92 protein-coding genes, 1 tRNA gene and 1 other RNA gene (2 of these 94 running past the window's edge) are annotated in these 115,343 nt (G+C 67.8%); 45 read left to right on the plus strand and 49 right to left on the minus strand.

Annotation, left to right across the window (positions count from 1 at the left end; all coding sequences use genetic code 11):
• The 6 genes from IEW24_RS19045 to IEW24_RS19070 all read right to left on the minus strand — a co-directional run.
• A protein-coding gene (locus IEW24_RS19045; protein WP_188581598.1) for an outer membrane protein assembly factor BamD crosses the window boundary here: on the minus strand, window positions 1-219 show its beginning. It extends 636 nt beyond the left edge of the window; 219 of the gene's 855 nt are visible here — the first part of the coding sequence; its start codon is at window positions 217-219; its stop codon lies beyond the left edge, outside the window.
• 319 nt (window positions 220-538) lie between these two features.
• Window positions 539-1,465 (minus strand): UDP-3-O-acyl-N-acetylglucosamine deacetylase, encoded by a 927-nt coding sequence (lpxC, locus tag IEW24_RS19050; RefSeq protein WP_188581600.1) that lies wholly within the window; start codon window positions 1,463-1,465, stop codon window positions 539-541.
• Window positions 1,466-2,234: 769 nt separating this feature from the next.
• Window positions 2,235-3,977: a cell division protein FtsZ gene (ftsZ, locus tag IEW24_RS19055; protein WP_188581602.1), complete on the minus strand. Its 1,743-nt coding sequence runs from the start codon at window positions 3,975-3,977 to the stop codon at window positions 2,235-2,237.
• Between the two features lie 87 nt (window positions 3,978-4,064).
• Window positions 4,065-5,393 (minus strand): cell division protein FtsA, encoded by a 1,329-nt coding sequence (gene ftsA / locus IEW24_RS19060; RefSeq protein WP_244644541.1) that lies wholly within the window; start codon window positions 5,391-5,393, stop codon window positions 4,065-4,067.
• Complete coding sequence (locus IEW24_RS19065) at window positions 5,390-6,508, minus strand: cell division protein FtsQ/DivIB (protein ID WP_244644542.1); 1,119 nt, start codon at window positions 6,506-6,508, stop codon at window positions 5,390-5,392. Before IEW24_RS19065 ends, ftsA begins: the two co-directional genes overlap by 4 nt.
• 8 nt (window positions 6,509-6,516) lie before the next feature.
• The gene (locus tag IEW24_RS19070; protein ID WP_188581604.1) at window positions 6,517-7,437 is read right to left on the minus strand and encodes a D-alanine--D-alanine ligase; all 921 of its coding nucleotides are present in this window, start codon (window positions 7,435-7,437) and stop codon (window positions 6,517-6,519) included.
• Window positions 7,438-7,749: 312 nt separating this feature from the next.
• On the opposite strand from IEW24_RS19070, the gene IEW24_RS19075 reads away from it, so the two are divergent.
• Window positions 7,750-8,886 (plus strand): T6SS phospholipase effector Tle1-like catalytic domain-containing protein, encoded by a 1,137-nt coding sequence (locus IEW24_RS19075; protein WP_188581606.1) that lies wholly within the window; start codon window positions 7,750-7,752, stop codon window positions 8,884-8,886.
• Window positions 8,887-8,904: 18 nt separating this feature from the next.
• On the opposite strand, the gene murB is transcribed toward IEW24_RS19075, so the two are convergent.
• The 8 genes from murB to ftsW form a co-directional block, all read right to left on the minus strand.
• Entirely contained in the window at window positions 8,905-9,831 is a 927-nt protein-coding gene (gene murB, locus IEW24_RS19080; protein WP_188581608.1) for a UDP-N-acetylmuramate dehydrogenase, read from the minus strand.
• Between the two features lie 57 nt (window positions 9,832-9,888).
• On the minus strand, window positions 9,889-10,776 hold the full coding sequence (locus tag IEW24_RS19085) for a cation diffusion facilitator family transporter (RefSeq protein WP_188581609.1): 888 nt from the start codon (window positions 10,774-10,776) through the stop codon (window positions 9,889-9,891).
• A 126-nt stretch (window positions 10,777-10,902) separates the two neighbouring features.
• A complete protein-coding gene (locus tag IEW24_RS19090) occupies window positions 10,903-11,925 on the minus strand; it encodes a helix-turn-helix transcriptional regulator (protein ID WP_188581611.1) in 1,023 nt (340 codons plus the stop codon).
• 255 nt (window positions 11,926-12,180) lie between these two features.
• Window positions 12,181-12,534, minus strand: a complete 354-nt coding sequence (locus IEW24_RS19095; protein WP_188581613.1) for a HepT-like ribonuclease domain-containing protein — start codon at window positions 12,532-12,534, stop codon at window positions 12,181-12,183.
• Window positions 12,534-12,836: a nucleotidyltransferase family protein gene (locus IEW24_RS19100; protein ID WP_188581615.1), complete on the minus strand. Its 303-nt coding sequence runs from the start codon at window positions 12,834-12,836 to the stop codon at window positions 12,534-12,536. The genes IEW24_RS19095 and IEW24_RS19100 overlap by 1 nt, the downstream gene beginning before the upstream one ends.
• Window positions 12,837-12,881: 45 nt before the next feature.
• Window positions 12,882-14,288, minus strand: a complete 1,407-nt coding sequence (gene murC, locus IEW24_RS19105) for a UDP-N-acetylmuramate--L-alanine ligase (protein WP_188581617.1) — start codon at window positions 14,286-14,288, stop codon at window positions 12,882-12,884.
• Between the two features lie 6 nt (window positions 14,289-14,294).
• Entirely contained in the window at window positions 14,295-15,419 is a 1,125-nt protein-coding gene (gene murG, locus IEW24_RS19110; RefSeq protein WP_188582100.1) for an undecaprenyldiphospho-muramoylpentapeptide beta-N-acetylglucosaminyltransferase, read from the minus strand.
• A gap of 3 nt (window positions 15,420-15,422) precedes the next feature.
• A complete protein-coding gene (gene ftsW / locus IEW24_RS19115) occupies window positions 15,423-16,760 on the minus strand; it encodes a putative lipid II flippase FtsW (RefSeq protein ID WP_188581619.1) in 1,338 nt (445 codons plus the stop codon).
• Between the two features lie 204 nt (window positions 16,761-16,964).
• On the opposite strand from ftsW, the gene IEW24_RS19120 reads away from it, so the two are divergent.
• Window positions 16,965-19,001, plus strand: coding sequence for a YgiQ family radical SAM protein (locus IEW24_RS19120; RefSeq protein ID WP_188581621.1), 2,037 nt, complete (start codon window positions 16,965-16,967; stop codon window positions 18,999-19,001).
• A 194-nt stretch (window positions 19,002-19,195) separates the two neighbouring features.
• Window positions 19,196-20,521: a lytic murein transglycosylase gene (locus IEW24_RS19125; RefSeq protein ID WP_188582102.1), complete on the plus strand. Its 1,326-nt coding sequence runs from the start codon at window positions 19,196-19,198 to the stop codon at window positions 20,519-20,521.
• Between the two features lie 57 nt (window positions 20,522-20,578).
• On the opposite strand, the gene IEW24_RS19130 is transcribed toward IEW24_RS19125, so the two are convergent.
• Together IEW24_RS19130 and IEW24_RS19135 are read right to left on the minus strand one after the other, a co-directional pair.
• Window positions 20,579-21,931: a sensor histidine kinase gene (locus IEW24_RS19130; RefSeq protein ID WP_188581622.1), complete on the minus strand. Its 1,353-nt coding sequence runs from the start codon at window positions 21,929-21,931 to the stop codon at window positions 20,579-20,581.
• 14 nt (window positions 21,932-21,945) lie between these two features.
• Window positions 21,946-22,728, minus strand: coding sequence for a response regulator (locus IEW24_RS19135; RefSeq protein ID WP_188581625.1), 783 nt, complete (start codon window positions 22,726-22,728; stop codon window positions 21,946-21,948).
• A 147-nt stretch (window positions 22,729-22,875) separates the two neighbouring features.
• Here IEW24_RS19135 and IEW24_RS19140 point away from each other — a divergent pair, with 147 nt between their 5' ends.
• Both IEW24_RS19140 and IEW24_RS19145 read left to right on the plus strand, forming a co-directional pair.
• Window positions 22,876-23,241, plus strand: a complete 366-nt coding sequence (locus tag IEW24_RS19140) for a hypothetical protein (RefSeq protein ID WP_244644544.1) — start codon at window positions 22,876-22,878, stop codon at window positions 23,239-23,241.
• Between the two features lie 79 nt (window positions 23,242-23,320).
• Window positions 23,321-23,614, plus strand: a complete 294-nt coding sequence (locus tag IEW24_RS19145) for a cysteine rich repeat-containing protein (protein WP_188581627.1) — start codon at window positions 23,321-23,323, stop codon at window positions 23,612-23,614.
• A gap of 63 nt (window positions 23,615-23,677) precedes the next feature.
• On the opposite strand, the gene IEW24_RS19150 is transcribed toward IEW24_RS19145, so the two are convergent.
• On the minus strand, window positions 23,678-27,322 hold the full coding sequence (locus tag IEW24_RS19150) for a hydantoinase B/oxoprolinase family protein (protein WP_188581629.1): 3,645 nt from the start codon (window positions 27,320-27,322) through the stop codon (window positions 23,678-23,680).
• Window positions 27,323-27,605: 283 nt separating this feature from the next.
• Here IEW24_RS19150 and IEW24_RS19155 point away from each other — a divergent pair, with 283 nt between their 5' ends.
• From IEW24_RS19155 to IEW24_RS19210, 12 genes are all read left to right on the plus strand, one after another.
• The gene (locus IEW24_RS19155) at window positions 27,606-28,148 is read left to right on the plus strand and encodes a winged helix DNA-binding protein (protein WP_188581630.1); all 543 of its coding nucleotides are present in this window, start codon (window positions 27,606-27,608) and stop codon (window positions 28,146-28,148) included.
• 85 nt (window positions 28,149-28,233) lie between these two features.
• A complete protein-coding gene (locus IEW24_RS19160) occupies window positions 28,234-28,695 on the plus strand; it encodes a hypothetical protein (protein WP_188581632.1) in 462 nt (153 codons plus the stop codon).
• 93 nt (window positions 28,696-28,788) lie between these two features.
• The gene (locus tag IEW24_RS19165; protein WP_188581634.1) at window positions 28,789-30,321 is read left to right on the plus strand and encodes a multicopper oxidase family protein; all 1,533 of its coding nucleotides are present in this window, start codon (window positions 28,789-28,791) and stop codon (window positions 30,319-30,321) included.
• Window positions 30,322-30,415: 94 nt separating this feature from the next.
• Window positions 30,416-31,414: a serine hydrolase domain-containing protein gene (locus IEW24_RS19170; protein ID WP_210324253.1), complete on the plus strand. Its 999-nt coding sequence runs from the start codon at window positions 30,416-30,418 to the stop codon at window positions 31,412-31,414.
• A gap of 203 nt (window positions 31,415-31,617) precedes the next feature.
• A complete protein-coding gene (locus IEW24_RS19175) occupies window positions 31,618-32,133 on the plus strand; it encodes an RNA polymerase sigma factor (protein ID WP_188581637.1) in 516 nt (171 codons plus the stop codon).
• 130 nt (window positions 32,134-32,263) lie between these two features.
• Window positions 32,264-33,265 (plus strand): FecR family protein, encoded by a 1,002-nt coding sequence (locus IEW24_RS19180; RefSeq protein ID WP_188581639.1) that lies wholly within the window; start codon window positions 32,264-32,266, stop codon window positions 33,263-33,265.
• Between the two features lie 148 nt (window positions 33,266-33,413).
• Window positions 33,414-35,840 carry a TonB-dependent siderophore receptor gene (locus IEW24_RS19185; protein WP_188581641.1) on the plus strand — a complete coding sequence of 809 codons (2,427 nt, stop codon included), beginning with the start codon at window positions 33,414-33,416 and terminating at the stop codon, window positions 35,838-35,840.
• Window positions 35,841-35,850: 10 nt separating this feature from the next.
• On the plus strand, window positions 35,851-36,636 hold the full coding sequence (locus IEW24_RS19190) for an ABC transporter ATP-binding protein (protein ID WP_188581643.1): 786 nt from the start codon (window positions 35,851-35,853) through the stop codon (window positions 36,634-36,636).
• A complete protein-coding gene (locus IEW24_RS19195) occupies window positions 36,633-37,628 on the plus strand; it encodes a FecCD family ABC transporter permease (protein ID WP_188581645.1) in 996 nt (331 codons plus the stop codon). The genes IEW24_RS19190 and IEW24_RS19195 overlap by 4 nt, the downstream gene beginning before the upstream one ends.
• Entirely contained in the window at window positions 37,625-38,653 is a 1,029-nt protein-coding gene (locus tag IEW24_RS19200) for a FecCD family ABC transporter permease (RefSeq protein WP_188581648.1), read from the plus strand. The genes IEW24_RS19195 and IEW24_RS19200 overlap by 4 nt, the downstream gene beginning before the upstream one ends.
• Window positions 38,650-39,615, plus strand: coding sequence for an ABC transporter substrate-binding protein (locus IEW24_RS19205; protein WP_188581650.1), 966 nt, complete (start codon window positions 38,650-38,652; stop codon window positions 39,613-39,615). The genes IEW24_RS19200 and IEW24_RS19205 overlap by 4 nt, the downstream gene beginning before the upstream one ends.
• Window positions 39,612-40,013 (plus strand): YkvA family protein, encoded by a 402-nt coding sequence (locus IEW24_RS19210; protein ID WP_188581652.1) that lies wholly within the window; start codon window positions 39,612-39,614, stop codon window positions 40,011-40,013. The genes IEW24_RS19205 and IEW24_RS19210 overlap by 4 nt, the downstream gene beginning before the upstream one ends.
• A gap of 28 nt (window positions 40,014-40,041) precedes the next feature.
• Here the strand turns inward: IEW24_RS19210 and IEW24_RS19215 are convergent, their stop codons facing one another.
• From IEW24_RS19215 to IEW24_RS19240, 6 genes are all read right to left on the minus strand, one after another.
• Window positions 40,042-46,365: an autotransporter domain-containing protein gene (locus IEW24_RS19215; RefSeq protein WP_188581654.1), complete on the minus strand. Its 6,324-nt coding sequence runs from the start codon at window positions 46,363-46,365 to the stop codon at window positions 40,042-40,044.
• 343 nt (window positions 46,366-46,708) lie between these two features.
• Complete coding sequence (locus IEW24_RS19220; protein WP_188581656.1) at window positions 46,709-48,802, minus strand: tetratricopeptide repeat-containing sulfotransferase family protein; 2,094 nt, start codon at window positions 48,800-48,802, stop codon at window positions 46,709-46,711.
• A 137-nt stretch (window positions 48,803-48,939) separates the two neighbouring features.
• Window positions 48,940-50,568: a GMC oxidoreductase gene (locus tag IEW24_RS19225; RefSeq protein WP_244644545.1), complete on the minus strand. Its 1,629-nt coding sequence runs from the start codon at window positions 50,566-50,568 to the stop codon at window positions 48,940-48,942.
• Window positions 50,561-50,899, minus strand: coding sequence for a hypothetical protein (locus IEW24_RS19230; RefSeq protein WP_188581658.1), 339 nt, complete (start codon window positions 50,897-50,899; stop codon window positions 50,561-50,563). Before IEW24_RS19230 ends, IEW24_RS19225 begins: the two co-directional genes overlap by 8 nt.
• Window positions 50,896-52,293, minus strand: a complete 1,398-nt coding sequence (locus tag IEW24_RS19235) for a sugar porter family MFS transporter (protein ID WP_244644546.1) — start codon at window positions 52,291-52,293, stop codon at window positions 50,896-50,898. Before IEW24_RS19235 ends, IEW24_RS19230 begins: the two co-directional genes overlap by 4 nt.
• A gap of 20 nt (window positions 52,294-52,313) precedes the next feature.
• Window positions 52,314-53,651, minus strand: coding sequence for a DegT/DnrJ/EryC1/StrS family aminotransferase (locus IEW24_RS19240; protein ID WP_188581660.1), 1,338 nt, complete (start codon window positions 53,649-53,651; stop codon window positions 52,314-52,316).
• A gap of 153 nt (window positions 53,652-53,804) precedes the next feature.
• Between IEW24_RS19240 and IEW24_RS19245 the strand changes: the two genes are divergently transcribed.
• Window positions 53,805-55,157, plus strand: a complete 1,353-nt coding sequence (locus IEW24_RS19245; protein WP_244644547.1) for a sugar porter family MFS transporter — start codon at window positions 53,805-53,807, stop codon at window positions 55,155-55,157.
• 44 nt (window positions 55,158-55,201) lie between these two features.
• On the opposite strand, the gene IEW24_RS19250 is transcribed toward IEW24_RS19245, so the two are convergent.
• The 8 genes from IEW24_RS19250 to IEW24_RS19285 form a co-directional block, all read right to left on the minus strand.
• Entirely contained in the window at window positions 55,202-56,803 is a 1,602-nt protein-coding gene (locus tag IEW24_RS19250; protein WP_188581663.1) for a serine hydrolase, read from the minus strand.
• A 537-nt stretch (window positions 56,804-57,340) separates the two neighbouring features.
• On the minus strand, window positions 57,341-58,951 hold the full coding sequence (locus tag IEW24_RS19255; protein ID WP_188581665.1) for a winged helix-turn-helix domain-containing protein: 1,611 nt from the start codon (window positions 58,949-58,951) through the stop codon (window positions 57,341-57,343).
• Window positions 58,952-59,677: 726 nt separating this feature from the next.
• On the minus strand, window positions 59,678-60,484 hold the full coding sequence (locus IEW24_RS19260; RefSeq protein ID WP_188581667.1) for a hypothetical protein: 807 nt from the start codon (window positions 60,482-60,484) through the stop codon (window positions 59,678-59,680).
• 3 nt (window positions 60,485-60,487) lie between these two features.
• On the minus strand, window positions 60,488-61,906 hold the full coding sequence (locus IEW24_RS19265) for a hypothetical protein (protein ID WP_188581669.1): 1,419 nt from the start codon (window positions 61,904-61,906) through the stop codon (window positions 60,488-60,490).
• Window positions 61,907-61,917: 11 nt separating this feature from the next.
• Window positions 61,918-64,269 (minus strand): hypothetical protein, encoded by a 2,352-nt coding sequence (locus IEW24_RS19270; RefSeq protein ID WP_188581671.1) that lies wholly within the window; start codon window positions 64,267-64,269, stop codon window positions 61,918-61,920.
• Between the two features lie 19 nt (window positions 64,270-64,288).
• Window positions 64,289-66,883 carry a hypothetical protein gene (locus IEW24_RS19275; RefSeq protein WP_188581673.1) on the minus strand — a complete coding sequence of 865 codons (2,595 nt, stop codon included), beginning with the start codon at window positions 66,881-66,883 and terminating at the stop codon, window positions 64,289-64,291.
• 379 nt (window positions 66,884-67,262) lie between these two features.
• Complete coding sequence (locus tag IEW24_RS19280) at window positions 67,263-68,495, minus strand: S1 family peptidase (protein WP_188581675.1); 1,233 nt, start codon at window positions 68,493-68,495, stop codon at window positions 67,263-67,265.
• On the minus strand, window positions 68,495-69,511 hold the full coding sequence (locus tag IEW24_RS19285; protein ID WP_188581677.1) for a hypothetical protein: 1,017 nt from the start codon (window positions 69,509-69,511) through the stop codon (window positions 68,495-68,497). The genes IEW24_RS19280 and IEW24_RS19285 overlap by 1 nt, the downstream gene beginning before the upstream one ends.
• A 180-nt stretch (window positions 69,512-69,691) precedes the next feature.
• Between IEW24_RS19285 and IEW24_RS19290 the strand changes: the two genes are divergently transcribed.
• From IEW24_RS19290 to IEW24_RS19315, 6 genes are all read left to right on the plus strand, one after another.
• On the plus strand, window positions 69,692-70,309 hold the full coding sequence (locus IEW24_RS19290; protein ID WP_188581679.1) for a glycine zipper domain-containing protein: 618 nt from the start codon (window positions 69,692-69,694) through the stop codon (window positions 70,307-70,309).
• On the plus strand, window positions 70,306-70,875 hold the full coding sequence (locus IEW24_RS19295) for a coiled-coil domain-containing protein (RefSeq protein ID WP_188581680.1): 570 nt from the start codon (window positions 70,306-70,308) through the stop codon (window positions 70,873-70,875). Before IEW24_RS19290 ends, IEW24_RS19295 begins: the two co-directional genes overlap by 4 nt.
• Window positions 70,876-70,926: 51 nt before the next feature.
• The gene (locus IEW24_RS19300) at window positions 70,927-72,135 is read left to right on the plus strand and encodes a hypothetical protein (protein WP_188581682.1); all 1,209 of its coding nucleotides are present in this window, start codon (window positions 70,927-70,929) and stop codon (window positions 72,133-72,135) included.
• A gap of 510 nt (window positions 72,136-72,645) precedes the next feature.
• Entirely contained in the window at window positions 72,646-73,614 is a 969-nt protein-coding gene (locus IEW24_RS19305) for a helix-turn-helix domain-containing protein (protein ID WP_188581684.1), read from the plus strand.
• Complete coding sequence (locus IEW24_RS19310) at window positions 73,611-74,429, plus strand: helix-turn-helix transcriptional regulator (RefSeq protein ID WP_188581686.1); 819 nt, start codon at window positions 73,611-73,613, stop codon at window positions 74,427-74,429. The genes IEW24_RS19305 and IEW24_RS19310 overlap by 4 nt, the downstream gene beginning before the upstream one ends.
• 157 nt (window positions 74,430-74,586) lie before the next feature.
• On the plus strand, window positions 74,587-76,332 hold the full coding sequence (locus IEW24_RS19315) for a plasmid recombination protein (protein ID WP_188581688.1): 1,746 nt from the start codon (window positions 74,587-74,589) through the stop codon (window positions 76,330-76,332).
• Between the two features lie 136 nt (window positions 76,333-76,468).
• Here IEW24_RS19315 and IEW24_RS19320 read toward each other — a convergent pair whose 3' ends face one another.
• A complete protein-coding gene (locus tag IEW24_RS19320; RefSeq protein WP_244644548.1) occupies window positions 76,469-77,302 on the minus strand; it encodes a site-specific integrase in 834 nt (277 codons plus the stop codon).
• 1,103 nt (window positions 77,303-78,405) lie between these two features.
• Between IEW24_RS19320 and IEW24_RS19325 the strand changes: the two genes are divergently transcribed.
• On the plus strand, window positions 78,406-79,167 hold the full coding sequence (locus tag IEW24_RS19325) for a hypothetical protein (protein ID WP_188581690.1): 762 nt from the start codon (window positions 78,406-78,408) through the stop codon (window positions 79,165-79,167).
• Window positions 79,168-79,524: 357 nt separating this feature from the next.
• Here the strand turns inward: IEW24_RS19325 and IEW24_RS19330 are convergent, their stop codons facing one another.
• The gene (locus tag IEW24_RS19330) at window positions 79,525-81,993 is read right to left on the minus strand and encodes a S8 family peptidase (RefSeq protein ID WP_188581692.1); all 2,469 of its coding nucleotides are present in this window, start codon (window positions 81,991-81,993) and stop codon (window positions 79,525-79,527) included.
• Window positions 81,994-82,010: 17 nt separating this feature from the next.
• Window positions 82,011-82,997 (minus strand): AAA family ATPase, encoded by a 987-nt coding sequence (locus IEW24_RS19335; protein WP_188581694.1) that lies wholly within the window; start codon window positions 82,995-82,997, stop codon window positions 82,011-82,013.
• 467 nt (window positions 82,998-83,464) lie between these two features.
• Between IEW24_RS19335 and IEW24_RS19340 the strand changes: the two genes are divergently transcribed.
• The 3 genes from IEW24_RS19340 (at window position 83,465) to IEW24_RS19350 (ending at window position 85,894) form a co-directional block, all read left to right on the plus strand.
• A complete protein-coding gene (locus tag IEW24_RS19340) occupies window positions 83,465-84,172 on the plus strand; it encodes a metallophosphoesterase (protein WP_188581696.1) in 708 nt (235 codons plus the stop codon).
• A gap of 209 nt (window positions 84,173-84,381) precedes the next feature.
• Entirely contained in the window at window positions 84,382-84,669 is a 288-nt protein-coding gene (locus IEW24_RS19345; protein ID WP_188581698.1) for a hypothetical protein, read from the plus strand.
• Window positions 84,659-85,894, plus strand: coding sequence for a site-specific integrase (locus IEW24_RS19350; RefSeq protein WP_188581699.1), 1,236 nt, complete (start codon window positions 84,659-84,661; stop codon window positions 85,892-85,894). Before IEW24_RS19345 ends, IEW24_RS19350 begins: the two co-directional genes overlap by 11 nt.
• A gap of 78 nt (window positions 85,895-85,972) precedes the next feature.
• Here IEW24_RS19350 and IEW24_RS19355 read toward each other — a convergent pair.
• A tRNA-Gly gene (locus tag IEW24_RS19355) sits at window positions 85,973-86,047 on the minus strand.
• 287 nt (window positions 86,048-86,334) lie between these two features.
• Window positions 86,335-86,667 (minus strand): hypothetical protein, encoded by a 333-nt coding sequence (locus IEW24_RS19360; RefSeq protein ID WP_188581701.1) that lies wholly within the window; start codon window positions 86,665-86,667, stop codon window positions 86,335-86,337.
• Between the two features lie 199 nt (window positions 86,668-86,866).
• Between IEW24_RS19360 and IEW24_RS19365 the strand changes: the two genes are divergently transcribed.
• The 3 genes from IEW24_RS19365 (at window position 86,867) to IEW24_RS19375 (ending at window position 91,317) form a co-directional block, all read left to right on the plus strand.
• Window positions 86,867-88,714: an aminopeptidase P family protein gene (locus IEW24_RS19365; protein ID WP_188581703.1), complete on the plus strand. Its 1,848-nt coding sequence runs from the start codon at window positions 86,867-86,869 to the stop codon at window positions 88,712-88,714.
• Window positions 88,715-88,915: 201 nt separating this feature from the next.
• Window positions 88,916-89,068, plus strand: coding sequence for a DUF3309 family protein (locus IEW24_RS19370; protein WP_188581705.1), 153 nt, complete (start codon window positions 88,916-88,918; stop codon window positions 89,066-89,068).
• A gap of 401 nt (window positions 89,069-89,469) precedes the next feature.
• Window positions 89,470-91,317: a tetratricopeptide repeat protein gene (locus IEW24_RS19375; RefSeq protein ID WP_188581707.1), complete on the plus strand. Its 1,848-nt coding sequence runs from the start codon at window positions 89,470-89,472 to the stop codon at window positions 91,315-91,317.
• A gap of 3 nt (window positions 91,318-91,320) precedes the next feature.
• On the opposite strand, the gene IEW24_RS19380 is transcribed toward IEW24_RS19375, so the two are convergent.
• From IEW24_RS19380 to hslV, 3 genes are all read right to left on the minus strand, one after another.
• The gene (locus tag IEW24_RS19380; RefSeq protein ID WP_188581709.1) at window positions 91,321-91,725 is read right to left on the minus strand and encodes a hypothetical protein; all 405 of its coding nucleotides are present in this window, start codon (window positions 91,723-91,725) and stop codon (window positions 91,321-91,323) included.
• Between the two features lie 137 nt (window positions 91,726-91,862).
• On the minus strand, window positions 91,863-93,170 hold the full coding sequence (gene hslU, locus IEW24_RS19385) for an ATP-dependent protease ATPase subunit HslU (protein ID WP_188581711.1): 1,308 nt from the start codon (window positions 93,168-93,170) through the stop codon (window positions 91,863-91,865).
• Window positions 93,171-93,252: 82 nt separating this feature from the next.
• Window positions 93,253-93,795: an ATP-dependent protease subunit HslV gene (gene hslV / locus IEW24_RS19390; protein WP_188581713.1), complete on the minus strand. Its 543-nt coding sequence runs from the start codon at window positions 93,793-93,795 to the stop codon at window positions 93,253-93,255.
• A 247-nt stretch (window positions 93,796-94,042) separates the two neighbouring features.
• On the opposite strand from hslV, the gene hisB reads away from it, so the two are divergent.
• From hisB to coaA, 7 genes are all read left to right on the plus strand, one after another.
• Window positions 94,043-94,636, plus strand: a complete 594-nt coding sequence (gene hisB, locus IEW24_RS19395; RefSeq protein WP_188581715.1) for an imidazoleglycerol-phosphate dehydratase HisB — start codon at window positions 94,043-94,045, stop codon at window positions 94,634-94,636.
• 24 nt (window positions 94,637-94,660) lie between these two features.
• The gene (locus IEW24_RS19400) at window positions 94,661-95,173 is read left to right on the plus strand and encodes a DUF2628 domain-containing protein (protein ID WP_188581717.1); all 513 of its coding nucleotides are present in this window, start codon (window positions 94,661-94,663) and stop codon (window positions 95,171-95,173) included.
• Window positions 95,170-95,817, plus strand: coding sequence for an imidazole glycerol phosphate synthase subunit HisH (hisH, locus tag IEW24_RS19405; protein WP_188581718.1), 648 nt, complete (start codon window positions 95,170-95,172; stop codon window positions 95,815-95,817). Before IEW24_RS19400 ends, hisH begins: the two co-directional genes overlap by 4 nt.
• On the plus strand, window positions 95,805-96,545 hold the full coding sequence (gene hisA / locus IEW24_RS19410) for a 1-(5-phosphoribosyl)-5-[(5-phosphoribosylamino)methylideneamino]imidazole-4-carboxamide isomerase (protein WP_188581722.1): 741 nt from the start codon (window positions 95,805-95,807) through the stop codon (window positions 96,543-96,545). Before hisH ends, hisA begins: the two co-directional genes overlap by 13 nt.
• A gap of 3 nt (window positions 96,546-96,548) precedes the next feature.
• A complete protein-coding gene (gene hisF / locus IEW24_RS19415) occupies window positions 96,549-97,325 on the plus strand; it encodes an imidazole glycerol phosphate synthase subunit HisF (protein WP_188581724.1) in 777 nt (258 codons plus the stop codon).
• A 35-nt stretch (window positions 97,326-97,360) separates the two neighbouring features.
• Entirely contained in the window at window positions 97,361-97,690 is a 330-nt protein-coding gene (locus IEW24_RS19420) for a phosphoribosyl-ATP diphosphatase (protein WP_188581726.1), read from the plus strand.
• A gap of 154 nt (window positions 97,691-97,844) precedes the next feature.
• Complete coding sequence (gene coaA, locus IEW24_RS19425) at window positions 97,845-98,807, plus strand: type I pantothenate kinase (protein WP_188581728.1); 963 nt, start codon at window positions 97,845-97,847, stop codon at window positions 98,805-98,807.
• 112 nt (window positions 98,808-98,919) lie between these two features.
• Here the strand turns inward: coaA and IEW24_RS19430 are convergent, their stop codons facing one another.
• The 7 genes from IEW24_RS19430 to IEW24_RS28805 all read right to left on the minus strand — a co-directional run bounded on the left by IEW24_RS19430 (window position 98,920) and on the right by IEW24_RS28805 (window position 108,533).
• Window positions 98,920-100,056, minus strand: coding sequence for a DUF4167 domain-containing protein (locus tag IEW24_RS19430; protein WP_188581729.1), 1,137 nt, complete (start codon window positions 100,054-100,056; stop codon window positions 98,920-98,922).
• A gap of 575 nt (window positions 100,057-100,631) precedes the next feature.
• Window positions 100,632-101,498, minus strand: coding sequence for a peptide chain release factor N(5)-glutamine methyltransferase (gene prmC / locus IEW24_RS19435; protein ID WP_188581731.1), 867 nt, complete (start codon window positions 101,496-101,498; stop codon window positions 100,632-100,634).
• Window positions 101,499-101,503: 5 nt separating this feature from the next.
• The gene (prfA, locus tag IEW24_RS19440; RefSeq protein WP_188581733.1) at window positions 101,504-102,577 is read right to left on the minus strand and encodes a peptide chain release factor 1; all 1,074 of its coding nucleotides are present in this window, start codon (window positions 102,575-102,577) and stop codon (window positions 101,504-101,506) included.
• Window positions 102,578-102,638: 61 nt separating this feature from the next.
• Window positions 102,639-104,906, minus strand: coding sequence for a phosphoenolpyruvate--protein phosphotransferase (ptsP, locus tag IEW24_RS19445; RefSeq protein ID WP_188581735.1), 2,268 nt, complete (start codon window positions 104,904-104,906; stop codon window positions 102,639-102,641).
• A gap of 235 nt (window positions 104,907-105,141) precedes the next feature.
• Window positions 105,142-106,404, minus strand: coding sequence for an aspartate kinase (locus IEW24_RS19450; protein ID WP_188581736.1), 1,263 nt, complete (start codon window positions 106,402-106,404; stop codon window positions 105,142-105,144).
• A 302-nt stretch (window positions 106,405-106,706) separates the two neighbouring features.
• Complete coding sequence (gene aroB, locus IEW24_RS28800; RefSeq protein WP_244644549.1) at window positions 106,707-107,843, minus strand: 3-dehydroquinate synthase; 1,137 nt, start codon at window positions 107,841-107,843, stop codon at window positions 106,707-106,709.
• Between the two features lie 36 nt (window positions 107,844-107,879).
• A complete protein-coding gene (locus IEW24_RS28805) occupies window positions 107,880-108,533 on the minus strand; it encodes a shikimate kinase (protein WP_373870094.1) in 654 nt (217 codons plus the stop codon).
• Between the two features lie 187 nt (window positions 108,534-108,720).
• Between IEW24_RS28805 and IEW24_RS28810 the strand changes: the two genes are divergently transcribed.
• The 6 genes from IEW24_RS28810 (at window position 108,721) to IEW24_RS19485 (ending at window position 113,063) form a co-directional block, all read left to right on the plus strand.
• A complete protein-coding gene (locus tag IEW24_RS28810) occupies window positions 108,721-108,864 on the plus strand; it encodes a histidine kinase (RefSeq protein WP_188581738.1) in 144 nt (47 codons plus the stop codon).
• A 19-nt stretch (window positions 108,865-108,883) separates the two neighbouring features.
• Complete coding sequence (locus IEW24_RS19465) at window positions 108,884-109,813, plus strand: site-specific tyrosine recombinase XerD (protein ID WP_188582134.1); 930 nt, start codon at window positions 108,884-108,886, stop codon at window positions 109,811-109,813.
• Window positions 109,814-110,003: 190 nt separating this feature from the next.
• Window positions 110,004-110,377, plus strand: a transfer-messenger RNA (tmRNA) gene (gene ssrA, locus IEW24_RS19470).
• 138 nt (window positions 110,378-110,515) lie between these two features.
• Complete coding sequence (locus IEW24_RS19475; protein WP_188581741.1) at window positions 110,516-111,109, plus strand: SspB family protein; 594 nt, start codon at window positions 110,516-110,518, stop codon at window positions 111,107-111,109.
• A 47-nt stretch (window positions 111,110-111,156) separates the two neighbouring features.
• Window positions 111,157-112,431: a flavin monoamine oxidase family protein gene (locus tag IEW24_RS19480; RefSeq protein ID WP_188581750.1), complete on the plus strand. Its 1,275-nt coding sequence runs from the start codon at window positions 111,157-111,159 to the stop codon at window positions 112,429-112,431.
• A gap of 122 nt (window positions 112,432-112,553) precedes the next feature.
• Window positions 112,554-113,063 carry a dihydrofolate reductase gene (locus IEW24_RS19485; protein WP_188581752.1) on the plus strand — a complete coding sequence of 170 codons (510 nt, stop codon included), beginning with the start codon at window positions 112,554-112,556 and terminating at the stop codon, window positions 113,061-113,063.
• Between the two features lie 3 nt (window positions 113,064-113,066).
• Here the strand turns inward: IEW24_RS19485 and IEW24_RS19490 are convergent, their stop codons facing one another.
• The 3 genes from IEW24_RS19490 to IEW24_RS19500 all read right to left on the minus strand — a co-directional run bounded on the left by IEW24_RS19490 (window position 113,067) and on the right by IEW24_RS19500 (window position 115,040).
• A complete protein-coding gene (locus IEW24_RS19490) occupies window positions 113,067-113,474 on the minus strand; it encodes a YraN family protein (RefSeq protein ID WP_188581754.1) in 408 nt (135 codons plus the stop codon).
• 11 nt (window positions 113,475-113,485) lie between these two features.
• The gene (gene rsmI / locus IEW24_RS19495; protein WP_188581757.1) at window positions 113,486-114,493 is read right to left on the minus strand and encodes a 16S rRNA (cytidine(1402)-2'-O)-methyltransferase; all 1,008 of its coding nucleotides are present in this window, start codon (window positions 114,491-114,493) and stop codon (window positions 113,486-113,488) included.
• A gap of 82 nt (window positions 114,494-114,575) precedes the next feature.
• Window positions 114,576-115,040, minus strand: a complete 465-nt coding sequence (locus IEW24_RS19500) for a hypothetical protein (protein ID WP_188581759.1) — start codon at window positions 115,038-115,040, stop codon at window positions 114,576-114,578.
• A gap of 271 nt (window positions 115,041-115,311) precedes the next feature.
• Between IEW24_RS19500 and IEW24_RS19505 the strand changes: the two genes are divergently transcribed.
• A protein-coding gene (locus IEW24_RS19505; protein ID WP_244644551.1) for a penicillin-binding protein activator crosses the window boundary here: on the plus strand, window positions 115,312-115,343 show its beginning. The gene runs 1,228 nt beyond the window's last position; 32 of the gene's 1,260 nt are visible here — the first part of the coding sequence; the start codon lies at window positions 115,312-115,314; its stop codon lies beyond the right edge, outside the window.

Here is a 115,343-nt window from a genome sequence, read left to right on the forward strand (position 1 = left end):
GTCGATATCCTCGAAGCGCTTGGCGGCGCCGTCGAGATCGCCCTTGCGCATGAGGGTCAGACCCTCGTTGTAGATCTTCTCGGCGGGCTCGTCGGGGGGCAGGACATCCTTGTCATTGGCGCAGCCGGCGAGGGTCGCGGTGACGAGGAGCGCACCCAGCAGGGCCGCGGGCCGCAGGGACCGGGCACGAAAGGGGGCCGCGTCGAAGAAAAGGCGCATACGTTCAGATCCCAATGAAGGCGCTGGCCGGAGCTGGCGAGGAACCACCGCAGACGGCGCTAAAGGCGCTTTTCGCCGGCATTGTGGCGGGCGGTCGTGAACAGACCGCAAACGGCATGACGGTGGAAGGAAATAGCCCGAACGGCGGGTCCACGGCAAGCGGCGGGGGGAGCGGTGGCGCAGGGGCAGGTTCCACCTGATGGCGCCGGGCGCCCGTGAACGCTGGACTGACGACCCGAAATGGAACCCTCCAAAAAGCAAAAGGCCGGCACGAGGCCGGCCTTGGGAAACGGATAACCCTGAAACCTCAGCGCAAAGCTCAGCGTTCCGGGGCGAAGGCCGGGATGGGCTGGCCGAACACCAGCTCGGCGGCCGGGCGGCGGGCCTCGGTGGCCTCGACGATGGCCCAGGCCGAACGGTCGGCCAGCAGCGCGTCCACCACCTGGAAATTCAGCTTGTGGCCGCCACGGAAGGACGAATAGCGGGCCAGCAGCGGCAGGCCGGCCAGCGCCAGATCGCCCACCGCGTCCAGCGCCTTGTGGCGCACGAACTCGTCGGGGGCGCGCAGGCCTTCCGGGTTCAGGACGCCGTCGGGGCCGAGGCAGACGGTGTTTTCCAGCGAGGCGCCACGGGCGTAGCCGGCGGTGCGCAGGCGCTCCACATCCTTCAGGAAGCCGAAGGTGCGGGCCTTGGCCAGCTCGCGGCGGAACACCGCAGGGGTCAGGTTGGCGGCGAAGCGCTGGCGGCCGATGTCGGCGTGATCGAAGTCGATCTCCACTTCCAGGCGGAAGCCGGCGTCATAGGGCCGCAGCTCGCCAAAGGAGGCGCCGTTCTCGACGCGGATCGGCTTCAGGACCTTGAGATACTTGCGGCGGCTCGTCTGCTGCACCGTGCCGACAGAGTCGATGGCGGCGACGATGGGGGCGGCGGAACCGTCGAGGATCGGCACTTCCGGGCCGTCGATCTCGATCAGCGCATTGTCGATGGCCAGACCCGAGAGGGCCGAGAGCACATGCTCGACGGTGGAAACGAGGATGCCGGTCTTGTCACCGAGCACGGTGGCGAGGTCGGTGGCCTGCACCGACTGACGCGACACCTGAATCTTGCGGGGGGCCTGATCGGCGAAGGTGCGGAGGAAGACGATGCCGGTGTCGACGGCAGCGGGCTTCAGGAGCAGGCAGGCTTCGATGCCGCCATGAACTCCGACGCCCTTAAGCGCGACTTGTCCGGCCAGTGTGGTCTGCATCAGTGAAATGTCCGTCTCGAAGACTTTTGGGCCGGCGGAAGCACCGCCCTTTGTCCTCGCCCCCAAACCAACATCCGCCGGGACCATTTTCGCCGCACGAACCTGTTGGGCTGGGTCCAGACGGATCTGGAAGCCGGAGCAAGCTGTGCAGGGCGTGAAATATCCCCTCGGATGGTGGGCACACTAGTCGTTGGTGTGCGCCGCGCCAAATCACCCTTGCTTACGGACTGTTACGGTCTCAACAGACCGAATTTTTCATGATTATCAAAACGTTACGGACATCGGGCCGGAAGGCTGCGACAGCATTGTTACAGTCGCCGTGAGCCCGCCCGGCGGTCATCGGACACCGTTGGCGGCGCGCGGGGCGTGCGGCGCGATGTGATTCCCGCCGCCCTCGGCGGGCACAGCAACATCCCGTCCGGCCGGCAATGCAGCGAAGCCTCGTCATCCCCGGACTTGATCCGGGGATCCACGTCCCTCCGCTGGAAGCCCTTGAGTTCATTGGTGAACGGCAACCGTACACCCGGATTTCATACCGTCCACGCTCGGCCCGACGTGGATGGCCGGATCAAGTCCGGCCATGACGAATGGAGAGGGCTCGCCCACGGCCCACCCGTGCGGCTCGTCCGATGTTCATTCGCACGGCAGGTCAAAAAAATGCGCCGGCGGGGGGGGGACGTCGCCGGCGCAGGATGTTGCAGTTCGTGATCGGGACCGGAGGGGCCGGTCGGATCAGGCTGCGGCTGCCTGACCCGATCCGGCTCTCACATCAGTTCGCCTGACGGCGCAGGAAAGCCGGGATCTCCAGCTGGTCGTCTTCATGACCATGCTGCTGGGGCGCCTGACGGCTCGGCACTTCCTGCTGCGGACGGGTCGGGGGACGCTTGGCGAACTCCGACACCGGCTGCTCGCGACCCGCCGGGGCACGGCCCTCGGGAGCGCGCATGGAGGGCTGCTCGCGGCGGGCCGGGGGGGCTTCCGGCTCGTCGTGATGGCGACCCATGCCACCGACGCTGGCGAGGCGCTGGAGCAGCGTCATGCGCTTCTGCTCTACCGGGGCCTCACCGCGCTGGGCGCGGATCTGGTTCTGGGCCGGCATGGGCAGTTCGTCCATGCGGGGCATGCGCTGGGCACGCGGGCGCTGGGCCTGCGGCGGGATGTAGGGCGCGAACTCGTCCTCTTCCACCGGGGCGGGAGCAGCGGGCTGCTCCGGCTCGGCGAAGAAGGAGGGCTTCGGCGCTGCGGCGCGGATGGTCACGTCGTCCACCACCGACTGGGTCGGCTGGGTGCGCTCCGGCATGGGCGGACGCGGCTGCGTCTGCTGCGGCTGGGGGGCGGGCTCACGATAGGGCGCGGGCTCGCGATACTGGGCCTGCGTCGGGGCCGGCTCCATGTCCATCAGGTCTTCGGCCGAGATGGAAGCCACCGCGCTGCGGATCTGGGCCTCGCGGGCCTGCTCCACGGCGGCGCGGCCGGCGTTGGAGATCTTGCGGCCGCCGAGGTCCGGCAGGCCGTTGCCGCTGGTCTGCACCTGCTCCGGCACCACGGCCGGGTCGATGCCGGTGGCGACAACCGACACGCGGATGATGCCGTCCAGCGACTGGTCGAAGGTGGCGCCGAGGATGATGTTGGCGTCCGGATCCACTTCCTCGCGGATGCGGGTCGCCGCCTCGTCCACCTCGAACAGGGTCATGTCGTGACCGCCGGTGATGGAGATCAGCAGGCCGCCGGCGCCGCGCATGGAGATTTCGTCCAGCAGCGGGTTGGCGATGGCGGCTTCCGCCGCCTGGATGGCGCGCTTGTCGCCCGAGGCCTCGCCGGTGCCCATCATCGCCTTGCCCATGTCGCGCATGACGGCGCGCACGTCGGCGAAGTCGAGGTTGATGAGACCTTCCTTCACCATCAGGTCGGTGATGCAGGCCACGCCCGAATAGAGCACCTGATCGGCCATCGCGAAGGCGTCGGCGAAGGTGGTCTTCTCGTTGGCGACCCGGAACAGGTTCTGGTTCGGGATGACGATCAGGGTATCGACCGTCTTCTGCAGCTCGTTGATGCCGTGCTCGGCAACGCGCATGCGGCGCTGGCCCTCGAAGTGGAAGGGCTTCGTCACCACACCCACGGTGAGGATGCCCAGCTCGCGGGCGGCGCGGGCCACCACGGGGGCGGCGCCGGTGCCGGTGCCACCGCCCATGCCGGCGGTGATGAACACCATGTGCGAGCCGGAGAGGTGGTCACGAATTTCGTCGAGGACTTCCTCGGCGGCGGCGCGGCCGACTTCCGGCTGCGAGCCGGCGCCAAGGCCTTCCGTCACCGCAACGCCCATCTGCACCAGGCGCTCGGCCTTGGAGAGGGCAAGGGCCTGCGCGTCGGTGTTCGCGACCACGAACTCGACGCCGGTCAGGCCGGCATTGATCATGTTGTTCACGGCATTGCCGCCGGCGCCGCCGCAACCGAACACCGTGATCCTGGGCCGCAACTCCCGAATGTCGGGCATCTGAAGGTTGATCGACATGTCCTCACTCCGTTGCGCCGCTGCGCTGTCCCGACGGTCACGAATCCGTGGTGGTGGCCCAAGTTACGGGCACACCGTTAACCATCTCTAAAAGCTGTCGCGCAGCCATTGACCAACGCGGCCGAAATACGTGCCGCCCTCAGCGCCAACCGCCTGGCGGCGGCGCGGTTCAAAGTGTTCCAGCCCGGCCACCTGAGGGTAGACGAGCAGGCCGGCGGCCACCGCGAAGGCGGAGCCGCGCGCCGCTTCCGGCAGCCGGGAGACACCCAGCGGCCGGCCGATTCGCACCTGCGGGCCGATGGCGCGCACCAGAAGGTCCTGCAGACCCTGCAATTGCGCCGCGCCGCCGGTGAGAACCAGACGGCGGCCCGCATCGCCCACGTGGCCCGAGGCCTTCAGGCGATCCCGAATCAGTTCGACGATCTCTTCCGCCCGCGGCTTGACGATGGTGACGAGGCGGGACTTGGGCACCATGTTGGGCTGGTCGCGCTCGTCGCCCGAAAGCGGGGGAATGGAAAGCATGTCATGGTCGTCGGACGAGACGGCCACGACGGCGCCGTGCAGCGCCTTCAGGCGCTCGGCATCGCTGAGACGCGCGGGCAGGCCGCGCGCCACGTCATTGGTGATGTGCTGGCCGCCGACGGCGATGCCGTCCACGAACACGCAGTGGCCGCCCGCCACCACCGAGAAGGTGGTGGTGCCGGCGCCCATGTCGATGAGCGTGACGCCCAGCTCCATTTCGTCATCGGTGAGCGAGGAGAGCGCAGCCGCATAGGGCGCCGCCACCATGGCCTCGATGCCCAGATGGCACCGCTCCACGCACAGCACGAGATTCTTCAGCGTGGTCATGTCGCCCGTGACCACGTGCATGTCCACGCCCAGCTCACGGCCCAGCATGCCGCAGGGCTCGCCGATGCCGCGCCGGTTATCCAGCGAGTAGCCCACCGGCAGCGCATGCATCACCGCGCGGCCATCGCCCACCGCGTAGGTGGACGCGGCTTCCAGCACGCGGCGGATGTCGAATTCCTCCACCGCAGGCGCGGTGAGGCGGATCTGCGCCTCGTAATGCTGCGAGGACAGGCGGGCGCCGGAGACGCCGAGAATCACGGACGCGATCTGCACGCCTGCGGCGCGCTCGGCCATGTCCACCGCCTGCCGGATGGCGGCCTCGGCGCGGGCCATGTCCACCACCGCGCCACCCTTCACGCCGTGGGCGCGGGTGTGGCCGATGCCGAGCACGTCCACCGAATGGGTGCGCCGGCGCAGCACGTCGGAGGCCGGACGCGGCTTCAGCCGGCCGATCATGCAGACGATCTTGCTGGTGCCGATATCGAGCACGCCGATGATGCCGCTCTTCTTCGGCAGCAGCGGGCGCATCTTGGGGGCGAACCCCTGGGCGAGACGGGATCTGCTCATGTGGCGCCCATTTTCTTGGCTTTGGCGCGGGCCTTCAGCATCTGCGCACGGGCTTCGGCGGCAGCGTCGGAGAGACGCACCACCACCCGGTCGGGCAGGCGCAGGTCCACGATGGTGATGTCGCGGGTCAGGAGTTTCTTGTCGCGGTCGAGGTCCGCCAGTTCCATGAGCGCGGCGTCGAGGCCGTTCTCCGGCAGGCGCACGTCGATGCCGTTGCGCAGCTTCAGCGTCCAGCGGCGCTCGGCCACCAGAATGGCGGCGCGCACCTGCTCGCGGATGGCCGGCAGGCGGCCGAGGGCATCCACGATCTCCTGCACGTGCTTCTGCGCGCCCTCGCCCACCACGATCGGCAGGTTCACGTAGCGCGAATCGTCCGAATAAGGCGCGATGGGCATGCCGTCGCGGGCGATGACGCGGATCTCGCCATTCACCTGCCACAGCGCATAGGCCTGCCGCTCGGTGACGGCGATGTCGATACGGTCCGGATAGAGCTTGCGCACGGTGGCGCTGGCGATCCAGGGCATGGCTTCCAGCTTCTGCCGGGTGGCATCCGCATCCACGAACAGCAGCGAGGTGGTGGACTTGATGCCAGCCGCCGCCAGAATCTCCACGGGCGTCACGTGATTCTGGCCGGACAGATCCACCTGCGTGATCTTGAAGCCGGCCATGTTGGCGACCACGTCGCCGAAATCCGTGGCCAGTTCCTTGGCCTCTTCCACATGGCCACCGGCCACCGTGCCCCATGCGACGAAGCCCGAGATGACCACACCGGCGATGATGCCGCCGCCATGCCGGCCGAGGCGCGAGGCCTGCAGGCGCACGGACAGGCGGTGCAGCAGCAGCACGAAGCGGCTCGGCGCACGGAAATCGGAGATGGGACGCGGCTTGTGGCGCGGCGCGGCCGGGCGGGGCCGCGCGGATTGGGTGCGGGTCGGCTGGGTATAGGTCGGCTGGGCGTAGCCGTCCTCGTCCCGCTCACGCGGCTGGGCGCGCATCTCGGCGCGCTGCATATCGGCCCGCGTCGCGTCGGCCCGCGTCATGTCGGCGGGGCCGCCGCGCGGGACGGTGCGTTCGCCCGGCTGCGGCCGGGTCGCGGTGCGGTCAGGATGATGCATCCCAGCCCTCAGCGATCCAGAGTCGCGTCCTCGACCATCCATCTCACAAGCTCGCCGAAGGAAATGCCCGCAAAGGCTGCCATGTCCGGCACCAGAGACGTCTCGGTCATGCCGGGCTGCGTGTTGACTTCCAGGCAGACGAGGCCGGTCCCATCGGGGGCTTCATCGTCGTATCGGAAGTCCGCACGGGAGACCCCCCGGCATCCGAGCGCACGGTGCGCTTCGAGGGACAGAATCTGCACCCGTTGGTAAATTTGAGGTAAAATGCGGGCGGGCAGAACGTGTCTTGAACCACCAACCGCGTATTTGGATTCGTAATCGTAAAAAGCGTGGGTCGCTTCCACCTCGATCACGTCCAGTGCCCGGTCGCCCATGACGCCGCAGGTCAGCTCGAAACCACGGATGAAGGGCTCGGCCAGCAGGGTTTCACCGAAGGACCAGTCCTCGCGATACAGTTCCTGCGGCGGATGGGCCTGATCTTCCTTGACGATGAACACGCCGACGCTGGAGCCGCCCGCATTGGGTTTCAGCACGTAAGGCGGCTTCAGCACATGGCCGGCGGCGGCTTCCTTGCGGGTGACGATGCGCCCGCCGGGCACGGGGATACCGGAGGCGGCCAGCACCATCTTGGCCTTGACCTTGTCCATGGCCAGCGCCGAGGCCAGCACGCCGGAATGGGAATAGGGAATGCGCAGGATCTCGAGGATGCCCTGCACGGTGCCGTCCTCGCCGGGGCAGCCGTGCAGTACGTTGAGCGCCGCATCGGGCTTGAGGCGGGCGAGCACTTCGGCGACGTCGCGGCCCACATCCACGCGGGTGACGCGATAGCCCTCGCCTTCCAGCGCGGCGGCGCAGGCAGCTCCCGAGCGCAGCGAGACCTCCCGCTCCGGGGACCATCCGCCCATCAGCACCGCAACGTGTTTCGCCATTTCGCCCGAACTCCTGAAACCCGCGCCGCTCCCGGCGTGCGCGGTCGCGCGCCCGAAGCGGCACGGCATCCGCACAGTTAACCGGGCGGCGGTGTGTAATTTCCTAAGGGCGCGGGAGTTGGGCGGGCGGCGCAGGGCTGTGGGCCTCTCGCGCGGGAGCGTGAAACAGCGCAGGCCATGAAACGCACCATGCGCGAAGTCCGGCACATCCGTCACATGACCTATCGTCAGGACGCCGGATTGAGCATAGATTTCGGCCGTTCAGGTTTTGCACAGATCAGATCATGCAGTCCGGCTTGGGGGGAGCTGCTCATGAAACGCATCGTGGTGTGCCTCGACGGCACATGGAATGCCGCCGACAGCGGCAAGGCGGAAACCAACGTGGCCCGCATCGCCCGCGCCGTGCGGGCGCGGCCGCCCGGAAAGGCGCCGCAGACGGTGCTCTATCTGCGCGGCGTCGGCTCCTCGGGCGGATTTTTCCAAAGGCTGACCGATGGCGCCATCGGCTCGGGCGTGGATGACAACATCCGCTCCGCCTACATGTTCATCGCCCAGAATTACGCGCCCGCGGACGACGACTCGCCCGCCGACGAGATCTATCTGTTCGGCTTCTCGCGGGGGGCCTACACGGCGCGCAGCCTCGGCGGGCTGATCCGCTGGGCGGGCCTGCTGAAGCGCCAGCACCTCGACAAGGTGGACCAGGCCTGGAACTACTACCGCTCCGAGGAGCGCAAGATGGGAGCGCTGGCCTTCGCCAAACGCTTCGACGCCGCGCATCCGGAGAACGTCAGCCATACCGACGTCAGCATCGAATTCATGGGCGTCTGGGACACCGTGGGCGCGCTGGGCATCCCCAAGCTGTCGCTCTTCGGGGGCTCGCAGGAGAAGTACCAGTTCCACGACACCACCCCCTCGGCCATCGTGAAGCGCGCCTGCCACGCCATGGCGGTGGACGAGTTTCGCGACGAGTTCGTGCCGACCTACTGGACCGGAGCGACGCCGGAAGGGGCCGAGATCACCCAGATGTGGTTCGCCGGTGCGCATTCCGACGTGGGGGGCGGCTATGACGATGGTGTGCTCGCCCACATTCCGCTGCGCTGGATGGCCGAAGAGGCCGCCAAGCGCGGGCTGGAGCTGGACTGGACCGTCCTGCCGCCGCAGGACATGCTGAACGACTGCGCCGACCAGCACGAATCCCGCGAGGGCTGGTCACTGAAGGACCTCAACTCCCCCACCTTCCGCAAGGTGTGTGACTATACGTTCGAGGTTGCGGGGCAGGAGAGGCTCAGAGGACCCGAGGACGCCGCCGGCAATCCCGTGAATGCCATCGGGGAAGAACTCCATCCCACGCTCAAGGCGCGAATCGGGAAGGACATCCAGATCCGGTGGCAAAAGGCGAAGGGCGGCAGCTTCAAGCGGGCCTATGAGCCGCGAAACATCAAGCGGTAGGGGAAGCGTCCCCGCCCCTCAGGCCGCCAACCCGATCCGCTTGATCTCCCACTCCAGCGTAACGCCGCTGGTTTCCAGCACCCGGCGGCGGACCTCCTCGCCGAGGCCCTCGATTTCGGCGGCGGTGGCGCCGCCGAGATTGATCAGGAAATTGGTGTGCAGCTCGGATACCTGCGCCTTGCCCATCACAAGGCCCCGGCAGCCGGCCGCATCCACCAGCTGCCACGCCTTGTGACCATCGGGATTCTTGAAGGTGGAGCCGCCGGTGCGGCTCTTGACCGGCTGGGTCGCCTCGCGGGACGCCGTGATGCGGGCCATCTCGGCCTGGATCTCGGCCACGTCGCCCGGCGTGCCCCGGAAGGTCGCCTGCGTGAAGATCACGTCGTCGGGCACCGCGCTGTGGCGATAGGTGAAGCCCATGTCGGCCAGCGACAGGTCAAGGATACGGCCGTTGCGGTCCACGCCACGGGCGCCGACCAGAACATCCTTCACCTCGCCGCCATAGGCGCCGCCATTCATGCGCAGCGCGCCGCCGATGGCGCCGGGGATGCCGCGCAGGAACGCCAGACCCGCCAGCCCCGCCTCGCCCGCCACGCGGGCCACCTTCACATCCGCAGCGCCCGCGCCGGCGGTGATGATCTCGCCCTCCTGCGCGATGTCGGAAAAGGCCCGGCCGAGGCGGATCACCACCCCCGGCAGGCCGCCGTCACGCACGATGAGATTGGAGCCGAGCCCGATCACCGTCACCGGCAGATCGGCGGGAAGCCCGGCCAGCGCATAGGCCAGATCCGCCTCGTCGGCGGGCTCGAACAGCACCTGCGCCGGGCCGCCGACGCGGAACCACGTCATGCCCGCCAGCGGCGCATTGGCCTTCAGTGACCCGCGCAGTTCAGGCAGGCGGGTGGCAAGGTCGGGCACGAGATCGGGGAAGGCGGGCGCAGTCATGGGCCGGGCTTTAGCGCTTCGGCGACGCGCGGACAATGCGGGGCGTCCGCAGGTCCCTCAGAGCACCACCACGCCCTTGTGCTTGGCCTCGGCCTCGGGCTCCACGTGAATGGTGATGACGGTATCCTCCATCTCCGTCTCCAGCGCATTCTCGATGCGGTCGCAGATGGCGTGGGCGGCGGCAACCGTCATGTCGCCGGGCACCACCAGATGGAACTCCACGAAGGTCATGCGCCCGGCATGGCGGGTGCGCAGATCATGCGCCTCGATGGCTCCGGCGGCGTGGGTGGAGACCAGCTCGCGGATACGCGCCACCACGTCGGGCGGCGGAGCAGCATCCATGAGGCCACCCACGCTCTCGCGCATCAGGCCCCAGCCGGTCCAGAGGATGTTCAGCGCCACGAGGCCCGCCAGAAGCGGATCGAGCTGCGGCCAGCCGGTGACGGGGACCAGCACGAAGCCCGCCAGCACGCCGATGGAGGTGATGACATCGGTCATCAAATGCTTGCCGTCCGCCACCAGCGCCGGGGAGCGCCAGGCCCTGCCGACCCGCAGCAGGACCATGCACCAGAGCGCGTTGATGACGGTGGCCGCACCATTGAGCAGCATGCCGTTCAGCGGCTGGTCGGGGAAGCGCGGGTCGAGGAAGCCGTAATAGGCCTCGCGCAGGATGGACAGCGCGGCGAGGACGATCAGCACGCCTTCCAGCACGGCGGAAAAGTATTCCGCCTTGTGGTGGCCGTACTGGTGGTTGTCGTCGGCGGGCCGGCCGGAAATCCGCAGCGCGATGAAGGCGGCGAGTGCGGCGGCCACGTTGATGATGCTCTCAAGCGCATCGGACAGAAGGGCGATGGAGCCAGTGACCCAATAGGCCGCGCCCTTCAGGCCCAGCACGATGAGCCCGATCAGAACGCTTGCGGCTGCCACCTGTAGGTTGCGGCTCATGAAGCGTCCCCGGAGGCTGGTATCGGTAGATGCGGGATGCCTAACGTTTCACGTTCGCAGACGCAACAGCACGGGGCGCAGGCGGCCTGTGCTTAACGGGCAAAGCTCAAGGCCGGGGCCGCGCCCTCACAGACCGCCGATCCGGTTGATGAGCTTGATCAGCTCTCCCTGCCGCCGGACGTCGGTCTTCTGGAAGATGGACTTGAGGTGGTGGCGGGCGGTGCCGATGGAAATCTCCAGATTTTCGGACACCTCCGACAGATCCATCCCCGCCCCCAGCTTCATTGCCAGACGCACCTCGGCCGGCGTAAGCCCGAACAGCGCCTTGAGCTTCTGCGGATCCACGCCGGCCGAACTGCCGAGGTCGTTGACCACGATGAGGGCGCGGGCACCGCCCAGAATGTCGGTGAGGCCGGCGACGATGGGCAGCCCCGAGACGACGATGGCCTTCTCGCCCGGGCGCTCGATGACGGTCCAGTCCTGCTGCCCCTTGGCCGCAAGGTCCCGAAAGGGCGCGATCATGCGGGCGATGAGTTTCTGCAGGCCCCGGTCATTGGCGGGATGGCGCGCCTTGAGACGCCCGTGCACCACGTCCAGATCCACGCCGAGAAAGGGCTCCGTGCGCGGATTGAACTTCAGCACCCGCCCCGTGCCATCGAGCATGATGGCGGCCCGGTCCATGCCTTCCATGGCATCGAGGGCCGCCTCGCCCTGTTTCAGGGCGAACAGTTCCACCAGCGACAGCACGCGGGTGATGTGCGGCCGCAGCAGCCGCAGCGGCTCCATCTCCGCATGGGAGAGCGGCCCCTGCACGTCATTCCGCAGCAGCACCAGCCCGTACTGCCTGTCATCCTTGCCGACGCCCATGGCGCCCCACCAGGGCAGGTCCCAGGGCCGCAGCCATTCATTGTGATAGGCGCTGCGGCGGCGTTCGCTCTCGGTGGAGATGTCATGCTCCACCAGCATGGTGCGCCCCTCTCGGAAGGCGGGCCACGCGCGCGCGCCGCGCAGATCGCGCTGGTACCAGCCGGAGGTGACGAAATCCTGGATCGGATCGACAAGGCCGGGCGACACCGGCTGGGCGATGAGCGTCCGGCTGCCGTCGCTGGAGGCGAGGCAGGCGCCCACGGCGTTCATGGACCGCGCCATGTCGTCAAGGATCCGGGGCCATGCATCCGGCTCCAGAACGGCATCGTACAGTCGATCGAGAAAGAACTCAGGCCCCGAATTGTGCATCTTTCAGAAATTTCTGAAATAAACCGTATGCTATGCTTATTTAATTGTCACAAATATTGCTGCATAAGTCCAGACTTCGGGCACCTAGACTAATGGATCGTCCGGATTTTCGCGAACGTCGGCGCGGTGCCGGACGCAGTTGGCCTGTGGTTGCTTAACCGGCAAAGCTTAGGGTTCGGCAGCAAACCGGACGAGGATCTGGTCGACGGCGTGTTCAAGCGCATCGAGCTGCTGGGCATAGATGTCCCACAAGATCGCTACATCGACGCGATTGTAGACATGCCGGAGGTGATTGCCGAGATCGGCGATCCGCCGCCACGGCACGTCCGGTGCAACCTCCTGCTTCCATGCCTCCGGCACATGCCGGGAGGCTTCGCTCAGGATTTCGAGGAACCGCTCATAGGCTGCGCGGACCATCCGATCCGCCACCAGAATGTCAGGGGAGCGGCCTTCAAGAAGAGCGCGGATATCCTCGATGCTCTGCTTCATGTCACGAACACGAAAAATTTCGCGCTCGCCCATCAGAACACCTCGATCCCGTCCCGCGCCAATGTGCGCCGGAAGCTGTCGTCGAGGCTGCGGCGCATGAAGATGTTGGCGGAAAGGCCCACCTTGTCTTCGATCTGGTGTGCAACGCCGACCAGATCAATCAGCGAAAACCGCGAATTGGGCTCGACCTCGATAGCCACATCCACGTCGCTGTCGGGCCGATGGTCGCCACGGGCGCGGGAGCCGAACAGGGCGAGCCCGGTCACGCCTTCGGCGCGCAGCTGCGGCTCAAGGGCGATGAGAGCGTCGATCAGTTCGCTGCGCGAAAGGGACATGGGCGGATCATAACACAATCCGCCCCCGTCCCGCCCCGAGCGCCCTCAGTGGTCGAGCTTCTCCAGTTCGCCCGGCAGGGCATAGGCCCATTGCGAGATGGTGCCGGCGCCGAGGCAGACCACATAGTCGCCGTCCTTCGCCAGCTTCGAGACGATGCCCGCCAGCGCCTCCGGCCCTTCAAGCGCCGTCACCGAGCGATGGCCGCGGGCGCGAAGACCCTGCACCAGATGCTCGCTGTCGGCGCCCGCGATGGGCGCCTCGCCCGCCGCATAGACCGGGGCCACGATCACATGGTCGGCGTCGTTGAAGCAGGTGCAGAATTCGTCGAACAGCGAAGCCAGCCGGCTGTAGCGGTGCGGCTGCACCACGGCGATGACCTGCTTGTCGGTCGCCGCGCGGGCGGCACGCAGCACGGCGGCGATCTCCACCGGATGGTGGCCGTAATCGTCGAAGATCACCGCGCCGTTCCACTCGCCGGTGCGGGTGAAGCGCCGCTTCACACCGCCGAAGCCGCCGATGGCTTCGATGATGCGGTCATCCGTCACCCGCAGTTCGCGCGCCACCGCGATGGCGGCGGTGGCGTTCAGCGCATTGTGCTTGCCCGGCATGGGCAGCTTCAGGCCGTCGATGCGGTGCTCGGCAGTGCCGGCGCGATCGCGGAACACCACGCCGAAGCGGGTGATACCGCCGCGCAAGTCCACATCCACCAGCCGCACGTCCGCCTGCGGGTTCTCGCCATAGGTGATGATGCGCCGGTCCTCGATGCGGCCGACGAGGGCCTGCACCACCGGGTGGTCGATGCACATCACCGCGAAGCCGTAGAAGGGCAGGTTCTCGATGAAGGTGCGGAAGGCCTCCTGCACCTTGTCGAAGGTCTTGAAGTGGTCGAGATGCTCGGGATCGATATTGGTGACGATGGCCACTTCCGCCGGCAGCTTCAGGAAGGTGCCGTCGCTCTCGTCCGCCTCCACCACCATCCAGTCGCCGCCGCCGAGGCGGGCGTTGGTGCCATAGGCATTGATGATGCCGCCATTGATGACGGTGGGGTCGAAGCCGCCCTTGTCCAGCAGGGTCGCCACCAGCGAGGTGGTGGTGGTCTTGCCATGGGTGCCGGCGATGGCGACGCAGCTCTTCAGCCGCATCAATTCCGCCAGCATCTCGGCCCGGCGCACCACCGGCAGGCGCTTGGCACGGGCGGCCAGAAGCTCGGGATTGTCGCGCTTGATGGCGGAGGAGACCACCACCACCTCGGCGCCCTCGATATTCCCGGCCTTGTGGCCCACGGTCACGGCGATGCCGTTGTCGCGCAGGCGCTTCACATTGGCGCTCTCGGACACGTCCGAGCCCTGCACGGTGTAGCCGAGATTGTTCAGCACCTCCGCGATGCCGCTCATGCCGATGCCGCCGATGCCGACGAAATGAATGGAGCCGAGGGCCTCGGGGAGCTTCATCGCAATCTATCCAACTTGAGTCTGGGCCGGTGCACCGCCGGCAAGACGTGCCACCACATCCGCCAGCCGGTCGGCGGCGTCGAGCACGCCGGCGCTTCTGGCGGCATCCGCCATCTGCGTCAACGTTTCCGGGGTCGCGGCAAGGCGCCGGATCTCCTGCGCCACCCGCTCCGGGGTGAACTGGGCCTGCGGGATCGTCACCGCCCCGCCGACGGCTTCGAGCGCTTTGGCGTTGGCCGCCTGATCCTGATCGATGGCCCCCGGCAACGGCACGAGAAGGCTTGGCCGGCCAAGGGCCGCCAGCTCCGCCACCGTGGAGGCGCCGGAGCGCGAGATGACGAGATGGGCGCCCGCCATGCGGGCCGGCAGGTCCTGGAAGAAGGGCGCCACCTCGGCGGCGATCCCGGCCTGCGCATAGGTGCCCTGCACGCGCGCCATGTCCTCGGCGCGGGCCTGCTGCACCACGCGGAGACGGGCGCGGGTGCCCGAATCGAGGGCGGCAAGGCCGTCCGGCACCACGTCCGACATCACCCGCGCGCCCTGGCTGCCGCCGAACACCAGCACGTTGAGCGTGCCGTCCGGGGTGGGCGCCGCATAAGGCGTGGCGGTGGCGGCGAGCACGGCGGGGCGCAGCGGATTGCCGGTCCACACCGCCTTGGCCTTCAGCGCGGGATTGGTGTCGAGAATGCCGGGAAAGCCGGTCGCTATGGATTGCACGCGCTTGGCTAAAAGCCGGTTGGCGCGACCCATGACGCCGTTGGCCTCATGCACGAGGCTCGGCACGCCGAGCACGGTGGCCGCGAACAAGGGCGGAAGCGTCGGATAGCCGCCGAAGCCCACCACCACGGCGGGCTTCACCCGCCGCAGCAAAGCCAGCGCCGACACGAAGCCGCTGCCCAGCGCGAACAGGGTCTTGGCCATGGCGACGGGCGAGCGCCCGCGCACGGTGTCGGCGGAGATGACGTGCAGTTCACGGGCCGGGAAGTGGCCGGCATATTTCGCCGCCCGGCTGTCGGTGACGAGATCCACCGCAAGGCCGCGCCGGGTGAGGGCGGCGGCCAGAGCCTCGGCCGGAAACAGATGGCCGCCGGTGCCACCGGCGGCGAGCAGGATGAGAGGCGCCACGGTGATGCCTCAGGCTGCGGTGCGGCGGGCGGGGCCGCGGGTGACGAGCATCTGCGTCGGGGTCACGGGCACCGGAGGGGCCGGCGCGGGAGCGGGCGTGGAAGCGGTCGCGGCCTTGGCGGCAGGCGCCGGGGCGGGCTCCTCGCTCGGCAGGTCGCTCTCGTGATGGCCGTCGATGGGGGTGGCGAACACCGCATCCTTGGGCATGTGCATGGGCTCGGAGAGCGCCGCCATGGCGGCCGCGCCCGGCCGGCTGCGGGAGAGCGCCAGCAGCATGCCCATGCCGAAGGCCAGCGAGATCAGGGATGAGCCGCCATAGGAGATGAAGGGCAGCGTCATGCCCTTGGCGGGCATGATGTGCACGTTCACCGCCATGTTGATGCTCGCCTGCAGGCCGAACAGCAAAGTGAGGCCGGTGGCGGCGAAGCGGTTGAAGGGGTCCTGCTCCTTCAGCGCGCGATTGAGGCTGCGCAGGATGATGAAGGCGAACAGCGCCAGCAGGATCATGCACAGGATGATGCCGAACTCCTCCGCCGCCACCGCGAACACGAAGTCGGTGTGGCCGTCGGGGAGAATGCGCTTCACGGTGCCTTCGCCCGGCCCCTGCCCCAGCCAGCCGCCGTGGCGGAAGCTCTCCAGCGCCGTCTCGACCTGATAATTGTCGCCGGTGCCGGGATCGAGGAAGCGGTCGATGCGCTTGGTCACGTGCGGCACGAACTGATAGGCGACGAACAGCCCGGTCGCGCCCGCGCCCACCATACCCACCATCCAGATCCAGCGCAGGCCGGCAAGGAAGAACAGCGCACCCCAGACGAGACAGACCAGCGTGGTCTGGCCGAAGTCCGGCTGCAGCACGAGGGGCAGCGCCACCGAGCCCAGCAGGCCGACCGCGAGCAGCTGCGCCGGCATCTCGGGGCGCTTGGTGCTCTCGGAGAACAGCCACGCCGCCAGCACCACGAAGGCGGGCTTCAGGAATTCGGACGGCTGCACGGTGACGCCGGCCAGATTGAGCCAGCGCCGGGCGCCCTTCACCTCGGGGCCGATGACGAGGGTGGCGCAGAGCAGCACGAGGAAGACGCCGAACACCACCATGCAGATGCGCCGGATGGTGCGCGGCTGCAGGAAGGAGGTGCCGAACAGCACGCCGATGGCGGGGATGAGGAACATCACCTGCCGGTCCACGAAGTGGAAGGGATCGGCGATGCCGAGGCGGGCCGCCACGGGCGGGGACGCGGCGAGGCAGAGCACGATGCCCACCATCATCAGGACGAGGAGGCTGCCCAGCAACAGGCGGTCCACCGTCCACCACCACTCGCTCAGGACGGTGCGGTCGGCACGCGACATCATCGGGGAAATACTCCGGCGGAATTTGCCGGACACCATGGCGCAGGCTTGGTTGACGGGGGATTAAGGGCAGGCCGTCACATGCATGTCAGAGAGTTACCGTCCCGCTTCCGGTGCCGTCGTAAGGACACGGACGGGTGGTATTCGCCCCGCTCTTCAACGCCTGTTGATTGAATTTGCTCCAACCTGGTCGTATGCGTGACCCCCATGGACATCCAAGCCTACGCCGAAAAGCCGCCGATCTCCGCGCCGGGCTATCGCCCCCGTTCGGAAAAGCCCGCCCCGTTCCTGCCCATGAGCCGCGCCGAAATGGCAGCGCTGGGCTGGGATGCGTGCGACATCGTGCTGGTGACGGGCGATGCCTATGTGGATCATCCCTCCTTCGGCATGGCCATCATCGGCCGCCTGCTGGAGGCGCAGGGGTTCCGGGTCGGCATCATCGCCCAGCCCGACTGGCAGTCGGCCGAGCCCTTCAAGGCGCTGGGCAAGCCGCGCGTCTTCTTCGGCGTGACCGGCGGCAATCTCGACAGCATGGTCAACCGCTACACCTCCGACCGCAAGCTGCGCCATGACGACGCCTATACGGCGGGCGGCGAGGGCGGACGGCGGCCGGATCGCTCCACCATCGTCTACACGCAGCGCTGCCGCGAGGCGTACAAGGACGTGCCGGTCATCCTCGGCGGCATCGAGGCCTCGCTGCGCCGCATCGCCCATTACGACTACTGGTCCGACAAGGTGCGCCGCTCGATCCTGGCCGACGCCAAGGCGGACCTGCTGATCTACGGCAATGCCGAGCGCGCCGTGGTGGAAGTGGCAAACCGCATCGCCGATGGCGAGGCCCCGCGTGATCTGGAGGACATCCGGGGCGTGGCGCTGTTCCGCAAGGTGCCCGAGCACTATCGCGAACTGCCCGCCGACGATCTCGACTCGGCCGACGAGGCCGCCGCCCGCCTTGCCGGCGACACGGTGATCCGCCTGCCCTCCTACGAGCAGGTGGAGGGCGACAAGGAAGCCTATGCCCGCGCCTCCCGCGTGCTGCACCGGGAGGCCAATCCCGGCAATGCGCGTCCGCTGGTCCAGCGCCATGGCGACCGCGACCTGTGGCTGAACCCGCCGCCCATCCCGCTCACCTCCGAGGAGATGGATGCGGTCTACGATCTGCCCTACGCCCGCGCGCCGCACCCGTCCTACGGGGATGCGAAGATCCCGGCGTGGGACATGATCAAGTTCTCGGTGACGGTGATGCGCGGCTGCTTCGGCGGCTGCACCTTCTGCTCCATCACCGAGCACGAGGGCCGCATCATCCAGAACCGCTCGGAAGGCTCGATCCTGAAGGAGATCGAGAAGATCCGCGACAAGACTCCGGGCTTCACGGGCGTGATCTCGGACATCGGCGGGCCGACCGCCAACATGTACCGGATGGCCTGCAAGGATCCGAAGATCGAGGCCGCCTGCCGGCTGCCGTCCTGCGTGTTCCCGGACATCTGCCCGAACCTCAACACCTCCCATGACGACCTCATCCGCCTCTATCGCAAGGTGCGCGAGGTGAAGGGCGTGAAGAAGGTGATGGTGGCCTCCGGCGTGCGCTACGACCTCGCGGTCAAGAGCCCAGAATACGTCAAGGAACTGGTGACGCACCATGTGGGCGGCTATCTGAAGATCGCCCCCGAGCACACCGAGCGCGGGCCGCTCGACAAGATGATGAAGCCGGGCATCGGCACCTATGACCGCTTCAAGGAGATGTTCGAGGCCGCGGCGCAGGAAGCGGGCAAGAAATACTATCTGATCCCGTATTTCATCGCCGCCCATCCCGGCACCACCGACGAGGACATGATGCACCTCGCCCTGTGGCTGAAGAAGAACCGCTACCGGGCCGATCAGGTGCAGACCTTCCTGCCCTCGCCCATGGCCACCGCGACCGCCATGTACCACACCGGCGTCAACACGCTGAAAGGCGTGCGGCGCGGGGCCAGCGATCAGGTGGAGACCATACGGGGCGGCCGCCAGCGCCGGCTGCACAAGGCGTTCCTGCGCTATCACGACCCGGACAACTGGCCGCTGCTGCGCGAGGCGCTGAAGGAGATGGGCCGCGCCGATCTCATCGGCTCCCGGCCGGAGCAGCTGGTGCCGGCCCATCAGCCGCCGGGCACCGGCAAGGCCGCCACCACCAAGCGCCCCGTGCGCCCCAACAGCCGGGGCATGAAGCCCTTCACCACCAAGGGCGTGCCGCTGCCGAAGCGGTGAAAGGCGGCTGGCGCGTTCGTGAACACGCGCGGGCCGTCAGAAGGCACAAACTTGCCCTACGTTAACCGTGGCGCAACCATATTCCATGCCCATTAGCGTGAGGACCACCGGGCTGCGCGATGCGCGGCGAGAAGGGTTGAGCGATGGCGGTGCAGACGACCGGAACGACCATGACGACGCGCAAGACGGGCACCATGACGGTGCGCGCAGGCGTCAGACGCGGATGGGCGACCGCCCTCGCCGTGGCGGCCTCCGTGACAGCCATCGTGCCCGCCGTCGCGCAGGCCCAGACCACCGGCTCCATCTTCCAGGGGTTCCAGCCGCAGCAGCAGGCCCAGCCGCAGGAGCGCGCCGGCCATCCGCTGATGCAGCCGGAGGCCATCGCGCAGGCGCAGGCCAATTTCCCCAACTGCATCGCCGCCATGCAGCCGCTGGCGCAGGCCAAGGGCGTCTCGCCCGCCGTCTATAACCAGATCGTCGCCGGGCTCCAGCCCGACATGAAGATCATGGACTATATGGACAGCCAGCCCGAATTCTCGCGCACCATGGGCTCCTATGTGGACATGCTGGTGAGCGAGAAGCGCATCGCCAAGGGCCGCGAGATGCTGGCCCAGTACAAGTCCATCTTCGACCGGGTCGAACAGGCCTATGGCGTGGACCGCTACGCCATAGCCGCCATCTGGGGCATCGAATCCAGCTATGGCTCGCCGGGCGGCATGGGCTCGCGCCCGGTGCTCCAGTCCACCGCGACGCTGGCCTGCATCGGCCGCCGGCAGGACTATTTCCGCGACGAATTCGTCGCCACCGTGCAGATCATCGCCAAGGGCGACGTGCCCGCCGACCATCTGAAGGGCTCGTGGGCGGGCGCCTTCGGCCCCACCCAGTTCATGCCCACCTCGTTCCAGCGCTTCGCGGTGGATTTCGACGGCGACGGCCATCGCAACGTGGTGGATTCCATCCCCGACGTGATCGCCTCCACCGCCAACAACCTCAAGCTCGACGGCTGGAAGTTCCGCGAGACCTGGGGCTATGAGGTCGTGCTGCCGCAGAATTTCGACTATCGCTATGTGGACCGCTCCAAGCGCTACACCATGGCGCAATGGGCTTCGCTGGGCATCAAGCGGCCCTCCGGCATGGCCTTCCCGCGCCCCGGCGACACCGCCTTCCTGCTGCTGCCGGCCGGCGCCAAGGGCCCGGCCTTCCTGATGCTGCCGAATTTTTCGGCCATCCTGAAATATAACCCGGCGGACGCCTATGCGCTGGCCATCGGCCATCTGGGCGACCGGCTGCGCGGTGGCGGGCCATTCGCCCAGTCCTGGCCCAAGGAAGAGCGCGCGCTCTCCCGCGCCGAGCGCATCGAGATGCAGACCCGCCTGCTGCAGATGGGCTACGACATCGGCAATCCGGACGGCATCCTCGGCACCAAGTCGCGGACGGCGGTGCAGAACTTCCAGAGCCGCGCCGGCATGGTGCCGGATGGCTATCCCAACCTCGAAGTGCTGGCGCGCATGCGCCAGTGACGCGGGGCTGACACCTGGACATGAAAAGAGGCCGGCGGGGCAACCCGCCGGCCTTTTTCATTCCGCCGCCCTCACATGAGGCAGGCGCACCGTGAGGCGCGCACCACCGCCGGGCCGCTCCGCGATGGACACCGCGCCGCCCAGGCTCTCGACGATCTGCTTCACGATGGTGAGCCCCAGCCCTGCCCCGCCGGTGGCCCGGCTGCGGGAGGCTTCCATGCGGTAGAAGGGCTCGAACACGCGGGTGCGCTCCGCCTCGGGAATGCCCGGCCCGCGATCCTCCACCACCAGCGCCACCTGATCGCCCTCGATGGTCACGCGCACCTCGGCGCTGCCGCCATAGGCAATGGCGTTGCCGATGAGATTGGCCGCCACGCGCTTCAGCGCCGGGGCGGCGCCGGAGACGAGGCAGGGGCCGGCGGGTGGCGTCATCGCCACCTGCGCGCCCACCGCCTGCCGGGCGGCGCATTCCTCGCCCACGATCTTCGCCAGATCCACCGGCGCGCCGCCTGGGGCGGCAAACGTGCCGCGCGCGAAGGCGAGCGCATCGTCCAGCAGGGTCTGCATCTCCTCCAGATCGCCTTGCGCGCGCGCCTTCTGCGGATCGTCCGGCAGCAGTTCGAGGCGCAGGCGCAGGCGCGTGACATAGGTCTTCAGATCATGGCTCAGCGCGCCCAGCACGAGGCTGCGGTTGCGCACCAGCTCAACGATGCGATTCTGCATATCGTCAAAGGTGACGATGAGGCTGCGCACATCGGGCGCGCCGCGCGGCGTCACGGGCTGGGGCTCCAGCCGCGCGCCGAACCGCTCCACCGCCTGCGACAGATGGGAGAGCGGACGCGTCTCCCGCCGCACCGCCCATACCGAGGCGAAGGCGACGCCGAGCCCCAGCAGGCCCGCCAGCAGGCCGACCGGAATGCCGAACAGCCGGGCGATCAGTTCGCCGGTGGCATCCACCTGCAGATAGCCGCCGTGTGCCAGTTCCACTTCCACCCGCAGATGGGGCGCGCGCCATTGCAACAGGAGCGGCCGCAGCAGCCGGGGGACCTGCCATTCGGCTTCCACCCGCGCCGAAATGGCGCGCGACGGATCGGAGATCTGCGCGCGCAGCCGCTTCTCCACGAAGGCCAGCACATCCGCATCGGGGGCGGGCGGCACCGCGTTCGGGGTGATGTCGGTGCTGAAACCCGGCACTGTGGCCGCCCGCAGCACCAGCGCGCGCTGCTCCGGCGGCACGGTGTCCAGCAACGCCACCAGCGCCACCATCTGCTCGATCATCGGCCCGTTCAGCGCGCCGCCCGTGGTGGGGCGACGGTCGAAGAAATAGGCGGCCGACATGAGCATCTGCATCGCCACCAGACCGGCGGCGATGATGAGCGCGAGGCGGGCGGCAAGGCCGAGGCGGGCCATGTCAGTGGGTCATCTCAGCCCGCCGTGGTGACGGCGGCGGAGAACAGATAGCCGCCGTTGCGCACGGTCTTGATGAGCTGCGCCGCGTCAGGCGAGACGGCAGCGAGCTTGCGGCGCAGGCGGCTGATGGACACGTCGATGGTGCGGTCGAACGGATCCGCCTCGCGCCCGCGCGTCCAGTCCAGCAGCTGATCGCGGGAAAGCACGCGGCGGGGGCGCTGGATGAAGCAGGCCAGGAGATCGAACTCCGCCGACGTCAGCCCCACCTCCGCGCCGGCAATGGTGGCGAGGCTGCGGGCGTCCAGATCCGCCACCAGCCCGGCGAAGGCGAACTGCCGCCGGGGCGGGCCGTCATCCACCACGCTGGCCGCCGCCCCGCTCCGGCGCAGCACGGCGCGGATGCGGGCCAGAAGCTCGCGCGGATTGAAGGGCTTCGCCAGATAGTCGTCCGCCCCCACTTCCAGCCCGACGATGCGGTCGATGTCATCGCCCTTGGCGGTGAGCATGAGGATGGGCAGATCGCCCCGCGCCCGCAGGCGGCGGCAGATGGACAGGCCATCCTCCCCCGGCAGCATGATGTCGAGAATGACCAGATGCGGCAGCGCCTCGGCGAGGATGGCATCCATGCTGCGGCCATCCTCCGCAAGCCGCGTGGCATAGCCCTCGCGGCCGAGGAAATCCGCCAGCAGGGAGCGGATCTCGGCATCGTCCTCCACGATGAGGATGAGCTTTTCCGGCGGCGCCGAGGGAAGGCCGGATGCGGGAGGGCTGGCGCTGGAAGGGCTGGCGGTGGACATGGCGCCACTCTAGGGGCGGCGGCGATCAAGGCAAATGGAAGCGGCGGGCCGTTACAAAACGTTACGTCGAACCGCTGCCCTGCAATGTGCCTGCGATGTCCGGCTGCGATCGTGTCCTCACCGAAATCACAGATCGAGAGGCACGACATGACGACCTCCCCCGTGACGACCTCCCCCGTCTCCCCTGCGGCCACCCGCGCCCCACACCTGCTGGCCGCCGGCGCCCTGCTCGCCATCGCCGCCCTGTTCGGCGTGCAGGCGGCCGAGGCTTCCTCCTGGAGCCGCGGCGGCACCGTGGCCACGCCGTATGGCACCTATACGGGTGCGGTTGCCGGCGCCTGCGGCGGCGGCTCGTGCAGCCGCACCGCCGTCGCTGCGGGTCCCTATGGCGGCACCGTGGCCCGTTCCGGCAGCGTCACCCGCACCGCGCCCGGCGCCTATTCCTATTCACGCACCACGGTTGGCCCCTATGGCAACAGCGTGACCCGGAGCGGGTCGGTCAGTCGCTACTGACCGCCGCCGGCCGGGCCGGAACCGCACGCCCCCTTCCGGCCCGGTCTTTTCCCTTTCCCGACCCCTCGGAGTTTTCCTGATGATCAGCCCGTCACCTATCAAGCGCCGGTTCCGTCCGCGCGACCTTCTGCTGCCGGCGATGATCGCCGCCCCGGCGCTCATCGCCGCCCTGTCCGTTCCTGCCCACGCGCAGATGAACGGACAGGCGCAGCAGGCGATCCAGAAGGCGTGCGGCGCCGACATCCAGAAACTGTGCGCCGGCGTGCAGCCCGGCGGTGGCCGCATCGTCCAGTGCATGAAAGCCCATGAGGCGCAGGTCTCGGAGGGCTGCAAATCCACCATGGCGGCACTGAAGGCGCAGCGGGCGCAGTAAGGCGCGCTTCATTCCGGACAACGCCCGCGCATTCCTGCGCGGGCGTCCGTTCTGATCAGATACTCAGTTCTTCCCGCGTAGCGCCGGATCGCCATAGCCACCGCCCGTGGGGGTGACGATGATCACTGCCTCGCCGGCCTCCAGCAGGGTCTGGTCGCAGCCTGCCAGCGCCTGCATGGTGCCGTCGTTGCGCCGGACATAGCCCTCGCCCAGCGCGCCCGGCTCGCCGCCGCGAAGGCCGAAGGGGCGCACGCGGCGGTGGGAGGAGAGCAGCGCGCATTCCATCGGGGTGAGGAAGCGGATGCGGCGATAGGTGCCCCCGCCCGCATTCCACTGCCCCTTGCCGCCCGAGCCTTCACGCACGTGAAAATCCTCCAGCAGCACGGGGAAGCGCGTCTCCAGCACCTCCGGATCGGTGAGGCGGGAATTGGTCATGTGCACATGCACGCCGTCGGTGCCGTCGAAGCCGGGACCGGCGGGCGAGCCGGAGCAGATGGTCTCGTAATACTGGTAGGTCTCGTTGCCGAAGGTGAGGTTGTTCATGGTGCCCTCGGAGGCCCCCATGGCATCCAGCGCCCCGAACAGGCAGTTGGTGACGGCCTGCGAGGTCTCCACATTGCCCGCCACCACCGCCGCCGGATAGCGCGGCGACAGCATGGAGGCCTCCGGCACCACGATGCGGATGGGGCGAAGGCAGCCGGCATTCATGGGGATCTCATCCTCCACCATGACGCGGAACACATAGAGCACCGCCGCGCGGGTGACGGGCTCGGGCGCGTTGAAATTGGTGGGCTGCTGCGGCGAGGTGCCGGTGAAGTCCACGGTCGCCTCGCGCGCCTCTTTGTCCACGCTGATCTTCACCTTGATGACCGTGCCCTGGTCCATCTCATAGGTGAACTCGCTGTCCGACAGCCGGTCCAGCACCCGCCGCACGCTCTCGGCGGCATTGTCCTGCACGTGGCCCATATAGGCCTTCACCACATCGAGCCCGAAGGTGGCGATCATCTTGTTGAGCTCGCGCACACCCTTCTCATTGGCGGCGATCTGCGCCTTGAGATCGGCGACATTCTGCACCGGGTTGCGGGCCGGGTACTTGGCGCCGGTGAGCACGGCGTTCAGTTCCGCCTCGCGGAAATGGCCCTGATCCACGAGCTTGAAGTTGTCGATATAGACGCCTTCCTCCTCGATGTTGGTGGCCAGCGGGCTCATGGAGCCGGGCGCCACGCCGCCCACATCCGCATGGTGGCCGCGCGAGGCGGCCCAGAACAGCAGCTCGGAGCCGTCCGCATTGAACACCGGCGTAACCACCGTGATGTCGGGCAGATGGGTGCCGCCATTATAGGGCGCGTTGAGTGCGAACACGTCGCCGGGCTTCACGTCGCCCTTGTTCTCGCGGATCACGGTCTCCACGGAGCGGTCCATGGAGCCCAGATGCACCGGCATGTGCGGCGCGTTCGCCACCAGTTCGCCGGTGCCGGAGAAGACGGCGCAGGAGAAGTCGAGACGCTCCTTGATGTTCACCGAATAAGCGGTGTTCTGAAGCGTCACGCCCATCTGCTCGGCGATGGACATGAAGAGATTGTTGAACACCTCCAGCATCACCGGATCGGCCTTGGTGCCGACAGCTCCCGCGCGCTCCAGCACTTCGGTGCGGGTGAGCAGCAGATGGTCCTTGGGCGTCACTTCCGCACGCCAGCCGGGCTCTACCACCACGGTCTGGTTGGGCTCGATGACGATGGCCGGCCCCTGCACCGCCATGCCGGGACGGAAGTCCGCGCGCAGCACCACGGGCGCGTCATGCCAGGCGCCGCGCGAGAAGAAGCGGGTGCGCAGCGTCTCCTTGGGGGCTGAGCCGTCGAGCGCCTGATCGGGCTCGGCGATGCCCGCGCCGCCGCCGGAAGACTGCACCTCGATGGCCTCCACCACGACGGGCTTTTCCGGCGAGATGAAGCCGAACTGCGAGCGGTGCTTGTCCTCGAATTCCGCCGTCATGGCGGCCACGTCCGCCAGCGTCACCGGGAGCGCGGTGTCCGTGCCCTCGTAGCGCAGGTGGAGCTTCGCCTCATTGGTCACGGCATCGCCTGTGACGCCCTGGCCGGCGATCTCCGCCATGGTCTCGGCCGTGAGCGCATCGCGCAGCTGCTCAATGGCCGGCAGCGCTCCCGCCTCCAGGCGCGCCCCCACCGCCTTGGTGCGCAGCGCCCGGATATCGGCGAGGCCCATGCCATAAGCGGAGAGCAGGCCGGAGAAGGGGTGGATGAGCACGGTCTTCATGCCCAGCGAATCCGCCACGAGGCAGGCGTGCTGGCCGCCCGCGCCGCCGAAGCAGTTGAGCGCATAGCGGGTCACGTCATAGCCGCGCTCGACGGAAATCTTCTTGATTGCGTTGGCCATGTTCTCGACAGCGATGGTGACGAAGCCGTCCGCCACCGCCTCGGGTGCGCGGCCGTCGCCGATCTCCCCCGCCATCGCCTCGAATTTTTGCCGCACGGCGTCGGCATCCAGCGGCGCGTCCTGCGCCGGCCCGAAGATCTTCGGGAAGAAATCGGGGATCAGCTTGCCCAGCATCACATTGGCATCGGTGACGGCCAGCGGGCCGCCGCGCCGGTAGCAGGCGGGGCCGGGATTGGCGCCGGCGCTGTCCGGGCCGACGCGGAAACGGGCGCCGTCATAATGCAGGATGGAGCCGCCACCCGCCGCCACCGTGTGGATCTGCATCATGGGCGCGCGGATGCGCACGCCGGCCACCTCGGTATCGAAGGCCCGCTCCAGCTCGCCGTCGAAATGGCACACGTCCGTGGAGGTGCCGCCCATGTCGAAGCCGATGATGCGCGGCAGGCCCGCCAGCTCGCCGGTCTTGGCCGCGCCCACCACGCCGCCGGCCGGGCCGGAGAGCAGGGCATCTTTGCCCTGGAACAGATCGGCGGCGGTGAGACCGCCGGAGGACATCATGAACATCAGGCGGATGGCGGTGCCGGTGGCGTCCCTGTCCGCCCCCAGCTCGTCCGCCACCTGCTTCACGTAGCGGCGCAGGATGGGCGAGAGATAGGCGTCCACCACCGTCGTGTCGCCCCGGCCCACCAGCTTGATGAGCGGCGACACCTCATGGGAGACGGAGACCTGCGCGAAGCCCATCTCGCGCGCAAGGCCGGCCACCATGGCCTCGTGCGCCGGATAGCGGTAGCCGTGCATGAAGACAATGGCCACCGCGTCGATGCCATCAGCCTTGGCAGCCTCAAGGCCCGCCCGCACGGCGGCGAGATCGGGGGCCTGCTCCACCGTGCCGTCGGCGCGCACGCGCTCAGCCACTTCCAGCACGCGCTCGAACAGCATGTCCGGCTTCACGATCTTCTTGGCGAAGATCTTCGGGCGCGCCTGATAGCCGATCTTGAGCGCATCCCTGAAGCCGGAGGTCGTCACCAGCAGCGTGCGGTCGCCCTTGCGCTCCAGCAGGGCATTGGTGGCCACCGTCGTGCCCATCTTCACGGCAGAGACCAGCCCTGTGGGGATGGCCGCGCCCGCCTTCAGGCCCAGCAGTTCGCGGATGCCATGCACCGCCGCGTCCTTGTAGGCCTCCGGATTTTCCGAGAGCACCTTGTGCGCCACCAGCGCGCCATCGGGCTTGCGGCCGACGATGTCGGTGAAGGTGCCGCCCCGGTCGATCCAGAATTCCCAGGTGGCGCGAGCTTCCGGCGCGGGGGTGGTCATCGGGGATGCTCCTTGCATGGCACGCTCTTTGCGTCACGGGAGGGCCGGCATTCCGCAGCAGAACACGCGTGCCGGCGCCTGATCTCCCTTCGAGCAAAATCACGCGGCCGACAGCTCGTCAACGATTTGTTGACAAGACATGAAAATGACACAAACTTGACGCGGTTTCGACACTTCGGCTGCCGGCTTCCCACGCGATCGGGAGCGATCGTCTTGCACGGCCGGGCGACCGGCGGCATGAAAGCAGGCGTCGGCGCTGCCGGCACGGAAGCGGAGTGCCCCCATGACCAAGCGCGCGACAGACGACACCATAAAGCCCCCGCCGGGCCTCTCCATCGTGTCTTCCGCGCATCTGGCCGAGGGCGCGCTGCCGGCGCTGTCCGAGGTGGAATTCGGCCTCAACATGATTTCCCACGCCTATGGCCGCTGGATGGTCCGCTGCATGGCGGCGGCGGGCGTGCCGGACCTCTCCGCGCTGGACGTGCAGGTGCTGCACCATGTGGTGCATCGCGACCGGCCCAAGACCATCGCCGACCTGTGCCTCGTGCTCGATGTGGAGGACACCCACCTCATCACCTATGCCGCGAAGAAGCTGCAGGCGCTGGGCCTTGTCTCGGCGGGCCGGCGCGGCAAGGAGAAGACCCTGTCCGCCACCGCCGCCGGCACCAAGGCCTGCGCGCGCTATCGCGAGGTGCGCGAGGCCCTGCTCTCCACGGCGGTGGCCGCCACTGGCATCACGCCGGACAAATTGTCGGAGCTGGCCGCCGTGCTGCGTGCCCTCTCCGGCCATTACGATCAGGCCGCCCGCTCCGCCGCCAGCCTGTGAGGGCGCACCGGAGCGTGATCGCGCACCGCATGGCGTCGCGCCGCCGGGCGTGGAATCATGGGGACATGAGAGGATGGTTTCACCCATGAGGGGCACGCGCGGCTTCGGCGGACGTCCGCACACCGGCGGCTGGCACCCGATCGCCCGCCGGCTGGCGCTGCTTCTGCTCGCGCTGCTGGTGGCGATGGGTGTGACGCCGGCCGCCATGGCCTGCGCGCCGTCCGGCGTGGCGGGCAGCCAGGCAGCCGGCGTGGCGACGCACCATGCTCATGGGATGGACGCCGCCGCGACGGCAGCCGCCCCCCATCCCGCAGCCTCACACGCCGCTGCCTCCCATGCCCCTGCCTCACATGGCCCCGTCTCACATGGCCATGAAGGCCCGGCCGCCTGCGGCCATCTGAGCTGCCCCGCCTGTCTTGCCCGCCTGCCGGGCGCGCCGGAAGCGCCATCCGTGGCCACCCGCGCCCAACTCATGCTGCACGGCCTCGCGCTGCTGCCCGCCGGCATCACCCCCGCGCCGCCCCGCGCGCCGCCCAGAGCCGCCTGACGCTCCCGCGAACCAACCGCCGCAGGCGCCCCGCGCCACGGCACACTTTCGCCTGAGGGCCGGCCGCGCCGGACCCGTCAGAAGGACATGGTCATGACCTCTTTTCACCTGAACCGCCGTGCGCTGCTGCTGGGCGCGCTCGCCAGCAGCGCCCCCGCTTTCGCCACCGCCCGCGCGCAGCCCGCCGGTTCGCCGCCCACCGGTTCGCCACCTCAGGCGCTCGCCGTCACCCGCCGCACCATCGAGGTGAACGGCAAGGCCGCCAGCGTCTATGGCCTCGGCCGGGAGGATGGCGCGCCCGGCCTCGTGCTCGATGCCGACAGCCGCTTCTCGGTCGCCCTCACCAACAAGGGCGATGCGCCCACCCTCGTGCACTGGCACGGCCTCACCCCGCCATGGGCGCAGGATGGCGTGCCGGACCTGCCCGCCCCCATGCTCGCGGTGGGCGAAACCCGCACCTATGATTTTCCGTCAGGCCCGGGCGGCACCCACTGGATGCATGCCCACACCCTGCAGGAGCAGAGCCTGCTCGCCGCCCCGCTGATCGTGCGCACCGCCGCCGACCGTGCGGCGGACGAGCAGGAGGTGGTGGTGCTGCTGCACGACTTCTCCTTCACCCCCGCCGAGGAACTGCTGGCGCGCCTGCGCGGCCCCGCCGGGAGCGCCATGAGCCATGGGGGCATGAACCATGGAGCCATGAACCACGCAGGGATGAACCACGGGACCATGTCGGGCATGGCCGGGATGAACCATGGCTCAATGAACCATGGTTCGATGAATCATGGCGGCGCGTCTCATGCCGGCATGTCTCACGGCGCGGGCGGCATGGACCTGAACGACATCGAGTTCGATGCCTATCTCGCCAATGACCGCACGCTGGATGATCCGCAGGTGGTGCGGGTGGAGCGCGGCGGCCGGGTGCGCCTGCGGCTCATCAACGGCGCCACCGCCACCGCCTTCACCCTCGACACCGGCGCGCTGGAGGGCCAGCTCATCGCCGTGGACGGCCAGCCCGTCGTCCCCGTGACGGGCCGTCGCTTCCCGGTGGTGATGGGCCAGCGCATCGACCTGCGCCTCACCCTGCCGAAGGATGGCGGGGCCTTTCCGCTGCTGGCCCTGCGCGAAGGCGCGCGCGAGCGCACCGGCCTCATCCTCGCCACGCCCGGCGCGGCGGTGGCGAAGATCCCCACCTCCGGCAGTGCCACCGGCCCGGTGGTGGACCTCGCGCTGGAGGAGAGGCTGTGGGCGGTCGATACCCTGCCCGTGCTCAAGCCGGACCGCCAGCTGGCGGTGTCGCTCTCCGGCGAGATGGCGGGCTATGACTGGCGCATTGGCGACGGCGCGCCGCTCACCGTGAAGCGCGGCGAGCGGGTGGAGATCGCCATGCGCAACACCTCCATGATGATGCATCCCATGCATCTGCACGGGCATCATTTCCAGGTGGTGGAGATCAACGGCAAGCGCGTCTCGGGCGCCATGCGCGATACGGTGGCGGTGCCGCCCATGACGAGCGTCACCATCGCCTTCGATACCGGCAATCCCGGCCGCTGGCCCTTCCATTGCCACCACCTCTACCACATGGTCGCCGGCATGATGTCGTTCGTGGCCTATGAGGGCGTCGGCTGAGCGGCCGAGGGGTGGGGCCGAACGGCCCCGCCCGGGCCGCCTCATGGGAAGGTGATTTCCGCCCGCCCCGCACCTGTCCCTAGGATCGGCGGCGATGATGTCCTCAGGTCTCTCGCGCCGGACCTTCTCCGGCGCCCTTCTCACCGGCCTCGCCGCCCCCGCTCTGGCGCGGGCGGCGGATGCCCCCGCCGACGCCGTCCGCGACGCCATCCGCCATCTGGACCAGCTGCATACCCTTCAGGTCCAGCGCGGCGACGCGGTGGTGGTGGCGCAGGTGCGGCGCGGGCCGGGGCTCGCCCGTCCCGCCAACATCAAATCCTGCTCCAAGAGCCTCGTCGCCTTGCTGCTCGGCACCGCCATCGCGCGCGGCGAGATCGGGGACGTGCACGCCCGGCTCGCCGATGTGGCGCCCCGCCTCATCCCCGGCGATGCCACGGCGGGCGTGGGCGATCTGACCATGGAGGATCTGGTGACGCTGCGCGCCGGGCTCGCGCGCACCTCCGGTCCCGGCTATGGCGGCTTCGTCTCGGCGTCCAACTGGGTCTCCTACGTGCTCACCCGCCCCATGGAGGACCAGCCCGGCGGACGCATGCTCTATTCCACCGGCACCACCCATGTGCTCGGCGCGGTGCTCGCCACCGTCACCGGCAAGAGCCTGCTGACGCTGGCCCGCGAACGGCTGGCACCCGCCGTGGGCGAAACCTTCGGGCCGTGGACGCAGGACCCGCAGGGCTTCTATCTCGGCGGCAACGACATGGCGCTGACACCCCGCGCCATGCTGCGCCTGGCCGTGCTGATGCGCGACGGTGGCCGGCACGACGGCCGGGAGCTGCTGCCCGCCGACTGGCTCAAGGCCTCGCTTACCCCGCGCACCCAATCCCCCTATTCCGGCCTCTCCTACGGCTATGGCTGGTTCCTCAGCCCCTCGGGCTATGTGATCGCGCGCGGCTATGGCGGGCAGATCATCGCCGCCCATGCGGAGCGCCGCATCGCCGTGGCCATCACCTCCGATACCGGCCGCCCCGCCCGCTCCGAAGGCTATTTCGGGGATCTCATGCAGCTGCTGGACGGCCCCGTGCTTGAACTGGCCTGACCTGTGTCCTCGGGAACACATGTCCGTGTAGCCACTACGGGCCACGGCATCGTTTTCCGCCGGAAAATCGCCGTTCGCAGGCTCCGGTCCGGCAACCATGGAACCGATCTAAATCATCGCAGTTGCGCGACTTTGTTGATCTCCCTAGACCGAAAAAAACCGTTGCGCGGGGGAAAACGCGGTTCGGACTTCAGGTGGCTGGTGTGGACAAACTCAATCTCGGAAAACTGGCGGCTGCCTTCACGCAGATGCGGCCACGGCTTGAGGCGGCGGCCCGCGCCCGCACCGGCTGCCGGGCCACCGCCGAAGACCTGATCCAGGATACCTGGCTCAAGCTGGAGGCCAGCTCCACCGATCAGCCGATCAGCAATCCCGGCGGCTTCATCGCCCATATCGCGCGCTACACGGTCATTGATCACCTGCGCAAGGAACGCCGCCGCAGCGAGATCGACGCGGAAGTCTCCGGCATCCTGTGGGACGGCATGGACGAGGTGTCGCCCGATCGCGTGCTGGACGGCAAGGCCCGGCTGTGCGCGGTGCTGAACGCCCTTCGGGAAATGCCCGAGCGCACCCGCACCATCTTCCTGATGAACCGCCTCGACCGCGTGCCCCATCGCCGGATCGCGGAACAGTTCGGCATCAGCGACGAGGCGGTCTATTATCACATCCGCCGCGCGCTGGAGCGCCTCGCGCAGGTGCGCGACGCCGAGAAGGACTGAAGAGCCCGGAAGGACTGAAGAGCCCGGCGCCAGCGACGGAACAGCGCGCAAAGCACTGGGCACCGGAGGGGCTGCTCGGGTTATAAGAACGAAATGCCGATCCCGGCCCACCCGCCAACCAGCCGAACGCATGGACGACCGACGCCAACGCCAAGCGATCGACAAGGACCCGACGATCGACCGCGGCATCGCCCTTGATGCGCGCGACTGGATCGTGCGCCTGACGTCCGGCGATGTCAGCGCGGCCGAGCTGGCGCAGTTCCGGCAGTGGTGCGCCCGCTCGCCCCAGCACCAGCGCGCCTTCGCGCAGGAGCGGGCCTTCTGGCACGAGCTTCAGGGCCTCGGCAGCACCGCCCCGCAGATGGCCGGGCCTCGGGCGCGCCCCGCGCGCATGGGGCGGCGGGTGTTTCTGGCCGGCACCGGCGCCGCAGCGGTGGCCGCCTCCGCAGCCCTCGTCGCGCCCCGGCTGGAAGCATGGTGGCAGGCCGATTACACCACCGCCATCGGCCAGCAGGCGGAGATTGCTTTGCCCGACGGCTCCATCGCCAATCTGAACACGGACAGCGCCATCGCGCTGGCCTTCTCGCCCACGTTCCGGCTGGTGCGCCTCCTGAAGGGCGAAGCGGAATTCACCGTCCGCCCGGACGCGTCCGCGCCCTTCCGCGTGGCGGCGCTGGGCGGCAACAGCGATGCCACCGGCACGGTCTTCGCGGTGAAGAGCTTCGGGAACCTCGCCACCGTCACGGTGTCGGAAGGCGCGGTGCGCGTGACCGGCCCCGCCGCCCCCGACGCACGCCCGGACGCCGCCGCCGGCATACTGCTGAGCAGCGCTCAACAGACCTCCTACCACCCCGGCGCACCGCCCGCCCCGGCTGCGCCGGCCGATACCGGCATGGCGCTGGCGTGGCGCAGCGGCCGGGTGATCTTCGAGGGCCGCCCCTTCGCCAGCGCCATCGACGAGCTGGGCCGCTACGTGGCCGAGCCCATCATGCTGGGGCCGGGCGTGGCGCGGCAGGAGCCGGTGAGCGCCATCTTCTCCACGGCGGACGCGCTTTCGGCGGTGGAGGCCGTCGCCCGCACCCAACATCTGACCGTGCGCCGCATCCCCCGCGTGATGATCCTCATCACCTGAAGCGCACTTTTTTCGAAAAATCGCATCCAGCCCTTTAGGCAATCGCGCCCCTCACCCGGCATGGAGATGAAGGGCCTAAGGCCTGACGTCCATCAGACCCTTCGATCCGCGCCCCGATGGGCGCGCCATTCAAGGGAGTCTGGGCAAGATGGCGGATGCAGGTGCAGGACGCGGGATCAATCGGGGCGTGCACGGGCGCTTTCTGGCGGCCCTGATGCTGGGCTCGGCCTTGTCCATCGGCCTCGTCCCCGGTGTTCTGCCCGCCCACGATGCCACCGCGCAGGCCGCCCGCACCCACGCCTTCAACATTCCCAGCCAGCCGCTCAACACCGCGCTGCGCCAGCTGGCCGAGCAGTCGGGCGTGCAGATCGCCTACCAGACCTCCATCGCCTCCGGCACCACCGCGCCTGCGGTGAGCGGCACCATGAGCGCCGAGGCGGCACTCGGCCGCCTGCTGGCGGGCACGAGCCTGCGCTACAGCTTCAGCGGCACCAACACCGTCACCATTCTCGGCCCGCGCGCGGCCGCCGACCCGAACTTCAGCAGCGACGGCTCGCTGCTGTTGAGCGAAGTCACCGTCTCCGGCGAGACCGCCACCGGCCCGGTGGATGGCTATCGCGCCACCATGAGCGCCACCGGCACGGGCACCGGCACGCCGCTGCGCGACATTCCCTATTCCGTGCAGGTGGTGCCGCGCGACCTCATCACCGACCGCCAGACCACCAGCCTCACCGAGGCTCTCCAGAACGTGCCAGGGGTGCAGATGGACAGCACCGCCGCCAATCGCGGCGACACCTACATCATCCGTGGCTTCCAGGCCCCCGCCTATGCCATCGACGGCATCATGATGGGCGCTTCCGCCGACCGGCCGGAGACCTTCCTCGACCTCGCCAATGTGGAGCGGGTGGAAGTGCTGAAAGGCCCCGCCTCCGCGCTCTACGGGCAGGCGCAGCCGGGCGGCGTGATCAATATCGTCACCCGACAGCCCACGAACGTGTTCGAGGCCGATGCCTCGGCGCAGGTGGGCAGCTTCGGCTTCTGGCGCGGCCAGAGCTCCGTTTCGGGCCCGCTCACCGCCGATGGCACCCTCACCGGCCGCGTCACCGGCGCCGCCCAGACCGAGCAGGGCTTCCGGGGCAGCGAGCGCATCGCCACCCAGCGCCAGTTCGGCGGCACGGCCCTACGCTGGCAGCCCAACGACAGCACCCGCTTCACCTTCGGCCTCGATTATACCAGCGGCGAGCAGCCCTATGATCGCGGGCTCGTGGTCTCGCCGGGCATCAACAAGGTGATGCTCCCGCGCGACCGCTATCTGCACGAGCGCTGGTCGCAGGTGCATGCGGAGAAGCTGCGCCTCGCGCTGGGCTTCGAGCATGAGCTGAACGACTGGCTCAAGGTGAAGGCCAACCTGCGCTATGACGACGGCCTGTCCCGCGACACCGGCATCGACCTGCAGGGCCTGCAAGCGGACGGGCGCACCATGCGCCGCCGCTGGAACGACCGCACCGAGGACACGCGCGGCATCGACGCCCGGCTGGAGGCGGAAGCCAAGTTCAACACCGGCAGCATCGGCCATACGGTTCTGGCCGGCTTCCAGCAGACCAGCTCCGAAATCAATTTCATCAATTCGCGCGGCAATATCGCGTCCATCGACATCTATTTCCCGGTCTACGGCGCGCCCATGACGCCGCTGACGGCGGCCGCGAATTACATCGCCAAGATCAACACCTCGTCGGTCTATGTGCAGGATCAGATCAACCTCACCGAGCAGTGGAAGCTGCTCGGCGGCCTGCGCTACGACCAGACCACCCAGACCACCCAGCAGTTCATCGGCAGCGCCACGCCGGATATCGATGAAGCCGCGCTCACCAAGCGCTTCGGCATCGTCTACCAGCCCACCGAGGCGCTCTCCCTCTACGCCAGCTATGCCGAGAGCTTCACGCCTCAAAGCGGCCTGACCCGCGACAATCAGGGGCTCGATCCGGAGGAGGGCGAGCAGTATGAGGCCGGCGTCAAATACGACGTCATCCCCAACCAGCTCACCGCGACGCTGGCGGTGTTCCAGATCACCAAGCAGAACGTCGCCACCACCGATCCGACGGATTCCGATTATTCCGTGCTCACCGGCGAGCAGCGGGTGCGCGGCGTGGAGCTGGACCTCTCCGGCGAGATCACCCCCGGCTGGCGCATGATGGCGTCCGCCGCCTATCTCGATGCCAAGATCACGCAGGATGAGGACTATGCGGTGGGCAACCGCCTGACCGGCGTCCCGGAATGGAGCGGCGCCTTCTGGACCACCTACGAGTTCCGCGACGGCCCGCTCAACAAGCTGAAGGTCGGCGGCGGCGTCACCTTGGTCGGCGTGCGCCAGGGCGATCTCGACAACAGCTTTTCCGTGGGCGGCTTCTACACGCTCGACCTGATGGCCTCCTACAAGCTCACCGATAATCTTGAGCTGTCGGTCATCGGCAAGAACATCACCGACCAGAACTACATTCTGGCGCCCGTCACCCGCAACGAGAACTATCCCGGCGCGCCCATGAGCGTCCTCGCCCAGATCAAGACCACCTTCTGACCGGGATCGCATGAACCGGGGCGTCGCCGCAGAGCTTGAGGACGTCACCTTCCGCTACGGCGCCCATGCCGTGCTGGCGGGCGTGAGCCTTGCCGCGCGCGCCGGCGAGATGCTGGCCATCATCGGCCCCAATGGCTGCGGCAAGAGCACGGCGCTCAGGCTCATGGCCGGGCTGCTGCGTCCGGCGCGGGGCGAGGTGCGGGTGGAGGGCGAGCCCGTCGCCCGCCTGCCCCGCCGCCAGCTGGCCCGGCGGCTCGCGCTGCTGGCCCAGTCCGGCGGCACGCCGGCGGGCATGAGCGTGGCGGATCTGGTGGGCATGGGCCGCTACGCCCATGAGAGCTGGCTCCGGCGCCAGACGCCGGACGACCGCGCCAAGGTGGACGCGGCCATGGCCGCCATGGAGATCACCCGGCTCGCGGGGCGGCGGCTCGGCGAACTCTCCGGCGGCCAGTTGCAGCGGGTGCGCATGGCCATGGTGCTGGCGCAGGATGCACCCATCCTGCTGCTGGACGAGCCCACCAACCATCTCGACCTGCGCCACCAGTATGCCTTGCTGGACGTGGCGCGCGCGCAGGCCCGCGCGGGCCGCTGCGTGGTCGCGGTGCTGCACGATCTCACACAGGCCAGCCTCTATGCCGACCGCATCGCCCTCATGCATGAGGGGCGGCTGGTGGCCGAGGGCGCGCCCGGTGCGGTGCTCACCACCGCCGCTATCGAGCAGGTCTATGGCGTGCGCACCCGCGCCATCGATGTGGGCGGCACGGTGGTGCATCTGCCCGAGAGCGCCCTGTCGTGAGGCCCGCCCTCGCGCTGCCTCTGGCTGCGGGCGGGCTGCTCGCCTTGTGTGCCCTGCACCTGTGCGTGGGCGCCCGGCCGTTGTCGCCCGCCATCGTGCTCGATGCCCTCACCGCCTATGATCCGCAGGACTACCGGCACGTGGTGGTGGTGCGCCAGCGCCTCACGCGGCTGGTGGTGGCCCTCGGCGTGGGCGGCATGCTGGCGGTGGCGGGCTATGTGCTCCAGAAGGTGTTGCGCAACGACCTCGCCTCGCCCTCCACCCTCGGCATCAATGCGGGGGCCGCCGCCTTCTGCGTGCTCGGCCTCTATCTGTTCGGCCTGTCGGGCACGGCGCTGTTCTGGCCCGCCTTGCTGGGGGCGGTGTCCTCGCTCGCCTGCACCTTCGCCGCCGCCGGCCTCGTGGGGCGCGGCAGCCGCGATCCCATCAATCTCGTGCTGGGCGGCGCCATGAGCGGCACCCTGTTTTCCGCCGCCGCCACCTTCGTCATGTCGCTCGATCCCGACCGCTTCGGCGATGTGCTGGGCTGGCTGGTGGGCGATATCGGCCTGTTCGACTACCAGTCGCTGCTCACCCTCTGGCCCGCCGGCCTGCTGGCGGTGGGCCTGCTGCTGATGCTGGCCCGCCCGCTGGACCTCATCGCGCTGGGCGCCGAGCAGGCCGCAAGTCTCGGCGTCGATCCCCGCAACGCCCAGCGCCTCGCGCTCGCCGCCTGCGTGCTGCTGGCGGTGTTGGCCGTCACCATCGCCGGCCCCATCGGCTTCGTCGGGCTGGTGGCGCCCCATGTGGTGAAGCTGCTGGTGGGGGAGACCGGCGCATGGCCCATCGCCCTGTCCGGCCTCACCGGCAGCGCGATGGTGACGGGGGCCGACATCCTCGCCCGCCTGCTGCTCGCCCCGCGCCTGGTCAATGTGGGCACCGTGCTGGCCCTGTTCGGCGGGCTCGCCTTTCTTGGTCTGGTGCTCATCGTGCTGCGGCGGCGGGCGGCATGAGCGGGACGCGCTATCTCTCCGCCGGCGCCCATGTGCACCTGCCCTTCGCCCTCCGCTTCCTCGCCATTCTGGCGCTGCTCGGCCTGCTGCTGGCGGGCGCGATGCTCTGCGGCCTCTGGCTCGGCAGCACCGACCTCCCCTTGTCACGCATCCTGCGCTGGCTGCTGCCCTTCGGCCCGGCGGATGCGGACACCGCCGCGCTGATGCAGCTGCGCCTGCCGCGCGTCATCGTCGCGGTGCTGGGCGGCGCCATGGTGGCGGCGTCGGGCTATCTGTTGCAGGTCATCTCCGGCAACGCCCTGGCTGATCCCGGGCTGCTGGGCATCTCGCAGGGCACGGTGGCCACCATCCTGCTCGGCGGCGTGGTGTTCGGCGTGCCGGCCGCGTGGCTCGCGCCGGCGGGCCTTGGGGGCGGGCTGGCGGTGGGCGCGCTGGTGTTGCTGCTCGCCGCCCGCCTGCAGGCGGTCAACGGGCTGATCCTGATCGGCCTCGCGGTCAGCATCAGCCTCGGGGCGGTGGTGGAGATCATCATGGTCAGCGGCGGCATCGACCAGTTCGTGCGCTACATGAGCTGGTCGCACGGCACGCTCACAGCCGCCTCCATGGCGGATGCCGCGCGCCTTGCCGGCTGGGCTCTGGTGCTCGCCATGCCGCTCGCCGCAGCGCCGCGCGCCATGGCGCCGCTTCTGCTCGGCTCCGCGCAGGCCGCCAGTCTCGGTGCCGCGCCCCATCTCTCGCGCCCGCTGCTGACGCTGCTGGCCGCAGCCCTGGTGGCGCCGGTGGTGGCCATCGCCGGCCCCTTCGCCTTCCTCGGCCTCATCGCCGCCCACACGGCGCGGCGGCTGGTGGGGGACCGGCCGGGCGAGGTGCTGCCCGTCACCATGCTCACCGGCGCGCTGTTGCTGCTGGCCGCCGACATGGCGGGGCGCACCCTGTTCCTGCCCATGGTGGTGCCGGCGGGGCTGCTGGTATCGGTGGCAGGCGTCATCGGCTTTCTGGCCGTGGCGCGGGCCGTGCCGCGATGAGCCGCCTCCTGCCCGCCCTGCTCGTCCTGCTGCTCCTCGCCGCCGGCGCGCGCGCACGCGACATCACCGACCATGAGGGCTATCGCGTCACCCTGCCGGATGCCCCCCGGCGCATCGTCTCGCTGCATGACTGGACGCTGACCGTGATGGCGCACGAGCTTAACGCGCCGCTTTTGGCCAGCACCGGGCGCCTCGGGCCGGATGGCGTCCCCTTCATGCGCGGCGCGCGGGAGCTGTTCGGGCTCGACTTCTCGCAGGTGGCGCTGGCCGCCATCTTCGGCCGGCCGGACCTCGAACACATCCGCAGCCTGAAGCCGGACCTCATCCTCGCCAACAGCGGCGACAACACGCCGCTCAGGGCGCAGCTTGCCACCATCGCGCCCACCCTCATGTTCGATGCGGAAAGCGGACGCCCGCCGCTCGCCCTTTATGCCGATCTCGCCGGCTGGCTCGGCCGCACGGCGCGGTTCGAGGCACTGAAGGCGGCCTATGAGCGGCGCCTCGCCGAGGTGCGCGCCCGCATCCTGCCGCCGGGTGCGCCCGCCCCCACCTATGCGGTGATGCTCATCAATCCACGCGATGGCACGGTGCAGGTGGTGCGCACCTATGGCGTGCTCACCACCGCGCTGGATGATCTCGGCTTCCGCCCCATGCCCATCGTCGCCGGCATGGGGCGCAGCAACCGCATGACCATCAGCCCCGAGCTGATCGACGCGCTGGATGCCGACATCCTCTTCACCACCTATCTGCCGCCGCGCCACGGCGGCGTGGAGGAGGTGAATGCCGATATGGACCGCATCGCACCCGGCGCCCGTGCCACCATGAAGGCGTTCGCAGCCGGGCGGGTGATCAATTTGCCGCGCTATGAGGTCTATCCTGTCAGCTTCCGGGGCCTTCACAGGGTGCTGGAGGCCATCGCGGCCACCGTTCACGAGACCGGCAGCACGGGAGACGCGCCATGAGCGGCGCCATGGAGCGGGCGAAGCAATGGGCCCGCCGCATCAAGCGGGACGTGGTGGCGCTCTGGATCGCCGCCCGCGATCCGCGCACGCCACTGGCAGCCAAGATCGTGGCCGCCATGGTGGCCGCCTATGCCCTGTCGCCTGTGGACCTGATCCCGGATTTCATCCCGGTGCTGGGCTATCTGGACGATGTGATCCTGGTGCCGCTCGGCATCCTGCTGGCCGTGCGCCTCATCCCCGCGCCGCTGATGCAGGAATACCGTGCGGCCGCCGCAGCCCGCGCCGGCCGTCCGCGCAGCCGCACGGGGCTGGCGGTGATCATCCTGATCTGGCTGGCGCTCGCCGCCGGGCTGGCGGTTTGGCTCTGGCAGGCAAGCTGGCTCTGGCAGGTGATCTGACGGGGGCGTCGCCGCCCCCGTCAGACATTCAGAACTTCAGCGAGAACTGGGCGCTGAAGGCGTTCTGCGCGGCCGCACCCGCCAGCTGGCCGGTGTAATTGACCTGCAGCGTGGCGATGTCGGACAGGTCGTAGGCCAGGCCCGCGCCCACCAGAAGCGCATCCTCCGCCACCGGCACGCCCGACACCTGGAACGGCAGCGCGCCGTTCTGGAACACCATGTTCGCCACCGGCGAGGTGTCGCCGAAGGCATGCTGCCAGCCGATGCTCGCGCTCGGGGTCAGCACATGGCCACCCAGCGTCATGGTGGTCGCCGCCCGCAGGCCGAGCGTGGAATAGACCGTATCCATTGAGCCGGTGTTCACGTTCAGCCCAGCACCGGACATGGTGAGGCCGTTCTCGCTCAGCGAACCACCCGAGACGTTCACATAGGCCAGCCCGGCGAACGGCTCGAAGGAATAGGCGCCCACATCCACGCCATAGCCCACCTCGCCGAACACCTGCGTGGTGCCCACCGTGTCGCCGCCCTTGGCCGAGCCGGCAAAGCCCGGGAACAGCATGGTGCGGCTGACCGAGATGTCGTGCCACGTGTAGGACAGGCCGCCGCGCAGGGCGAAGGCGCCGAACTGGCCGCCCGCATAGAGGCCGATGTCGTAATTGTCCATGGAGCCGGACGAGCTGCGCGCGCCCACGTCGAACCGGGTCTGGCTGAACCCGGCCACGAGGCCCGCCCGCACGCCGTCCGTCACATTGACGTCGAGGCCGCCGAACACGCCGCCGACACTGCTGGAGATGGAGGCCGCATTGCCGTTGCCGAAGGCATTGCCCCAGCCGCCATAGCCCTGCATCCACAGCGTGGGCGTCAGTTCCTGGCTGAGCTGCGCGGTGGCCGGACCGGCCGCCTTGGAGGCATAGGCCAGCGGCCCCGTGCCGGCGGGCGTCACCGATTGCCGCAGGCGCGTGCCCACCGCATCGCGCAGATAGACCGCCTCCTGCTGGATCACCGTGCCCACGGAGGCATAGATCTCGCCGGAGAGCTGGTCGAAGGCCGGCGCGACCGAGCCCTGCGGCAGGCCGACGATGGCATCGAACACCGCCGAACCCGAGCCCAGCGCCTGCGCCGCCACCGCCGTGCGGTATTCGTTCGGCGTGACGGCGTAGGTGGAGAAGTCGATGCCCGAATAGACCAGCGTCAGATAGACGTTCTGCGCGTCATAGGACAGCTCCGGCGCGAGGAACGCGTAGTTGGAGGACACGCTGCCGAAGGTGCCGGTGAGCGTGCTGCTGGTGGTCAGGATGGTGACGGTGCTGTTGGCCTCATAGCGGCCCGGCGTGGCGTTCACCGCCACACTGGCGCCGGACGACAGCGTCACCGCACCGGTGGCGGTGATGAGATCGTGCTCACCCGCAGGCGTCACGTCCACCAGATAGACCGAACCGGAGTTGAACGTCACCGGGCCAGCGACGGTGATGGTGCCCGGCGAATAGCCGGGAGCCGCCGTGCCGCCGGCATTCACCGTCAGCCCGCCGATCGTCGCGGAGCCGCCGATGGTGCCACCTGAGTTCACCGTGAAGGGCGAGGTGGTGGTGGACCCGTCGACGAGCGTCACCACCGACTGCTCCACCGACACCGCGCCCGTATAAGGCGAGGAGAACAGCACCGTGCCGCCGCCCATGAAGGTCACGGCACCCGCGCCGGTGATGGCGCCGGTGAAGGTGTAGGTGTCGGAGCGGTTGAACACCAGCGTGGCGTTGTTCACCACATCGCCGACGATGCCGCCCGTGGTGCCGCCATTGCCGATCTGGAGCGTGCCGGCGTCGATGGTGGTGAGGCCGGTGTAGGTGTTGTTGCCGGTGAGGATCAGCAGACCCGCGCCGGTCTTGGTCAGCGCGCCCTCGCCGGAGATGACGCCGGAGAGCGTCAGCGTCTGCGAGGGATCCACCTCCACCGTGGCGCTCAACGGGCCTTCCGCCCGCGTGAACCGCTCCCGTGTCACCAGCGTCACGGCCCCGCCATAGGTGAAGGTGCCGCTTGCCCGCAGGGTGGCGTTGTCGCTGAGGGTCAGGCCGCCGGTGCCGAGCGCCCCGGCCTGCGCGATCTGAAGCGTGCCGTTGTTGACGGTGGTGCCGCCCGCATAGCTGTTGGCGCCGGTGAGCGCCAGCGTGCCCCAGCCCTGAACGGTCAGGGCGCCGGTGCCGGAAATGGCGCCGGCGAAGCCGGTGTCGCCGCCAAGCTCGAAGGCCAGCGTGCCGTTGTTCACCACATCGCCCAGGATCGAGCCGTTGGTGACGCCGTCGCCCAGTTGCAGGGTGCCGGCGGAAATGGTGGTGCCGCCCGTATAGGTATTGGCGCCGGTGAGGATGAGGGTGCCGTAGTCGGTCTTCTCCAACCCCGACGTGCCGGTGAGCACAGAGGCGATGGTGGCGTAGGTGCCCGCCCCTTCCAGCGTGCTGTCGCCGACGCGGATCACGGGCGCCGCACCACCGGTGCCGACGAGGGCGAGGTCGCCGCCGGTGATCAGATAGCCGCTGGTGACGAACTGCATGCCCGTCGCCGAGACCTGCCCGCCGGTATTGTCCACCGTCACGGTGCCCGGGCTGCCCTGGAAGATGGCATAGCCGGCGTTCCAGGCCTGCGGAACCGTGGCCGAGGCATTGGTCCAGTTGGTCTGTGCCGCCGCCGTCCAGGTCCCGTCGCCGCCGAGCACCGTTCCCGTGGCTGTGGTGTTGCTGCCGTTCCAGAACTGCAGGGTGGACTGCGCATCCTCGATGAAGAGGTTGACCTCGCCGACGACGGAGGTCTGCAGGCCGCCCAGATAGCCGGTAGGCACGTTGCCGACGACCATGCCGTCATCGGTCAGCGTGCCGCCATAGCTGAAGATATGATAGAGGCCGACGCCGAAGCCGGTGGTCGCCCGCGCATTGAGCGTGCCGTTGAGCGTCAGATCACCGAGTACATTGAAGACCGTCCCGTCGGAGGGCGCGCCCAGCGACACGCTGACCACCGCGCCGGCGGAGAGCTCAAGCGCGCCCATGGTGAGGCCGCCGGCCCCCGTGCTCCCCAGGGCGCCTGCCAGGCCACCGCCGGAGAGCACATACACCGTCTGCGCGATGCTGCCGGTTCCGGACAGGCCACTGCCGCTCTCGACCGTCACGTCGCCGGCAAGGCTGCCGTCAACCTTCAGGGCGCCGCTGCTCACCGTGGTCGGGCCGGTAAAGGTATTCGCGCCGGACAAGGTGAGGGTGCCCGCGCCGGTCTTGGTCAGCTCGCCCGTGCCGGTGATGGCGCCGGAGAAGCTGCTGCTGGCATTGTTGCCACCCGTGGTCAGAGTAATGCCCCTCGTCGCGCGCGACACGGTCTGATCCATGAACACCACGCCGTCGCCGGCCAGCGACCCGATGGTCTCGCTGGCCCGGAGCGTGAGCTGCGCGCCGGTGGCCACCGTCACCGCGGAGGTGTCGGCCAGCGCCGCCCCGCCATTCGCGACAAGGGTGCCCGCATTCACGTTGGTGGCGCCGGTCGCGGCGTTGGTGCTGTTGATCCGCAGCGTGCCGGTGCCGGTCTTGGTGAGCGAACCGTCACCGGAGATGTCGCCGTAGACCCACACCGTGACGCCGTCGTCCACCTGGAAGGTGCCGCCGCCCGCGCCGGCGACCGCCGCCAGCGAGACGTCATGATCGATGGAGGTGTTGCCGCCGACCTCCAGCGTGCCCGCGCCGCTCAGGGCCAGATTGCCCTGGCCGAGAGCCGCTTCCTCCGAAATCTGCACCGTGCCGCCGGCAATGGCCAGCGTGCCGGTGTAGGTGTTCTGCCCGGTCAGGATCAGCGTGCCGGTGCCGAGCTTGGCGATGTTGCCGCCGCCGCTCAGCACGCCTGCATAGGTCAGGTAATCGGAGCGGTTGAACTCCAGATTGGCGTTGTTGACGATATCCCCGCTCACCGCACCCGAGGTGCCGCCGTTGCCGATGGACAGCGTGCCGGCGGAGATGGTGGTGGTGCCGGAATAGGTGTTGTCGCCGGTCAGGACGAGCGTGCCGGCGCCGATCTTCTCAAGGCCGGTGCTGCCCGCGATCACCGCCGAGATGGTGGCCACCGTCGGGGCGCCGACCACCTCCACCGTCGGGGCGCTCGACGAAGTTGAGCTGGTGGTGCCATTGAGCGTCAGCTCATCCCCGGCGATCTCGTAGCCGGTGGTGAGGAAGCGCAGCTTCTTCGCCGATACCGCCCCGTTCGCATCGTCGATCGTCACCGTCCCGGCGGTGCCGGAGAAGATGGCCGAGCCGTCGTTCCAGGCCCGGTTGGTGGTGCCGGAGGAATTGGTCCAGTTGGTGACGCCGCTCGCACCCGCCGTCCAGACGCCAGAGCCGCCGAAGACGCCGCTGTCGGCACCGCCGGTATAGGTGCCGTTCCAGTAGAGTCCGGACTGCACCACAAGGGTGAGCACGTGGCTCACCGCATTCACTGCGAGGGAATATTCATAATCCCCCGTGCCAGTGATGGTGCTGAAGCCGAGACCGTCAAAGCTGCCGGTGCTGTCATAGCTGACCAGCAGATAGGTGCCGTCGTCGAAGCCCGCGCTGCCGGTGATGTTCAGCGTGCCGCCGTTCACCTCCACGCTGTGCGCCGAGACCAGCGCAGTGGCGGACGGCGCGCCGAGAGTGACGTTCCAGGCGCCCCCGGTGAGGCTGAAATTTTCCGTCACGGTGAGCGTGTTGCCGGCCAGCTCAAGCACACCGGCGGTCTGATGATAGCTGCCCTGGACGTTTACGGCATTGGCGAGACGCAGCGTGGCCCCGAAGTTGTTCAGCCGGGACCCGATGACCTCCACATCGTCATTAAGCAGGATGTTGCCGGCAGCGAACCCGATGTTTCCGCCGCTCGCGCTGGTGATCGTGCCCTTGTCGGCCAGCCCGATGCCGCCGCTCGTGCCGGTCAGCGTGCCGAACTGGCTTCCGCTGCCGCCGCTGAAGGTGATGTCGTAGATGGAGTTATGGAGGATATTGCCCGCGATGGTGCCGGAATTTTCGATCTGGCCGATGACGCCGGCCTGGTCGACGGAGATGGCATAGGTCTCCCCTCCCTTGAGCAGGCCTGTGTTCGTGATTGAGGTCAGCGTCCCGCCCACATAGATCCCGACGGAACCGCCGGAGATGGTTCCGTTGTTGATCAGCGTATCGATCGTGGCGCCGCCCATCGCCGCAACAGCGACGCCCGAATTGACGGTGATGAGCGTGCCGGCATTGGTCAGCGTGCCGATGCGCCCGCCGCTGCCGACCTCAAGACCACCTCCGTTTTGCGAGGTGATCGTCCCGCCGGACTCGTTCGTGAACGTCCCTATGTAGCCGGCGTTCCCGCCACTTGAAGTGAGGGAAACCACAAGGAGACTGGCGGACATGTGCCCGCTATTGGAGACGGTCTCGATCGTTCCAGTACTATAGATACCCATCGAGTTGGAGGTGATCGTTCCCGAATTATCCAGCGTGCCGATCGACCCGCCATCAGTCCGCAAGCCGATGTAGTCGCCATTGATGGTGCCGGCATTGACCAAGGCACCGATTCGCCCCTGATTCCGCACGCCGGTATTGGCGGAAATCATCCGGCCAGCGTTGCTCTCCAGCCGCGTGATGGTGCCGGTGGAGGCATTGAATATGCCCGAGACACCCGTCGAGCGGCCGCCCGTGTTCTGCCCCTGGATCGTGCCGCTGTTCGTCAGCGTCTGGATGAGGCCGGTATTGATGATGGCCGCGAGCGTATCATTGGCGCTGTTATTGTTGTGGGTCGCCGATCCCGCGATCAGGCCGTAGTTCAGCAGCGAGCTGATGGTGCCGCCGAGATTGGCCACGCCCGCAACCGAGTTGCCATTGACCGTGCCGGTCAGCGTGCCGCTGGCGCTGATCGTGGCGCTGATGCCGTTGAGCAGCGAGCCGAGCTGCGCGCCCGAGCGCACCACCACGCCGCCGATGACATTATCCGTGACGCCGGCCGCCGCGCCATCGATGCTGCCGGCGCTCTGGATAGTCCCGTAATTGTAGAGCTGCCGCATGACGGCATCGTTGGCGATCCGCACGCCGGCGACCGCCTGGCCGGTTCCGCTGCCGATGGTCGCGGTGCTGGAAATCCGTGTCGTGGTGCCGTTCACCTGCAACGCGCCGTTTCCAGCGCCCGAATAGCCAAGCGCATAAAGATCGGTCCCGGAGACGTTGACCGAAACGCCACTGGAGATCGTAAGATTCGACGTCCAGTTGATGCAGGACGTGGTGCTTACATTGATTGTAACCGACGACTCTTGGGTACAGGCTGCTTCGACGCGGGTCGGATTTCCAAGGCAGGCGGCGGTCGCGAGCAGCGACACACCCATCATCAACTTGCCACGAGTCACGCGATTACGCGCGCTATAACGCAAATCTACCTGCAATGGAGCCCCCACCAGCTCAGTACAGGCGCGCGGTTCTCATGGCTCAGCTCAAGAACGAAGCTGAAAAAACACAAAAAATACCGGCACCTGAATTACACAACGAACATTCATTAATTGAAGTGTTTAGGTTGCGACCATAATTGCCATGCACGCATAGCGGTCAATTCAGCAACCGGCGTTCATATTTTTGGGCAGTGTGGTTTCCGGGTGCCACCCGATGTGGCAACGGCCGTTTCACAGGACGGCGCGCGCAGGCGCAAAGGCGTCTTGCGCCTGCCGTTCAGGGGGCCGTCTGCTCCAGCGCCTCCAGCAGGGGCTGGAGATGATCGGCATGCTGCCTCCAGCGCCCCACCGCGCGGCCGTGGACGGGCTCGCGCACCTGCACCAGGCTGGCGGTGCGCACCGGCCGCTGCGTGCGATGGAAATCCAGACAACGCGCGTCCCATGGCAGGCCGAGCCTGTCCAGCAGGCGCCGGGTCTCGCCCTCCTGATCGGCCACCAGCCGCTCATAATCCATCTCGATGAAGTGGCTGGCCGGCAGAGCGTCCCGCCACACCGCCATCAGCGCCTCATACTGGCGGTAGAAGCCGCCCAGCTCGGCCAGGTCATAGGCGAACGTCTGCTCGGCACTGAACAGCTGCGCGTAGCAGGAGAGGCAGGTGTCCACGGCATCGCGCCGGCTATGGATGATGCGCGCCTGCGGCAGCATGAGGCGGATCAGGCCCACATGCAGGAAATTGCCCGGCATCTTGTCCACCACATGAGGCCGCCCCGCCGAGAGCGCCGTCACGTGCTCCACATAGGCGCGGCCCATGGCCGTGAGCTGGTCCGGCGGCATCTGCGCCACCGATGCCGGATAGCCGGGCAGCGCGGAAACGAGACGCTCCATCACCGGCAGCTCACCGGCGCCGTGCACCAGCGGATGGGATGCCAGGATCTGCTCCAGCAAGGTGGTGCCCGAGCGCGGCATGCCGACGATGAAGATCGGCAGGGTGGAAGGATCCCCGCCCTCGGTCGGCCCCTCCGCCAGCCGCGCGCCCATCACCGCGCCGAACTCGCGCATCCAGCGGCCGGTCGCCGCCAGATCGAAATCGAAGGTGGAGCGCTTCATGCGGTTGCCCTGCGCCAGATGCGCGAAGGCCACATCCGCGCGGCCGGCATCGAACCACGCCTTCGCCAGCGCGAAATGCAGCGTCATGCGCTCCGAGAAGCCCTGGATCTCGCCCGATGCCAGCAGACGCTCCATGCGCAGGAGATCGGGGTCTTCCGGCGCGAAGGTCTTCAGCTGCGTCTGCCCGGCGAAGGCCGTCACATGGCGGGGGTCGCGGGCCAGAATGGCGGCAAGGGTGGTCCCGGCTTCCGCCGTCTCGCCCAGCTCCATCAGCAGCGCGGCCTCATTGGCCAGCGCCGTATCGCGGACGGCGCCCTGCGCCTCGGCGGCGGCGCGATAGTCCGTGCGCGCCTCGGCGTGGCGGCCGAGGGCGTGCAGGATCTCGCCGCGCACATTGCGCGCGTCCGCACTCCACGGCGCGGTTGCGACCGCGCGCTGCGCCATGCTCAGGGCGGCATCCGGCTGGCGGGACTTCAGCACACGGGCAAAGGCGACGAGCCCGCCCAGATGGGCAGGCGCGAAGGCCAGCAGCGCCTCCAGCCAGCGCTGCGCCTCCAGCGGCCGCTGGCGGCCAAGCTCCGCGCCGGCAAGATTCACATAGGCATCCGCGAGCTGGGGATCGAGGTCGATGGCATGGCGCGCATGCCGCGCCGCCTCGTCCGCCCGGCCCATCTCGTTCAGCAGGAACGACAGGTTGCTTTCCGCCTCCGCATAATCGGGATCGAGTTCGAGGGCGCGCGCATAATGGGTCCGCGCCGTCTCCAGCGCGCCGAGACGCGTGCAGGTGTTGGCGAGATTGTTGAAGGCCTGCGGGCTGTCCGGCTGCGCCGCCGCCACCCGCTCCAGGCAGGCCACGCTTTCCGTGAGCTTGCCGGCCTCCTGCAGGATGATGCCCAGATTGTTCCAGGCGCCGATCGCACCGGGCTCAAGCGCCAGCGCGCGCCGGCACACCTCCTCCGCCTCCGCCAGATACCCCTTCTGACGGAGGATCTCGCCGAGATTGCTCAGATAGGGCGCCGGCACACGGGGCGCGTTGGCGGCCTCGCGCAGATAGCGGATGGCGAGATCGAGATCGCCATAGGCATGGGCCATCAGGCCGAGGATATGCAGCGCATCGGGCTGGCCGGGCCAGACCGCCAGCACCCGCTGGCACAGCTGCTCGGCCGGCGCGGCCTGACCTGCGGCCCAATGCTGGCTGGCGCGCTGAATGGCTTCCTGAATGGTGATCTGCGCGGGCGCGTCCGTCCCCTGTCTCGAATCCATGGTCCCCGGCCGAATGAAATGAAGGATGCAATATGTACTGGGCAGCCTATCCTGTGGCCCGAGCCCGGTTCAATTGCAACGGCCAGCGGGGCAGGCGCACGCTTCAACCGCGCGCCCGCCGTGCGCGTCGGCGCCCTTCAGTGCGTCATCCCGCCCGCGCGGGCCCTGGCGATCAGGTGATCACCCAGCCGGTCGGAGAGCGCCATGATGGTCAGCGTGAGGTGCTTGTCCGGCAGGTAGGGGATGACGCCGCCGTCGCAGATATAGAGATTGTCCACATCGTGCGCGCGCAGATCCGCGTCCACCGTGCCCGCCAGCGGATCGGCCGACATGGGCGTGGTGCCGGCGTAATGGATGCCGGTGCCGCTGTTGTCGACGCTGGCATGGACAAGGGTGGAGGAGGCACGCCGCAGCACCTTGCGCCCCCAGCCGAGCATCGCCTCCATGCGCTGGCGGCCGGTGTCCGTCGCCTCGAAGTCCACATCCACGTGCCGCACGCCGTAGCGGTCCTGCGTCCGTCCGGGGCGCACGCGATTGCCCGGCACCACCTCGCCGGCGCAGAACAGGCCCAGCGTCACGTAGCTGTAGAACATGGTCCGCGCCATCGCGCGCTTCATGGCCGGCGGAAAGTGCGCCATGCCGGCCAGATAGTGCGGCACATCGGGAATGCCGTGGATGCCGTGGCCGATGAAGGGGAAGGACGAGCCGTCCGGCAACCGCCCGCGCGACATCAGGATCAGCAGATCCCCATAGCCGATGTCGTAGGTGCGCCGCTGGCCCCACAGCTTCCACAGCGAGGTGGACAGCACCGCCTTGGGATTGTCCTGCAGGGCGAGGCCGACACGGCCATTGTCATTGCCGAGGCCGCCGGGGCTCGCCGCATCCGCCGAGTTGAACAGGATGCGCGGCGTCTCCACCGCGCCCGTGGCCAGAACCACCACCTTCGCCCTCAGGCTGCGGCGCGCGCCGGTGCGCGTATCCACATATTCCACCGCCGAGATGGCGCGCGTGCCGTCCGCCCGCACGAGGCGCACCACCTTGGCATGGGTGCGCAGTTCGTAATTGGGCCTGAGGCGCAGCTCCGGCAGCAGCCGGGCCGAGAATTTGTAGACCGCCCCCACCGGGCAGCCGGAGGTGCAGATGCCGGTGGAGACGCAGGCCCCCTCCACCCCCGCCCGCGTATCGATGGCCTTGCGGTTCGGTATGGCGTGAGAATAGGGCTCGCCCAGCGATTTGACCGCCCGCACCACCAGATCATCCGGCGGCCGCAGCGGCTTGGGCGGCACGAAGATGCCGTCCGGCAGTTCGGGGATGTTCTCCCGCGTGCCGCAGACGGTGATCCGCTGCTCGACAGCGGCATAATGGCTGTCCAGCGCCTCATAATCGATCGGCCAGCCGTCGAAATCGGCGCGGGAAAAGCGCACGCTCACCCCGTTCCAGAGCGTCTGGAGGCCGTCCACGTTCAGCACCTGGAAGTGGCGAAAGCCTCCGCTGGGCCGCTCGGTGGAGCCCTCCTTGCCATCCGCGAACAGGGGATGGATGAAGAGACTGTCGTGCGGATCGCTCGGCCATTCGGTGCGCGGGCCGATGCCGAAATCCCGCGCCGAGCCGGGCGGCGCCACGGTGCGGAAATGATCGGCCGCCAGCAGCCCGCCCTGCTCCAGGGAGACCACGTTCAGCCCCGCCATGGCCAGCCGGTGGGCGAGGATGCCCCCGCCCGCGCCGGTGCCGACAATGCAGACGTCGCACTGATCCGCCTCACCCACGGGCGCCTCCCACGGGCCATTCGCCCACCGACTTCAGGAAGCCGGGCGAGGAGAAATACACCTGCTCCAGAAAGGCGGTGATGGGTGCCGCCGCAGCGCCGAGGTCGCAACGGCGCAGCGTGTTGGTGCGGGAAAAGTCCGACCGCAGGGCGATGTCCGCCAGCGCGGCGCGCAGCTGCACATTGGCGAGCGCGATGCGCGTGATGTCGTGCAGCAGCGGGGTCAGCGCGCTCCGGTAGGGACTGCGCGCCACAAGCGCGCTGACCAGCACCGCCAGATCCACATTGCTCCCGGCCAGCGGGAGGGGGATGTCGAGGGTGGCATCGCTCATGGCCGGCTCCCGCCCAGCAGGATGCCCTCACCCGCCGCCGGCGCCCGCTTGAGCGTGCGCAGCGGCTGGCCGGAGCGCAGGTGACGCTCGATATCCTCCAGCGGCACGCCATTGGTTTCCGGCACCACGCGCAAGGCGAAGATGACGCCCGCCGCGCAGACCAGCGCATAGATGGCGAACACCCCGCCGAGGCCCAGATGGGCCACCATGAGCGGGAAGGAGAAGACCACCAGGAAGTTGAAGCCCCAGTTGGCCAGCGAGGCCGTGCCCATGCCGAGGCCGCGCACGTTCAGCGGGAAGACTTCCGCCATCATCACCCATGGCAGCGGGCCGAGGCTGACGGCGAAGGCGGAGATGTAGAGGACCAGTCCGATGATCGCCAGCGTATCCAGCGCCGTCGACTCGGTTGCCGCCGCGATGGCGATCATGCCGAGGCTGAGCGCCGCACCGGCAAAGCCCAGCAGCAGCAGCGGCCGCCGGCCGATGCGGTCGATCAGCGCCATGCCCACCACGGTCATGACCACATTGACCACGCCGATGCCGATGGTGGCCATGAGCTGCACCGAGGCTGAATCGAAGCCCGCCTCGCGGAACACCACGGGCGCGTAATAGATCACCGCATTGATGCCGCTGAGCTGCTGGAGCAGGAACAGGCCGATGCCCACCACCAGCGCCGGGCGCGCCACCGGCCCGAACAGCTCGGCCCAGCTGCCCCTGCCCTTGTCGCTCTCGGCGGTGCGGGCGATATCCTGCAGCTCGGCATCCACCCGGACGCTGCCCAGCGGCAGGCCGCGAATGCTGGCGATGGCGGTGCGCGCCTCCCGCGTGCGGTTCTGCGTCACCAGCCAGCGCGGCGTATCGCGCAGCATGTACATGCCCGCGAACAGCGCCACGCCGGGCACCGCCCCGAACAGGAACATGGAGCGCCAGGAACCGGCGAAGGCCAGATTGATGAGATAGGCGCCGAGGATGCCCAGCGTGATGGCCAGCTGATAGACCGACACCAGCATGCCCCGCTTCTCCGGCGGCGCGCTCTCGGAGATGTAGAGCGGCGCCACCAGCGAGGCCATGCCGATGGCAAAGCCGAGCACGAGCCGGGCAAGGCTCAGCATGGCAATGCCGTTGGCGGAGGCGGCGAGGACCGCACCGGCGGCGAACAGCAGGGCCGCTGCCAGCAGCACCTTGCGCCGACCGAGGGCATCCACCCAGCGGCCCGCCAGCAGCGCGCCGAACAGCGCCCCGAACGGCACCGCCGATGTCATGACCCCTTCCATCACGGGATCGATGCCGAACTGCGCATGCAGCAGATGCAGCGCCCCGGCGATGACCCCCTCGTCGAAGCCGAACAGGAAGCCGGCGATGGCGGCCACGATGGCGATTACATAGATCATCATGTCTGGTCCCCCTTTCCCGGTCAGCGCAGCAGGCCCGCCGCCACCTTGCGGATGGCGTGGACGATGTCGCGGATGTCCTGCTCGGCCAGATTTGAGCTGATGGTCAGCAGCACGCCGCGCGCATGCACGTCGTCGCACACCGGCAGGGCGCCGTGGCCATAGTCATAGTCCGCCGCGAAGGCATTGGAGGGGTGGCTCCAGGGGAAGCCGTCGCGGGCATTGGAGCGCCGGTTCACCAGGCTCGGAATGTTGAAATACCAGTGCAGCCCCCATTCCCGCATGGTGATGCAGGACAGGGAGCCGGGCGGCCCGGCGATGCCTTCCGCCCGCAGCGCGGCGATGAAGGCGCTCGCCGTCTCCCCGTCGGGCAGCAGCATGAGAAGGGTCGGCCCGGTGTCGCCATCGGGGTCCGGCACCTCGCGGAAGGTGAGGCCCGCGATGCCTTCCACCGCTTTGCGGATGGCCCATTTGGCGCCGCGCATGGCGCCGGTGATGGCCGGCAGCTTGCGGGACTGGGCCAGCGCCATGGCGCCCGCCAGCTCCGACATGCGCGCGCCCATGCCCCAGAGCTGGCACTGCGCATCGGAGACATCCAGCCGGCCGGCGGGCGTGCGCGGATAGCCCAGATCATGCAGCGCCACGATGCGCCGGAACAGCGCGTCGTCCTCGCACACGATCATGCCGCCGTCGCCGGAGGTCATGTTCTTGTTGAGCTGGAAGGAGAAGATGCCGATATCGCCGAACCGGCCCACCGCCGTGTCCTTGACGCGCGCGCCCGCCGCCTGCGCGCAGTCCTCGATCAGGCTGACGCCGCGCGCCTTGCAGATCCCGGCGATCCGCGCGATGTGCCCCGGCGCGCCGCTCATGTGCACGCACAGCACGGCGCGGGTGTGCGGGCCGATCTTGCGGGCCACGTCCTCGGGGTCCATGCAGTATGTGGCATCCATGTCCACGAGGCGCGGAATGGCGCCGTTGCGCACCACCGCCGAGACGCAGCTCACCCACAGATAGCCGGGGATCAGAACCTCGTCGCCCGGCCCGATGCCCAGCGCCGCCACCGCCACGGCCAGCGCCGCCGTGCCGGAGGAGACCGCCAGCGCATGCTTGTGGCCATAGGCCTCGCACCATTCGCGCTCCAGCGTATCCACCATGTGCTGGGGGTCCAGCCCATAGAAGCGGAAGGGGCTGCGGGCGAGCACCACCCGCTCCACCAGTTCGCGCTCCTCCTCGCCGATCCAGTGCGCGCCGGGCAGCTCCCAGGGCAGCGGCGTGGTGCGCACGGGCTCGCCACCATCGATCGCCAGACGGTTGGCGAGCGCGTGGCGCACATCCTCTACATTCGAGACATCAGCGGTCATGTCCACCACCCGACTGAATAGATAAGTTGAACGCGGGATCAATATTCGGATTTATATTTGCGGACTACGTTTACACATCATAATCGATGAGCTATCGCTCATCATAAGGCGCAGGCGCCATTGTCCCGGCGCGCGGGCACGGAGCTTTCCAGCATGGTCACGACGTCCCTTCCGCGCGCTGGCATGTCGCCTCTGATGGTGCTGAGTTCCGGGTTGCTGTTCGGCTACAGCACCGGCGCCGTCGCCGGCGTGCTGGAAGCGCTCACCCCGGCCTTCGATCTGTCGCTGAACGCGCAGCAGCTGTTCGTCGCCGCCTTGCCGGGCGCGGCCTTCATCGGCGCGGTGGCGGCGGGGCCGCTGTCCTCCCGCATCGGTCGCCGCCGCGCCATGGCGGCGACATTCATCCTCGCCATCGCCGGCTGCCTGCTGACCGCGACCCAGCCGGGCCTCGTCACCCTGCTCGCGGCGCGCCTGCTGATCGGCATCGCCGTCGGCATCTCCGCCATGATCGCCCCCATGTATGCCGCCGAGATCACGCCCGCGCGCCATCGCGGGGCCGTGGTGGGGCTGTTCCAGCTGGCCGTCACCCTCGGCATCCTCGGGGCCTACGCCGCCCCGCTGCTGCTGGTGCCAGAGGTGCACTGGGCGCTCATCCTCGCACTCGGCCTCATCCCCGCCGCCGCGGGCCTGCTGGTGGTGTGCCGCCTGCCGGAGAGCCCCCGCTGGCTCGCCGCGCAGGGCATGCAGGACGCAGCGAAGGACGCCGCCACCTGGCTCGGCATCGCCGCCGAGATGGGGTCCGAAGGGGTGGGCACGCCCCGCGCCCGCGGCCCGCTCTGGCCACTGCTGACGCGCGGCCGCACCGGGGCGGTGCTGGTGCTCTGCAGCGCGCTGTTCGTGCTTCAGAATCTCAGCGGCATCGACGCGATCCTCTATTACGCACCGCACATCTTCCAGCAGCTCGGCTACGCGGCCGGCCCCTCGGCCTTCGCCGCCACCTTCGGCATCGGGCTGCTGAACGTCCTCGCCACGCTGGTGGCGCTGCGCTACGTGGATCGCGCCGGCCGCAGGCCGCTGCTCATCCTCGGCTGCACCGCCATGGCGGCGGGCCTCGCCATCGTGGTGGGCGCCGCCGCGCTGGACTGGCCGTGGCTGAGCCTTGCCGGCCTCGGCCTCTACATCGCCGCCTTCGCCATCAGCCTCGGCCCCCTGCCCTATGTGCTGATGTCCGAACTCTTCCCCACCGCCATCCGCGAGACCGGCATCGCCGCCGCATCCGCCGCCAGCTGGCTGTTCAACATGCTGGTGGCCTTCGTCTTCCTCTCCATGGTGGAATGGATCGGCCTTGCCGGCGTGATCAGCCTGTTCCTGCTGGTGTGCCTGCTGGCGCTGGCGGTCTGCTACGCCTGCGTGCCGGAGACGCGCGGCCGCTCGCTGGAGACCATCGAGGCCGACGTTCTCGCCAATGCGCCGCTGCGCGCGGTCGGGGGCGGCCTCTCCGACTGAGGCCACCCCCGCCTCCCCCCCGCGCGGGCGGCCGCCGTGTGCGCTCAGCGCGTCCACGTGGCCAGCCCCTCCCCATCGAGATAATTGATCTTCAGCTCGACAACCCTGCCCTTGCGCACCACGAAACGCACCGAGGACCGCGAGCCATAGGTCGCGTTCTCGCTGCGGGGCGCCACCGCATAGGTGTCGCCATCCCAGTGGGTCAGCGGCATGGACAGCTTGCCGGGGCCGAGCGACAGCACCAGCCCGTTCGCGCCTTGCGAAATGCGCGCCGGGCCGAAATAGGCGCTCTGGTAGGTGCCCACATAATCGGCCGCCGGGCGGGCTTTGGCGGGATTGGCGGGCGCCGTCTTGCCCGCCAGATCGCCGGCAGGGTCGTAATAGGTCATCAGCCGGGGATGGAAGAGATCATACCAGTCACGGGTGGGCGCGCCATACTGCACCGTGTCCATGAACTGGCTGGCGATGGCCTCCGCCACACCCACGGGGCCGCCATTGGTCAGCACCACGATGGCGATGTCGGCGGAGGGCAGGAAGCGCACCGTGGTGCCCGCCCCCACGCTGAAGGCGCCGGAATGGGACATGGCCGGCCGCCCGTCCGCATCCACCGTGACGTTGAAGCCGAAGCCGTAGAAGCCCGAGCGTGCGCCGATGCTGGGCGCGGGGCTGCTGAAGGCCTGCGCCCGCAGGGCCGGCAGCAGGGCCGCGGGCGCGATCAGCTCCTGCCCGTTGTGGCGGCCGTTCGCGAGCACCAGCTTCATCCATGCGGCAAGGTCGGTCACGTTGGACGACACGCCGCCGGCGGGGGCTTCCGGATCGGCATCACGCTGGAGCAGCGCCGCGAAGTGCCCGCCCTCCCACGAATGCAGCACCGCCCGGTTCTCGTGCTTGAGCAGGTCCGCGTGGCGCGAGCTGGTGGCGGTCATGCCCAGCGGACCGTAGAGCGCCTTCTGCGACAGCTCCTCCCACGACTGGCCCGAGGCCCGCGCCACCGCCTCCGCGCCGGTGGTGAGGCCGAAGTTGGAATAAGCGTAGGAGATGCGGAACGGGGCCAGCGGCAGCAGGCGCAGCCGCTGGAGGATGGTGTTGCGGTCGAACCCGAGGTCTTCCAGCGTGTCGCCGCCCGCATGCGGCAGGCCGGAGCGATGCGCGAACATGTCGCCGACCGTCACATGTGCGGTGACATAGGGGTCTTTCAGCGCGAAGCCGGGCATGTGCTTCACGATCCTGTCGTCCCATGCCACCACGCCGGCCGTCACCTGCGCGGCCACGACGGTGGCGGCGATGGGCTTGGACAAGGATGCGAGCTGGAAGACGGTCGCCGTGTCGATGGGGGCCGGCTTGCCCAGTTCCCGCACGCCGAAGCCGCGCGCGAACACCGTCTTGCCGCCCTGCACCACGGCAACGGCCGCGCCGGGCACGCCGCTGCGCCTGAGGGTGCTGTCCACGCTGGCCGGCAGATCCGCCAGCGCCTTCTCCGCCCCGCCCTGCGCCAGCGGAACCACGTCCTCGGGCGGAAACGCCCCGAGCGTCAGCGGAATGGTCTGCGCCTGCACCGGCAGCACGGCAGCGGTGCCAGGCAACAGAGCAAGGGCAAGGGCAAACCTTGCGGCGCCCCGGCCGATCGACGGGCTGCACAGGACCATGGCGTCGCCTCCAGAAGTTCGATCATTCACAGGCGGGGTGTTCAGGCCCGCAGGCCGGAAGGCTTCGTCATCAGTGGAAAGAGGCGCGTGCCGGTGCCGGACAGCTCCATCGGTCAGACCTGCGGAGCCGTTCATCCCACTGGCCCTGTCGCCGGACGCTGGAACGGCCCGGCCGTTCTCCTCCCGGCAACAGGTGTCGCGGCTCTCTCATTCCATGCATTGCCGTCGGGGAGGATGCGCGTTCGCGATGAGCCTGCGGCCGCGAAAGCCGCAAGCGTCAGGCCCCCCCGGGCTCCGTAGAAGATTGACAGGAAGCGCGGCCGAGGACCGGGCGCTCCCTGTCACGCCCGGCGGACCCGGGCGGCGGGTTCTTCGATAAAACGTTCTCTATCAAGGCGTTAGAGACTGATTCACCGATCAGGTTGTTTCAACCCGACCGGATCAGGCTCTAGCAGGCAATTGTTTGCGCAATATTTGAAAGCTGCACAATTGCGCCTATCCCCCGAGGCGTGCAGGGAAAACGCAGCCGGCGGCGCTTCAGGCGGTCGCGATGAGGCCCGTTCCCATCAGGACGAACGGCGGGATCACCTCCGCGCCGTGCAGTCCGGTCAGATGGGCGATGAGCCCGCGCATGATATTGGCCCGCGCCTCCACGGAGGCGAGATGGCGCACCGAGGTCATGTAGGTATATTCGATCGCATTGCGGGCCCCTTCGGGACCGGCCGCGATCAGAACCCGGCTCACGGCCTCCGGCAGCGGCTGGCCGGCGGGCGTCACCAGCACGGCGATCATCACGCTGAGATCCGGCGGACAGAACGGGCTCTCATAGGCGAACGCCGCCGCGACCTTCAGCGCCGCGCGATCGTCCGAGGCCAGCACCGCGATGCACTTCAGGACACGCATGTGCATCTCGAACTCGGGCGCGGCTTCCGCCATCTCGATGCCGCGATCGAAGAAGGCCAGCGCGGCGACGAAGTCACCCCGTGCCTGCCGCAGCTGCCCGAGCACCGGCAGGGCGGCAGCCGAATCCGCCATGCGGGCGAAGGCCCGCTCCACCAGATCCTCGGCCAGATCCAGATGGCCCCGGTCAACGAAATAGAGCAGCTTGCCGGCGGTCAGCATCAGCAGCGGGCTGGCCTCGATGAGCGGCAGACAGTCCAGCACCGTGGCCTCCACCTCGCTCTCCAGCCCGTCGCGCTCGCTGCGGCTGATGCCGGTGAACGGATTGGCGAGGACGAGACGCGCGAACAGATGCAGGCACCATTGCAGGGCGATGTCGGCGCTCCCCGGATCCTGCTCCCGCGCAGCGCGCAGTTGCAGCCCCTTCTCCAGCCATTGCGGATTGGAAGCCGACAGCAGCGTCGTGGCCGCGCGCAGGCGGATTTCGAGCGGCTGGTCGGTGGGCGTGCCGAGCCCCTGCGAGGCTTCGGCCAGATTGCGCCGTAGCGCCTCCAGAATGTCGTCCGCAGCGCGCGCAATCTCCGGCAGGAGAGCGGCCGCCCCACCGCTCGCGAATTCCAGACGGAAGGCCCGGATAATGCGCCGGGACGGTCCCTCGCGCAGGGTGGCCGTGCAGTTCAGCCGGGTCCCGCTGTCCTGAAGGCTCACCCGGAGGACATAGCGCGCCACCGGCGCGGCGGCCTCCTCCTCGCTCCCCGCGCGGATCACGCTCTGGCCCGCGCCGAGCTTGCCCGCCATCACGTCGCGCATCTGGCCGATGATGACATCGGCCCGGTTGGCCAGATGCCGGTCATGCCGGGGCACCACGGCGGCGATCGCCAGCAGCGCGTTGGCGGCACCCGCCGGTCCGGGCCGGACGGGCGCGGGCGACGACGGGGTCGCGATCCAGACATAGCCCTCGCCATATTGAGTGGCGATGTATCGGGGCGCCCTTGCGCTGTCGCCCAGCTTCGCGCGCAGCCGGTTGATGAGAAAATCCACGTTGCGATCGGACGTATCGGAATCGGCCGACGCAATGGTGTCCAGCAGCTGGCTGCGCCGCATCAGGCGGTGGGGATTCCGGGACAGCGCCAGCAGGAGCGCCCGCTCACTCCGGGTGAAGCGGATCTGCTTGCCCTCGCGATGCGCGAACAGGCAGCTGCGATCCAGCACGACATCACCGAACACCAGGCCCTCGGCCTGCAGCATTCCCGGTTCCATCCGAACGGCCCCCACCCGCCGACGACCGCCGGCCCCTCACCATCCAGCCCGGATACCTTGCCGGCTCCGATATCGCCCCGTCGCCCTCCGGCTCCAGATATCGACCTGACGATCGTCGGCCATGTGGTCGCCATTGTCCAGAATCGACCGGAAGCGGCGCAGCCTCCAGGACCTGCACGCCGGCGCCGGACGACAGCGCCACCGCGCCGGCGGGGACCTGTCCGGAAGCGTGTTCCCGACGGACAGAAAGCATCCGGCGATTGCAATGTCATCGAGGCCCGCACGCGCTGGGCGCGGAACGGGCCGGTGAGGAGGATCCACCCCATTGGCGCACCGCCGCATGCGCCTTCCGCGCCTTCCGCGCCTTCGCGCCATCCTCCAAGCGCCCGAAAGCCGGGTTCAGAGAGGGCCACACGAGCCGGCGGCATTTCGGAGGCCGATGATGCGGGGGCTGATCTCGACGCGATCCGCTCTGCTGCCGGCATTCCCAGTTTTTCACCACCCTCCGCTATGTGCGGGCATGGGAATAAGCCGAACCGTTTCGCAAGCACGCGTAGCGCATTGGAACATGTCACAGGCAACCGCCCCGTTCCGGGGAGCTCTGAGCGCGACGGTCCGTTCAACCTCTGGACGCGCGATCGGGCAGCAGATCGCATTTTCCGTGCGTCGGGTCGGGCCCGTGAGGGCTGATGGGCGGCACGCGATGAGGACTGATCACAGCAGCCCCAGTGCCTTCGTGAGCGCGGCGGCGTCACACCGGGAGGTCTCATCACGGCGAAGCATGATGCGCAGGCGGTCGTCCTCTTCCAGCGCACTGGACGCGGGAGACGGGCCTGTACGATACTTTTTGGCTTCCGGGCCGCCGTCCACGATCGCACGGATCTTCTGGGCTCCGTCCGCCTCATAGGCGATCCTGCCAATCTGCATCGCGCGCCAGCCCCCCATGGGCTGCACCAGGATGCACCCGGCCGGCAGCGCGGTCTGGGCCAGCGCCGTGCGCAGCCAGCCGCTCCATGTCAGGCTGTCGATCATGGCCTCATCGAGCGCCTCGGGTTCGTCCAGGGCGAGGCGCGCGGAAATCTCGATGGTGATCTCATTGGCCTGACGCCGGCCCGCCTCTGCCGCAGCCCCGCGCAGGCTCGCCTTCACCTGCGCGATGAAGGCAGGGGTAAAGCCGTCTTTCGACATGTCCCGCCGAAGTCTGGTGAACTCTGCCACCACCAGCGTCTTCGGGGCCTGCGCACCCGCCGGGACGACTGCCGTTGCCCGCGCCTCCGCCTGCTCCACCCGCGCCCTGAGCGCCGCATTCTCGGCCTGCAACGTCTCACTCTGTTCGCGGGTCGCGACGAGATCCTCGCGCGTGAGCGTGATGAGGCCGTTGACGTTCTGGTCCTTCACATGGCTGCCGGCGCCGAAGATCGCCAACAGCAGCACCGTCATGGCGAACAGCGAGAACACCAGATCCGTGGCGGGAGTGTAGTCATCGCCGTCATACTGCTCCATCCGGTCGCGCAGGCGCATGGCTCACAACCCGACGGCGGCCGCGATCCGGGCGCCCCACCCGGTGGCGGCCAGGATCACCACCATCAGCGTCACACCGGAAAGCACCATGGTCACGAGAAAGGCGCGGGCCATGCTGCGCACCAGCACATACTGTCGCTCGGCCGTGGCTTGCATGCGCGCGGCAGCGGCGCTGTCATAGCCGGAGCGGAACTCCTGAACGAGATGCTGACGCAGATCCGTCAGGGTCTGGGCCAGCAGGGTCGCGGTCTGCTGCTGCGCATGCGCCAGTTCGGTTCCCAGCGTGGTGAAGGCCTGGGCGGATTGTGCCAGGCCGGCAAGGGCCGCATCCTGCCGCTGGAGTGCCGTATCGAGACGATCCGCCACCAGATCGAGATGCTGCACCGGCGCCGCGAGGAAGCCCGCCACCCGCGCGGCCGTGTCCTGAATGCTCTGCGTGGCGCTCACCATGTCGGCCGAGGTCGTGCGGATCTCGGTATTGTGCTCCTGCAGGCGCTGCTCCAGCGCCATCAGCCCCTCGCTCACCTGCATCTGGCGGCAGATGCCCTGATAGTCGGTGCCCAGGCTGTAGAGCGCCTCGATGATGCGGTTCTCCGACGTCCGCACGAGGCCACCGAGAATCTGGAACAGGATCGCCGCCGACAGCCCCGCGATGGAGGACGAGAAGGCCGCGCCGAGCGAGCTGACGATCTCCTGGATCGAGCCCCGGATCTGGGCATCGTTCAGCGCGCCGCCGGTCATGATGCCGGAGACGCCCTGCAGCGACATGACGATGCCGGCGAAGGTGGCCAGGATGCCGAGGCGGATCGCCAGCGTCTGCTTGTCGCGGATGGCGTGCGAGCCGCCCAGCACCATGTCGGCGACGCGCTCGACCACGAAGCTGACCGGATCGAAGCGATGCTGGCTGGCATCGTGATAGATGATTTCCGTCAGCCGGTACGTGGCCGTGTTGTCCAGCGTACCCGCCGCCGTCTCCCGTCCGCCGGCGAACAGCACCTGGGGATCCGGCGTCCTGGTCAGTCGTCCCGAGGTCAGGGCGGGGGCGATCTTGACGGTGATCTGCCGATCAAGCTGGTTCAGCGCATCGCGTTCATGCCGCAGGCGCCCCACCGCCTCGGCGAGGTTCCACATCGCCAGCACATAGACCACCAGATAGATGGCCACCGCCGCCATGAGCTTGAGCGAATTGATGCGCCCGATCCATTCGCTGAAGCCGAACATGCCGGTCGCCAGCTCGATGCCGATGACGAGGGCGAGGACGGCCAGCAGCAGCGCGACGGCCGCGGCGATGGAAATCAGCGGGAACACACCCTTGAGCAGGCCCGTGACACCGGCCCGCAGCAGCTGGCGGCGGGCGGGCCAGGAGGGCGGGGCAAGCCGCGCCTCATAACGCGTACGCGGATCGTCGACGGGAAGCGTCACCTGAGACATCGTCAGTTCCCGTCCTCGACCGGCGCATCACCGGACTGCGACGGCAACGCACCCGCCGGCATGTCGACATCGGGCATGTCCACCTTGTGGACGAGATCGGCAATGGAGATGTGCGTGGCCGTAATGTGACCCGCGCGCAAGCGCTCGAGATCCGCCAGAAGCGTGGCGTCCTTGTCGTACGCATTTCGGTCGTAGTCGGGACTGGCCAGAGCGATGTTCATCCGCTCTCGTACGATGGCGATCTGCTTCTCGATACTCGACAAGTCGGCGGTGCGCGCCGTGAGCCGATGATGGCGCTCCACCTCCATCAGCTCGACCATGTTCTGTGCGTCCAGCGCTGTCTGCCCTCTGAGGTCGTGCGTCACCCTCCGCGTCAGGGATGGCAACACGTGCACGGCGCTTAATTGCACGCTTAACCCATGGCGGGTGGCCATCTCCCCTTCGACGAAGGACGCCAGGTCCACATAAAGTTCACCCTCGGCGCCAGCCCGCCCATGATTGAGCAGGCGCAACGTGGGAGCCGGCCTCAGATCGAGCCGTTGCCGCGCCGCATTGATCGCGGTGCGCTTCACTAGCTCGGGATCGAGATTGGCCGCGCCCTTAAGGACGGCCAGCGTGTAATAGCGTGGGTCAATGCCATCCACTTGGATTTCAAGCTTTACGGGAATGTTGTCAGCCGACGAGCGCATGCCCTCCGGCTCCACCTCGAATGTCACTTGCAGCGTGCCGAGCGCCAGCGCCTTGTCGACCAGCGGCCGGATCACCGACTGATCCCGCCGTACATCCACGGTGTGAGATGCCGGCCGCAGCCGCTCCGTGAGCGCCCTCTGGATGGCGAGCACGCATCGCTCCTGTACGAAAGCGGCGCTGCTCGCCCCACGCCCTGCGGTGCCACGAAGGTCGCTTTCCATGTCCCAACGGCTGAAGAAGTCGTTGGGATCGATCCGCGTCATCGCCTCCTTCAGGGCATCCGTCGCGACATCGGTCACAAGGTTGGCGATGCGGTCTGAATAGCTCGCCGGACTTTGCCCCCGGCGATCGGCGTGACGCACCAGATCAATCACATGGCGCAAGGTTTCGAAGCGGATGTCGAGGGTCATTCCGACACGCCCGGTGTGGACCCCTTCCTTCATGAGATAATCGGCGGCCGGTATCTCGAGGCGATATCCCTGCAACCAGACATTCTCCGGAATGACCGGGCGCACGACGAAGGGGGAGATGGACTGGCCGCTGTCCTCCGCCCGCCCCAGCAGGGTATTGGTGACGCGCTCGGCCACGACCGTCTGTTCTGAGAGGTTCATGTCCTCGAAGTCGCGGCCCTGCATGGCCATGTTGAGGGCGAGGCGCGCCTCCCTCTCCAGCCATTGGGCGCGCGGGCCGAGCTTAAGGGAATCGAACAGACCCGCTCCATCAGGACGCAAGGTGAGCGTGGCCTCAATACGGAAGTCGATGTCGCGGCCCGACCGGCCGGTCCATTTCAGGTCGCAATTGATCTGCTCGGTCTTCTCCGTATCCGGCGGGACCGGCGCGATCACCACATGGCGCGTGGCGAACCCGGTGCTGCGCAGATGGGTGGAGAGCAGCTCGGCAATCACATGCTCCACCTTCTGCTTGTTGAACCAGAGGTCGTACAGGGTGACGCCACGGGGAAACTGGGTCCCCAGAATGGTCGCGATCTTGTCACGGCGCGCGCGCGGCTCGGCCGGCAGGCGCCGCTCGCTGGGCGCGCCGGAGGGTTCCAGCTGGATCTGGAATGTCACCGACGTCCTGCGGTGCGGCGCATCCGGCGTGCACATCACCTGCGTGCATTCGATCACCGGCTCATCATGGGGCACGTCGGGCAGGTCGAACAGAATGGCGGCATCGAGCCCGCACTGGTCGAAGATGGAGCGGGCGATGTTGCGCTGCCAGTCGTCGGGACGCCGCGAAATCTCGGCGAGAAGACCCTGCGGGCTCACGGTCTTCAGGGTGCGCACCTCATGGACCAACGCCTGTTCAACCACATGGGCGAGGCGCTGGCCGGGTGTATCGATCGGATCGGCGAGACTGCGGACGATCTTATCGGCCTGCGCCGACCGCGCCGTCACGGACAGGCGATAGCGCACGTCCACCCGCTCGGTGGTGCTGAAGATGCGCATGGTATTGAGCTGGTCGTAGATTTCCACCGTGAGGTCGGTCTTGAGCTCGTAGAGCTTCAGGGTCCGCAGCAGGTCCTTGAGCCCGCGCTTAGGCACCACTTCTCCGGTGCGCGCATCGATATGCACGAAGGAGGAGCCGGCGCGCGAGATTATCGCCTTGGCGGGCAGCAGGATCTCATCGATGGGATGGGAGAAGGCGATCGGCTTCGACGTCATGGCAATGTCTCTCCCGCGGCTAGCGAGCCCGCGCCGGCACGGGCGCCGGGAGCGGTGCGAAATGCTGCGCCAGCCGCTGGATCCGGCGGACGCGCTGTTGGTGATGGGCATGCGTCTTCGTCATGCCAAAGCGCTCGAAACGCTGGTTCAACTGTTCGGCCGCGAAGGCCAGCGCCACGCTGGCGCGATGGAGCGCCTGCCGGCGCTCCTGGGCGAGCCCGGCCACAGCACGCTCCAGGCACGCGGTGTAGGCGCGGTCCTCCGGGCTATCCTTGGCAAGCGGCGCGGGGGACCACATGCCGAAGCGCCAGAACAGGAAGACCGCAATGGGATAGAGGTCCATCAACGCCAGCAGGTCGTGCCGGGTCTGACCGGGGAGCTTGTCGCGGGCTTCGAGGACATGCTTGTGCACCGTCCCCGCGTTGAAGGCCGGGAGGTCAAGCGCTCTGGCGATGTCACGCCAGAACTGATCGCGGAGCGACGCAGAATCGAGGTTGAAGGCGCGCTGCTTGGCCTCGGCCACATGGATGTCCTGGACGATGACGTGGAAGACATCGTCGAGCCGATCCTGCACATGGACGGCCAGTTGCAGGGCCGGCCGTTGCCCGCCGGCCTTCTCGACCTCCGCGAGGCTCTTCAGCCAGTCGCGGGGCGTGCGGGCGAACAGCCGTCGGATCAGGTCCGGCGACGGCGACGGCGCAAGCTCGGCAAGGAACAGCCGGGCCAGCAGCGGGCGCTTCGGGCGCGGATCATCGAGATCCCGGATCTCCCAGAGGATCTCAGACTGCGTGATGAAATCGTCGAGGTAGATGGCAAGGCCGCGTGCGGCCCTTGGTGCATCGGCCTCCGGAACAGCAGACCAGACGGCATCGAGCCAGGCCCCCACCACCTCCGGCTGATCCGGCTTGTTGCTGGTAGCCGCCTTCATGACCTCAAGAATGAGGTCGCGCAACTCTCTCAGTGCAGCGTTGAACCCATCGCGACCTGCGTCGCGAAACGGGGCAAGGACGATACGGCCGAACGTCACCGGCTCCGGCTGCGGCCCATACAGGCTGAAAAATCCGAGGATCCGCCAGGCGGTCTCGAACTGCATGCGCTGTTCGAGCCATTCGAGGAGCTTCGTGAAGACCCCGTGTTCCGCCGGAAGGTGGTGCATCGCCTGTGCAATAAGATGCTGCACGTGGCGAGCCGCTCCGGTGCGGAAATGATCGTCCAGTTCGCGTGGCTGACGACGCTCTGCCGTCGGGTTCTCTTCGTTCTCTGCCATGACGTGGCGCATGACATCGCCAACCATCACATGCTGGTCATCGTCGGCGAAGCCGAGCCGGACCCGCTCCTCCGCCACCACCTCGACCGGGACAATGGGCTCGTGCGCGTCGGCCTTGAGCCCGACAAGTACCGAAGCCAGATCCTCCGCGGACAGGATGCGGTGCCGATGGAGGCCGCACAGCAGCTCGACCAGCCTGGGGCGTACGTCCTGACGGCTCTCGTGCAGCGGAAACCGCTGGATCGCGCGCTCCAGAGCTTTGCGGCCGAGCAGCCTGTCGGCTAAGGCGGCGAGCGCGACGCGCCCCTTGCCGACCTCAATCCCGACGTCCACCAAGCCGAGCCTTGCGCGCAGGATATTTTCGGCATCCCTGCGCAGCCCGAGGGCTTCCAGCAAGCCCGGCGCCCCGTCATCGAGACGCTCCGACCAACTCGGGCGCAGGGGACGGTCGCCATAACGACGAACCGCATCCTCGCACTGGCGCTCATAACGTGCCCGCATCACCGGCGACATCAGCTCATCGGGAATGTCTTCGTCGGGCAGGCAGAAGTGGACCAGGCGCAGGGCCTCGTCGTGGTGAAGCTTATCCGTGAAGGCGAACAGGATCAGCAACGTCTGCCCGATCAGCCCGAGGGAGGCCGAGCGGTAGCTATCCGTCATGATCTCGTCGATGCGCGTCAGCTCCCCATGGGTGGGCACGGTAGGTGAGCTTGCGTTTTCAATGGCGCGCCGGATCTCCGCATTCCACTGAGTGGCAGAAGCGGCTCCGTCCTCCGCGGCGGCACCCACCCGCTCGAGCTCGAGATAGAGCGTCCGCTCGTGCGACAACTCCGCGCGCGTGAGCAGGAGCTCAGCTGCATTGAGGGCCTGCCCAAGGTCGTCCCGCAGCGTCTCCGCGTCGAGTCCGTTCGTGCGCGCGAAGGCTTCGAGCCAGAATGCCGTCCACGGCAGGCGAACGGCGCCCGGATATTCGGGCAGGACCGAGAGCGTCTGATGCAAGGGCAGGCTCACCACCAGAATGTAGCGGGCATCGCACCGCTTCAGGACATCCTGCAAGGGATTCGCCGCCGCTGCCTGAAGCTGCCGATTGAGATCGGAAGCGGCGCTTTCCGTCTCAATTTTATCGATGAACACGTGTGGACCGCCGGACGGATATGCCGCCAGCGCGCGGTCGACGGCTTGCGCGATATCACCGACGGTGACGCCTTCGATCACATCGCGCTGCCAGACGGTGCCGGGCGTGTAATCCGCAAGACCGCCGATCCTTTTGCGGGCGGGTGCCCGCGTAACCATGACGTGGCAACGGTCCGGCCGATGCGCGAAGTACGTGGCGAAGTGTTCGGCCACGTGCCGCAGCATCTCCGCGGCGGACCATGGATGGAGCAAGTCCGGCCGATCGGATGGCCTCTGGACACGGAATTCCAGGCGTGCCGGATCGAGATGCGGGATGTCCTCTCCGCGGGAGAAGCCGAACCGCGCGCTCGCTCCCCCTGCATTCTTCCCGCCGTCCGAAGCAGCGACACCGGTGTCGGCTGCCTTGGGTGATGACGTCTCGCTCGACGTCTGCCCGCCCGCGCTTCCGCCGCTTTTGTCCTCTGCCGCAGGCTCCTGCGATCCAAGGGGCTGCGGACCGGTAGCGGGAGGCGCTACTGCGCCACCCACCTCCGGCGCACCGTCCCCACGGTGGTCATCTGGCGGCGGGGCGCCAGCCTGTCCATGATCGTTCTCAGGCATCGAAGGCCGCTCGCAGGATGGGAACGCCGTTGCGTGCATCGGGGGCGGAGATGGGCTTGCCTTGGTTGGAGATTCGGAACAGCCCGGGGCCACTGTCGGTTTCCAGCCACTCCAGCACACCATTCGGCGTTTGGTTGGGCCGGCTCACGGTCCCGAAGAAGCGCATGTCCGGTGGCGCCCCGAGCAGTGCCAGAGGCTGTGCCGCCTCGTCCCCCGCCTGAAGGCTGATCTGGGTGCAGAGCCGCTCCATCTCCTGCACGGTCGGCAGGCGCAGCGACCTACCGGTCCGCTTGCATAGGGTGTCTAGCGCGGTGAGGGTGTCTTCTGCCGTGAGCGGACTGTAAGGGCATTGGAGCCCCCCTCCCGCCCGACTCCAGTCCTGACCGCGCGCGAGAGAGACACTGGCGGTCGTCACCGGAAGGACGGCCACATAGGCAGGTGCGTGGCTTTTATCCGCCTGGAACCAGAACGGCCCCCATCCGTCCACCTCTGCCTCACCCCTGCCCCCCCAGCGCTGGGCATCCCGCCGCCGGGCGGCAGCACCCTCGGGATCCCCGGATTTGAGATCCAGGGAGTTCGGCACGGTGTCGAGATGCCCGGCGGCGAACGCCAGCAGGGCATGGACCGCAATCAGCTTCCCCCAATCCACCTGGTCGCCGCCCAGACGGGAGAGGCCGATCAGGATCGGGGCGCCATGCGCGTCCTCGGCGAAGACCGGGCCGCCGCTATAGCCTTCCGGCGCGCTGCCCTCGACACGGATCCTCTTCAGCAGGCCTTCATCGTATCCGCCATGCTCGAAATACGCGTTGGACAATTGGGCGCCGAACCGGCGCGCGGGCGGGTGCGAAAATCCCAGTGCCACCACCTTGCATTCGGCCGTAGGCGTCGGCGCGAGGTTCATCCTCTCCCAGCAGTCCGCACGTGCCTCCAGCTTGAGCAAGGCGATATCCGCCTCCGGATCGGAGGCGACGAACTGCGCCGCAATGGTCTGCCCGTTGCGCAGGCCAACCGTCAGCTTGCCGGCGATTGGCCTGCGCTCGTGCTCCGGCCGGTTCTGTTTCTTCGCCTTCTGAAGCACGTGTTCGCAGGTCAATACATGCCATCTGCCGACCAGCAGCCCGGCGCCGTAACTAATCGGCTGATCAAGATCTCCGGCAGTCACGGACACCAGATTGTCCGGCCATTCCCCGGCCAAGACGCGGCTGAGGAAGCCCTCACTCGCCATCACGCGTCTCCGTCGCCGGCGCCGTCGGGATCGCCATAGTAGAACTCGAAATCGGTGAAGATCAGCTTCGGGATGCTGCCATCCAGGCGGTGGATGGCAGCGAGCAGATGCGCATCCGTGAGATCCTTCACATAATGCGACACGCGCCGGTCAAACCTGCGCTTGCTGTCGTTGCCCGCACCGGCCATGGCTTGGAAGACCGCGAGATTGAAGTGATCCAGCGCGCGTGCGGCCAGTTCGGCCGGCAAGGCGATGGACTGATCGGTGCGGGGAATCCGCACGCGATAGTTTTCTGAGCCAAGGTCGTCGATGAAGGACCGAAGCTCCAGATAGAGATCGGTGCGCAACGCCTCGATGTCGCGCACGACGCCCAGAGCATAGTGGCCGTCCGCGCGCTGGCGCGCCCCATGCTGGCGCGTCCGGCGGGCGCCCGCCTGAGCGAGCCGCTCCGGCGCCTCCATCAGAAGTTCGTCATCATTCTCGTCGTCATAGCCTACGAAGGCGCCAGTCTCGAAGGAAGAGACATTGGCGCTGAGCACGCGCTGACTGGCGAAGAGATTGGTGGGCATGCGATGCAGCGCGTGGACCGCGCGGATATCATCCAACCGCCCCCGCTCCTCCGGCAGTGCGGGCAGCGGGCGGCCCGTCAGCTCCTCGAAGACGAAATCGTCCTGCTTGTCGGCATAGCCCTGCACCGTGGCTGTCTGAAACCGCCGTTGTGCGAGCGGCAGGTTGGCGATCACGAGGGTGGCCCCCTTTTCAACCCCCTTGGCGCGCGCCTCGGACAGATCGATCTGGAACTCCTGCCGGCGGAACGCGATCCGCCGCGACGGCCCGCCCGCGGGGTCACGGCGCAGGAAATCGCGGTCCGCAAGGCGGCACACCGCCTCGACCTCGGCCCCGAAGAACCAGTGACCATCCGCCTTGCGGAAGCTGGTGAAGGAGGTGGCAATCTGCGGCGACATTCCGCCAACCTCGACCGCCTCATAGGGCTGGGAGACCACCTCCTCAACCACGGCCGCACTTATCCATTCCCCCATATCTGCCCCCCACTATCCTTCCAATCCCCGCTCCCTTTATTGAGCACCCGGATGAAACGTGCAACAGTGTCCACGGTATGTTTGAACTATCAAATCACGGGGCAGGGGTAAGCCGTGAGCAAGCCATCCTTTTTTGCAGTTATATTTTGCAGCCTTTTGGCGACCACACCCAGCGCATTTGCCGACCAGCAGGTCCGGGCCGCCACCAGCGACTATGAGCGCACCGTCGGGGAAGGTCTCATCACCGGCCTCATCACCGGCTGCGCCACTGGGGCCGTGGTCGGCCTGCTGAGCGGGCGCAGTGGCAATCCGGCGCAGGGCTGCCTGATCGGCGGCGCCGCAGGCGGGATCGGCGGCGCCATGTTCGGCCTGAATGTCGCGGAACAGAAGAAGGCGCAGATCCAGCGCGAGAACCAACTGGACTCCGCCATCAGCAAGGCACGCGCCCAGAATGGAAGCCTGCGCAAGCTGGTGGGCTCCGTGGATGCCCTGGTGGTGCGGCGGCGCAAGGAACTGGCAGCCCTCGAGGCGACGCCCGACCGGACCGCCGAAAGCGCGCGCCTCAAGACCGATCTCGCTGCCGATGTCGGCGATGTGGATCAGGCCATCGCTGCCGCACAGAAGTCGCGCGATACGCTCAGGAAGGCGGTGGATGCCTATCGCAACACGCCCGAGGAACGGCCGTTGAGCCGTGAGATCAGCACCAATGGCGGCGCGCTCGATACGCTCAAGGCACGCCGGAAGGATCTCCTCGAAATGAGGGCGACCCTGTGAAGGCCTGCCTTCGCGTCGGCATCGGGCTCGCCCTCGCCCCCATGCTCATGGGGTTTTGCGAGGGCGTGAGCAGCGATCCGCGCCAGGGCGGATTGATGGGCGGCGTCTGCGGCAACGCGACCGGGTCCTACAAGAAGCGAACCCAGGATCGGGAACAGGCACTCGACGCGCTCGAGCAGGCCAATCGCAAGCTCAACAGCCGCCTGACAGCTGGACAGGCGGAAGCCGACACGCTCAATACCCGCATCACCGCCGTGCGGACCCGCCTGCAGCGCACCGACACCGAGCTGAACCAGCTGAAGGTCAGGGTCGCGAGGCGGGAGGCGCAACGGAGCCTGCGTCAGGCAGAGCTCGATACGATCAAGCGCGAGATCGCCAGCCTGACGGAAACCTACGACCAGCTCTCCCAGCGCGTGACGGCGCAGGAAGCCACCGTGCGCGCCATCGAGAGCGGGGTGAACATCGCCCAACGCGCGCAATCGGAAGAAAAGGCGGTTGAGAATATCAACGGCGAGGTCTCCCGCCTGCGCGAGCGGCTTTCGGCCGTGAAGCAGAAGGTCCCCTAGGGCCGCTCCGGGGAAACTCCACGGCTTGTGTCTCCAACAGAGGAGAGACACATGTCCAAGGAAGTTTTCTCCCACCGCTACACCGGCGACGACCGCCTCAACCGCATCTTCGCCGACCGTTTCCGCCTCCCCGTCTGGTTGCAGCGGCTGCACGCCGCCCAGACCGGCCTGCCGGATCCCCGCACGACCGCGCGGCGCACCACGCCGCTCCGCGTGCTGGCGCGGGATCTCACTCTCCTCGCCGGCTTCTCCGCTCTTGCGGGGGGCATGGCGAGCCTCGCCGGGATCACCACCTTCGGCGGGTTGGCAGCGGCCGGCGTGTCCGGCCTCGCCACGCTCGGCGTCGTCGGGCGACTGCGCCGGCTGGTGGTCGGGCACACCCACGAAGCCTCGCACTGGATGATCAGCAAGTTCTATCGGCAGCACGGCGTGGAGAAGGACCGCGCCCGACAGCTCAACGAGGCCATCCTCGACCTGGGTTCCGCCCTCACGCTCACGCGCAACGGGCAGGACTACCGGGCCAAGCATCGCAAGCACCATGAGGAGCCCATCGTTGGGACTCTCATGGACCCTGACGGCATGGATCTGCACGCCTGGGGCTTGTGGGCGGGCCGGAAGATCACCTCCCTCCCCCGCGCCCTGCTCGTCACGGCGCTCGATCCGGTCTGGCACCTCGGCATGATCGCCTCGCGGCTGCGGTCGAACTTCGCGGCTGGCTCGTGGCAGCGTCGGGCGCTCGCGCTCCCGGCCCTGGCTTTCGTGACCGGCAGCGCCTTCATCCTGCCCCTGCAGGTCTGGCTGATGGCGATCGGGCTGCCGTGGACGGTGGGCTACAACATCGCGGCCCTGCTCCAGGTGGTGACGGAGCACCCGTACGCCCAGAAGGAGGGCGGCAAGGACCATGCGTCGCACGCGGCGCGCAACTGGATGCGCGTGCCGGTGGAACTCATGCCTGATCCCGCCCTCAAGGGTCTGGCCCGCCTGAAGGCCTGGACGCGATGGCTGGTCCGGATGGCACTCATCCACGTGCCGACCCGTCTTGCGGTCCTCGACGGCCCCATGATCGCGCATGGCTGGCACCACATGGCGTGGCCCACGGGGCACGCCTTCAGCGACTGGTGGGAAACCGCGCGCCGGGAACTCGAAGCCCGCCACGCCGGTGATCTCCCCCCGGAAGCTGCGACCCGGGTGCTGTTCGGGCTCCCCGAGGCCATCGGCCTCCAGGAGATCGAGTTCCGCAAGGATCCCGATCGCCGCTGACAACCTTTCGGGGCGCGCGCAACGCGCCCCGATCCCCTCATTGCGGCAGGCGGAAACCCAGTGCCTTCGCCCGCCGCAAGCCACAGCCTCGACCGCTGCCATCGGGCGCGATCCACCATCGGCAAGACACGACCGGTCGTTCGGGCTCGCGAGGGGAAGAAGGAAGGTACGAAGGAGAGCAAGGATACAAGGAGCAGACCGGCTCGCCGGCAGCCTGACAAGCCCTTGTCGATGCTCGCGAAACTGGAGCGGGCGATGGGAATCGAACCCACGACATACAGCTTGGGAAAATGTCGCAAGCCGTTGAAATATGAGCACTGCGTTTCTCGTCACGTCCCAACGCAGAGGAGTTTGAGACGTGGCGCTAACAATGAAACGGCCCGCCAAGCGGTGGAGCGCTGGCGAGCCGGATAATCGAAGCGGGCACAGGAAAGCCGCTCACGAAAATTGCTACACCAGCGGCATGGGCGCGTCCAGCGTCGGGGTCCCCGCCAAGCAGGCGGGCAGGCCATGAGCGTCGTTGCCATGGCATGGGCATGGGAGCGCAAATGCGGCTCCCCCAGCGCGAAGCTCATCCTCATGAGCCTGGCGGACTTCTCTAATCAGGATGGCGAGTGCTTTCCGTCCGTCACGCTGCTCGCGAAGCTCACCGAGCAGAGCGCCAGTACGGTCCGGCGCCGTCTTCAGGAACTCGAGAACGATGGTCTGATCGAACGGCGGGAGCAGTATCGAGAGAATGGCAGCCGAACGGTCGATCTTATCCGTCTGCTCATGACCCAGCAGGGCGGCGGTGGCGGCCCTCGCCGCCAAAAACCCGTTGATTTAGGCCCTGTCAATTTGGAAGGGCCGGCCCTTCCAGAATGCGAGGGCCCACCTGTCACGGGTGAACAGGGGGCCTTGTCAGCTGTGACAAGGCCAGAACCGTCATCTGAACCATCATCTGAATCTTCCCCCCAACCCCCAGGGGGTGGGGTGGATTTCGAGATGGAGCAGGATCCCGAGTTCGACAGGTTTCGGGAGCGATGGGGAGAGCACGCCAAAGGAGGCAGTTGGCGTAGAGCGCTGTCGGCTTGGCAGATGCTGCCTGCCGCAGATCGCACGGACGCCATGAGCCGCTTGCCGCGCTACCTCGAGGATTGCCGCACCCGGCAGCGCAAGGTGTGCCATCCGCGGACCTATCTCACGGAGCGCCGGTGGGAGAGCTACGCGGAAGCGCCCGTCCGGGCCAGAGCACCGCAGGACGGCATCACCGCTGCCGTGCATCTCGCGCGCCGGGCAGAGGATCGGACCGGCTGGGTATTTGTGCCGGCTGACTCGCCCGGCTGGCAGGCTTGGCATCAGGCCTTCATCCATGTGGGCGTGCCGTTCTGCGCGGCTCGCATGACCTACGTCGAACTTCCGGAGGGCGGCTTCACGCAGCTTATGGGGAGACATTTCCCCAGCGCTACGCCGCCGGCATACATAAGGGTGGCCCGATGACTGGACCCGAGAAACGTCATGATCCGTCGTTCTTCCTGCCGGCTGGGCGGGCTGGCGGAGGCGGCCCAACCATCCTGGCGGCTGAGCTGGAAAGCCTGCTGCATCTGGCGCGCCTGGATGCACTGCCGGTGCTGCATGAGATCGGCGGGCTGGTCGTTATCCCAGATACGGTGCAGCACCAGTTGACTGGCCATGCTGAGCCGGAAGCCCGTCGCCTTGCGCGCTGGATCGAGTTGGGGCTTGAGCTTGCAGCCGATGCGCCGGTGGTGGTGGAGACGACCGACTATGGCGAGGCTGTCCGGATCGCACAGCTGGTAAAGCCCGATTTCTACCCGGAAGGAAGCTGCGAGAGCGCGGCGCTGTGGTGGCTCATGGACAGGATTTCGAACGCGTCCAAGCCGATGTGGGTGCTTTCAGATCGCGAAAAGACGCGGTCGATGGTCGTCAGTCAGAGGACCACCAACCGCATTGAGGTGATCACGACGGAAGCCCTCCTTGAGCGGCAGACCGGGCTACATGAGGCCACAGCCCCCAACGAACCGGACGAGATCCCGAGCGACGATTTCCTGGCTGACATGCCGGTTGATGCCGTCGCGCGCGTCCTGCGGGGAATCCGCATCCGGAACGCACGCTTCCGCCTGTGCATGACGCAACAGGCCCTCGCGGAAGCGGCCGGCCTGACGCGCCAGACGATCATCGCGGTCGAAAAGAGGGGCACGATGAGCCGGCACACGCGGGCGAAGATCGAGGCCGTTCTCGGTCTCGATCTCGACCTCTGGTGCGGTCTTCTGCCAGGGCAGAGGGACGGGGCATGAGTGGCTGCGCCTATGCCCGTTCGCTTCCGCAGGCGCGGCTTGTCGCTGGCGGCGTTAGCCGCCACGGGGGTTTCGAAAGGGGGACACAGTCTCCCTTCGCCTACGCTGCAACATGGTTGCAGCTAGTAGGTTATAGGGATTTATAGGGATTAGCTCCATGGCAGACGTTATGATGCCGGATGCAACAACGGCCGCCGCCAATCCCAGGGCCATCTCCACACGCATCGAGGGGCGGAACCGGGCAGAGACGAACGGTGAGCGGGCCCACGACCTGAGGCTGGGACGCCAGCCGGCCTATGTGAACGCTGAGCGCACCCACCTTAACCGGACGCTGATCCGCAATCTCACCGGAGGTGAGCTGCGAACAATCTGCGACGGGCGCCGCCAGGCGTCCGGCCTCGTGCGCCAACGCAAGGTGTCGCAGCGCGCAGCGGTTTCTACGGCCGGCATCATCACATTCGGCAGGGAGGCGCAGCCCTGGATTGAGGCGCTGCCGGTCGATCAACAGGACCTGCTGTTTCGTAGCGTGGCAGAAGCAGTCGCCCTGCGGCTCGACACCTCGCTGCACGGTCTGGTGGTGCATCTGGACGAGTCCGCCATCCATGCTCACTACCAGATGGCTGCAACCACCCATGGCGGCAAGCCGGTCTCCAAGGTCGCGACGCCGGCGATCCTCGCCCAGTTGCAAGACATCGCGGCCGAGGTCGCTCAAAGGTTCGAGCCGAGGATCGAGCGTGGACACCGCAAGAGTGATCGCCTGGCGGCCGGCGCGAAGCCCTCGGAGGTCGTGCATCGTTCGGTGAAGCAGCTCCATCAGGAGCTGGGTCCAGAAATCGCGGCACGGCAGGCGGAAGTCGCCGGGCTGTTGGTGAAGCTCGACGCTTTGGCGCAGCAGGTTGTGAAAGAGCAGGAGAGGAAGGCCAAGAACGAGAGGCTAGCCGATGAAGCCCGGCGAAAGGCCGGCAACTGGGAAGAGACCGCCGACAAGGCCGAGAAGGCGCGGAAGCGAGCGGAAGTCTACGAGCGCCGCGCCCAAAGCGCCCAGACCGACATGGATGCTCTGACATCCGAGATCGCCCGAATCCAGCAGGATCGTGCAGAGGCCGAAGCCACCCTGAAGCATGCCGTGGGCAGGACCGAGGAGCAGGTTCGCCTTCGGGAGGAAGCGGAAGCGAGGAAGCGACGCGCAGAGGTGGAACTCGCAGCCCTCGCGATCTCAGCCATACCGCCAGCCCCAACGCTGCCCACGCCGGGGCTCTATCTCCGGCCCAGCAGTGCCAAGGCATGGGCAAATGCGCAGAACGAGCGCCTCTCCGCCGAGTGGAAAAGGACGCAGGAGATTGTGCAGGCACAGAGCAGGGAGGCGGTGAAAACGCAGGCCGCCGCCGACACCCTTTTGGCCTCGGCACGATTGGAGAAATCCGCTGCGCAAAAGGCCGGGCAGCTCAACCGGCGCGACGAGAGCAGGGCCAAGGAGCTTCACAGGCTGAGCATGACCCTCTCGACACGCGAGGCGGACCTGGAACGGGCGGAGGCCCGCATGAGTGAGGAGACCGAGCGCCTGAAGGTCCGCATGAGGCCGGTGGGCCTTCATGAGCTGCCGTCGGATCTGGTCGCCTTCGCATGGCGCCTCGCCCTTCCCAAATGGAAGGACGGGCAGTTCGGAGACCGCGGGCAATGGATGCTGTTCAATCACGAGCGACAGGAACGCAAAGGCTTCGGCCCTCTGTCCTGGCTCACCGTGCTTATCGGCAATGGCCTGAAGGCCGCGCGCATCATCTACGAGTGGTTCGGCGCGGAGCGCCTGGCTGCAACCGTTGCGCAGATTGCGATGCCGGAACCGGAAAAACCTGCGCCTCGTCCAGAGCCGCCCCCGACATTCATGCAAGGTCCTCAGCCGTGAAAGTGGGGGCGTCAGATCAACACGCGCTCGACCTCATCAAGCGATACTTCGTCGGATCGCCGACCATAGAGCTGGGTGGTGCGTGTGGAGCTGTGATTGGCCATCCGGGCTGCATTCTCCAGCGTGCCACCGTTCTTCAGATAGGCGGTGATCCCGGTAGCGCGAAATGTGTGGTTGCCAATACGGGGCCGGCAGCTTCCGCCCGCCGGCGGATCATGGTGTAGGCGTCCGCCTGCGCCATGTGGGTCTCGCTCAGTAGACCCGTCCCGCGCCTGATCGTCCGGAAGAGCGGGCCTTTGAGATCCCGCCCGATCCCGGCGGCATCGATATAAGCGTGCAGGTAGGTTTCTAGATTATGGTGACACGGAATCTCGTGCCGCTTGCCGCCCTTCTCATGCAACCGCACCCATAGGCGGCGGTTCTGCGTATAGGCATCCTCCACCTTCATGGAAAGCGCGGCACCGATCCGCGCGAACGAATAGACCATGAGCCCGATCAGCGCCCGGTCGCGCAAGCCCACCGGCGTGGTCACGTCGATCGCGTCGAGCATGGCCCTGGCTTCCTCCGGCGCCAGCACGGGCGTCTTGCCCCGCCGCACCACATGCGACGGGCCACGCACCGAAGCGGCCGGGTTGGTGGGCACCACCTGGCCTGTCACCAGCCAGTCGAGCAGGTGCCGTATCGCGGCTAGGTGCCGCTTGGCGGTGGGCGCTGCCCATGCCTGAGTCAACGCCTCGACATAGGCCGCGACATGCAAGGAGGTGATGGCTTCCAGCGTCGTGACGCCGTGCGCCTCACACCACGTGAGGAACGTCCGTACGTCGCGGGCATAGGCCCGCCGGGTGTTGGCGTTGCGGATGTGCGCGGTGAAGAATTCTAGAAAGCGGCAGGCAGCGCGCTCACCAAAAGCTGACAAGATGGTCAAAAAATCTGATTTGGCATTATTAATTTCAATATATACACTCATCATGGCGACTTTTTGCATATGTAAAGAGCTATATAAGGGGGAATTATATTATGCGGATTTCCACCTCCCTGAAATTGGATCGTATGCACGTGATCTGAGGCAATATGGTCCATGAATTTTCCGGGCCCTGTATCCGCTACGTGTCCTTTTTCATCAGCCCAATATCGATGATTTGCTCCGCCGGTCAAACCTCCATGGTTGTGTGGAGGCATCTCTCCTACAGAAATGATGTGGGCCTCTTCGCCTCCGACAGTGAGGGGGCGTCTTGCTGTTAGGTCCTGAGGCTTTAGAGATCCGTCTAGCTGCACCTGATTCCATGACCGAAAGTCAATGTGCGAGGGCGTTCCTGCTCCGACAATGAGCCGTCCTCGGGCCTCCTCAACCGGGGCCCAGCCTGAAGGACAGTGCTTGTTTGTCTCGTGAGGCTCGGCATCCCCCAGAAAGGCCACCACGACTCCCGGAGGCATTTCTGGTGGAAGCTTCAAAAAGAACAACAGCAGCCCACAAGCGACGGCGGCACCAAGGAAGCCAAGCACAGCGGGCGCCACGGGTGAGGCTCCTATGCGCCTGCCATTCTCGCGGGTTCCGAACAGCCAATTCCGAGCCTTTGGGAAAGCCAGCACAAGCCAAGGCACAGCCAGACCTGCAAGTCCCCAAATCGCGTGGATTGATCCCGCCATATCTCCGAGCGACGCGAGGAACCCAGCCATCCCCCCCTCCCACTTCTCCCGCTCTGCTTCGAGATACATCTAAAGCACTGATAAAGGACATTATCATAGATATGCGGTATCTTAGAATGCTACATTTGAAGGCACGCTCCTGACCCAAAGCGGCACTTTAAATGCCCTTTCAGCGACGTCCCTCTGGCGCCCCTCTCGGACGTTCAGACACCTTGGCACTGCACCCAAAACCGGACATCGACGCGGCGCGTGGCGAGCGCAGTCTAGGCCGCACCTGAGAAAGCGGGTAACCAGCACATGACGCGTGTTCGTGAGCAGCACGATGAAGGGGAATATCGGCGACGTGCGGCGAGCTATGGTCGAGCGCCTACGATGTTTGGAGCTTGAACTGGTTGACGTCTCGCCTACTCGCGCTCAGGCGCTAAGATGCGTTCCGGCTACCGAACTCTCAATAGAGAAAGCATCCGACGCGCCCTCGCGTTGTCGCTGTCACAAGGCAATACGATGACGCAGAAACCTCCTGCCGACGATCCGCGCTTTCATCACGAAATTTGGGCGGGTCCGACCACCGAAAGCGCGGAAACCGTCTCGGGGATCTACTACGTCGAGAACCACAACGGCCAATGCAGCTATGTCGAGCTGGCCCTAGATTTTCGGATGGCTGCTGACCTTGTCATTGAAGCCTATCAGAGGGACGGGCTGGGAAACTGGACGGCTCCAATTGCTCACTTGGTGCGCCAAACGCTGGAGCTTCGCCTTAAGGCGCTGCTAGACATGATTGGTCAGAAAGGCGGTGAGATCGGAACTAGACTGATCAGGTCTCATGACCTGAAGGCCATCTGGACTCGTTGCAGCGATTGGCTAGGCGAGTCGGCTTACCGATTTCGAGAAGATGCCCGACTCGCTCAGACTGAAAGGCTAATCGAGGCTTTTCACGCTATTGATCCCTCAGGGGATCTGTTTCGGTTCGGAATTTCCAACCAAACGGCGTTCGGCAAGCAGAAGAGCTACGACCGTGTCGGCCTTAGAATGGAAATCCTTGTTTCTGACTTCGCTGCGTCGGATGCCTTCCTGCACCATTGGGAAGCGGTCCTGCTACGTGAAATCATCGCAATCGAGATGAAATGGGATGAGGACCCATTCTTTGATCCGAACAACTTCCCGAAGCTCGCGGTCGACCCGCCTTGAGTTCCACAACGGCGGCACAAGTAGGCCGATGTCGCCAGACAGCCGTAAAGTTGCAATGTCATCCGGCGCAAAAGGAGGTAGTGTGACGTCAGCTAGGACTGGACCCTCCACCTGCAGCCCCGGGGCCGTCTGTCAGCAAAGCGCCCCATCTCGGCCTTAGAGAACGGATTGGCGATTTCCTGAGAGCAGACGTTGCTGCTTACCGCTTCACAGGTCATGGATGCGCCATGGCGGATCCGATAAAATCATCTAACTAACTGGTCGACGTTAGACTTCTGCCTGCGGAATCCCTCGGCTTGCACCAAATGAGGAACGTGTTATCGCCTATCGCGCCGATGTCCTGCGGCGTCATCGCCGTCACGTCGCAATCGCGATCGGCACTGCGATGACGGCTTCCACCGGTGTGAATATGTCGACGGCGGCGCCGGGCGCCCTGATGGTCACGATCAATGCGTAGCGCGTGACCGCGTCGAACCGTTCGAGGTATGGCTTTTCCTTCCACCATCCGCCGACCGGGAAGATGCCGATCGCATCTCGCTCGGCGAGGTCGGCCGCGCTTCCGGACCAGAAATCGCTATGCAGTGAGCCACGATCGCGAAATGTGCCGAGTAGCCATTCCTCTCCGCCACCAGCCGGAGCTCCCTCCTCTTCGTCGCGCGCTGCTTGGTTTATTCGGGCCCTGAACTCGTCAACGGTTTCGGTCGCAGACTTCACGCGGAATCTGAGGCCGTGCGAGGCGTAGCGATGCCGACGCGTCCAGCCGCGCTCCCCAGGGTTAGGTTCAATGTAGTACGACAGCGTCGCGCGGAGCTCCACCTGTGCCGCGCCGAGGGCGGCCAGTTGTTCCTTCGGCCAAGGCAAGCGATGCAACTTCATATCGCGCGTTTTCGCAGTCGCGCCGTCCTCTCGGTGAAATGGCTGCAATTCGTCTTCGACGATTAGCGTTAGATCGTTCACCGTCGACAGGAGCGCGCGCCCGAGATCTGGCACGCCGTAGCCGTAGCGCCGCACCAGCGCTTGGATTTGCCCCTTCGCGCCATTGCATGCGTCAATCCGGGCGCGCATCGCTGGTGTCCACTCGGCGGAATGGACGATCAGGGCCCGGACGGTTTCAGGCCACAGTCCTGGGCGCGCCACCAAGATATGTCCGGCCATTCGTGCCGCGTGCGCGGTCGCCGCGCTGGTATCGCCGATGGTGGTGAAATGGCGCAGGTCTGGACGGTAGAAGGTCGTTAGAATCTGCAGATCGTCGATCGGCTCGCCCGGCAAGGTTCCGTCACGGCCGAGATTCCCGCCCTCGAACACGACGTCGGGTTTCACGGGCCACTGTCTGTCCCATATGACGGACGTCCGACTGCGTGGGGAGAGTTCGCCGGCCGGCGCGATCGGCGCGTAATCGGCAAATGCGGCGTCGATGATGTCGACCTTCTCCGTGAAAGCGCCGACCGTCAGGGCGTTCCAAGCCTGGGCGGGATCATCCACCCCCTCTAAGTCGTTGCGCGTCAGATGATCGGCTGGCATCAGATCGCCACCGATGTTGCCGGCCGAGAGGATTATCAGCCGTCGCTGGACTTCCTCGAAACAGAGTTGGTCGACTGCCGCGGACCATGAGGTCGGCCTGCCGCGTGCTGGGTTTACGCTAGTCACAGCCATGGCAATCGCGCGGCGTCGGTTCGGAGCCTGGATTTCAGCGCGAGCGATCGCTTCTCCAGTGATCGCGCCGTAGAGTTCCGGATCGTTCGCTTGGTCCGCGGGCGGAAGAATGCGAACGCTTTCCAGCCGAAAGGGCAGTGGCACCGGGTCGCCGCTGGCCAAGACCGGGACTAGGTCGCCGTAGAGGCCAACGCCTGCCATCCGTGTACCGTGGCCATTCCACGTCGGCGTATCGTCACTGCCCCACGCGGGTCGGATGGTGTGCCAGTCCTCGGCGGCGAGCGCAGGTTCGATCAGCGGATGCGTCCGCCTCACGCCGCTGTCGAGGACGCAGATAGCAATATCGACCGCCGGCGGCGTCACGCGCTCAAGAAGCTCGTCGCTCCAGTCTCGTTGCTCCGCGCCGCCCATGCTCATGAAGAACGAAGGCGTATCTTTGGCGCGTCGCAGCTCCGCGACGACGTCGCTATGCGCAACCAGTCGATCAAGCATCTCCGCGCTAGCGAGCGCCAACATGACGATGCGCTCCGGAAACCTGACCGCATGCGCCCGCACAGTGAGATTCAACGCTTGGGCAATGCGCTCGAAGTTCTCGCGTCGCCCCTCGCGCAGCCAGACCTCCCACCAGACATGTTCGTCGGAGGCTTGAGGAAACAGAACGGCGTCATCGGTGAACAGAGATCTCGCCGTCGCCAGCCGCACAGTCTCCATACGCGAGACGAGTGGTTCGTTCCGGGGTCTGCCGCGGTCCGTGTCAACGTCCCGATAGGCCTCCACCTTCCGCTGAAAGTAGGCCTCCGCACGCTGCGGCACGAACACCGACGCCGTGATCGGCGCGCCGGGTTGGGCCGGCTCGTGCACGGCTACAAGCTCCATGTGCTGTCTACGATCAGCCAGTTGGTCGAGCCCGGCCCGCTCCGACGATTGCAGGTCGATCTCGAGGTAAAAGCCAGGAATGCCTACGGCGAGCTGTGCATCGCGCGCAGCAATCTGCTGGCGCGCACTCGCCACGGCCTGCTCGATCGATTGCAACAGGGCAGCGGCGTGCCCTGTTCGATCGCGCGCGGGGAGTGGCGCCGGCTCGATGCGTTGGTTCGGTCGCCGGTACGCTTCCCGCACGCCATTATTGAGGAGGTGGATGTGGGGACGATCGCGAGGAAAGTCGTCTGCCATTATGACCCGTGCTGTCGCTAATCAGACAGCGAGGCCTGCCGACGTTCCGTCAGCGCATCGAGAAGCGCCTCCGTCGTGATCCGCTTCCCGCCCCGCAATATGATTGTTTTTGCTGCATCGTCCGCTGCGCGGGTGATCTCCGCCTGGGACAATTTCTCGGCCTGCGTGATCGCCTCGCTCCAGCCGAGCCCTCTGGTGTCGAAGCGATCGAGGCGGGCGCGCAGGAGCGCCTCAATGAGCGGCTGGTCAGGGACATCGTATTCCATGACGTCGTCGAACCGGCGAAACAAGGCCTTGTCGAGAAGCTCGGGGTGGTTTGTTGCCGCGATGATCAAGCTCTGGCTTTCATCCTGCTCAAGGAACTGCAGAAACGAATTCAGCACGCGACGGATTTCGCCGACATCCTGGCGTTCTCCCCGACGCGCGCCGATGGCGTCGAACTCGTCGAAGAAGTAGACGCCTCGCGTCGTCTGGATCGCATCGAACACGAGGCGCAGCTTGCCGGCAGTCTCACCCATGAACTTGGTGATCAGCCCATCGAGGACGATCGTGAAAAGGGGCAGATGGAGTTCGCCGGCCAACGCCGAAGCCGTCATCGTCTTTCCGGATCCTGGGGGACCAACCAGCAGAAGCTTACGGCGGGGCAAGAGGCCGTGCTCGCGCAAACCGGCTTGCTGGCGCTGTTCGCCAAGCACTCGCTGCAGGCGACCTCGCAAGCCATCCGGCAGGACCATGTCGGTCAATCGCAGGTCTGGATAGCGCGCATGCAGGAGCCCGGCGAGCTCACCCTTGGGCTGAGCAAGAGGAACCGGCCGCGCGCTCCTCGCAATCCCCACGTCCCTGCTCTTGGCCGCGTCGACGAGGTCCTTGAGCTCCTGCGCGAGCTTGCCATGGCCCTGACGCGCCTCATGCGCAGCGAGCTGCATCGCGGTCGAGAGGAAGCGGTCCTCGTCGCCGGCAATATGGCTCTTGAGCAGCGTCACGATGTGGCGGGCGGTGGTCATAGGCTTATCTACACAGGTCCCCATCTGCATGCCCCAAGGCACATGACGTTAACTTTTCAACCGCGATTTGTATCGCTCAATCGTGTTTTTTCCCTTGCGACTTTCCTCGAACGGGTTCGAGCACGAGGCACGTAATGGTACCACGAAGGCGGTTCCGCCAATCGCCTTCCTACGTCGGCGCCTAGCCGACCTTCCAAAGGTCGACTAACGGTCACTCCAGGACGCCACATCGGTTAACCACGACGACCGCTTTTGACTGGCGACGCCAAAAGCCGCCATTCCGCATAAGGCCCAATACCGGACGTTCAGACACGCGCTTGGCTAGGTCCGCTTCTGGCGCCAAGCGAACCCGCTTAAAACCGCGTTGGACGGCATCCAGAATCCATTCAGCGGGACCAGCAACTCGCCACAAAAAACTCTCTGATGTTGAGGCAAGAAAAACTGCCCGAACCAATAGGCGTAGCTCCATGACGCTCACTTTCGCCATCGCAGACCTTCATGGCCGGGCTGACCTCCTTGATGCAGCTTTGGCCTCCATCGAAACAAGAGCCGCGAGCGGCACTGTTGTTTTCTTGGGCGACTATGTGGACCGCGGACCGAACAGCCGCGAAATAATTTCCCGCCTGTTGGCCGGTCCGCAGGGGCCGTGGAAGTGGCTTTGCCTGCGGGGCAACCATGAAGAGTTGATGTTCCGGGGGCTCACCCCGTCGCATGTGCGGTTCATCGAGCATGGTCTCTGGATGGCCAATGGCGGCGATGCGACATTGGGATCATACGGGGGCGATTGGCAGTCCGTACCCAATGCCCATATCGAGTGGTTGAAGAAGCTCCCGCTCATGCACATCGATATGCATCGAGTGTATGTCCATGCAGCCGTCGATCCCACCCGTGCCCTCCACCGCCAGACCGAGAGCACTGTGCTTTGGGACCTCTACAGCGACAGCGATGAGGGAGGGCATGGCGACTTTCATGTCGTCCACGGTCACCATCAATTTGTGGATGGCCCGCTCCTGAAAAAATGCCGCACCAACCTCGACACCTTTGCCTGGGCCTCGGGCCGTCTGGTCGTAGGGGTGTTCGATGATGATCTGCCTGGAGGGCCAGTCGAACTCATCGAGGTGATAGGCAACCCAACTTTAGCGGACAACGGCGCCACTGAACTGCCGACTGAATGAATGCGGGCTGACCACTCGCCTCTCAGGTCGAGAGGCGCTATCGGATTGATCCACGCTTCAACCGATGTATTGACATTCTGCAGCCAAGCACGCAGTTTTCCTATCGATCGCTACGCATTGTCGTAAGCGATCATGCATTGGCATGCATATTCAAACGGTTTTGGCCTGCCAGCAATCAGACAATGTGGTTGTTTCGCTGGGTGGGCAGAATGAATCGAAATATTGGCGCTCGTGCGCCTACGCGCCGCGTTAAGTACGACATTCGCGATGATGGTGATTTTCCATCCGAAGATGAGATCGCGCGCCGGCTCTCGCAGGATCCGAAAAGCTGGCCTGCAAAGGCCCTTGTGCTGGAGCGACAAGGCCTCCCCCGCATTGATCCGCTGATGGGTGGGCGTTACTGGCCTGCGGTGGATATGTGGTTTCAACGCCGACATGGGCTTTCTATTCTTCTTCCGTTCAATCCTGACGGAGAGGAGAATCTCAATGCCCTGTGAGCTAAATGCCCCAGGCCTGAAGCGCCGGAAGAACCGGGACGGAACCGAGCGGCTCTATTGGAGCGCCCCCAAGCCTGCCGCCCATGCCGGCTTTCCCACGGGTCTCGTGCGGCTCCATTACAGCCTTACTGATCCGTTGCATCATAAGCTCATCGAGAGCGCGTGCCTTCGCCTAGAGGCCGAGGCGCTGGAATGGGTTGCTGGGCGGCGCGAGACCCGCAATGCCTTTGACGGCACGATCGCAAGCCTCGTCCGGCGATACCAGAATGATTCGGCCAGCCCGTACCGTGATGTGAAGTGGAACACGCAGCGGACCTACGATCAGGTGCTTGGCGTGATCGAGAAGGCCTTCGGCGGGCGCTCCCTTGCTGCGCTCGGCATCGCCGACTTTCGCAGATGGTATGACGAGGCAAAGCGCCCGAAAGTGGCTGGCGGCGCCGAGCGCGTGCGCAAGGCGCACGGCATCATCACCATGCTGCGCCGGATGTTCGAGTATGGTGTCACGGCCGATTTGCCGGAGTGCTGGCGGCTTCTGACCATTCTGCAGCACGCTCGCTTCAAGGAGCCAGCCCGGCGGCGTCACAGGCTCGAATTTCGCCACGTACGGGCATTCATCATCAAGGCATTGTTTTCGGGCCGCCTGTCATTGGCGCTCGGTACGGCCCTGCAGTTCGAAACGACCATGCGCCAGCGGGACGTTATCGGCGAGTGGGAACCAGTGAGTGCAGCTGCCTTTGAAGACGACATCGTGCTCGGCGGGCGACGCTGGGTGCACGGTCTGAGATGGGCCGACATCTCCGATGCGTTCGTGTTGAGAAAGGTGACGACCAAGACCGGAGCGCCGATTGGGCACGATCTAAGCGAGTGCCCAATCGTGATGGAGCTGTTGGAGCGCATCCCCGCAAGCAGGCGGAGCGGTCCGTTGATCATCGATGAGACGGCTGGTCGCCCTTATGCCGAACACGCTTATGCCCGCGAATGGCGGTTGATCGCCCGTGCCGCCGGCATCCCCGACGACGTGTGGAATATGGACGCGCGTGCGGGCGGCATATCCGAGGCAGACGACGCCGGTGCGGATCTAGACGCCATCCGCTCCGCTGCGGGACACTCGCAAATGTCGACGACGGTGCGCTATATCCGCGGCACTGTTGGCAAATCACGTAATGTCGCCCGTCTCCGCGTTGCTCATCGCGCGGAGCAGGGCCATTCCAACCAACCCGTTTAACCGAGGAACGTGGCGAGGAACGCGAGGAACGGATAGTTCAACGGTAGGCCGACAAGCCCTTGTCGATGCTCGCGAAATTGGAGCGGGCGATGGGAATCGAACCCACGACATACAGCTTGGGAAGCTGTCGTTCTACCACTGAACTACGCCCGCAGCCGTTGGCACCATAGACAGGTGCCGGGGCCACCAGCAAGGGGCAAGCCGGCGATTTCCGTGGAGCAGGCGCCGCCTCGCGCCAGCGCGAATGGACGCGGAGCGCACGCTTACAGGCCAGCACCATGGACGTGTGAACCGTGCTCCGAAAGGACCGGCGAGAGGCAATGAATGAGAACGGCTCCGCTGCCCCTCGCAACCGAAAAACGTTTCGGCGGGAGACACGCCCGCCCGCATGCCATGCCTCCCATACGCCCGCCAACGCACATCCGCGCGCCGCCCAAACCTCAGGCGGGAGCATCCATGCAGGCGCTCCAGGTGGCGCCGGGGCGGGGGCCGTCGAGGGCCGGTACGTCCACATAGGGAATGGACACGCTCTGCGACGAGAACACCATGGCGGACACCGCCCCGCCCGTGCCGTAGCTGTTGGTGCGCGTGGCCGAGCCGTCATAGCCGATCCGGTAGGGCAGGCCCTCCTTCATCGCTCTGGCAATGATCTGGTCGGTGCAACGCTTCGCCTTGCGGGCTTCCACGTCCGTCGCGCTGTCCTGCGTGGCACAGGACGCAATAATGGCGGAAAGCACAACCACCGGCACCAGAGGCAATAGTTTACGCTGCATAAGCTCATCCTGCGTCTCCCGCAGGCACAGGGTGCCGGCGTGGAGAAAGACTGCCCCGCGCGCAAGTGTGCTGGTGTTCTTCTGGCAAGGCAACCGCTGGCCCCGACATACCGTGCCCGACAGCCCGCCTCCCCCCTGAGAGCGATTTCCCGACTTCAAGGTGATTCACCCGGGTTCCATCAGCCTCTATGCTCGCTTCATGTCACAGCCCCTGCCCCTCCCGCCCTTCCATGCCCGCTTCCAGTCCTTCGAGGAGACCGCCGACGGCAGCGCCGGGCCGGCGCGCCTGAAGGCGCTCCGGGAGGAGCTCGCAAGGCGCGGCATCGACGGCTACATCGTGCCGCGCGCCGATGCCCACCAGAACGAATATGTGCCGCCCGCCGAGGAGCGCCTTGCGTGGCTGACGGGATTCACCGGCTCGGCCGGCCTGCTCATCGTGCTGCCGGACGTGGCGGCCCTGTTCGTGGATGGGCGCTACACGCTTCAGGCCGCCCAGCAGGTGGATGGCACCGCCTTCACCGTGGTGCCGCTGGCCGAGATCTCGCCCGATCGCTGGCTGGAGGCGAACCTGCCCGCCGGCACCTCGCTCAGCTTCGATCCGTGGCGCACCACGCTGGATGGGCGTGAGAAATACGCGCGGGCGGTGGCGGAAGCGCGCGGCGTGCTGGTGGCGGTGCCCGAAGATCCCATCGCCGCCATCTGGCCCGACCGGCCGCCCCCGCCCGCAGCCCCCGTGCGCCTGCATGACGGGACCATCGCAGGCGAGAGCATCGCCGACAAGCTCACGCGCGTACGCGCGGCGCTGACCAAGGCCAAGGTGGATGCGGCCCTCATCACCGATCCGCACGCCACCGCCTGGCTGTTCAATATCCGTGGCGGCGACGTGGCCCACACGCCGCTGCCGCTGTCCTGGTCGCTGGTGCCGCGCGAGGGCCAGCCGCTGCTCTTCATCGATCCCGCCAAGCTCTCCAACAGCGTGCGCGATGCCCTCGCCCCTGCGGCCGACATCCGGCCCGAGACCGATCTGGAGCCCGCGCTCGCCGCCTTCGCGCCGGGCAAGACCCTGCGGCTCGATCAGGCCACCGCCCCCGTGCATCTGGCCGAGGTGGTGGAGCGGGCCGGGGGAACGGTCGCCAAGGGCGCCGATCCGGTGAGCGCGCTGAAGGCGCGCAAGAATGCGGCCGAGATCGCCGGCATGACCGCCGCCCATGTGCGCGACGGCGCCGCGCTCACACGGTTCCTGCACTGGTTCGATGCCGCCGCGGCCACGGGCAGCCTCACCGAGATCGACGCGGTGGAGGCGCTGGAGACCTTCCGCGCCGCCAATGGCGACCTTGCCGACGTCTCCTTCCCCACCATCTCGGGGGCGGGGCCGAACGGGGCCATCGTGCATTATCGCGTCACCCGCGCCAGCAACCGCACCATCGGGACGGGCGAGCTGTTCCTGCTGGATTCCGGCGCGCAATATCCGGACGGCACCACGGACGTGACCCGCACCATCGCGGTCGGCACGCCCAGCGCCGATATGCGTCGCCATTTCACGCTGGTGCTGAAGGGCCACATCGCGCTGGCCCGCGCGGTGTTTCCGGAGGGCACCACGGGCGCCCAGCTCGATCCGCTGGCCCGCCAGTATCTGTGGGCGGCGGGGCTGGATTTCGAGCATGGCACCGGCCATGGCGTGGGCGCGGTGCTCTCGGTGCATGAGGGGCCGGCGCGCATTTCCAAGCTCGGCACCGTGGCGCTGGAGGCGGGCATGATCCTCTCCAACGAGCCCGGCTTCTACAAGGCCGGCGCCTATGGCATCCGCATCGAGAACCTGCTGCTGGTCGCCCCCCGCGCGGTGGACGGGGCAGAGAAGAAATGCCTCGCCTTCGAGACGCTGACGCTCGCCCCCATCGACCGCCGCCTCATCGAGGTGAGCCTGCTGGACGCGGCCGAGGTGCTGTGGATGGACGCCTATCACGCCCGTGTCGCCGCCGAGGTGGGGCCGCTGATGGATGACGACACCCGCGCCTGGCTCGCCAAAGCCACCGCGCCGCTCGCCTGAGGCCTGTGTTTTCCGCCGGCCGGCCCGGGCCGGCGGATACTTCCCCTTACGTCATATCGGCGTGGTGATATCTCCGGTCCGGAGGGCGTTTGCTCGGCTCCTTTGCGCCGTTAACCTCCCGCCGAAAGACCGGATCCTTGCGGAACCTTTGCTGGAAGGGCGCGTTATTTCAGCAAAGGTGACAGAGAGCAAGGAAACACCATGTCGACTATTCTGATCATCATCTTGGTTCTGCTGCTCGTGGGCGCCCTTCCCACATGGGGCTATAGCGGCAACTGGGGTTATGGGCCCGGCGGCATCGTGGGCGTGCTGCTCATCATCGTCATTGTTCTGGCCTTGACCGGACGCCTGTAGACCCAGGTCCAGACCGGTCGCGCCGGACAGGCTCCGACGCCGGGCAACAATGGAAATCGTCCAAAACCCGGGGTGGCGACACCCCGGGTTTTTCGTTGGCATGGTCTCTTCCCCGCCCACGCGCCCAGCAGACACGCGCATTTGAGCGTGAAGTTGCGCTGCGGGCAGTGGCGCAAATCGCACATGCCGTTAGGTTTGCTCACCTTCAGCCGCCCCCGGTGAAGTCTCAGGGTGCGCATCGCCCCTTGCGCCCCGGGGCAGGCTGGCCGAAAAGAGCATTATGACCGTACGTCACCCGTCCAACGCCCTCCGCCCCCGCCGCGCCGCCCCGAGCACCGAGACTGCCGCCGGCCCCGTGGATGGCGCGCGCCCGCGCCCGGCGGGACGGAAGGGGCACTGAGATGGACATGGTGACGGACGGCGCCGAGGGTCCGGAGCGGGATCCGGGGCAGGATCCGGGAGCCGTGGCGGACGAAGCCGCGCTGGCCCGTGCCGCACTGGCACGGGTGCTGGCCGCCGAGGAGTTCGTCTCCTCCCCGCGTCTCGCCGATTTCCTGCGTTTCGTGGTCGAGGCCAAGCTGGCCGGCCGCGCCGACGAGATCAAGGGCTACACCATCGCCGTGGAGGCGCTGGGGCGTCCGACCTCCTTCGATCCGCAGAGCGATCCCATCGTCCGCGTGGAGGCGACCCGCCTGCGCCGCGCGCTGGAGCGCTATTATTCCACCGTCGGCCCGGAAGAGACGCTGGAAATCGTCATTCCGAAGGGCAGCTATGTGCCCCAGTTCCGCCCGCGCGGCGATGCCGTGGAGCCGGCCCCGGAGCCCGAGCTGCTGCCCGCCGCTTTGCCGGTGATGCTCCCGCCTGCCCCGCCTGCGCCCCGCCGGCTGGTCGCGCGTGGCGCGGTCGTGGCGCTGCTCCTGCTGCTGGGCGCGGGGCTTGGCTGGACCAGCCTGCGCTACGGGGTGGATACCGCCGATACGCTCGGCCGGGCGCTCGGCCTTGCCCATGAAGGCCCCCGCGACCTTGCCGACCGGCTCGGCATGCCGGTGCTGGACGTGCGCCCGTTCGAGACCGTCGGCAGCCGCGCCCCCACGCTGGCCGAGACCCACGCCATCGAGGCCCGCCTGCGCGATGCCTTTGCCCGCTTCGACTTCGTGGACGTGATGGAGCCCGGACAGGAAGCCTCCGTGCGCGAATGCCGCGATCCGCCGCCGCGCTCGGTCTTCGCTCTGTCCGGTCTCGCCGAGGGCCGCGATGACGGCTCCTTCTCGCTGCTGGTCCGCCTCGTGGACCGCTGCGAGGGCACCATCGTCTGGTCGTCCGCCTTCGAGAGCCTGCGGCGCGGAGCCGACATGCCCGCCACCGAGCAGCGGCTGGTGCGCGACATCTCGGTGGCGCTGATGCAGTCCTATGGCGTGCTGCCCACCCGCGCCCGCGCGCAGGCCCGCGCCGACGAGACCCCGTCCGGCTTCGGCTGCATCGCCCGCCTGCACGCGCTGAGCCGGGCGGTGGAGCCGCAGTCCGCCGCCAGCGCCGTGCAGGACTGTCTGGCGCAGGCCGCCGGCCAGCATTCGGGCTTCGTGCTCGCCCATGCGGTGCGCGCCCAGCTGATGCTGGACGAGATGCTGCGCAATCCGGAAAGCCCGCCCGACACCGACCGGGACCAGAAGATGCTGCGCGAAGCGGAACTGGCCGCCGACCTTCTGCCCACCAGCGCCTATGCCGCCCGCGTTCTGGCCAAGGTGGACTTTTCACGCGGCGAGCGGGAGGCGGCGATGGCCGCCGTGGAGCGCGTGCGCACGCTGAACCCGCTGGATTATGACGCCACGGCGGACATGGGCACGGTGCTGATCGGCCTCGGCCAGCCGGAGCAGGGCGAGGCGCTGCTCACCTATGCCCGCGCCCATGGCGCCCTGCGCACGCCCCTGCAGGAAGCCTATCTCGCCATATCCGCCTTCATGCGCGAGGACGCCCATGCGGCCGGATCCGTGGTGACGCCGCTCCAGCTGCACCCGACCCCGCAGACCCGCGTGGCGCTGGCGCTGGCGCTGCACACGCTGGGCCGGGCGGATGAGGAGCGCGAGGTGGTGCAGGCCCTGACCCGCGACACCCCCGGCGGGGCAGCGGGAGTGCGCCGCGTGGTGCATACGCTCCTGCCCTTCTCCAGCGTGGCCGAACCGGCGCTAGACGAACTGGAAAAGGCAGGCCTCACCCCCCGCGCCATGACCGGCATCCAGCAGCGCGGCTGAACGTTACTCCAGCTCCCGTCCGCCGCGGCACCGTTGCGCCGCCACGTTGAAGGCGAAGCTGTCCACGGGCGCAACGAAATCGAACGCGCCAAAGCTCCAGTGATGCAGCTGGCCGTCCTTCAGCACGCCGAAGTGGATGGGGATGTCCCACGGCCGCCACATGTCGATCCGGGCGTCGTTCAGCGCGTTGGTGAGCAGGATCTTGTCCGGCCGGATGATGAAGGGGCTGTCCGAGCAGACCAGCTTCTTGAACTTGCCGCTGGTGGAGGGAAACCAGCCGATGCGCGGGGCGACATAAGCATAGTCGTCACCGAACTGCGCCCGCGCCTTGTGGATGATGACGCCATAGGCGGCGGCCATGGCCGCCAGATAAAGCACCAGCAGCGCCAGCAGCACGCGCGCTTGCACCGGCCATTTGCGGGTGCGGGCGATGGTCGGAAGCGGAGGGGCACGGGCACCTGCGGGGGTAGGGACAGACGCGGCGATCAACGCCGGGGACCACAGGCGATGCCGGGCCCCGCGCCCGCCATCGCCTGTGGATCGCTTCAGAGAATGTAGCGGCTGAGATCGGCGTTTTTGGCCAGATCCGCCACGCGGTCGCGCACATAGGTGGCGTCGATCACGATGGTCTCGCCCGAGCGGTCGGGGGCGGTGAAGGACAGATCGTCCAGCACCCGCTCCATCACCGTCTGGAGACGACGGGCGCCGATGTTCTCGACGCTGGAATTCACCTCCACCGCCACGTCGGCAATGGCCTCCACCGCATCCGGGGTGATCTCCAGCGTCACGCCTTCCGTGCCCATGAGGGCGAGGGACTGCTTGACGAGGCTGGCCTCGGTTTCGGTGAGGATGCGCACGAAATCGGCGCGGGTCAGCGCCTCCAGCTCCACGCGGATCGGCAGGCGGCCCTGAAGCTCGGGGAGCAGGTCCGAGGGCTTCGACACATGGAAGGCGCCCGAGGCGATGAAGAGGATGTGGTCCGTCTTCACCGGGCCATGCTTGGTGGAGACGGTGGTGCCCTCGATCAGCGGCAGCAGGTCGCGCTGCACGCCCTCGCGGGACACGTCCGCGCCCGAGCGCCCCTCGCGGCCGGCGATCTTGTCGATCTCGTCCAGGAACACGATGCCGTTGTTCTCCACCGCATAGATCGCTTCCTGCGTGGTGGCGTCCTGGTCGATGAGCTTGTCGGCCTCCTCGGTCAGGAGGAGGGGATGGGCGTCCTTCACCAGCACCCGGCGGGCCTTGGTGCGGCCGCCGAAGGCCTTGCCCAGCATGTCGCCGATGGACACCGCGCCCATCTGGGCGCCGGGCATGCCGGGGATCTCGAACATGGGCATGCCCGGCGCACCGGCCTGCACCTCGATCTCCACTTCCTTGTCGTCCATCTCGCCCGAGCGCAGCTTCTTGCGGAAGGCGTCACGGGTGGCGGCGGAGGAGCCGGCGCCGACCAGCGCATCCAGCACCCGCTCCTCGGCGGCCAGATGCGCGCGCGCCTGCACGTCCTTGCGCTTCTGCTCGCGCACGAGGCCGATGCCCACCTCCACGAGATCGCGGACGATCTGCTCCACGTCGCGGCCCACGTAGCCCACTTCCGTGAACTTGGTGGCTTCCACCTTCAGGAAGGGCGCGCCCGCGAGGCGGGCGAGGCGGCGGGAAATCTCGGTCTTGCCGACGCCGGTGGGGCCGATCATGAGGATGTTCTTCGGCAGAACCTCCTCGCGCATCTGGCCTTCCAGCTGCTGCCGGCGCCAGCGGTTGCGCAGCGCGATGGCCACCGCCCTCTTGGCCTTGGACTGGCCGACGATGTGGCGGTCGAGTTCCGAGACGATCTCGCGGGGGGAAAAGTCGGTCATGGCTGCTGTTCTTCGGATCCGGGTCTGTCGGCGCCCGCGGCGCGGACCGCGCGGGCGCGAGAGGAGTGGCGGCAGGCAGGCGTCAGCCCACCGTCTCCACGATGATGTTGCGATTGGTATAGACGCAGATGTCGGCCGCGATCTCCAGCGAGCGCCGCACGATGGCCTCCGGATCCTCCTCGCGGTCGAGCAGGGCGCGGGCGGCGGCGAGCGCATACATGCCGCCCGAGCCGATGCCGGCGACCCCCGCCTCCGGCTCCAGCACGTCGCCGGTGCCGGTGAGCACGAGGGAGACCTGCGCGTCCGCCACGATCATCATGGCCTCCAGTCGGCGCAGATAGCGGTCGGTGCGCCAGTCCTTGGCCAGCTCCACGGCCGCGCGCTGCAACTGGCCGGGATATTGCTCAAGCTTGGCCTCAAGCCGCTCGAAGAGCGTGAAGGCATCGGCGGTGGCGCCGGCAAAGCCGCCGATCACATCGCCCTTGCCGAGCCGCCGCACCTTGCGGGCGTTTGATTTCAGGACGGTCTGACCAAGCGTGACCTGCCCGTCGCCGGCGATGGCGACGCGATTGCCCTTGCGCACGGTGACGATGGTTGTGCCGTAAATCGTATCGGGAGAATGCATATAAGGCTCCGCTGACGATGCCTTACTTAAGACCTTCCGCCGCTGGCGCAACGTCTGCCTTCCACCGGAGGTATGCGGCAGGGACGCCATCCCCGCACATGACAGCATCGCGCATGTCATATGTCCGCCATATGGCATTGCAGCACCGTACCTGCTAGAACGCGCCGCCTTGGAGCGCGATCCGATCGGCCGGTTTCCGGAAGATCGGTGAATCGTCCTCCGATGCTCCAGAGAAGAGCCGGGATCCATGCGTCAGGCCGAAATCGTCCGCGAGACCAAAGAAACGAAGGTGCGCCTTGCCGTCAATCTGGACGGAACGGGTCGCGTCGCCATTTCCACGGGCATCGGCTTCTTCGACCATATGCTCGACCTGCTCGCCCGCCACGCCCGCTTCGATCTCGAAGTGCAGGCGGAGGGCGACCTGCATGTGGACTTCCACCACACCACGGAAGACGTGGGCATCGTGCTCGGCCAGGCGGTGAAGCGCGCGCTCGGCGACATGCGCGGCATCACCCGCTATGCCGACCTGCACCTGCCCATGGACGAGACGCTGACCCGCGTGGCGCTGGACATCTCCGGCCGCCCGTTCCTCGTCTTCCGCACCGAGTTCAAGGTGGGCAAGATCGGCGAATTCGACACCGAGCTGGTGCGCGAGTTCTTCCAGGCGTTCGCCATCAATGCCGGCGTGACGCTGCATGTGGAGACGCTCTACGGCGACAACGCCCACCACATCGCCGAGAGCTGCTTCAAGGGCCTCGCCCGCGCGCTGCGCACGGCGGTGGCCATCGATCCGGCCATGGCCGGCGAGATCCCCTCCACCAAGGGCGCCCTCGGCGGCTGAGGAGGCCGGGGAGGAGGAGACGGCATGGCGAGCTGGACCGTTCTGGAAAAGCAGGCTTGGGGTGACACTCCGCTGCGCGCGGCGGAGCGCGTGGTGTTCGTGCGCGAGCGCTTCTCCTGGCTCGCCCTGCTCTTCGCCCCCCTCGTGCTGCTGCGCTACGGGCTGTGGCTGGTGTTCGCCGCCTATGTGGTGGTGGCCATCATCCTCGGCGTGGCCGAGCAGCGTTTCGGCCTAGATGACACCGTCACCGGCGCCGTCACCCTTGGTTTCCATGTGCTGATCGCGCTGGAACTGTCCGCGCTGCGCATCCGCAAGCTGCTGTGGCAGGGCTATGCGGAGGCCGGCACCGTGGTCGCCCGCGACATACTGGAAGCCGAGCACCGCTTCTTCGCGCAGTGGACGCCGACCGTCGTGTCGGCCGTCCCGCCGCCGCTTCCTCCGCCGCTGCCGCCCCAAGCGTCGGCCGTTTCCGGCGGCCGCCCATCCAAACAGCCCGGCCCGGTGATCGGCGGCCTGGCGGAGCCTTATCCCTCATGACCGTCGCCATCGTCGATTACGGCTCCGGAAACCTGCATTCCGCAGCCAAGGCCATCGAGCGCGCCGCCCTCGACACGGGGGCCGAGCGCGTGGTCGTCACCAGCGATCCCGACGTGGTGCGCGCCGCCGACCGCGTGGTGCTGCCCGGCGTCGGCGCCTTCGCCGACTGCCGTCGCGGCCTCGATGCCGTGCCCGGCATGGTGGACGCGCTGGAAGACACCGTGCACGGCAAGGGCCGCCCCTTCCTCGGCATCTGCGTCGGCCTCCAGCTGCTGGCCGAGCGCGGGCTGGAGCATGGCGTGACGTCCGGCCTCGGCTGGATCGGGGGCGAAGTGGACCGCATCACGCCGTCCGACCCGAGCCTCAAGATCCCGCACATGGGCTGGAACACGCTCAACCCCGCCCGTGAGCACGCCCTGCTCGACGGCATCCCCACGGGTGCCGGCGGCCTGCACGCCTATTTCGTGCATTCCTACGCCTTCAAGCTCGCCGATCCGGCGGACCTTGTCGCGACCACCGACTATGCCGGCACCATCACCGCCATCGTCGCGCGCGACAACGTGGCCGGCACCCAGTTCCACCCCGAGAAGAGCCAGCGGCTTGGCCTCGCGCTTCTCGCCAATTTCCTGAAGTGGCGCCCGTGATCCTCTTTCCCGCCATCGACCTGAAAGACGGCCTCGCCGTGCGCCTGGAACAGGGCGACATGGACCGGGCCACCGTGTTCAACCGCGACCCCGCCAGCCAGGCGGGCGAGTTCGAGGCGCTGGGCTTCCGCTATCTGCACCTCGTGGACCTCAACGGCGCCTTCGCCGGCCATCCGGTGAACGCGGCCGCCGTGGACCGCATCCTGGAGACCGTCTCCATCCCGGTGCAGCTGGGCGGCGGCATCCGCGACATGAAGACGGTGGACGGCTGGCTGGAGAAGGGCGTGACCCGCGTCATCCTCGGCACCGCCGCCGTGCGCGACCCCGAGTTCGTCAAGGCTGCCGCCAAGGCCCATCCCGGCCGCGTGGTGGTGGGTCTCGATGCCCGCGACGGCAACGTCGCCGTGCAGGGCTGGGCCGAGACCTCGGACCTGCCGGCGGTGGACATCGCCAAGCGCTTCGAGGATGCGGGCGTCGCCGCCATCATCTACACCGACATCGCCCGCGACGGCCTGCTGAAGGGCCTGAACATGGACGCCACCATCGCTCTGGCGGACGCGGTGTCGATCCCGGTGATCGCCTCCGGCGGCCTCGCCTCGCTGGCGGATGTGGAGGCCCTGCTTGAGCCGCGGGCGAAGAAGCTGGCCGGCGCCATCACCGGCCGCGCGCTCTATGACGGCCGCCTCGATCCCGGCGCGGCTCTGGCGCTCGTGGCCGGGCGGAGCTGACCCATGCTGAAGGTCCGCGTCATCCCCTGCCTCGACGTCAAGGACGGTCGCGTGGTGAAGGGCGTCCAGTTCGTCGATCTGCGCGATGCCGGCGATCCGGTGGAATCCGCCCGCGCCTATGACGCGGCCGGCGCCGACGAACTGACCTTCCTCGACATCACCGCCAGCCACGAGAACCGGGGCACCATCCTCGATGTGGTGCGCCGCACCGCCGAGCAGTGCTTCATGCCGCTCACCGTGGGCGGTGGCGTGCGCACCGTAGACGATGTCCGCGCCCTCCTTCAGGCGGGTGCCGACAAGGTGGCCATCAACACCGCCGCCGTGAACCGCCGCGCCTTCGTGGGCGAGGCGGCGGAGAAGTTCGGCGAGCAGTGCGTGGTGGTGGCCATCGACGCCAAGCAGGTGTCCGGCCCCGGCGAGACGCCGCGCTGGGAGATCTTCACCCATGGCGGGCGCAAGCCCACCGGCATCGACGTGGTGGAGTATGCCCGCGAGGTGGTGGATCTGGGCGCCGGCGAGCTGCTGCTGACCTCCATGGACCGCGACGGCACCGGCATCGGCTTCGATACCGCGCTCACCCGCGCCGTGGCGGATGCGGTGCATGTGCCGGTGATCGCCTCCGGCGGCGTCGGCACGCTGGACCACATGGTGGATGGCATCCGCGAGGGCGGCGCCACCGCCGTGCTGGCCGCCTCCATCTTCCACTTCGGCACCTTCACCGTGCGCCAGGCCAAGGAGCGCCTCGCGGAGGCGGGCCTGCCGGTGCGGCTGGACACCTGACACCTGCTTCGCAGGTCCGATCAAGGCAGCATGACATGAGCGAAGACCGCGTCACCCTTGCCGATCTGGAGCGCATCGTCGCCGCGCGCGCGCAGACCGATGCGGGCGCCTCCTACACCCGTTCCCTGCTCGACAAGGGCATCGCCAAGTGCGCCCAGAAAGTGGGCGAGGAAGGCGTCGAGATCGCCCTCGCGGCGGTCGGGGGGTCGACTATGGAAGTGGTGTCGGAGGCTGCCGATCTCCTTTACCATCTGGCCGTTCTCCTGCACGCCAAAGGCGTTCCGCTGGATGACGTCCATGCGGAGCTGGCACGCCGTACCAGCCAGTCCGGCCATCAAGAAAAAGCTTCGAGACCACGAAGCTGAGCCGACAGGGCGGGAGACCGTTCCGATCAAGGCGCAGCCGCGCCGTGATTGGTAGGACGTTCTCCCGGTAGGGGTCAGAGGCGGAACCAGCGATCAGACGGAAACGATCTGGCAGGGTCCGGCTCTGGAGCGGTCTCGGGAGGAGACAGTTTATATGGATCAACGGCTTGACCCTGGCCTTTCCCCCTATCGCCACTTCGGGCGACAGGCATGGGCACAGCTGCGCGAAGATACCCCCATGCCGTTGCGGCAGGAGGAGATCGCGCGTCTTCAGGGCCTGAACGACCTTCTGTCCCTGCGCGAGGTGGAGGAAATCTACCTGCCGCTCTCGCGCCTGCTGTCGCTCTATGTGGGGGCGACGCAGAAGCTGTTCCGCGCCATGAGCCACTTCCTCGACCACCACAGCAATGACGAGGGCAAGATGCCCTACATCATCGGCGTGGCGGGCTCGGTGGCGGTGGGCAAGTCCACCACCGCGCGCGTGCTGGAGGCGCTGCTGGCGCGCTGGCCGAACACGCCGAAGGTCAGCCTCGTCACCACCGACGGCTTCCTGCTGCCCAATGCGGTGCTGGAGCGCGAGGGGCTGATGGAGAAGAAGGGCTTTCCGGAAAGCTACGACCTCTCGCTGCTGCTGCGCTTCCTCACCGACATCAAGGCCGGCCGCCGGCCGGTGAAGGCGCCGCTCTATTCCCACTTCTTCTACGACGTGATGCCCGATCAGGTGGTGGAGGTGGACCGCCCGGACATCCTCATCGTCGAGGGACTGAACGTGCTTCAGACGGGGCGTCCGCCGCGCGACGGCAAGGCCATTCCGTTCGTGTCCGACTTCTTCGACTTCTCGGTCTATATCGACGCCGAGGAGGACGTGCTGGAGCACTGGTACGTGCAGCGCTTCATGCGGCTGCGGGAGACGGCGTTCAAGGATCCGCTGTCCTACTTCCACCGCTACTCCAAGCTCTCCGAAGAGGAAGCGCGGGAGACGGCGCTGTCCATCTGGCACCGGATCAACCTGCCGAACCTGCGCGAGAACATCCTGCCGACGCGCCAGCGCGCGGACCTCATCCTGCGCAAGTCCGGCGACCACGAGGTGGAAGAGGTGCAGCTGCGCAAGCTGTGAGGTGTCCTCCGGCCCGCGCGACACGCGCCCCGAAACAAAAAAGGCCCCGCAATGCGGGGCCTTTTTCGTATCCGGGTGGCACCGAAGCCGGGCGCAGGCGCCCGGCCGTGGCTCACGATTCGGCGGTGTCGGTCGCCGGTGCGCTGTCCGTATCCTCGTCCGCCGAGCGGACGCGGCGGCGGCGGCGGGTGGGGAAGCGCGGAGCGTCCTCGGCCTGCTCCTCGGTGGGAGCGGCGGGGGCCGCAGCGCGGCTCTTCGTGGCCGACGCGCCGGTGATGAAGGACGGCAGGCCCAGTTCCGGCTGCGCCTCCTCGACCACCTTGCGCGAGCGCGAGCGGGGAGCCGGGGTGGGCGCGGGCGCCGCGACCTCAGCCACTTCCTCGGTCACGCGCGGCTGGCGGGGCTCACGGGGTTCACGCGGCTCGCGGGCAGGGCGGGGCGCATAGCCCTCGCCTTCCTCGCGGGGGGCGCGATCCTCGCGCGGCTGGCGCTCTTCACGGGGAAGGCGCTCCTCACGCGGCGGACGCGGCGCGCGCACCGCATAGGGAACCTCGGCCTCCTCGCGCGGCGAACGCTCCTCGCGGGGCTGGCGGTCTTCACGGGGCTGGCGTTCCTCGCGGAGCTGACGCTCTTCGCGGGGCTGGCGGTCCTCACGCGGCTGACGATCCTCGCGCGGGGGGCGCGGAGAGCGGCCATAGCCCTCGCCGTCCTCACGCGAATAGCGGGGCTGGCGATCTTCACGGGGCTGACGATCCTCGCGCGGCTGGCGCGGCTGGTAGTTGCCCTCGCCATCCTCGCGGCGCGGTCCGCGGAACTCGCGCGGCTGGTAATTGCCCTCGCCGTCCTCGTCCCGGTTGCGGCGCTGCTGGTTGCCGCCCTGGCGGTTGTCGCGCTGCTGGCGATTGTCGCGGGGCTGGTAGCCCTGCTCGCGCGGCTGGTAGTTCGGCTGGGGCGCGTCGAAGCCGCCACCGTCCTCCATCTCGTCCTCGTCACCCTCGTCCTCGCGGCCGAAGCCGGGCTGGGTGCCGAACTGGCCCTGCAGGGCAGCGATGAGGCGCTGATAGTGCTCGGCATGCTGATAGTAGTTTTCAGCCGCCACATGATCTCCGGACGACTGGGCGTCGCGGGCAAGCTGCTGATACTTCTCGGCAATATGATGCGCGGTGCCACGCACCTTCACGTCCGGCCCATTGGATTCGTAAACCCGCGTCATCGGGTTCGAGCTGCGGCGGTTCGTGCGGCCGCGCATACGCTTCTGCTGACCATTTCTCATGAGGATCGTTCTCTACTCACTCGGCTGTGCCGCCGCCGTATGCGTCCGAACCGAAAGACCGGGGCCTGAGACGGCCACCGGTCCGGCCGGCGATCGAAGAAATCCGGTGCGACTGCGGGCCGCCGCAAAGCTGCGTGCCAGAAACCCGCGTGCCGCAAGCTGCCGGGCGTCCACGAGGCTATGGTCCTCGTCGGCCGTCACGGACATGCCGGACAAAAGAAAGTCTGGATCTGTATGACCATGAGCCTCGCTCCGCGCCTCTAGCGCGGCAAGCCACGTCAAACCTCGCTGTCATGGACATGCCCTGAACGCGAGAAGCTAGCGTCATGGGCCGTCCCGGGAAGGTGCTTCAGCCATGCGTTCATCCGCACCGCCGGCTATCCGCCTTCCACAGCGTCCGAGTTATCCTATCCAGATTTCGGAAGCTCGCACCGGCCGCTTGGGCCGTCGCATCGGTTCGACACCTGTTGGGACACTATCGAGTTCGCCCCCCGCTTCCAAGCGGTTTTTTGATTCTCGCCGCATTGCGGCAAAGAAAATCCGTCGTCGGCTCAAGGCCGACGCGCACTCAACGCCCGCGCGATACCGCCGAGATCGCAACGCGCCGGCCCCAGCGTTTCCAGTCCTTCGCCCCGCAGCAAGGTCGCCACGTCCGCTTCCTGCCCGATCCCCAGCTCCAGCACCAGATGGCCGCCGGATACCAGAAGCCGCCCCGCCTCGCGGATGATCTCGCGATACGAATCAAGGCCGTCGGGTCCGCCGTCCAGCGCCGCGAGGGGATCATTGTCGCGCACCTCGATGGCGAGGCCGACGATGTCGATGCTCGGGATATAGGGCGGGTTGGACACCACGAGGTCGAACCCGCCGGGCAGGGCGCCGGCCCAGTCGCCCACAACCACGCAGGCGCGCCCGGCAACCCCCGCGCGCGCCAGATTGTCGCGGGCGGTGCGGGCCGCGCCCTCCGCCCGGTCCACCCCGACGCCGAACGCGCCGGGCAGCTCCACCAGCAGCGCGGCGAGGATGGCGCCGGAGCCCGTGCCCAGATCCAGCACCCGGAGCGGCGCCTGCCGGTCGGCCACCAGCGCCAGCGCCGCCTCCACCACCGTCTCGGTGTCGGGGCGCGGCACCAGGGTGTCCTCGGAAAGGGCGAAGGAGAGGCTCCAGAATTCCTTCTCGCCCACAAGGCGCGCCACCGGCACGCCGCTCAGGCGCTGCGCCACCAGCGCCTCCGCATGGGCGGCGGGCACGGTCTCCACCGGATCATTGGCATTGGCCCGCAAGGCGGCGGCGCTCGCCCCCAGCGCATGGCCGAGCAGCAGGCCTGCATCGCGATCCGGCCCGTCGATCCCGGCCTGCGCGAGACGATCCGCCAGCATCCGCCGCAGGCCGCCGATGGTGAGGGGAGCCTGCGTGCTCATGAGCTTCAGCCCTGTTCGGCGGCGGCCATCAGGCTCGCCTGATGTTCGGTCAGCAGCGCATCGACGATCTCGTCCAGCGCCTGCCCCGCCATCACCTCCTCCAGCTTGTAGAGGGTGAGGTTGATGCGGTGGTCCGTCACCCGCCCCTGCGGGAAATTATAGGTGCGGATGCGCTCGGAGCGATCGCCGGAGCCCACCTGCCCCTTGCGGTCGGCGGCGCGGCTGGCGTCGGCGCGCAGGCGCTCCTCGTCCAGCATGCGCGAGCGCAGCAGCGCCATGGCGCGCGCCTTGTTGCGATGCTGCGAGCGCTCGTCCTGCACCGCCACCACCATGCCGGTGGGGATGTGGGTGATGCGCACCGCGCTCTCGGTCTTGTTCACGTGCTGGCCGCCCGCGCCCTGCGCCCGGTAGACGTCGATGCGCAGGTCGCTCTCATTGATGTCCACGTCCACCTCTTCCGCCTCGGGCAGCACCGCCACGGTGGCGGCGGAGGTGTGGATGCGGCCGGAGGCCTCGGTGTCCGGCACACGCTGCACGCGATGCACGCCGGATTCGAACTTCATGCGGGCATAGGCGCCCTTGCCATGGACTGCGGCCACCACTTCCTTGTAGCCGCCCATGGAGCCCTCGCTCTCGGACAGCAGCTCCACGCTCCAGCCCTTTTCGGCGGCGTAGCGGCCATACATGCGGAACAGGTCGCCCGCGAACAGCGAAGCCTCGTCGCCGCCGGTGCCGGCGCGCACTTCCAGGATGACGCCGCGCTCGTCCATGGCGTCCTTGGGCAGGAGGGCGATGCGCACCTCCTGCGCCAGCTGATCGGTCAGCTCCTCCAGCCGCGCGATCTCGCTTTCCGCCAGATCACGCATCTCCGGGTCCGCCATCAGCTCGCGGGCGTCGGCCAGATCCTTCTGCGCGGCGCGCAGCGCCTTCACCTGCTCGACGACGGGGGAGAGGTCGGAGAACTCGCGGCCGAGGCGCACATATTCATCGCCCTCCACGCCGGCCGACAGCAGGGCTTCCACCTCCGCATGGCGGGCCACCAGCTGGTCCAGCTTGGCGGTGGGCAGGTCGATGCTCATGCGGTTTCCAGAACAGGGCCCCGGCAAAAGGGCGAACAAGGGGACAGGCTCAGGGACAGTGTCAGAGCGGCAGGCCGGCGTCTTCCGCGAAGGCCCGCAGCGCCGCGCGGATCTCGGCCGCGCCCGACGTATCCTCCAGCAGCGGCAGCAGCAAGGCCCGCGCCGCGCCCACGTCGAGATCGAGGATCACCGACTTCACCGGCCCCACCGAGGCCGGCGACAGCGACAGCGCGCGGAACCCCACCGCCGCCAGCGCGATGGCCTCCAGCGGCCGCGAGGCCAGCTCGCCGCACAGCGTCACCGGCTTGCCGTGGCGCAGGCCGGCTTCCGCCACCATGCGGAAGGCGCGCAGCGCCGCCGGCGAGAGCGGATCGAAGCGATCGGCCACGCGCACGTTGGAGCGGTCGGCGGCGAACAGGAACTGCACCAGATCGTTGGAGCCCACCGAGAGGAAGTCCGCCCGCGTCAGCATCTCGTCGAGCTGGAACAACAGGGATGGCACCTCCACCATGGCGCCCACATGGACCTTCTCGGGCAAGGCATGGCCGTGCTTGCGCAGATGGGTCAGCTCGCGCTCGAGGATGGTGCGGGCGGCATCGAACTCGTGCACATCCGCCACCATGGGGAACATGACGCGCAGTTCGCGGCCCGCCGCCGCCCGCAGCAGGGCGCGGATCTGGCTGCGCAGCAGGCCGGGCCGGTCGAGGCCGAGGCGGATGGCGCGCCAGCCAAGGGCCGGGTTCTCCTCCTCCACGGTGCGCATGTAGGGCAGCACCTTGTCGCCGCCGATATCCAGCGTGCGGAAGGTGACGGGCCGGTCGCCGGCCGCGTCCAGCACGGCGCGATAGAGCGCCAGCTGTTCGGAGATGCGCGGGAAGGTGGAAGCCACCATGAACTGGAGTTCGGTGCGGAACAGGCCGATGCCCGCCGCCGCCGTCTCGCCGATATGCGGCAGGTCCACCAGCAGGCCGGCGTTCAGCATCAGGTCGATGGCGACGCCGTCGCGGGTGACGCTCGGCCGGTCGCGCAGCTCCGCAAAGCGGGCCTGCCGCTTCGCGCGGAAGCGCACCTTCTCCGCATAGGCTTCTTCCACGTCGCCGGGCGGGCGCAGATGCACCTGCCCCGCCAGCCCGTCCACGATCACCGGATCGCCGGGATCGGCCAGGCTGGTGGCGTTCTCCACCTGCCCCACGGCGGCGATGCCGAGCGCGCGGGCCACGATGGTGACGTGGCTGGTGGTGCCGCCCTCTTCCAGCACGAGGCCGCGGATGCGGTCGCGGTCATAGTCCAGCAGCGCCGCCGGGCTCATGTTGCGGGCGACCAGAATGGCGTTTTCCGGCAGGTCCGCGCGCTCGGAGGCGCGCTGGCGGCCGGTCAGTTCCCGCAGCAGGCGGTTGGCGAGGTCGTCCAGATCATGCAGGCGCTCGCGCAGATAGGGGTCGGAGGCACGCATGATGCGGGCGCGGGTGTCGGACTGCACCCGCTCCACCGCACCCTCGGCGGTGAGGCCGGAGTGCACCGCCTCGCGCATCCGGTGCATCCAGCCCCGGTCATGGGCGAACATGCGGTAGGCTTCGAGGATCTCGCGATGCTCGCCGGCCTTGGACAGGCCGTCCTCCTCCAGCAGCAGGTCGATGGACGCGCGCAGCTTGCCGATGGCGCCGTCGAGGCGGTCGGTTTCCTTCTGCACGTCGTCGGCAATCACATTGGTGATCACCACGCGCGGCTCGTGCAGCACCACATGGCCGAGGCCGAGGCCGTCGGCCAGCGGCGTACCCGTCAGATGCAGTGGCCGGCGCACGGCCGGCTCCGCGCCGGGCTTGGCGAGCGCGGTCAGTTCGCCGGAGGCGATCATCTCCGCCATCACCATGGCGGTGGTCTGGAGCGCCTCGATCTCCTCGTCCGTATAGGTGCGGCGGGCGCGGTTCTGCACCACCAGCACGCCCAGCGTGTTACCGCCGCGCAGGATCGGCACGCCGAGGAACGAGTTGTAGATCTCCTCGCCCGTTTCCGGACGGTAGGAATATTCGGGATGGTTCTGGGCGTCGGAGAGGGCGAGGCTCTCGGCCTCGCGCGCCACATGGCCGACGAGGCCCTCGTCGGTGCGCATCACGGTCAGATGCACCGCGTCGCGGTTCAGACCTTCCGTTGCGTAAAGCTCAAGGGTCGCGTCCACGCGCAGAACGTAGACCGAGCAGACTTCCGCCACCATGTTGGCAGCGATCAGCACCACGATCTTGTCCAGGCGATCCTGCGCGCTGATCGGCTCCGCCATGACTTCGCGGAGACGCCTCAAGAGCACGCGGGGGCCGCCGAGCGCGCCACGCATCGACCCATCCTCGAAAACAGGTGGCCGGGAACCACAACCCGGAAACGGATCTGCGGATGGCGCCCCCCGGCGACTCAACTTCACCATACCACCACACGGCGAGCCGGGTGGTGCAGCGGCGCGCTCTCACGAGAGCCGCTGCGGCCGGACGACGTGCCGCCTCAGCGACCGTCGTTCAACCGGACATATGCGCGCAGCCCGCCTCTCGCGCTGGGCGCGTGAGGCGGAAGCCGCGTCAGCTGTCCAGCCCGTATAGCGAATGCAGAGTCCGAACGGCAAGCTCGGTATAGGCGGCATCGATCAGGATGGAGATCTTGATCTCCGACGTGGTGATGGCCCGGATGTTGATGCCCTTGGCCGCCAGCGCCTTGAAGGCATCAGCCGCGACACCCGCATGCGAGCGCATGCCGATGCCGATCACCGACACCTTGGTGACGTCGGTGGCGCCTTCCACGGTCTCGAAACCGATCTCGGCCTTGGCCTTGGTCAGCACGTCCTTGGCCCGCTCGTAATCGGCGGTGGGGACGGTGAAGGTGATGTCCGTGTAGCGGCCGTCCGACGACACGTTCTGGACGATCATGTCCACATTGATGTGGGCATCGGCCAGCGGCACGAACACCGAGGCGGCGATGCCCGGCTTGTCTTCCACGCGGCGGATCGAGACCTGGGCCTCGTCCTTGGCGAAGGCGATGCCGGTGACGACCTGAGCTTCCATCTGGTTTGCCACGATTTCCTCCTCGTCGCAGATGAGGGTGCCAGCCGCCTCGACGGTGCCCATGTGCGGGGCGTCGGGGTCTTCAAAGCTGGAGCGCACGAAGGTGCGCACCTGATGCACCATGGCGAGTTCCACGGAGCGGACCTGCAGCACCTTGGCGCCGAGCGAGGCCATCTCCAGCATTTCTTCAAACGCGATGCGGTCGAGGCGCTTGGCCTTCGGCACCACGCGCGGATCGGTGGTGTAGACCCCATCCACGTCCGTATAGATGTCGCAGCGCTCCGCGCCGATGGCGGCGGCAATGGCCACCGCGCTGGTGTCCGAGCCGCCACGGCCCAGCGTGGTGATGCGGCCGGAGGGCAGATGGATGCCCTGGAAGCCGGCGATCACGCCCACTTCGCCGGCATCGAGGCGGGCCATCAGCGCGGTGCCGTCCACCTCCTGGATGCGGGCCGAGCCGTGCGCATCGTCGGTGGAGATCGGGATCTGCCAGCCCTGCCAGGAGCGGGCGTCCACGCCCAGCGACTGGAGCGTGATGGCCAGCAGGCCGGACGTGACCTGCTCGCCGGACGCGACCACGGCGTCGTATTCGCGGGCGTCATGGAGCGCGGAGGCTTCCTTGGCCCAGCCCACCAGCTCGTTGGTCTTGCCGGACATGGCGGAGACGACCACCGCCACCTGATAGCCGGCGTCCACCTCGCGCTTCACATGGCGCGCCACGTTGCGGATGCGTTCGATATTGGCGACGGACGTGCCGCCGAACTTCATGACCAGCCGAGCCATTGCTCGCGCCTCTCTTAAAATCAGTGTCAGGGAAAACGAACGATCGGGCTGCGCGGGCGGGCCTCGCCCGCAGCATCATTTTCGGGCGTTGCGTTTGCTCATAATGGCCGGACGCAGCGTCGCGGCGCGTTTGGGCAGACCCACAACGCGCTCAAGAACCGACGTGCGAAACGCGACCTGCTGAGACATTCCCGACCCCTCCCCACGGCGTCCTATGCGGCCGCAGGCGATGAACTGCGGCGCTAAATAGCGGGCGCGCGCCCTTCCGGCAATGGGGCGCGCCTTTATTGGAATTTATGCGGTCAAGCGGCCCGCATCTCTTCGAGGAAGGCGCGCACGCTGGCCGCGTCCACGTCCTTGGCCACGAAGGCTTCGCCGATGCCCCGCGTCAGGATGAAGGTGAGCTGGCCGCGCGAGACCTTCTTGTCCTGCGCGATCAGGGTCATCAGGCCGTCGGTGTCGGGCAGTTCGCCGGGCACGTCACTGATGCGGGTGGGCAGGCCCACCGCTTCCAGATGCCGCTGCGCCCGCACCACATCCTGCCCAGAGCACAGGCCGAGCCGGGCGGAATAGGCAAAGGCGAGGCACATGCCGATGGACACGCCCTCGCCGTGCAGCAGGCGCTGGGAATAGCCGGCGCCGGCCTCCAGAGCATGACCGAAGGTGTGGCCGAGATTGAGCAGGGCGCGATCGCCGGTCTCGGTCTCGTCGCGGGCGACGATGGCCGCCTTGGCGGTGCAGGAGGCGGCCACCGCCGCCACCCGCTCGGCCGAGCCCGTGACGATCTCGCGCCACGCGCCTTCCAGCCAGTCGAACAGTTTCGCGTCGCCCAGCAGGCCGTATTTGGCCACTTCCGCATAGCCCGCGCGCAACTCCCGCGCCGGCAAAGTATCCAGCGCCCCGGTATCCGCCACCACGAGCACCGGCTGGTGGAAGGCGCCGATGAGGTTCTTGCCCTGCGGCGAATTGATGCCGGTCTTGCCGCCGACCGACGAATCCACCTGCGCCAGCAAAGAGGTCGGAGCCTGCACGAAATCCAGCCCGCGCCGAACCACCGAGGCGGCAAAGCCGGCCAGATCACCCACCACGCCGCCACCCAGCGCCAGCACGAGGTCGCGCCGCTCGATGCGGGCGGCGATCAGCCCCTCCGTCACCTGCTGAAGGCCGGCATAGCTTTTCGCACTCTCCCCCGGCTCGATCACGATGGCGGATGAGGTGATGCCCGCTGCCGCCAGCGAGGCTTCCACCGTGCCGAGATGGTGCTGCGCCACATTGCGGTCAGTGACGATGGCCACCCGCGCGCCCGGCCGCAGCGCCGCGATGCGCGCGCCGATGCCAGCCAGCAGGCCGGGGCCGATGGCGATGTCATAGGCCCGGTTGCCCAGTTCCACCCGCACGAGGCGCGGATCAGCGGCGGGAGACGGGGAAGCGGCAGTCATGGGCGAATGTCCTGAAGATGAGAGGCAGCCAGTGCCTCAGGGCGCGGAGGAGGGGGCGGGCGACGCCTGCCCCTCGGCCTTGCGCTGGAAATGGGTGCCGAGGGCGGCGAGCACATCGTCCACCACCGCCTCATGGGTGGCGTCGCGCGATTCCACCGTCAGATCGGCCAGCGCATAGGTGTCGCCGCGCGCGGCCAGCAGCCGGGCCAGCTTCTCGGCCGGATCGCCCTCCGCCAGCAGCGGCCGGTCGGTGCGCTTGCGCACCCGGCGCAGCAGCACGCCCAGATCCGCGCTCAGCCACACCGACACGCCCAGGCGGGCCACCGCCGCGCGGGTGTCCGCATTCATGAAGGCCCCACCGCCGGTGGCGAGCACGATCGGCCCCCCCTGCAGCAGGCGGATCATCACTCGCTTCTCGCCGTCGCGGAACTCCACCTCGCCGCGCGAGGCGAAGATCTCCGGGATGGACATGCCGGCGGCGCGCTCGATTTCCTCGTCCGCATCCATGAAGGGCAAGCCGAGGCGCTTGGCGAGGCGGCGGCCCACAGACGACTTGCCGGCGCCCGGCATGCCCACGAGCACGATGCAGCGCGTGCCGAGACGTTCCAGCAACAGCGATTCGGGCGCGGAGGTGCCGCCCCCTTCCGCCTTGCCCCGGCCCGATTGAGCACCCACTGCCGTCTCCTCCATCCCGGCCGGCCCTGCCGCCGGGAGACACGCCCCATGCCGTACCCCGCTCGGGACCGGCCACCCGCGTCATTTTCCGTTGGCCCGCCCCTAGCACCATGGGACCGAACCGGCAATGGCCGGTTGAAAGCACAAGCGCAGCGTGCGACCAGTCAGGAAAGCATGTCCAGCGCGATTCGGAAGATCCAACGTGCCGAGCCTTCTGCGCTTTCTCCTCGTGGTCGCCATTCTCGCCGGCCTCGCCTATGCGGGCGTCTTCGCCCTCGCCACCATGGTCCAGCCGGTGCAGCGGGAAACCAGCTTCACCGTGCCCAACGACCGCTTCGCCAAATGAGCGCGCGCGGCAGGTGCCCGTGAGCGCCTCCGGCCCCATCGCCTTGTTTCTCGACATGCAGGCGGTGGAGCGCGGCGCCAGCGCCCACACGCTCGACGCCTATGGTCGCGACCTCGCCGATTTCGACGACTTTCTCGGCGTGCGGGTCAAACCCGTGGACGCGGCCGACACCGACGACATCCGCGCCTATCTGGCCGAACTCACCGACCGGGGCCTCAAGGCCACCACGGTGGCGCGGCGCCTGTCCGCCATCCGCCAGCTCTACCGTTTCCTCTATGCGGAGGGCATGCGCGGCGATGATCCCGCCGCCGTGCTGGAAGGCCCCAAGCGCGGCCGGCCCTTGCCCAAGGTGCTGAGCGTCGATCAGGTGACGCGCCTCATCGACACCGCCCATGCCCGCGTGGCCGAGGTGCCGGCGGAAGCATCCCCCGGCGAGCGGCTGCGGCGGCTGCGCTGCGTGTGCCTCGTCGAGTTGCTCTATGCCACCGGCCTGCGCGTGACCGAGCTTGTGGAGCTGCCGGCCGCCGCCGCCCGCGCCCGCGACGTGCTGATGGTGACGGGCAAGGGCAGCAAGGAGCGCCTCGTGCCGCTGGGCAGCGCCGCCAAGGCGGCCATGGCGGCCTATCTGGCGGCACGCAAGGAGGCGGGGCTGGGCGCCTCCCGCTGGTTGTTCCCGACCTCCGCGGAAAGCGGCCATCTGACCCGCCAGCATGCGGCGCGGGAACTGAAGGATCTGGCGGTGGCGGCGGGCGTGCCGCCCGCCTCTTTGTCGCCGCACGTGCTGCGCCATGCCTTCGCCAGCCACCTTCTGGCCCATGGCGCGGATCTGCGCATCGTGCAGACCCTGCTCGGCCATGCGGATGTCTCCACGACGCAGATCTACACCCACATCCTGGACGAGCGCCTGAAGAGCATGGTCCGCGACCTGCACCCGCTGTCGGGGGAGTGAGGGCGGGGGATCGGCATCCCCGCCGCAGCGGCGTCACCGTCACCTTGATCAGCAGCATGTCCACCCGGAGCGGTCCTTCCAGCGACGGCGCGACGGGCGGCAGTATCCGGCTATGCCCCGGCTCCGGCCGTGGTCACGCGGTGCGATCTGCCGGGCAGGTTGTGGCGCCATCCCCATTATCCTGAGGCGGCCCCTTTCATCGGCGGCGCGCGACGCCTATATTCCAGGTGCCGGCGCAAGCCGGATATGGCGATAAACGGTTGTCGGAATAAACCTTTCGGACCCGGGGGCAGTACCCGGCGCCTCCACCAAAGCCCACAACGTCCGCGCGAAAACGCTGGCGGGTTGGGCTCCGGCGGGGGCGAAACAGGATCGACGAGGGCGTAAAGGGCTTTCTTTCGCTCGGCATGGTTCCGCCGATATCGGGCCGTCCTATAGTTGCGAATGACAACTATGCTCCGGTTGCCGTTGCCGCGTGAGCGGTAAAGGTACCGAAATAAAGTCCTAGCCGGGTAGCTCTGGTTAGGCGGGGTTCGGAGGCACCTGGCAACAGAAGCCTCCACTTACCTTTCGGGGCGGCCGGCCCGACGGGCAAGTTCAATGCGGACGAAAGTCCCATGTGGTGCGACCCTTTTCCGCGCGACCAGAAAGTCGCGTAGCATAAGGTAAGCTGTGTTTCGGCCGGAGCCATCAGCAGGACCCATGCCGCCGGTCGACCATATCCGTTACGATCTTCTCGCCCAGGAAGCGCTGCGTGGCGTCGTGCGCCGCGTGCTCATGGATGTGGCCCGCGACGGCCTGCCCGGCGACCATCATTTCTATCTGTCCTTCGATACCCGCGCGCCCGGCGTGCGTCTCTCGCAGCGCATGCGCGAGCAGTATCCCGAGGACATGACCATCGTGCTCCAGCACCAGTTCTGGGACATGACCGTGACCGAGCACGCGCTCGAGGTCGGCCTGTCCTTCGGCGGCGTGCCCGAGAAGCTGCTCATTCCCTTCTCCGCCATGAAGGGTTTCTTCGACCCTTCGGTGAAGTTCGGCCTCCAGTTCGATCTCGGCACCCCCGAGGACGAGCCGGAGCTGGATGGCGAGCAGGATGACGCCGTCGCCACCCTCGCGCCCGTGGCCTCGCTGCCCACCGCCGCCCGGCCGCCCCGTGGCGCCGGCTCCGAGCCCTCCGTCGCCACCACCGAGACGGCCGAGACGCCCGCGGACGGCGACAAGGAAGGCACCGGCGAGACCCCGCCGGCCGGCGGCGCCGAAGTGGTGCGGCTGGACGTCTTCCGCAAGAAGTGAGCCCGCACGCGGCTCCAGTCTGAAATTCCCATCATGATCCTTCTCCCATGACAGCCGAACCTGATGTCGTCGTCGTGGGGGCGGGGGCCGCCGGCCTTGCCGCCGCGCAGGCCCTGCGCGCGGGTGGCGCCGAGGTGCGGGTGCTGGAAGCCGCCGGCCGCATCGGCGGGCGGGCCTTCACCGACACCACCAGCCTCGGCCTGCCGTGGGACCATGGCTGCCACTGGCTGCACCACGCCGCCGACAATCCCTTCGTGCCCATCGCCGATCGCCTCGGCTTCGCCTATCGCCGCACCGAGGCGCGGGCCGACCGGCCGATCTATCGCGGCGCCCGCCGTCTCGACGCCCTTGAGGCCACCGCCGCGCGGGCCGAGGTGGATGCCGCCTTCGATGCCGTGCGCGCGGCGGGCGAAAACGGCGAGGACATTCCGGCCGCCGCCGTGCTGGCGGCGCGGGCGGGTGATCCGCGCTGGGCCGCTCTGGTGCGCAACTGGTTCGCGCTCATGTCGGCGCAGGATCCCGAGCGCATCTCCTGCGTGGATTATGCCGCTTATGCGGATTCCGACGACAACTGGCCGGTGACGGACGGCTATGGCGCGCTCATCGCCGCCAGCGGCGCCGACGTGCCGGTGACGCTGGCCTGTCCGGTCAGACGCCTCGACTGGTCCGGCCCCAAAGTGAAGGTGGAGACGGATCAGGGCACATTGCGCGCCCGCGCTGTCATCGTCACGGTTTCCACAGAGGTGATCGCGAAAGGCCGGCTCGGCTTCCTGCCCCATTTGCCGGCGGAGCTGATGGACGCCTTCGCCGCTCTGCCTCTGGGGGTCGCGGAAAAGATCGCGCTCAGCTTCGATCGCGACGTGTTCGGCATCTCCACGCCGCTGGGTGTGACCGCGCTCGACGCCGGCATGCCGGAACGCAGCCCGTTCAACTTCCAGCTCCTGCCCGGCCCGCGCCCGGCCGCCATCGGCCATGTGGCGGGGCAGGCGGGGCTGGATCTGCTCCGGGCCGGGCCGCAGGCCATGGCGGATGCCGCGCTCGACGCGCTCTGCGCCATCTTCGGCGCGGATCTGCGCCAGCGCGTGCGCGGCCATTTCAACACCGCGTGGGTGGACGAGCCCTATATCGGCGGCGCCTATTCCTGCGCCCTGCCGGGACAGGCGAAAGCCCGCGACCTGTTGTACGAGCCGCTGGCGGAGCGCATCTTCTTTGCCGGCGAAGCAATCCATCGCACCGCCTTCACCACCGCCCATGGCGCCCATCTGTCCGGGCAGGCGGCGGCTGCGAGAGTGGTGGCGCTCCATCCGCCGGCACCAGTCTAGGAGCCGGATCGGACCAGATGCCAATCTGGTCCGTGAATCCGCCTCCCAACCCGTCAGGGGCCGGATCGGGCCAGATGCCGATCTGGTCCGTGAATCCGCCTCCCAATCCTTCAGGAGCCGCCATGCGTCCTCTGTCCCAGATCGTCGCCGTGGCGGAAAATGGTGTCATCGGCCGCGACCAGACGCTGCCCTGGCACCTGCCGTCCGACCTCAAGCGCTTCAGGGCGCTGACCATCGGCAAGCCGGTGCTGATGGGACGGCACACCTATGTCTCCATCGGCAAGCCCCTACCGGGTCGCATCTCCGTGGTGGTGAGCACCGATCCCGCCTTCGCCCCGCCACCCGAGGTGCGGGTCGCCCCGACGCTGGATGAAGCGTTGAGGCTGGCAGATGCGGCGGCGGAAGAAATGGGGGCCGACGAGATCATGGTCATCGGAGGCCGGCGCATTTTTGCGGAAACCGAGCCGCTGGCCGCGCTGGTGCACCTCACGCAGGTGCATGCGTCTCCCGAGGGCGACGTGCGCCTGCCGGCCTTCGACCCAAAAATCTGGCGCGAGCGGGACCGGGAAGGCCCCTTGCAGGGCGAGAAGGATGATTTCCCCTTCAGCTATGTGACGCTGGAGCGGATCTGAGGCTCACACCTCCAGCTCGAACGCGCCTTCCAGATGCTCGAAACTGCCGTCCAGCCCGAGCAGGATGGCGTCGAAGCGCATGTCGAGACCGTTCAGCTCCGGCCGCCCGGCGAGATAGGCTTCCGCGCCGGCGGCGATGCGGCGGCGCTGGCGCAGCTGCAGGCTCTCGGCGGCGGTGACGAGATCGCGCCGGAGCTTCACCTCGCAGAACACCAGCAGCCCGGCGCGCCGGGCCACCAGATCCAGCTCGCCCGCCTTGGTGCGCAAACGCCGGTCGAGCACCACGAAACCAAGCCCTTCCAGCAGCTGCGCCGCCCGGTCCTCCGCCACCACGCCCCGCACCTGCGCGGCCTGCCTGCGGCGGCGGGCGGGGGTGTCGGCAGGAGGCGCTTTCGGCGGCGGTTTGGCCATGGCCGCTGCCTTCACTCGCCCTTGGTGAGGGCGAGCGCGCGGGCATAGACCTCGCGCTTGGGCCGGCCGGTGGCGGCGGTCACGGCGGCCACCGCATCCTTCAGCGAATGGTCGGCGAGCACGCGGGCGAGCGCCGCATCCACGTCGTCATCCTTCACCGCTTCCTCCAGCGGCGGGCCGATCACCAGCACGATCTCGCCCTTGGGCGCGCCGGCCTGTTCATAATGCGCGGCCAGTTCGGAGAGCGGCCCGCGCCGCACCTCCTCGAACGCCTTGGTCAGCTCCCGACACACGGCGGCCGGGCGGTTGCCCAGCCCCTCAGCGAGATCGGCGAGGCTCTCGGCGAGGCGCGGGCCGGTCTCATAGAGCACCAGCGTGGTGGGCAGGGGGGCCAGTTCCGCGATGCGGTTGCGCCGCTGGCCGCCCTTCTGCGGCAGGAAGCCGTCGAACAGGAAGCGGTCGGTGGGCAGGCCCGCCGTCACCAGCGCCGCCAGCAAGGCGGAGGCACCGGGCAGCGGGTGGATGCGGAAGCCGAGCTGCGCCGCCTCCACCACCAGCTTGTAGCCGGGATCGGACACCAGCGGCGTGCCGGCGTCGGAGACCAGCGCAACCGCCTCGCCTGCCGCGAGGCGCGCCATCAGCTTCGGGCGCATGGAGGCGCCGTTATGGTCGTGATAGGGCACGAGATGGGTGGTGATGCCGTAGCGGTCGAGGAGCCGGCGCGTCATGCGCGTGTCCTCGCAGGCGATCAGCGACGCCCCGGCCAGCGTCTCCAGCGCCCGCACGGTGATGTCGCCCAGATTGCCGATGGGTGTCGCCACCACATGGAGACCGCTCTCCAGCCGCCGCGCGGCGGCGGTGCGGCCGAGCAAGGTGAAGGTGTTGCCGCTCTCGCCCTCGGCGGCCAGCTCCGGCAGATCGGTGATGTCACCGGCGGGCAGATCGTCCCGATCCTCATGCTGGGGGGAGGGCGTGTCTGCGGGCGCGTCGTGCGACGACGCGGCGGGGTCTCTGGTCATGGCGCCAGCATAAAGCGCGCCGGGGCCGGCGAACAGCGGGGGTCCGGGAAGAGGGCTCGTCGGGTCTGCCGGCTCAGCGCGCTCAATCCCTGGCCTGATCTGCCCGGAAGGCCACCTCCGGCACATCCTCCTCGCGCCCCAGCCCCGTGGCCACCAGCGCGCCGCGCACCAACCGGCCATCGGGTGTGATCAGCAAAGCGCTGTCGTCGGCGGTGTCCACCCCGAGATCGAGCGCCAGCGCGCAGCCCAGCAGCGTGGCGAACGCCTTCAGCGGTGGCAGCACATCCATGGCGGCGGGCAGATGCAGGTCGATCTTCATGGCGAAGGCGGCGCGATCGAGCACGTAGCAGACGCCCACCGGCTGCCGCGCCATGGCGTCGATCCAGACGCCACCATCCGCCTCACCGTCGAACAGGCCGGGCGCGGGGCAGGCGAAGGCCCGGCAGAAGGCGGCATCCAGCATCGCGCGCGCGGGGGCGCCGTCCACATAGAGGTCGGGTACCCCGCGTTCGCTCGTCAGCCGCAGGGGCGTTTCCGATGCACACATGCGGGGACCATGCCCCGGATGCATCAGGCCACTCAAGCGTGGCCCGGCAAGATTGGGCCGGCACGACTGGCCCGGCATGACAGGCGGGGAGGATGCCGGTAACGTGAGGCCCGTCCTCGCCGGCAGATGGCCGCACGCCTTGCGCCGCCGGCCCGCGCGATGACAGAAAGCATGTGGGCGGCGCGCCTTCCGGCTGGCGCGACGGCCTCTGGTCCGGCAGGGCTATACCGTGTGACGAGAACGGAGCCGCCGAAGCTCCGAGGAGAACAGAGTGACCGATCGCGTTCTGCCCCCCGGCCTCCC

The sequence above is a fragment of the Azorhizobium oxalatiphilum genome, from assembly GCF_014635325.1.
GTDB lineage: Bacteria > Pseudomonadota > Alphaproteobacteria > Rhizobiales > Xanthobacteraceae > Azorhizobium > Azorhizobium oxalatiphilum.

What these genes read in the sequence shown, in the direction of transcription:
- IEW24_RS19430 (WP_188581729.1), bottom strand. Translation starts at nt 100,056, where the DNA reads ATGCGCGGCCGCACGAACCGCCGCAGCTCGAACCCGATGACGCGGGTT.
- IEW24_RS19375 (WP_188581707.1), top strand. Translation starts at nt 89,470, where the DNA reads ATGGACATGGTGACGGACGGCGCCGAGGGTCCGGAGCGGGATCCGGGG.
- IEW24_RS19490 (WP_188581754.1), bottom strand. Translation starts at nt 113,474, where the DNA reads ATGGCCAAACCGCCGCCGAAAGCGCCTCCTGCCGACACCCCCGCCCGC.
- IEW24_RS19500 (WP_188581759.1), bottom strand. Translation starts at nt 115,040, where the DNA reads ATGTGTGCATCGGAAACGCCCCTGCGGCTGACGAGCGAACGCGGGGTA.
- IEW24_RS19255 (WP_188581665.1), bottom strand. Translation starts at nt 58,951, where the DNA reads ATGCTGCAGGCCGAGGGCCTGGTGTTCGGTGATGTCGTGCTGGATCGC.
- IEW24_RS19200 (WP_188581648.1), top strand. Translation starts at nt 37,625, where the DNA reads ATGAGCGGGACGCGCTATCTCTCCGCCGGCGCCCATGTGCACCTGCCC.
- IEW24_RS19145 (WP_188581627.1), top strand. Translation starts at nt 23,321, where the DNA reads ATGATCAGCCCGTCACCTATCAAGCGCCGGTTCCGTCCGCGCGACCTT.
- hisB (WP_188581715.1), top strand. Translation starts at nt 94,043, where the DNA reads ATGCGTCAGGCCGAAATCGTCCGCGAGACCAAAGAAACGAAGGTGCGC.
- IEW24_RS19180 (WP_188581639.1), top strand. Translation starts at nt 32,264, where the DNA reads ATGGACGACCGACGCCAACGCCAAGCGATCGACAAGGACCCGACGATC.
- IEW24_RS19160 (WP_188581632.1), top strand. Translation starts at nt 28,234, where the DNA reads ATGAGGGGCACGCGCGGCTTCGGCGGACGTCCGCACACCGGCGGCTGG.
- IEW24_RS19085 (WP_188581609.1), bottom strand. Translation starts at nt 10,776, where the DNA reads ATGAGCCGCAACCTACAGGTGGCAGCCGCAAGCGTTCTGATCGGGCTC.
- IEW24_RS19315 (WP_188581688.1), top strand. Translation starts at nt 74,587, where the DNA reads ATGGCAGACGTTATGATGCCGGATGCAACAACGGCCGCCGCCAATCCC.
- IEW24_RS19120 (WP_188581621.1), top strand. Translation starts at nt 16,965, where the DNA reads ATGGACATCCAAGCCTACGCCGAAAAGCCGCCGATCTCCGCGCCGGGC.
- IEW24_RS28805 (WP_373870094.1), bottom strand. Translation starts at nt 108,533, where the DNA reads ATGGAGGAGACGGCAGTGGGTGCTCAATCGGGCCGGGGCAAGGCGGAA.
- hisH (WP_188581718.1), top strand. Translation starts at nt 95,170, where the DNA reads ATGACCGTCGCCATCGTCGATTACGGCTCCGGAAACCTGCATTCCGCA.
- IEW24_RS19155 (WP_188581630.1), top strand. Translation starts at nt 27,606, where the DNA reads ATGACCAAGCGCGCGACAGACGACACCATAAAGCCCCCGCCGGGCCTC.
- IEW24_RS19400 (WP_188581717.1), top strand. Translation starts at nt 94,661, where the DNA reads ATGGCGAGCTGGACCGTTCTGGAAAAGCAGGCTTGGGGTGACACTCCG.
- IEW24_RS19135 (WP_188581625.1), bottom strand. Translation starts at nt 22,728, where the DNA reads ATGTCCACCGCCAGCCCTTCCAGCGCCAGCCCTCCCGCATCCGGCCTT.
- IEW24_RS19165 (WP_188581634.1), top strand. Translation starts at nt 28,789, where the DNA reads ATGACCTCTTTTCACCTGAACCGCCGTGCGCTGCTGCTGGGCGCGCTC.
- IEW24_RS19325 (WP_188581690.1), top strand. Translation starts at nt 78,406, where the DNA reads ATGCGTTCCGGCTACCGAACTCTCAATAGAGAAAGCATCCGACGCGCC.
- IEW24_RS19090 (WP_188581611.1), bottom strand. Translation starts at nt 11,925, where the DNA reads ATGGCGCGGTCCATGAACGCCGTGGGCGCCTGCCTCGCCTCCAGCGAC.
- IEW24_RS19130 (WP_188581622.1), bottom strand. Translation starts at nt 21,931, where the DNA reads ATGGCCCGCCTCGGCCTTGCCGCCCGCCTCGCGCTCATCATCGCCGCC.
- IEW24_RS19190 (WP_188581643.1), top strand. Translation starts at nt 35,851, where the DNA reads ATGAACCGGGGCGTCGCCGCAGAGCTTGAGGACGTCACCTTCCGCTAC.
- IEW24_RS19450 (WP_188581736.1), bottom strand. Translation starts at nt 106,404, where the DNA reads ATGGCTCGGCTGGTCATGAAGTTCGGCGGCACGTCCGTCGCCAATATC.
- IEW24_RS19305 (WP_188581684.1), top strand. Translation starts at nt 72,646, where the DNA reads ATGAGCGTCGTTGCCATGGCATGGGCATGGGAGCGCAAATGCGGCTCC.
- IEW24_RS19205 (WP_188581650.1), top strand. Translation starts at nt 38,650, where the DNA reads ATGAGCCGCCTCCTGCCCGCCCTGCTCGTCCTGCTGCTCCTCGCCGCC.
- IEW24_RS19220 (WP_188581656.1), bottom strand. Translation starts at nt 48,802, where the DNA reads ATGGATTCGAGACAGGGGACGGACGCGCCCGCGCAGATCACCATTCAG.
- IEW24_RS19370 (WP_188581705.1), top strand. Translation starts at nt 88,916, where the DNA reads ATGTCGACTATTCTGATCATCATCTTGGTTCTGCTGCTCGTGGGCGCC.
- aroB (WP_244644549.1), bottom strand. Translation starts at nt 107,843, where the DNA reads ATGACTGCCGCTTCCCCGTCTCCCGCCGCTGATCCGCGCCTCGTGCGG.
- murB (WP_188581608.1), bottom strand. Translation starts at nt 9,831, where the DNA reads ATGACTGCGCCCGCCTTCCCCGATCTCGTGCCCGACCTTGCCACCCGC.
- IEW24_RS19070 (WP_188581604.1), bottom strand. Translation starts at nt 7,437, where the DNA reads ATGGCGAAACACGTTGCGGTGCTGATGGGCGGATGGTCCCCGGAGCGG.
- hslV (WP_188581713.1), bottom strand. Translation starts at nt 93,795, where the DNA reads ATGCATTCTCCCGATACGATTTACGGCACAACCATCGTCACCGTGCGC.
- IEW24_RS19420 (WP_188581726.1), top strand. Translation starts at nt 97,361, where the DNA reads ATGAGCGAAGACCGCGTCACCCTTGCCGATCTGGAGCGCATCGTCGCC.
- IEW24_RS19100 (WP_188581615.1), bottom strand. Translation starts at nt 12,836, where the DNA reads ATGTCCCTTTCGCGCAGCGAACTGATCGACGCTCTCATCGCCCTTGAG.
- IEW24_RS19365 (WP_188581703.1), top strand. Translation starts at nt 86,867, where the DNA reads ATGTCACAGCCCCTGCCCCTCCCGCCCTTCCATGCCCGCTTCCAGTCC.
- ftsA (WP_244644541.1), bottom strand. Translation starts at nt 5,393, where the DNA reads ATGAGCAGATCCCGTCTCGCCCAGGGGTTCGCCCCCAAGATGCGCCCG.
- IEW24_RS19240 (WP_188581660.1), bottom strand. Translation starts at nt 53,651, where the DNA reads ATGACCGCTGATGTCTCGAATGTAGAGGATGTGCGCCACGCGCTCGCC.
- prfA (WP_188581733.1), bottom strand. Translation starts at nt 102,577, where the DNA reads ATGAGCATCGACCTGCCCACCGCCAAGCTGGACCAGCTGGTGGCCCGC.
- IEW24_RS19065 (WP_244644542.1), bottom strand. Translation starts at nt 6,508, where the DNA reads ATGCATCATCCTGACCGCACCGCGACCCGGCCGCAGCCGGGCGAACGC.
- IEW24_RS19345 (WP_188581698.1), top strand. Translation starts at nt 84,382, where the DNA reads ATGAATCGAAATATTGGCGCTCGTGCGCCTACGCGCCGCGTTAAGTAC.
- IEW24_RS19350 (WP_188581699.1), top strand. Translation starts at nt 84,659, where the DNA reads ATGCCCTGTGAGCTAAATGCCCCAGGCCTGAAGCGCCGGAAGAACCGG.
- IEW24_RS19095 (WP_188581613.1), bottom strand. Translation starts at nt 12,534, where the DNA reads ATGGGCGAGCGCGAAATTTTTCGTGTTCGTGACATGAAGCAGAGCATC.
- murC (WP_188581617.1), bottom strand. Translation starts at nt 14,288, where the DNA reads ATGAAGCTCCCCGAGGCCCTCGGCTCCATTCATTTCGTCGGCATCGGC.
- IEW24_RS19185 (WP_188581641.1), top strand. Translation starts at nt 33,414, where the DNA reads ATGGCGGATGCAGGTGCAGGACGCGGGATCAATCGGGGCGTGCACGGG.
- ptsP (WP_188581735.1), bottom strand. Translation starts at nt 104,906, where the DNA reads ATGCGTGGCGCGCTCGGCGGCCCCCGCGTGCTCTTGAGGCGTCTCCGC.
- IEW24_RS19485 (WP_188581752.1), top strand. Translation starts at nt 112,554, where the DNA reads ATGCGTCCTCTGTCCCAGATCGTCGCCGTGGCGGAAAATGGTGTCATC.
- IEW24_RS19310 (WP_188581686.1), top strand. Translation starts at nt 73,611, where the DNA reads ATGACTGGACCCGAGAAACGTCATGATCCGTCGTTCTTCCTGCCGGCT.
- hslU (WP_188581711.1), bottom strand. Translation starts at nt 93,170, where the DNA reads ATGACCGACTTTTCCCCCCGCGAGATCGTCTCGGAACTCGACCGCCAC.
- rsmI (WP_188581757.1), bottom strand. Translation starts at nt 114,493, where the DNA reads ATGACCAGAGACCCCGCCGCGTCGTCGCACGACGCGCCCGCAGACACG.
- IEW24_RS19230 (WP_188581658.1), bottom strand. Translation starts at nt 50,899, where the DNA reads ATGAGCGATGCCACCCTCGACATCCCCCTCCCGCTGGCCGGGAGCAAT.
- prmC (WP_188581731.1), bottom strand. Translation starts at nt 101,498, where the DNA reads ATGAGCACGCAGGCTCCCCTCACCATCGGCGGCCTGCGGCGGATGCTG.
- IEW24_RS19235 (WP_244644546.1), bottom strand. Translation starts at nt 52,293, where the DNA reads ATGATGATCTATGTAATCGCCATCGTGGCCGCCATCGCCGGCTTCCTG.
- coaA (WP_188581728.1), top strand. Translation starts at nt 97,845, where the DNA reads ATGGATCAACGGCTTGACCCTGGCCTTTCCCCCTATCGCCACTTCGGG.
- IEW24_RS19300 (WP_188581682.1), top strand. Translation starts at nt 70,927, where the DNA reads ATGTCCAAGGAAGTTTTCTCCCACCGCTACACCGGCGACGACCGCCTC.
- ftsW (WP_188581619.1), bottom strand. Translation starts at nt 16,760, where the DNA reads ATGATGTCGCGTGCCGACCGCACCGTCCTGAGCGAGTGGTGGTGGACG.
- IEW24_RS19245 (WP_244644547.1), top strand. Translation starts at nt 53,805, where the DNA reads ATGGTCACGACGTCCCTTCCGCGCGCTGGCATGTCGCCTCTGATGGTG.
- IEW24_RS19270 (WP_188581671.1), bottom strand. Translation starts at nt 64,269, where the DNA reads ATGACGTCGAAGCCGATCGCCTTCTCCCATCCCATCGATGAGATCCTG.
- IEW24_RS19170 (WP_210324253.1), top strand. Translation starts at nt 30,416, where the DNA reads ATGATGTCCTCAGGTCTCTCGCGCCGGACCTTCTCCGGCGCCCTTCTC.
- ftsZ (WP_188581602.1), bottom strand. Translation starts at nt 3,977, where the DNA reads ATGTCGATCAACCTTCAGATGCCCGACATTCGGGAGTTGCGGCCCAGG.
- IEW24_RS19340 (WP_188581696.1), top strand. Translation starts at nt 83,465, where the DNA reads ATGACGCTCACTTTCGCCATCGCAGACCTTCATGGCCGGGCTGACCTC.
- IEW24_RS19280 (WP_188581675.1), bottom strand. Translation starts at nt 68,495, where the DNA reads ATGGCGAGTGAGGGCTTCCTCAGCCGCGTCTTGGCCGGGGAATGGCCG.
- IEW24_RS19250 (WP_188581663.1), bottom strand. Translation starts at nt 56,803, where the DNA reads ATGGTCCTGTGCAGCCCGTCGATCGGCCGGGGCGCCGCAAGGTTTGCC.
- IEW24_RS19125 (WP_188582102.1), top strand. Translation starts at nt 19,196, where the DNA reads ATGACGGTGCGCGCAGGCGTCAGACGCGGATGGGCGACCGCCCTCGCC.
- lpxC (WP_188581600.1), bottom strand. Translation starts at nt 1,465, where the DNA reads ATGCAGACCACACTGGCCGGACAAGTCGCGCTTAAGGGCGTCGGAGTT.
- IEW24_RS19360 (WP_188581701.1), bottom strand. Translation starts at nt 86,667, where the DNA reads ATGCAGCGTAAACTATTGCCTCTGGTGCCGGTGGTTGTGCTTTCCGCC.
- IEW24_RS19075 (WP_188581606.1), top strand. Translation starts at nt 7,750, where the DNA reads ATGAAACGCATCGTGGTGTGCCTCGACGGCACATGGAATGCCGCCGAC.
- IEW24_RS19480 (WP_188581750.1), top strand. Translation starts at nt 111,157, where the DNA reads ATGACAGCCGAACCTGATGTCGTCGTCGTGGGGGCGGGGGCCGCCGGC.
- IEW24_RS19330 (WP_188581692.1), bottom strand. Translation starts at nt 81,993, where the DNA reads ATGGCAGACGACTTTCCTCGCGATCGTCCCCACATCCACCTCCTCAAT.
- IEW24_RS19475 (WP_188581741.1), top strand. Translation starts at nt 110,516, where the DNA reads ATGCCGCCGGTCGACCATATCCGTTACGATCTTCTCGCCCAGGAAGCG.
- IEW24_RS19320 (WP_244644548.1), bottom strand. Translation starts at nt 77,302, where the DNA reads ATGATGAGTGTATATATTGAAATTAATAATGCCAAATCAGATTTTTTG.
- IEW24_RS19150 (WP_188581629.1), bottom strand. Translation starts at nt 27,322, where the DNA reads ATGACCACCCCCGCGCCGGAAGCTCGCGCCACCTGGGAATTCTGGATC.
- IEW24_RS19260 (WP_188581667.1), bottom strand. Translation starts at nt 60,484, where the DNA reads ATGCGCCTGCGCGACCGGATGGAGCAGTATGACGGCGATGACTACACT.
- IEW24_RS19335 (WP_188581694.1), bottom strand. Translation starts at nt 82,997, where the DNA reads ATGACCACCGCCCGCCACATCGTGACGCTGCTCAAGAGCCATATTGCC.
- IEW24_RS19140 (WP_244644544.1), top strand. Translation starts at nt 22,876, where the DNA reads ATGACGACCTCCCCCGTGACGACCTCCCCCGTCTCCCCTGCGGCCACC.
- IEW24_RS19210 (WP_188581652.1), top strand. Translation starts at nt 39,612, where the DNA reads ATGAGCGGCGCCATGGAGCGGGCGAAGCAATGGGCCCGCCGCATCAAG.
- hisF (WP_188581724.1), top strand. Translation starts at nt 96,549, where the DNA reads ATGCTGAAGGTCCGCGTCATCCCCTGCCTCGACGTCAAGGACGGTCGC.